This window comes from Pseudomonas sp. SDO5215_S409 (assembly GCF_054071325.1).
The window spans coordinates 1-83730 of record NZ_JBSVWN010000022.1; the positions used below are offsets into that span (position 1 = coordinate 1).

Annotated in this window: 70 protein-coding genes, 2 tRNA genes and 1 pseudogene; 34 read left to right on the forward strand and 39 right to left on the reverse strand. The window is 59.5% G+C overall.

Features of this window, described 5'->3' with window-relative positions:
- Nucleotides 1-331: 331 nt before the first annotated feature.
- The 4 genes from ACW9H9_RS13425 (at nucleotide 332) to ACW9H9_RS13440 (ending at nucleotide 6369) form a co-directional block, all read left to right on the forward strand.
- A complete protein-coding gene (locus ACW9H9_RS13425) occupies nucleotides 332-1273 on the forward strand; it encodes a HamA C-terminal domain-containing protein (protein WP_457343681.1) in 942 nt (313 codons plus the stop codon).
- Nucleotide 1274: 1 nt separating this feature from the next.
- Complete coding sequence (locus ACW9H9_RS13430) at nucleotides 1275-3890, forward strand: DEAD/DEAH box helicase (RefSeq protein ID WP_457343682.1); 2616 nt, start codon at nucleotides 1275-1277, stop codon at nucleotides 3888-3890.
- A gap of 378 nt (nucleotides 3891-4268) precedes the next feature.
- Nucleotides 4269-5093 (forward strand): DNA-processing protein DprA, encoded by an 825-nt coding sequence (locus tag ACW9H9_RS13435; RefSeq protein WP_457343683.1) that lies wholly within the window; start codon nucleotides 4269-4271, stop codon nucleotides 5091-5093.
- Nucleotides 5074-6369: an HAD family hydrolase gene (locus ACW9H9_RS13440; protein ID WP_457343684.1), complete on the forward strand. Its 1296-nt coding sequence runs from the start codon at nucleotides 5074-5076 to the stop codon at nucleotides 6367-6369. Before ACW9H9_RS13435 ends, ACW9H9_RS13440 begins: the two co-directional genes overlap by 20 nt.
- Nucleotides 6370-6406: 37 nt before the next feature.
- Here the strand turns inward: ACW9H9_RS13440 and ACW9H9_RS13445 are convergent, their stop codons facing one another.
- The 6 genes from ACW9H9_RS13445 to ACW9H9_RS13470 form a co-directional block, all read right to left on the reverse strand.
- Nucleotides 6407-6706, reverse strand: coding sequence for a hypothetical protein (locus tag ACW9H9_RS13445; protein WP_457343685.1), 300 nt, complete (start codon nucleotides 6704-6706; stop codon nucleotides 6407-6409).
- A 14-nt stretch (nucleotides 6707-6720) separates the two neighbouring features.
- A complete protein-coding gene (locus tag ACW9H9_RS13450) occupies nucleotides 6721-7701 on the reverse strand; it encodes an integrase domain-containing protein (protein ID WP_457343686.1) in 981 nt (326 codons plus the stop codon).
- Nucleotides 7702-8611: 910 nt separating this feature from the next.
- On the reverse strand, nucleotides 8612-9934 hold the full coding sequence (locus ACW9H9_RS13455; RefSeq protein ID WP_457343688.1) for a tyrosine-type recombinase/integrase: 1323 nt from the start codon (nucleotides 9932-9934) through the stop codon (nucleotides 8612-8614).
- A 172-nt stretch (nucleotides 9935-10106) separates the two neighbouring features.
- Nucleotides 10107-10182 (reverse strand) — tRNA-Thr (locus ACW9H9_RS13460).
- 77 nt (nucleotides 10183-10259) lie between these two features.
- The gene (locus tag ACW9H9_RS13465; RefSeq protein ID WP_457343689.1) at nucleotides 10260-10496 is read right to left on the reverse strand and encodes a DUF2790 domain-containing protein; all 237 of its coding nucleotides are present in this window, start codon (nucleotides 10494-10496) and stop codon (nucleotides 10260-10262) included.
- A 135-nt stretch (nucleotides 10497-10631) separates the two neighbouring features.
- A complete protein-coding gene (locus ACW9H9_RS13470) occupies nucleotides 10632-11420 on the reverse strand; it encodes an AraC family transcriptional regulator (protein ID WP_457343690.1) in 789 nt (262 codons plus the stop codon).
- 128 nt (nucleotides 11421-11548) lie between these two features.
- On the opposite strand from ACW9H9_RS13470, the gene ACW9H9_RS13475 reads away from it, so the two are divergent.
- From ACW9H9_RS13475 to bcsQ (ACW9H9_RS13525), 11 genes and pseudogenes are all read left to right on the forward strand, one after another.
- Entirely contained in the window at nucleotides 11549-12730 is a 1182-nt protein-coding gene (locus ACW9H9_RS13475) for an MFS transporter (RefSeq protein ID WP_457343691.1), read from the forward strand.
- Between the two features lie 541 nt (nucleotides 12731-13271).
- On the forward strand, nucleotides 13272-14354 hold the full coding sequence (bcsQ, locus tag ACW9H9_RS13480; RefSeq protein ID WP_457343692.1) for a cellulose biosynthesis protein BcsQ: 1083 nt from the start codon (nucleotides 13272-13274) through the stop codon (nucleotides 14352-14354).
- Nucleotides 14351-16570, forward strand: a complete 2220-nt coding sequence (gene bcsA, locus ACW9H9_RS13485) for a UDP-forming cellulose synthase catalytic subunit (RefSeq protein ID WP_457343693.1) — start codon at nucleotides 14351-14353, stop codon at nucleotides 16568-16570. The genes bcsQ (ACW9H9_RS13480) and bcsA overlap by 4 nt, the downstream gene beginning before the upstream one ends.
- Nucleotides 16567-18804, forward strand: coding sequence for a cellulose biosynthesis cyclic di-GMP-binding regulatory protein BcsB (bcsB, locus tag ACW9H9_RS13490; RefSeq protein WP_457343694.1), 2238 nt, complete (start codon nucleotides 16567-16569; stop codon nucleotides 18802-18804). The genes bcsA and bcsB overlap by 4 nt, the downstream gene beginning before the upstream one ends.
- On the forward strand, nucleotides 18801-19997 hold the full coding sequence (bcsZ, locus tag ACW9H9_RS13495; protein ID WP_457343695.1) for a cellulose synthase complex periplasmic endoglucanase BcsZ: 1197 nt from the start codon (nucleotides 18801-18803) through the stop codon (nucleotides 19995-19997). Before bcsB ends, bcsZ begins: the two co-directional genes overlap by 4 nt.
- Nucleotides 19979-23844, forward strand: a pseudogene (locus tag ACW9H9_RS13500) (cellulose synthase subunit BcsC-related outer membrane protein). The gene bcsZ and the pseudogene ACW9H9_RS13500 overlap by 19 nt, the downstream one beginning before the upstream one ends.
- 16 nt (nucleotides 23845-23860) lie before the next feature.
- Nucleotides 23861-24523 carry an SGNH/GDSL hydrolase family protein gene (locus tag ACW9H9_RS13505; protein WP_457343696.1) on the forward strand — a complete coding sequence of 221 codons (663 nt, stop codon included), beginning with the start codon at nucleotides 23861-23863 and terminating at the stop codon, nucleotides 24521-24523.
- Nucleotides 24523-25188, forward strand: a complete 666-nt coding sequence (locus ACW9H9_RS13510) for an alginate O-acetyltransferase AlgF (protein WP_457343697.1) — start codon at nucleotides 24523-24525, stop codon at nucleotides 25186-25188. The genes ACW9H9_RS13505 and ACW9H9_RS13510 overlap by 1 nt, the downstream gene beginning before the upstream one ends.
- A gap of 5 nt (nucleotides 25189-25193) precedes the next feature.
- Nucleotides 25194-26609: an MBOAT family O-acyltransferase gene (locus tag ACW9H9_RS13515; RefSeq protein WP_457343698.1), complete on the forward strand. Its 1416-nt coding sequence runs from the start codon at nucleotides 25194-25196 to the stop codon at nucleotides 26607-26609.
- 12 nt (nucleotides 26610-26621) lie between these two features.
- The gene (locus tag ACW9H9_RS13520; RefSeq protein WP_457343699.1) at nucleotides 26622-27746 is read left to right on the forward strand and encodes an alginate O-acetyltransferase AlgX-related protein; all 1125 of its coding nucleotides are present in this window, start codon (nucleotides 26622-26624) and stop codon (nucleotides 27744-27746) included.
- Nucleotides 27747-27921: 175 nt separating this feature from the next.
- Nucleotides 27922-28743 (forward strand): cellulose biosynthesis protein BcsQ, encoded by an 822-nt coding sequence (gene bcsQ / locus ACW9H9_RS13525; protein WP_457343700.1) that lies wholly within the window; start codon nucleotides 27922-27924, stop codon nucleotides 28741-28743.
- 241 nt (nucleotides 28744-28984) lie between these two features.
- Here bcsQ (ACW9H9_RS13525) and ACW9H9_RS13530 read toward each other — a convergent pair whose 3' ends face one another.
- The 5 genes from ACW9H9_RS13530 to ACW9H9_RS13550 all read right to left on the reverse strand — a co-directional run bounded on the left by ACW9H9_RS13530 (nucleotide 28985) and on the right by ACW9H9_RS13550 (nucleotide 33153).
- On the reverse strand, nucleotides 28985-30178 hold the full coding sequence (locus ACW9H9_RS13530) for a methyltransferase (protein ID WP_457343702.1): 1194 nt from the start codon (nucleotides 30176-30178) through the stop codon (nucleotides 28985-28987).
- Entirely contained in the window at nucleotides 30159-30848 is a 690-nt protein-coding gene (locus ACW9H9_RS13535; protein WP_457343703.1) for an ABC transporter permease, read from the reverse strand. The genes ACW9H9_RS13530 and ACW9H9_RS13535 overlap by 20 nt, the downstream gene beginning before the upstream one ends.
- Nucleotides 30848-31540, reverse strand: coding sequence for an ABC transporter permease (locus ACW9H9_RS13540; protein ID WP_457343704.1), 693 nt, complete (start codon nucleotides 31538-31540; stop codon nucleotides 30848-30850). Before ACW9H9_RS13540 ends, ACW9H9_RS13535 begins: the two co-directional genes overlap by 1 nt.
- Before the next feature lie 73 nt (nucleotides 31541-31613).
- Nucleotides 31614-32366: a transporter substrate-binding domain-containing protein gene (locus ACW9H9_RS13545; protein ID WP_457343705.1), complete on the reverse strand. Its 753-nt coding sequence runs from the start codon at nucleotides 32364-32366 to the stop codon at nucleotides 31614-31616.
- Between the two features lie 13 nt (nucleotides 32367-32379).
- Nucleotides 32380-33153, reverse strand: coding sequence for an ABC transporter ATP-binding protein (locus ACW9H9_RS13550; protein WP_457343706.1), 774 nt, complete (start codon nucleotides 33151-33153; stop codon nucleotides 32380-32382).
- A gap of 554 nt (nucleotides 33154-33707) precedes the next feature.
- Between ACW9H9_RS13550 and gabP the strand changes: the two genes are divergently transcribed.
- Nucleotides 33708-35099 (forward strand): GABA permease, encoded by a 1392-nt coding sequence (gene gabP / locus ACW9H9_RS13555; protein ID WP_457343707.1) that lies wholly within the window; start codon nucleotides 33708-33710, stop codon nucleotides 35097-35099.
- A gap of 48 nt (nucleotides 35100-35147) precedes the next feature.
- Here the strand turns inward: gabP and ACW9H9_RS13560 are convergent, their stop codons facing one another.
- Together ACW9H9_RS13560 and ACW9H9_RS13565 are read right to left on the reverse strand one after the other, a co-directional pair.
- Nucleotides 35148-35558 (reverse strand): hypothetical protein, encoded by a 411-nt coding sequence (locus ACW9H9_RS13560; protein ID WP_457343708.1) that lies wholly within the window; start codon nucleotides 35556-35558, stop codon nucleotides 35148-35150.
- A gap of 70 nt (nucleotides 35559-35628) precedes the next feature.
- The gene (locus tag ACW9H9_RS13565) at nucleotides 35629-36549 is read right to left on the reverse strand and encodes an alpha/beta hydrolase family protein (protein ID WP_457343709.1); all 921 of its coding nucleotides are present in this window, start codon (nucleotides 36547-36549) and stop codon (nucleotides 35629-35631) included.
- Nucleotides 36550-36721: 172 nt separating this feature from the next.
- On the opposite strand from ACW9H9_RS13565, the gene ACW9H9_RS13570 reads away from it, so the two are divergent.
- Complete coding sequence (locus tag ACW9H9_RS13570; protein ID WP_457343710.1) at nucleotides 36722-37687, forward strand: arsenic resistance protein; 966 nt, start codon at nucleotides 36722-36724, stop codon at nucleotides 37685-37687.
- A gap of 86 nt (nucleotides 37688-37773) precedes the next feature.
- Nucleotides 37774-39414, forward strand: coding sequence for an ArnT family glycosyltransferase (locus tag ACW9H9_RS13575; protein WP_457343711.1), 1641 nt, complete (start codon nucleotides 37774-37776; stop codon nucleotides 39412-39414).
- A 66-nt stretch (nucleotides 39415-39480) separates the two neighbouring features.
- Here ACW9H9_RS13575 and ACW9H9_RS13580 read toward each other — a convergent pair whose 3' ends face one another.
- The 11 genes from ACW9H9_RS13580 to ACW9H9_RS13630 all read right to left on the reverse strand — a co-directional run bounded on the left by ACW9H9_RS13580 (nucleotide 39481) and on the right by ACW9H9_RS13630 (nucleotide 50466).
- Nucleotides 39481-39801 (reverse strand): hypothetical protein, encoded by a 321-nt coding sequence (locus ACW9H9_RS13580; protein ID WP_457343712.1) that lies wholly within the window; start codon nucleotides 39799-39801, stop codon nucleotides 39481-39483.
- A gap of 77 nt (nucleotides 39802-39878) precedes the next feature.
- Nucleotides 39879-40175 (reverse strand): hypothetical protein, encoded by a 297-nt coding sequence (locus ACW9H9_RS13585; RefSeq protein ID WP_457343714.1) that lies wholly within the window; start codon nucleotides 40173-40175, stop codon nucleotides 39879-39881.
- Nucleotides 40176-40227: 52 nt separating this feature from the next.
- Nucleotides 40228-40695, reverse strand: coding sequence for a hypothetical protein (locus ACW9H9_RS13590; RefSeq protein WP_457343715.1), 468 nt, complete (start codon nucleotides 40693-40695; stop codon nucleotides 40228-40230).
- A gap of 196 nt (nucleotides 40696-40891) precedes the next feature.
- Complete coding sequence (locus ACW9H9_RS13595) at nucleotides 40892-42013, reverse strand: DUF3396 domain-containing protein (RefSeq protein ID WP_457343716.1); 1122 nt, start codon at nucleotides 42011-42013, stop codon at nucleotides 40892-40894.
- A gap of 12 nt (nucleotides 42014-42025) precedes the next feature.
- Nucleotides 42026-43312, reverse strand: a complete 1287-nt coding sequence (locus tag ACW9H9_RS13600; protein ID WP_457343717.1) for a VRR-NUC domain-containing protein — start codon at nucleotides 43310-43312, stop codon at nucleotides 42026-42028.
- 1 nt (nucleotide 43313) lies between these two features.
- Complete coding sequence (locus ACW9H9_RS13605; protein ID WP_457343718.1) at nucleotides 43314-45560, reverse strand: type VI secretion system Vgr family protein; 2247 nt, start codon at nucleotides 45558-45560, stop codon at nucleotides 43314-43316.
- Nucleotides 45561-45830: 270 nt separating this feature from the next.
- Complete coding sequence (arsH, locus tag ACW9H9_RS13610) at nucleotides 45831-46532, reverse strand: arsenical resistance protein ArsH (RefSeq protein ID WP_457343719.1); 702 nt, start codon at nucleotides 46530-46532, stop codon at nucleotides 45831-45833.
- A 12-nt stretch (nucleotides 46533-46544) separates the two neighbouring features.
- Complete coding sequence (locus ACW9H9_RS13615; protein WP_457343720.1) at nucleotides 46545-47015, reverse strand: arsenate reductase ArsC; 471 nt, start codon at nucleotides 47013-47015, stop codon at nucleotides 46545-46547.
- Between the two features lie 29 nt (nucleotides 47016-47044).
- Nucleotides 47045-48328, reverse strand: coding sequence for an arsenic transporter (locus ACW9H9_RS13620; RefSeq protein ID WP_457343721.1), 1284 nt, complete (start codon nucleotides 48326-48328; stop codon nucleotides 47045-47047).
- A gap of 22 nt (nucleotides 48329-48350) precedes the next feature.
- The gene (locus tag ACW9H9_RS13625) at nucleotides 48351-48698 is read right to left on the reverse strand and encodes a metalloregulator ArsR/SmtB family transcription factor (RefSeq protein WP_457343722.1); all 348 of its coding nucleotides are present in this window, start codon (nucleotides 48696-48698) and stop codon (nucleotides 48351-48353) included.
- A 445-nt stretch (nucleotides 48699-49143) separates the two neighbouring features.
- A complete protein-coding gene (locus ACW9H9_RS13630; protein WP_457343723.1) occupies nucleotides 49144-50466 on the reverse strand; it encodes a hypothetical protein in 1323 nt (440 codons plus the stop codon).
- A gap of 297 nt (nucleotides 50467-50763) precedes the next feature.
- On the opposite strand from ACW9H9_RS13630, the gene ACW9H9_RS13635 reads away from it, so the two are divergent.
- Together ACW9H9_RS13635 and ACW9H9_RS13640 are read left to right on the forward strand one after the other, a co-directional pair.
- Nucleotides 50764-51471, forward strand: coding sequence for a recombinase family protein (locus tag ACW9H9_RS13635; RefSeq protein ID WP_457343724.1), 708 nt, complete (start codon nucleotides 50764-50766; stop codon nucleotides 51469-51471).
- Between the two features lie 367 nt (nucleotides 51472-51838).
- Nucleotides 51839-52312 carry an HNH endonuclease signature motif containing protein gene (locus ACW9H9_RS13640; RefSeq protein ID WP_457343725.1) on the forward strand — a complete coding sequence of 158 codons (474 nt, stop codon included), beginning with the start codon at nucleotides 51839-51841 and terminating at the stop codon, nucleotides 52310-52312.
- Between the two features lie 1011 nt (nucleotides 52313-53323).
- Here ACW9H9_RS13640 and ACW9H9_RS13645 read toward each other — a convergent pair.
- The 6 genes from ACW9H9_RS13645 to ACW9H9_RS13670 all read right to left on the reverse strand — a co-directional run bounded on the left by ACW9H9_RS13645 (nucleotide 53324) and on the right by ACW9H9_RS13670 (nucleotide 59780).
- Complete coding sequence (locus tag ACW9H9_RS13645) at nucleotides 53324-54004, reverse strand: EcsC family protein (protein WP_457343726.1); 681 nt, start codon at nucleotides 54002-54004, stop codon at nucleotides 53324-53326.
- Nucleotides 54005-54147: 143 nt separating this feature from the next.
- Complete coding sequence (locus ACW9H9_RS13650; protein WP_457343727.1) at nucleotides 54148-55899, reverse strand: DUF6538 domain-containing protein; 1752 nt, start codon at nucleotides 55897-55899, stop codon at nucleotides 54148-54150.
- A gap of 152 nt (nucleotides 55900-56051) precedes the next feature.
- Nucleotides 56052-56127 (reverse strand) — tRNA-Phe (locus tag ACW9H9_RS13655).
- 103 nt (nucleotides 56128-56230) lie between these two features.
- Complete coding sequence (locus ACW9H9_RS13660; RefSeq protein WP_457343728.1) at nucleotides 56231-56503, reverse strand: oxidative damage protection protein; 273 nt, start codon at nucleotides 56501-56503, stop codon at nucleotides 56231-56233.
- Nucleotides 56500-57567 (reverse strand): A/G-specific adenine glycosylase, encoded by a 1068-nt coding sequence (gene mutY / locus ACW9H9_RS13665; protein ID WP_457343729.1) that lies wholly within the window; start codon nucleotides 57565-57567, stop codon nucleotides 56500-56502. The genes ACW9H9_RS13660 and mutY overlap by 4 nt, the downstream gene beginning before the upstream one ends.
- The gene (locus ACW9H9_RS13670) at nucleotides 57564-59780 is read right to left on the reverse strand and encodes an AsmA family protein (protein ID WP_457343730.1); all 2217 of its coding nucleotides are present in this window, start codon (nucleotides 59778-59780) and stop codon (nucleotides 57564-57566) included. Before ACW9H9_RS13670 ends, mutY begins: the two co-directional genes overlap by 4 nt.
- 297 nt (nucleotides 59781-60077) lie before the next feature.
- Between ACW9H9_RS13670 and ACW9H9_RS13675 the strand changes: the two genes are divergently transcribed.
- From ACW9H9_RS13675 to ACW9H9_RS13705, 7 genes are all read left to right on the forward strand, one after another.
- Nucleotides 60078-61739, forward strand: a complete 1662-nt coding sequence (locus ACW9H9_RS13675; protein WP_457343731.1) for an OFA family MFS transporter — start codon at nucleotides 60078-60080, stop codon at nucleotides 61737-61739.
- A gap of 164 nt (nucleotides 61740-61903) precedes the next feature.
- On the forward strand, nucleotides 61904-62497 hold the full coding sequence (hisB, locus tag ACW9H9_RS13680) for an imidazoleglycerol-phosphate dehydratase HisB (protein ID WP_017849940.1): 594 nt from the start codon (nucleotides 61904-61906) through the stop codon (nucleotides 62495-62497).
- Complete coding sequence (gene hisH / locus ACW9H9_RS13685; protein ID WP_457343732.1) at nucleotides 62497-63135, forward strand: imidazole glycerol phosphate synthase subunit HisH; 639 nt, start codon at nucleotides 62497-62499, stop codon at nucleotides 63133-63135. The genes hisB and hisH overlap by 1 nt, the downstream gene beginning before the upstream one ends.
- Nucleotides 63135-63395, forward strand: coding sequence for a DUF2164 domain-containing protein (locus ACW9H9_RS13690; protein ID WP_457343733.1), 261 nt, complete (start codon nucleotides 63135-63137; stop codon nucleotides 63393-63395). Before hisH ends, ACW9H9_RS13690 begins: the two co-directional genes overlap by 1 nt.
- An 85-nt stretch (nucleotides 63396-63480) precedes the next feature.
- Nucleotides 63481-64230 carry a 1-(5-phosphoribosyl)-5-[(5-phosphoribosylamino)methylideneamino]imidazole-4-carboxamide isomerase gene (gene hisA, locus ACW9H9_RS13695; RefSeq protein WP_457343734.1) on the forward strand — a complete coding sequence of 250 codons (750 nt, stop codon included), beginning with the start codon at nucleotides 63481-63483 and terminating at the stop codon, nucleotides 64228-64230.
- Between the two features lie 79 nt (nucleotides 64231-64309).
- Nucleotides 64310-65080 (forward strand): imidazole glycerol phosphate synthase subunit HisF, encoded by a 771-nt coding sequence (gene hisF, locus ACW9H9_RS13700; RefSeq protein WP_457343735.1) that lies wholly within the window; start codon nucleotides 64310-64312, stop codon nucleotides 65078-65080.
- Nucleotides 65081-65145: 65 nt separating this feature from the next.
- A complete protein-coding gene (locus ACW9H9_RS13705) occupies nucleotides 65146-65901 on the forward strand; it encodes a substrate-binding periplasmic protein (protein WP_457343736.1) in 756 nt (251 codons plus the stop codon).
- Here the strand turns inward: ACW9H9_RS13705 and ACW9H9_RS13710 are convergent.
- The 4 genes from ACW9H9_RS13710 to ACW9H9_RS13725 all read right to left on the reverse strand — a co-directional run bounded on the left by ACW9H9_RS13710 (nucleotide 65898) and on the right by ACW9H9_RS13725 (nucleotide 70600).
- Nucleotides 65898-67106 (reverse strand): Vps62-related protein, encoded by a 1209-nt coding sequence (locus ACW9H9_RS13710; RefSeq protein WP_457343737.1) that lies wholly within the window; start codon nucleotides 67104-67106, stop codon nucleotides 65898-65900. The two genes, ACW9H9_RS13705 and ACW9H9_RS13710, sit on opposite strands and share 4 nt — an antisense overlap.
- A gap of 85 nt (nucleotides 67107-67191) precedes the next feature.
- A complete protein-coding gene (locus tag ACW9H9_RS13715) occupies nucleotides 67192-67965 on the reverse strand; it encodes a divergent polysaccharide deacetylase family protein (RefSeq protein WP_457343738.1) in 774 nt (257 codons plus the stop codon).
- 1 nt (nucleotide 67966) lies between these two features.
- On the reverse strand, nucleotides 67967-69274 hold the full coding sequence (locus tag ACW9H9_RS13720; protein ID WP_457343739.1) for a S41 family peptidase: 1308 nt from the start codon (nucleotides 69272-69274) through the stop codon (nucleotides 67967-67969).
- Between the two features lie 30 nt (nucleotides 69275-69304).
- A complete protein-coding gene (locus tag ACW9H9_RS13725; RefSeq protein ID WP_457343740.1) occupies nucleotides 69305-70600 on the reverse strand; it encodes a murein hydrolase activator EnvC family protein in 1296 nt (431 codons plus the stop codon).
- A gap of 203 nt (nucleotides 70601-70803) precedes the next feature.
- Between ACW9H9_RS13725 and ACW9H9_RS13730 the strand changes: the two genes are divergently transcribed.
- The gene (locus ACW9H9_RS13730; RefSeq protein WP_457343741.1) at nucleotides 70804-70989 is read left to right on the forward strand and encodes a hypothetical protein; all 186 of its coding nucleotides are present in this window, start codon (nucleotides 70804-70806) and stop codon (nucleotides 70987-70989) included.
- Between the two features lie 219 nt (nucleotides 70990-71208).
- On the opposite strand, the gene gpmI is transcribed toward ACW9H9_RS13730, so the two are convergent.
- Nucleotides 71209-72735 carry a 2,3-bisphosphoglycerate-independent phosphoglycerate mutase gene (gpmI, locus tag ACW9H9_RS13735; RefSeq protein ID WP_457343742.1) on the reverse strand — a complete coding sequence of 509 codons (1527 nt, stop codon included), beginning with the start codon at nucleotides 72733-72735 and terminating at the stop codon, nucleotides 71209-71211.
- Between the two features lie 151 nt (nucleotides 72736-72886).
- Here gpmI and ACW9H9_RS13740 point away from each other — a divergent pair, with 151 nt between their 5' ends.
- The 3 genes from ACW9H9_RS13740 to secB are packed head-to-tail and all read left to right on the forward strand — an operon-like array spanning nucleotide 72887 to nucleotide 74074.
- Complete coding sequence (locus ACW9H9_RS13740; protein WP_457343743.1) at nucleotides 72887-73300, forward strand: rhodanese-like domain-containing protein; 414 nt, start codon at nucleotides 72887-72889, stop codon at nucleotides 73298-73300.
- 1 nt (nucleotide 73301) lies between these two features.
- On the forward strand, nucleotides 73302-73556 hold the full coding sequence (gene grxC, locus ACW9H9_RS13745; protein WP_457343744.1) for a glutaredoxin 3: 255 nt from the start codon (nucleotides 73302-73304) through the stop codon (nucleotides 73554-73556).
- Between the two features lie 41 nt (nucleotides 73557-73597).
- The gene (secB, locus tag ACW9H9_RS13750; RefSeq protein WP_457343745.1) at nucleotides 73598-74074 is read left to right on the forward strand and encodes a protein-export chaperone SecB; all 477 of its coding nucleotides are present in this window, start codon (nucleotides 73598-73600) and stop codon (nucleotides 74072-74074) included.
- Between the two features lie 64 nt (nucleotides 74075-74138).
- Here the strand turns inward: secB and ACW9H9_RS13755 are convergent, their stop codons facing one another.
- Nucleotides 74139-74594 carry a tRNA (cytidine(34)-2'-O)-methyltransferase gene (locus ACW9H9_RS13755; RefSeq protein WP_457343746.1) on the reverse strand — a complete coding sequence of 152 codons (456 nt, stop codon included), beginning with the start codon at nucleotides 74592-74594 and terminating at the stop codon, nucleotides 74139-74141.
- On the opposite strand from ACW9H9_RS13755, the gene ACW9H9_RS13760 reads away from it, so the two are divergent.
- Nucleotides 74593-75033 (forward strand): hypothetical protein, encoded by a 441-nt coding sequence (locus ACW9H9_RS13760; protein ID WP_457343747.1) that lies wholly within the window; start codon nucleotides 74593-74595, stop codon nucleotides 75031-75033. The two genes, ACW9H9_RS13755 and ACW9H9_RS13760, sit on opposite strands and share 2 nt — an antisense overlap.
- Before the next feature lie 539 nt (nucleotides 75034-75572).
- Here the strand turns inward: ACW9H9_RS13760 and ntrC are convergent.
- From ntrC to glnA, 3 genes are all read right to left on the reverse strand, one after another.
- Nucleotides 75573-77009, reverse strand: a complete 1437-nt coding sequence (gene ntrC / locus ACW9H9_RS13765; protein ID WP_457343748.1) for a nitrogen regulation protein NR(I) — start codon at nucleotides 77007-77009, stop codon at nucleotides 75573-75575.
- Complete coding sequence (gene glnL, locus ACW9H9_RS13770) at nucleotides 77006-78091, reverse strand: nitrogen regulation protein NR(II) (protein WP_457343749.1); 1086 nt, start codon at nucleotides 78089-78091, stop codon at nucleotides 77006-77008. Before glnL ends, ntrC begins: the two co-directional genes overlap by 4 nt.
- 371 nt (nucleotides 78092-78462) lie before the next feature.
- The gene (glnA, locus tag ACW9H9_RS13775) at nucleotides 78463-79869 is read right to left on the reverse strand and encodes a glutamate--ammonia ligase (protein ID WP_457343750.1); all 1407 of its coding nucleotides are present in this window, start codon (nucleotides 79867-79869) and stop codon (nucleotides 78463-78465) included.
- Nucleotides 79870-80203: 334 nt separating this feature from the next.
- Between glnA and thiI the strand changes: the two genes are divergently transcribed.
- On the forward strand, nucleotides 80204-81658 hold the full coding sequence (thiI, locus tag ACW9H9_RS13780) for a tRNA uracil 4-sulfurtransferase ThiI (RefSeq protein WP_457343751.1): 1455 nt from the start codon (nucleotides 80204-80206) through the stop codon (nucleotides 81656-81658).
- A gap of 139 nt (nucleotides 81659-81797) precedes the next feature.
- Entirely contained in the window at nucleotides 81798-83618 is a 1821-nt protein-coding gene (typA, locus tag ACW9H9_RS13785) for a translational GTPase TypA (protein WP_457343752.1), read from the forward strand.
- The last annotated feature ends 112 nt before the right edge of the window (nucleotides 83619-83730 follow it).

Here is an 83730-nt window from a genome sequence, read left to right on the forward strand (position 1 = left end):
CGAGGCACTTGAAGCCGTAGTCAATAAGTAAATTATTTCGAAAACAGTACACTAGAAGAAGTCCAAAACGAAAAAGGCCTACCGTGAGGTGAGCCTAAGTCGTTGTTCTATAAGGTGCGGCACCAGGAGTCGAATCTGAAATAAAATTCTTTATAATCAATACGTTATTGAAGTTTACTTTCAATTCTACCTCTTCACTTACCCTAATGAGCTTTATCAGCCTTACCCAAACTACCAGTGCCTACCTTCTCAAGAGTGGTGGCATAATGGCGTCACGAGCTAGACCACTCTTTGCGGTTTGATTTGTCGCGTTTGTTCAGGGAAGGAAAAAATGGAAGATCTGAAGTCCGAAAAATGGGAAAAATACATATCAACGGACCTAAAATGGGTTGATAAGTTTTTTATCCAGCATCCATCTCAAGAGAAAATAAAGACGAAAGTTAGAGTCCTTTCAGTGAAGTTCTCTGGTACTGAACAAGAAACTTTAGCTCTTGTCGAGTATTTGGCTGACTCTATCAAGCACTTTATCTTTGGGCGTTCGGAAATTCAGAAATTTCAACTTGAGGGCGTTGAACCATTTAGACGCGCGGCGGCCCATTTTGGTAGTACTAATCCCGTGATGGATGGGAAGTACGGGGAATTGATGCTCTACATGTTGGTAGAGGCTGTTCTTAAAGCTCCTATGGTCTCTCATAAATTGAGGCTTCTGACCAATGTCAATGATCAAGTAAAAGGCGGTGATGGTGTATTTTTTGGCAAGTATGGTGATGAAATGTCAATCTTCATCGGAGAGTCAAAAATTCATCAGAGTTTTAGTAAGGCCACAGATAGTTCCTTGGAATCGCTAGATCGGTTTCACCAAAATTACTCCTCTAGCGCCCTGTCGCATGAGTTGTTTATCGCGCGTTCAAATATATCTGAAAATTTCTCGTTGGATCAGTTAGAGACAATTTACAATGCATTTTTGCCAGGGACGGATGAATATCAAAGCTGTATCAAAACTCACCCGGTTCTTCTTGTATACGATGATGCAGGAATATCAAAAATTGAAGATGAATGCACAAGTAAAAGTCACGCGGAACAACTTGTGGAGAAATGGATTTCTAAGAATGGGTTGAAGCTGTCTGAGTCTATTAATGGAAAGGTGGACGGATATAAGAAGCTAAAAAAAGTTTATTTAGATTTTTTTCTTATTCCAATGTCAGATGTTGGAGGTTTTAAGAAGTCCTTGTACAAGGCAATTCATAATATAGAGTTCAAGGAAGATAAATAATATGAGCCAGAGTACAAAGCTATCGGAGGATGCCTCTAAGCACCCGGGTTTCTGTTCAGTATATGATACGCTTTTAGAAAGCCTATTTTTGAAAAAGAAAGGTATCAGCATTCCTGAGCACCTTTCGTTATCGGTAGAGCAACTACGAAAAGCGACGTGGTTGGCATCAATAGTCGCAACAGGAAGCTCAGAGGCACTTAAAAATTTAGCAAATTCTTACGGGGCACTTCTGTTTCTAAATGACCCCGGTAACGAAGTCTACCGTAAAGCTTGCTACATACTTCAATCTAGAACTGGAAATTTATTATCCAGCAAGCATGTTCCGAATATATTTAGCAACGGACAATATCAAAGTAATTTCAGCACGGTGCTTGATTTTGAACTGTCGGCTAAGCGGAGTTATTTGACGCAGGAGTTTTTTGATAGCACCACTGCAACATTTACTGATTTTCAGCGGAAATTGTGGGATACATTGATAGCTGGACATAATACGGCTATATCGGCACCGACCTCAGCGGGAAAGTCGTTTATTATTCAGAAGTATATAGTAGAGATGCTTCTGCAGAAGCCATCCGTTGCTTTTTATATAGTTCCTACTAAAGCGTTGATTAATCAGGCTAGCTCCGAACTTAAGATCGCGCTGGGTGAGTCGGCTCACATCTATACTACATATAGAGAGCTGGAAAAATTCGATAAATCAGTGGTGTTTGTACTTACTCCGGAACGCTGTATTAAGACCCTTCAAGATGAAATGTCTAAGCCTCCAAAAATTGTGTTTTTTGATGAGATTCACAATTTAGAAGATGCCAGCCGAGGTATCGTGTTCGAGAATGCGCTTTACCGAATGGTTACGAAGTGGCGCAATACTCAGTTTATGTTTGCAGGACCTTTCATTCATAATGTGGCAGACCCTATAAAAAAGGTTGCTAAGATTAAACTTGTTGAGGCAGCAACAATTTCTAGTCCTGTATTTCAGATCAAGGCCTCAATTACATTTAAGCCGAGGGAAAAAATAGCCAGCTACAGATTGTTTAGCCAGACCGGTAAGGTGATTGGAGGGGAGTTGAAGCTTAAAAGGTCTATATACTCTAAAGCAAAAAACAACCACGGCGAAGCAATTGCCGCGTTCATGGATAATATTGACAAGAATGATAGTTGTATTGTGTTTTCACCTAGTAAAAGCTCCGCAGAGAAGTGGGCTAATAAAATTGCTCCCATAGTTGGTATGTCTAATGCGTCGATTACCGAGGGAGCATCACAGGATATAAAAGATTTGCTCGAGTATTTGGCTGACGAAATTCATCCTGATTATTGTCTAATAAAAACTTTACGTCTTGGTGTCGGGTTTCACCATGCGGGACTCCCTGACATCGCTCGAATGGAAATCGAGGAGTTATATACAAATAATCACATCAAGAATTTGGTTTGTACCTCCACGTTGATTCAGGGAGTCAATCTTCCTGCAGATAAATTAATAGTTATAAATCCTAAGGTGGGAGCTACGGCACTTACTCAATTTGAGTTCATGAATCTCATTGGGCGTGCCGGGCGAGCGAGTACCAATCTTTATGGTGAAGTTTATTGTTTAGATATTATCGATGAAGAGTGGGCTGCTGGACGTATAACCGACAATAAACAGAAAACGATACGTCCTTCAGTAGTGTCTGCATTAGAAGATAACTTTGAAAGAATTTATCAGCTTGTTGATAAGGAACGCTCTCATATTGTGGAGGTTGAAAATGGAGAAAAGCTTTACCCTACAATCTCTTACATACGTCAACTCCATGCTGCTGATTCAACGCATTATCAGCGCATACTTGAAAGTGCACAGATTCCCGATAAGTACAGAGATGCTATCGCTAAAAAACTAGCGCCTGTTAGCTCGTCTCTATCAATACCTTCTGAACTGTTGCAAAGGAATCCATATATTGATCCATTGTTGCAAAATAAGCTTTATAAGCTAATTGTTGCTGAGCCACTGGAAGATTGGATTACCACAAAATTTGCCGTCAGTCGTAAATCTAAGGTGGGAGTTGACAGTTCTGACGAGCCAACATTTTATTCACAGTTTGAATCTATAGCGCAGAAGCTGAATGATGTTTTTAATATTGAGCACGAGATTAATTCGAATCGGTGGGGATCATATATATCGATTAGGCGTTTAGTCTATGATGCTTATTATTGGATGGCCGGTAAGTCTCATAGGTATTTTATCGAAAGAATTTTAAATGAGGCGGTCGGAGAAGATGAACAAGAAGACCCAAAGGTGGATAGTGCTGCGCGATTTGTTACGGATCATATAAGTAGAAATATTACATTTATTATGGTTAAGTATTTTTCTTTGTGGTCTGATATTGTTAGTCACACGCTTACGGAAGAGCAAAAAGAGGAAAACGCATACTCCTTAAGCTTACCTGCGATGATTGAACTTGGCAGTTTTGATCCTAAGGTTCTTGAGCTCATGTCGCTTGGTATCAACAGGAGTATTGCGCTCAGGTTGCGAAAAATGATTCCTAGCGAGGTCGTTGACCTAGAGGAGTGGGTGAAAAGAGCGCCACTTCGTGGACTACCTCTACTGTTTTCTAGGTATCTGAAGCGTAGTGGGTACCGAACCTAATGCTATGGGCTAACCCATAATCGCCCTTTTTGCGAGCTTATGCCGCGGTTTAAAGGAAAGGTTTTGATCTATGAAAACCTTTGAGCTGCGGAGTGATGGCCTGTTGGGCGACCGGGATTACAAGCCGCTCACCGTTCAGCGACGAGTTGCTGAGCGCGGTTCAGAGTGGCTGCACGGCTGACGCCATGTTATACCAACGTATAACTTCCTATCGTGCCTATAATGGTGTTAATGTGCCATCATATATGGAGCTGCACCATTGGTCTTTCGATTGGAGCAAAACCCGGATTGTCCGGTGATCATTGGTTTGTTAAGGATTTTACTGTGTATCTCGAAAATCTCGACTCCTCTGACTTGAGAACGGCATGGATTCATGCGGTGCTCGCACTTTCCAAAAAAATCACCATTGGCAGTGCGAAGGGAAATGATGATTTTCGTAAAATGCTTGAGCAAGCTGGCTCGGTTGAAAATTTATATAATGATATATTTGCTCTAGTTGCAGTAGATGAAGATATAGCAAAGAAAGTGTATGCGAAGCTTATTAAGTTTTCTGGGGTTTTTAAAGCTGTAACTATTTTTGATTCTATATATCCAATTAAACTTGGTGCGCATCCAGGTACTCCACCTATAGTTTACACGTTGGGCGATATTTCTCTCCTTGATGTCAAAAAGTCAATAGCTTTTGTAGGGACTAGGGAGTTAGTAGACTCTAATCATATTGATCACGGAACACGTGTGATTAAAAGACTATTGAGCTCCGGAGTTGACGCGATAGTTAGTGGCTTGGCTTCCGGCTCAGATACTCTGGGGCATAAAGCAGCGATTCGCTTTGGAGGTCGAACTATCGCGGTATTAGGTACGCCACTCGATATGTTTTACCCGAAAGAAAATCGAGAGCTTCAATCGCAAATTGCAGAAAGCGATCTATTGGTTAGTGAATACCCTATAGGTGTAGGTTCATTTGGATCGTACTTTGCGAATCGAAATAGAACAACTGTCGCTTTATCTACTGACGGAGTTGTTGTTGCTCGCGCCGGTGATAAAAGCGGTACCCAATATGCTATTAGAATTTGTTTAGAGCAAAATAAGCAACTTTATGTGCTTGAGAATAACATTCGCGAAAGCACATACAGTTGGGTTTTGAAATATAAGGATAGAATTAAGGTTATAAGGGAGAATTTTGATGCGGGTACTACTTCTTGATTTGGATCTTACACTTGTAAATACCAGTGCCTGCCAGGCTTATATGCGGTCAAGTGCTGGGAGGCAGGCGGTTTTAGAAGAAATAGCAAGTGGCAGGATTGGCTTGCCAGTTTATGATACTCGGCTTCCTGCGTATATTAATGTGCTTGCTGAGACTCCGAACCTCGCAGTGGCAATCGTCTCCGATTCTCCTGCTGAATATTGCGCTCATGTGTTACGACAAGCGGGCTACAATATTGATAATCGGTTGATTTTCGGATCACAATCGAAGCCCATCACCAATATACTTAACCTTAGAACGCAAATCTCGGCACTTTTTGCCTTTGCGAATATTGAGTTCTTAGTTGTTGGAGATAGTCCTAAAGACATATATATGGCTCACGCTTTAGGCGTACCTTCGATCTTGGCTGCATGGGGTTCTCGACATGATATTGACGTAGTAACTCGATGGTCAAGGCCTACGGTTGTTGCCCGGACGTTTGAAGAGCTTCAGAGTCATATAACGAATTTTTTAAATGGTCATATGTCCCATACGGCTTATGCATTTGATTCTGACTACCATACTATCGATATAAATGTTGTTGATCGAATCCACGTGCCCCCCGAAAATATTGGACACGGCCAGGAATATGTTCCAGACAGAACACAGTACCGTAATAATACCGATAGATATGCGTCATTAGATCTTCGATCTATCGTCAAGCGCGCAAAAGATTTGCCTATCAGCCACCATAACGCCAAGCGTGGAGTTCCGTCATTTGGTGTGAATGGTCTTTATCAAACAGCGCCGTTAATGAGTAAGGCAGGGCATTATAAAAGAAGTTTCGTCGAATGGTGCCGTTCGAGAAGTATACAAGGGAAGATTTTACTTGTGCCGGTGCCTTCATCAGTACCAAGGGAATGCAATCTTACATACACTATGGATTTGATTTGTGATTGGTGGAAACTTTGGATTAACGGAAATGAAGCCGGGTTGAATATCGAGGTGTGTAGCTCTTTCGAACGTTTTTGGCCGAGATCGCCTTCGCACTTGACCGGCGGCAGAAGGGACATGGACGATCATTTTGATACTCTCGGAATATTCAAGGGTACGGATTCAATTGACGATGTTAATCACGTTGTTATTGTTGACGATGTTGTGACTTCCGGATCGCATATAGATGCGATGGCAACATTTATACGAGCGGTTGGACTTGTTCCAGCTACGGCAGTTATTCACGGTTATGCGCTATACAGAACTGTCCATCCTGAGGCTGTTGATCTAGGCGATTTTTAATGGATGTTTGATCGGTTTTCTTTAGTAAATCTAGCTTCTAGGAGGCTGGATTTTTTTGCGTATTGCTCGGAGATGTTGTTGTTAATTTGATGCGCCAATTTCTTTCAAGTCGTTTGATAATTAGCTTCATCGTTAGTCCGTAGTGGTAGCGGGTATAATTGCTATGGTTTTTTAGTTTTTCGTTTATAAACCAAGTTAAGTGTTTTTTCTTCCATCTCCATGGGTTGCACTCTTTCCAGTGTTTGTTTATTTCTTGCTGAATAATCGCTGCTTGATGAACATGACGCTTCTTCGTTGCGTTCGCCCCTGACATTATGCCCGCCAAAAAAAGCTCCATATCGAAAGGCTCCCTCATGCTCGACCACCAATATAAGCTGATACTACTTCTATGCGACCATGCCCTAACTCATAGCTGATTTTCACTCGGGCCTCCTGATCGAGGTGTCGGTCGAGTTGGTAGCAATGGCCATCGTTGATAGGCGCGGGATGCTTTGTGATTTGCTCATAGCGTTCGCATGCAAAGGCCGCCCGTAATTCATGAAAGCCTTTGAGGTTCTGCTGATGGAGGAGGTCCCGTGCGGCGCGGACGATATCCCGTTGGAAATCGAGGTAGCTTTCGTTCGGCGCAAGCAGATTGTGGCTGCCGTCGGGTGAGACCTGTTTGGCGAATCTCAGTGCTTCGTGAATATGATCATCCACCGTGATCCAGCGAGGTGCCGACGCGCCGGATCGGCCACCTTTGGTGCCATCCTGGATGTTGATCTTGCCGTAGTGTTCGGCTTCGCGTTTTAGGCGCGGAAGGTCGGCTAAGATGGCCTCGCGTAATCGCATGCCGGTGGCTCGCGCCAACTGCACGATGGCCGCCGCACGCGGCAGTTGGTGTTCGTAAAGCGCCTCGACGATCCGCTTCACGTGTTCGCGGTCTTGGCCTTGCGGCGGCACGGTGCGGATACTGGTGCGCCGCATTCCCAGCGCCTTGCTCGGACTCGGCACCTTCACATACTGATCACCGCGAAGCGCAGCCATGGTTCGGTTCACGCTGCACAATCGGTTTTGCGCAGTGGCTATGGCGAGCTCACCTTGTTCAACTTGCTGACGCAGATGTTCGGCATAGTCCAACAAGGTCTGCCGATCAATCTGCCGCGCATCGTTGAATTCTGGCCCATCCTCCGACCGACACCACCGCACAAACGCCAGCCAGCGATCACTGTGCGCTTTGACCGTGCCGTAATGCCCCCCGCCAAACAAGTCGCGGAGCGCCTGCGGGCCGGCATAAGTCAGTTGTCGGCCATAGCCAAAATTGCGTCCGTTGCGTCTACCTACCAGTGTCATGATCAAACTCCTCTCGAAGCTAAACCTTTGAAACCATCCCCACGTCATCCCGCCAAGAATGCTGAGTGTTATCAGGGATCAAGGCCCCTGCGGCCTGTGAGGGTTGTCCACTGACGCGGGACTGGCGGCTCTTTACGGCCGGGAGCTTGGGCACCTCATGATCTGGCCTCCTGAACACTTCCGAAGAAGTGGGCGGGTAGAGGCTGCGCTGGCTGACGAGACCAACGCCGCGAGATCCTGAGTCGGGTGACGGCAGTGAAGCGATGATCGGGGCATGCCTGACTGTCAGTCAGGTGCAGTCCATTCCGTGGGCTGCGGCACCATCATCGGCATCGCTGTTGCTGGTGACTTCGGTGTTTGTCACGTCGATTGTCACGAGGGGGAATGCCGCAAAGCCTTGTACGAGGTGGCCTGCAGCAGCAGTAGGAGCGCCCGTCTCTTTCCGGGAGAAAGAGACGGGCGCAGGTTGGCGCAATGAAATGGCCAAGCGGATAGGTTGCTGCAGGGCAGCTATGAAAGGGGATGAGTTGCCGCAGTGGGCGCACTGGTAAAAGTAGGCATCCATCACATCGCTGTGACCGTGCGAGCCGCCGGACGCTAATCGCACTTTGGGAGAACCACCACCGTGTGGCGTAGCCTTAAAGGTTCTGGCTACCTGGGTTGCTGTCGACGACAGCGCTTTGCCAGATCTTTTCTACGCCTGTGGATAATTCGGGTCAAGACTCCAATTTTCGGGAGCTCTGCGGCTGTGGATGAAATTATCCACCGGTGGAAATCAGTGGTTTTCCACAGACAGTTGTGTGGGCTTTAGATTTTTTAAGTGAGGTCCATCCAAGCAGGGCGGCTTTGCAGCCCTGCTTGGATGGACCCGCGTGGACAAACGGATCGCTGAGATATGAAGACCGAGCGCTTACTCGGTTGCGCCACGTTTTGCTTTTAGGCGAGTGACGTTCGCTCCTGTCTGATTCGCGAATTCGTGCGGAGTGACATGCTCCTGCCGGTTGGCCTCTAGGTACCGGCTCCACCAGTTCATGATCAGCCTGCGCTCCTCGATGAACTCGGCCTTGTGGATGTAAGCGGCGCGGACGTTGTTGCGCTCCTTGTGGCTCATCTGCCGTTCAATGGCTGTCTCCGACCACAATCCTGACTCGATCAGTGCGCTGCAGGCCATCGAACGAAATCCATGCCCGCAGATATCGGTTTTAGTGTCGTATCCCATCGTCCGAAGCGCGTTGTTCACGGTATTTTCGGACATGGGCTTCCAGGGTTTGGCATCCCCTGCGAAGACCAATGCGAATTTGCCTGTGAGTGCATGGATTTTTTCGAGTAGCGCTACTGCTTGCGGCGATAAGGGTACTAAATGGATATCCCCTGCCATCTTCGTACCCCTTGTGGAAAAGGGTACTCCCTCCAACGCGGGTCGAGTGTCCGGTATCTCCCAGGTGCCACGCTTGAGGTCGAACTCGCTCCAGCGGGCGAAACGCAGTTCGGTGGAGCGTACAAACACATGCAGCGATAGCATCACCGTCAGGCGGGTAAGTGCGCGGCCTTTATAGGTGTCGATCCGCTCCTGTAGTTCCGGCAGTCGCGATAAGGGTAGAGCGGGGCGATGTACCACCCGCGGGGCTTTGATCAAGCCTTCGAGGTCGTATGCAGGGTTGGCGGTGATAAGCCGGAGGCGTTTTGCCTCGCGCATGATGCTCTGCAGGTAGTTTTGTACCCTTAAAGCTACGTCTATCGTTCCGCGCTTCTTGATCGCTTCCAAGGGCTGCATGAGGTCATGGGTGTCGAGGTCGACAATGGCGCGGGTGCCGATCAGCGGGAACACGTGGGTTTTGAGGCGACTCATCACAGTCTTGGAATGGTCTGGTGCCCACTTGGCCGACATTTCCGTATGCCAGTCGAGCGCAACGCTTTCAAAGGTTCTGCCTTTGATTACGGCTTCCGCCTTGGCTTGGTGCTTGGTCTCTATAGGATCAACGCCATCCGCCAGCATTCGCTTAACTTCCAAGCGCTTGCGGCGCGCATCGGCGAGGCCAATGACGGGGTAGTTGCCGAACGAGGTCAGTCCTTCGCGTCCGTCAGGTTTGACGTAACGGAGCCGCCAGCCTTTGCGGCCATTGGGCTGGACTAGGAGGTAGAGGCCATCGCCGTCGAAAAGCTTGTAGGCGCGGTCTGTAGGTTTTGCCAAGCGGCAAGCTGCGTCGGAGAGCGGAGCTGTGGTGCGCGACATAAGGGTACTCCCTTTTATCGAAGTGACCTGTATCCCAAACTCTACCCTTAAAACGGTTGGAATCTACCAGTTTCTGACGGAAACCGATGGAACGCCAAAACGAAAAAACCCGCCAGAAGGCGGGTTTTTCGGGGGTTCCAGAGATTTTGAAAGCCTTCTTTGGAACCTTGTATGGTGCCGGCACCAGGAATCGAACCCGGGACCTACTGATTACAAGTCAGTTGCTCTACCATCTGAGCTATACCGGCGTGTCAGGGCGACGATTATAGCGATTGCCAAGGTTCTGTAAACCCCTGAATTCTGACTATTTTTACACCCCCTCCCTTCAGCTGCCTTCGCCGCATGAATCCGAGAACGTGCCGTAGTTCAGCACGCGTTGTTCGCCGTGGGAGTCGAGGTAGATCATCTGGGCGTTGACCACGCCGCAGGTGACGCTGCTGTCTTCGGTGATGGACAGCACGTGGCGCACGTCCAGCGGGGGGCGGGTGTCGGCGTGGGCTGTCAGGGCGACGAGGTTGAGCGCGGAAAACAGGCCGGCGGCGATGAAGGTGTTCCAGTTCATGGTGTGGGTCCTCAAGGGGGTCAGTGGTGGCGTTGAGGCCTATTGAATGCCCTGGAGGTATCTCGTCTGTGTCGTGCGGGGCGGGGTTTTGCTTCGGTGTGTGTTGGGTGGGGGGCGGCATACATGCCGATACATTCAGCCGGCGTTTCGGGCCAGGTATTCGCGGGGGGACTCGCCCAGCAGGCTGCGGAACATGGCGCTGAAAGCGCTGGGGCTGGCATAGCCCAGGGCGTGGGCGAGGGGGGCGATGGCGGCGCCGGTTTCGAGGCGGTTGAGGGCTTCGGTCAGGCGCATCTGTTGCAGCCACTGGCGGTAGGTCAGGCCGGTTTCCTTGATGAACAGGCGAATGAGCGTGCGCGGGCTGGCGCCGACTTTGTCGGCCCAGTATTCGACCGTTTGGGTGTGCCCGGGGGCGGCGAGCAGGGCGTTGCACACGGCGATCAGGCGGCGGTCGCGGGGCCAGGGCAGGACCAGCGCGCAGGCGCGGGCGCGTTGCAGTTCGCTCAGGATCAGCGCCACTACGTGGCCGTTGCGGCCTTCGGGGTTGTAGGCCACGGGTTCTGCGATGAGCGCCAGGATCAGTTCGCGCAGCAGCACGCTCACTTCCAGCACGCGGCAGTGCGCGTCCAGGTCCTGCGCCACGTTCATGTCTATATAGAGGGTGCGCATTTGCACCGGGCTGAGCATCAGTTGGTCGTGTACCACGCCGGCCGGAATCCACAGCGCGCGGCGGGGCGGGATAAACCAGCGGCCATGGTCGGTGTCCACGCGCATCAGGCCGCTGATGGCGTACAGCAATTGGCCGCGCACGTGGGTGTGGGGCGCGTTGTAGGCGTGAGTCGGCTGGCTGCGCGGCATGGCGGTAATCACCTGCGGCAGGTGTTGGTAAAGCTCGGGGTCTTCACTTTTGGGCGACAGGGGCATGGGGAGTCGGCTCAGGCGAGGTGGGGGGATGATAGCGTGATCTGTCATTTACACGACGATTTGTGTCATCCGTCGCCAGCGGGACTTCAATAGAGTCGGGCCTTCATTCTTTAGCGAGAAGTCCTACCATGCCCCCCTCCCGTTCACACACGCTGCTGGCCGCCTTTGGCCTGTTGGTGCTGGCGCTGGCCCTGCGCCCGGCGATTGTTTCCGTCGGCCCGGTGCTGTTGCCCATCCAGCAACACTTCAACCTGAGTTACACCCAGGCCTCCTTGCTCACCGCCATTCCAGATGTGTGCATGGCCGTCTTTGCCCTGCTGGCACCGCCGATTGCCCGGCGGTTTGGCAGCGACACCACGGTGATCGCCGCGTTAGTGCTGCTGGGCGTTTCCATGGTGCTGCGTGCAGAGGCGTCATCGGCCACCACGTTGCTGCTCGGCACCGTGCTGGTGGGCGTCGGCATTGCCATTGCCGGTGCGCTGATCGGTGGGTGGATCAAGGCGCACTTCGCCACGCGGGCGTCGTTCTTCATGGGGATTTATGCGGCGGGGCTCAGTGTGGGCGCGGCGCTGGCGGCGGTGAGTACCGAGTCCATCACCGCGCTCAGCGGCAGTTGGCGGGTGGGCGTGGGCGGCTGGGCCGTGCTGTGTGTGGCGGCCGTGGTGAGTTGGTGGCTGCTGGCCCGGCGTTTCAAGGCGGTGGCGGTGCCAGCGGTGGGGGCTCAGCGTGCGGCGTTGCCGTGGCGGGCGATGCAGGCCTGGCGGGTGGCGCTGTTCTTTGGCGCGAGCCAGTTCATCGTGTATGCGCTCTTTGCCTGGCTGGCCCCGGCGGCTGCCCAGACCGGGTTCACGCAGCTCAAGCCCGGTGCGTTGCTGGCGCTGTTTACCGCGGTGTTTGCCGTGGCCAGCTTTCTCACGGGCAGCCTGGCCGGGGCGTCGCCCGACCGGCGCGTGGGGTTGGCGATCGCCTGCGCCTTGACCGCCCTCGGCGCGTCGGGCCTGAACCTGTTGTCGCCCTGGCTGGCGCTGTTGCCGGTGGTGTTGATCGCCATCGGCATGGGCATGGCTTTTACGCTGGCCATGACACTGCCGCTGGACCACACCCACAGCGCCGCACACGCCAATGCCTGGACGGTGTTCATGTTGTTCATCGGCTACTTGATTGCCGCCACCGGCCCCTTGGTGCTGGGTGCCTTGCGTGATGTGTCCGGCAACTATGCCGCGGGGTGGTGGCTGTTGGCGGCCGTGGCGGGTGCGATGGTGTGCCTGTCGCCGTGGCTTCATCCCCACGTGGCGCCCCGGCGGGGGTGATTGCCAAGAGGATGACGCGCTAACCCCACTGCCCGCTCACCCCCGCGGGCACCCCTTCTGAGGGCGCCCCACGCCTTCAAGAAAACAGTATGTAAGAAGCTGTTACTTAGATTTTATTGGAATAACTCTCATCGATTTTTCCTTGAATAACAGTTGTCTTTCAGTATTCTGTTTCGAAATAACACCCCCACGACTCATCGCGAAATCGCTTTAAACGGTTTTGCGACGGGCTGCGGGTGGATCAGTTCCCCTTAGATGGTGGGCGCGTTGCCCGCGATTTTTGTCGGTTCGGACAACAAAATCGCAGTAACGCCTTGTTCTAACGGGAGCCCCTACCTTTCGGCAGATAAGTCAAAAATACGGCGCCATGCCGCCTGTCGGAAAGTATTAATCACAAAGTATCAAAATAATGACGCTATCAATTTGATATCGCAGAATGCGCGCGGTTTTACATAACTAATAAGACGCCACGGCCAGCCCACTTGCTGGCCTTTTTAACGCCTCTAAAGCGTGAGTGAGTGGGTGGGTGGGGGGAGCTGTGGTGAGTCGGTCAGACGATATTTCAAAGCTGTTCAACAAACTGGGTGCCAACCCGAGTGGTTATCTGGAGATGGAGTCGGTGCACGACTACCTCGAAGATGACGTGCTGGTGGCGGAGCCTGTGCAGGTGGCGCCCACCCCCGTGGTGGCCGAGCCGTTGCCGCCCGTGGTCGAGCCGGTCGCCAGCGTTGCCGTGGACGAAGCGCCGTCGGCCCCCTTGCAGCGCCTGCTGGAAGACTTGAACCAGGCCGACACCGAGCCGGTTCACCCGCCCGAGCTGGTCGAAGGCCCCACCGGGCAGGTGTACTCGGACCGCGCGTCGCCGCGCATTATCACCCTGGTGTCGCTCAAGGGCGGCGTGGGCCGCAGCCTGCTCACCGCGGCCATCGCCAGCGGCTTGCAACGCCAGGGCCACCCGGCGCTGGCGCTGGACCTGGACCCGCAAGACGCCCTGCGTCATCACCTGTGCCTGGGGCTGAGCCTACCCGGCGTCGGCGCCGCCAGCCTGCGCCACGAGCGCTGGGAAGGCCTGGCCGAACGCGGTTTTGCCGGTTGCCGCCTGGTGGCCTTCGGGGACACGGATCGCGAACAGCAACAGAGCCTCAACCGCTGGCTGGGCCAGGACACCGAGTGGCTGGGCAAACGCCTGGCCGACCTGCACCTCAATGGCCAGGACACGCTGGTTATCGACGTCCCCGCCGGTGACAGCGTCTACCTGCGCCAGGCGCTGGCCCTGAGTGACGTGGTGCTGGTGGCGGTGCAACCCGACGTCACCTCGTTTGGCAGCCTGGCCCAGATGGAAAGCCTGCTGGCGCCGTTCCTGTCGCGCGAGCGCCCGCTGCGCTGCTACTACGTGATCAACCAACTGGACGGCGCCCACCGCTTCAGCCTGGATTTGGCCGACGTGTTCAAGACCCGCCTGGGCGCGTCGCTGCTCGGCACGGTCCACCGTGAGCCCGCGTTCCACGAAGCCCAGGCGGGCGGGCGCGACCCCCTCGACCCTACCGTCAACAGCCAGGGCTGCCAGGACGTGCTGGCCCTGTGTCGCACGTTGCTTGAACGCATCGACTCGGACCTTTCATGACCGCCAAGACCATCACCACGCCCCACGTCCCGGGGCGCGCAGAACGGCGCCTAGACGCCGCGCTCGAACGCTTCCACCGCTGGCCCGCCGTGCTGCGCAACAGCCTGGTGTTCTGCGCCGTCGTGCTCGGTTCACTGCTGTTCATGAGCGTGGTGGTGGCGCCCCTTGACCTCGACAGCCAGTGCCTGTTCGCCGGCATCTGTTTTGTGGCGGTGCTGGTGCTGCGCAAGGTCCCCGGGCGGCTGGCCATCCTCACCCTGGTGGTGCTGTCGCTGGTGGCGTCGCTGCGCTACATCTTCTGGCGGCTCACCGCCACGCTGGGCTTTGAAACCTGGGTGGACATGCTCTTTGGCTACGGCCTGGTGATGGCCGAGTTCTACGCCCTGGTGGTGTTGATGTTCGGCTACGTGCAAACCGCCTGGCCGCTGCGTCGCCAGCCGGTCTGGATGGACGCCGATCCGTCCCAGTGGCCCACCGTCGACGTGTTCATCCCCACCTATAACGAGTCGCTCAACATCGTCAAACTGACCATCTTCGCCGCCCAGGCGATGGACTGGCCCAAAGACAAGCTGCGCGTGCACGTGCTCGACGACGGCCGCCGCGATGACTTTCGCGACTTCTGCCGCAAGATCGGCGTCAACTACATCCGGCGGGACAACAACCATCACGCCAAGGCCGGCAACCTCAACGAGGCGCTGAAAATCACCGACGGTGAATTTGTCACGCTGTTCGACGCCGACCACGTGCCCACTCGCTCGTTCCTGCAGGTGAGCCTGGGGTGGTTCATCAAGGACCCGATGCTGGCGATGCTGCAAACGCCGCACTATTTCTTCTCGCCCGACCCGTTTGAAAAAAACCTCGACACCTTTCGCGCCGTGCCCAACGAAGGCGAGCTGTTCTACGGCCTGGTGCAAGACGGCAACGACCTGTGGAACGCCACGTTCTTTTGCGGCTCGTGCGCGGTGATCCGGCGCAAACCGCTGCTGGAAATCGGCGGCGTGGCCGTCGAAACCGTGACCGAAGACGCCCACACCGCCCTCAAGCTCAACCGCCTGGGCTACAACACCGCTTACCTGGCCATCCCGCAGGCGGCCGGGCTTGCCACCGAAAGCCTGTCGCGGCACATCAACCAGCGCATCCGCTGGGCGCGGGGCATGGCGCAGATTTTCCGCACCGACAACCCGCTGCTGGGCCGGGGCCTCAAGCTGGGCCAGCGCATTTGCTACGCCAACGCCATGCTGCACTTTTTCTATGGGTTGCCGCGCCTGGTGTTTCTCACCGCGCCCCTGGCTTACCTGGTGTTTGGCGCGCAAATCTTCCACGCCTCGGCGCTGATGATCCTCGCCTACGTGCTGCCGCACCTGGTGCATTCCAGCCTGACCAACTCACGGATCCAGGGGCGCTTCCGGCACTCGTTCTGGAACGAGGTCTACGAGACGGTACTGGCCTGGTACATCCTGCCGCCGGTGCTGGTGGCACTGGTCAACCCCAAGGCCGGTGGCTTCAACGTGACCGACAAGGGCGGCATCAACGACAAGCAGTTTTTCGACTGGAAACTCGCCCGCCCTTACCTGGTGCTGTTGGCGGTGAATCTGGTCGGCATGGGCTTTGGTGTGGCGCAGTTGGTCAATGGCGATGAGTCCACCACCATCACGGTGGCGATCAACATGATGTGGACCCTCTACAACCTGCTGATCACCAGCGCCGCCGTCGCCGTGGCGTCCGAGGCGCGCCAGGTGCGCGCCGAGCCCCGCGTGAGCGCCAGGCTGGCGGTGCGCGTGGCGTGCGCCGACGGTCGCGTGCTCAGCGGCACCACGTTGGACTTCTCCCAAAGCGGCTTTGGCCTGGCGCTGGACGATGGGCAAACGCTGGCCAAGGGCGAGCGCCTGGAACTGGTGCTGACACGCAATGGCCAGGACGCGCGGTTCCAGGCGCGGGTCGCGTTCAGCAAGGGCTCGCAGATCGGCGCCCAGTTCGAGGCGCTGAGCCTGCGCCAGCAAAGCGAGCTGGTACGCCTGACGTTCTCGCGCGCCGACACCTGGGCCGCCAGTTGGGGCGCCGGTCGGCCCGACACGCCGCTGTCGGCCCTGGCCGGGGTGACCCGCATCGGCATTGGCGGGCTGTTCACGCTGGGCCGCGCCACCCTTTATGAACTGCGTCTGGCCTTGCGCCGTGCCCCCTCACAACCGCTCGATCCGTTGATGGACAAGTCATGACCTCATCCCTTCTCGCGCGCGCCCCTTCGCGTGCTGCATTCGTGTTGCTGATCGCCTCGTTGCTGGGCCTGAGTTCGCACGCAGCGGCGGGCGATGCGCCCGATGTCTACAGCCTGACCCTCAAGCAGCTGGGGCGCACCGACACCATGAACCTGGAAGGCACCGAAGCCTCCGACAGCGTCGCCTTTGATGTGCGCGCCGACCAGGTGGCAACGGGCGCGCAACTGCTGCTCAACTACAGCTACTCGCCCGCGCTGCTGGCAGACCTGTCGCAGATCAACGTGCTGGTCAACGACGAAGTCGCCGCCAGCCTGCCGCTGCCCAAGGAGGGCGCGGGCATCCCCCAGCAAAAGCTGGTGCAGATCCCGCCGCAGCTGATCACCGAATTCAACCGCTTGCGGTTGCAGTTCATCGGGCACTATTCGATGGCCTGCGAAGACCCGCTCAACCGCAGTCTGTGGGCAAAAATCAGCAACACCAGTGCGCTGAGCATCCAGGTGTCGCCGATCCAGCTCAAAGACGACCTGGCCTTGCTGCCGCTGCCGTTTTTCGACCCGCGTGATGCGCGCCTGCTCAACCTGCCGTTTGTGTTCGCCAGCGCCCCGGACAACGCCACGCTGGAAGCCGCGGCCACCCTGTCGTCGTGGTTTGGCGCGCAGGCCAGCTACCGTGGCGCAAGCTTTCCCGCCACCTTTGGCACGCTCCCTGCCCGGGGCAATGCCATCGTGCTGGTGCAAAGCGCCGACGCCACCAGCGTCAACGGCTTGCCAGTGCCGCAGGCCAGCGGGCCCACCCTCAGGCTGGTCGCCAACCCCAACGACCCCCGGGGCAAACTGCTGATCGTGCAGGGCCGCGACGGCGCCGAACTCAAGCGTGCCGCCACCGCCGTGGCTTTGGGCAACCCGGCGCTGGCGGGCAACAACGTGGTGATCGACACCTTTGACACCCTCACCCCGCGCCGCCCCTACGATGCGCCGAACTGGGTACCCAGCGACCGTGCGGTGCGCCTGGGCGAGTTGACCGACCTGAAAAAACTCAACGTGTCCGGCTACAACCCGGGCGCGATCAACGTCGACCTGCGCCTGCCGCCAGACCTCTTCAACTGGCGTGAAGACGGCGTGCCGCTGCACCTCAAATACCGCTACACGCCGCAGCAGGTGTCGAGCAATTCGTCGTTGCTGGTGGGCCTGGACGACCAGTTCATGAAGGGCCTGCCGCTGCCCTCCATCACCAGCCTGGGCGACCACAAAAGCCTGCTGGCGGTGATGCAAAAAGACGAAACCCTGCCCCGCGAGGCCACGGTGCTGCTGCCGGTCAGCTCGGCGTTGCCAAGGTCCCGGCTGCAACTGCGCTTCATGTACGACTACATCAAGGAAGGCGAATGCCGCGACATCATCGTGGACAACATGCGCGGCGACATCGACCCGGATTCGAGCCTGGACATCAGCGGCTACCGGCACTTTATCGCCATGCCTAACCTGGGCGTGTTCAGCGATGCCGGCTTCCCGTTCACCCGCCTGGCCGACCTCTCGGAGTCGGCGGTGGTGATGCCTGATCATTTCGGCACCGATGAACTGAGCGCCTACCTCACCGTGCTCGGCCGTTTCGGCGAGGCCACCGGCTACCCGGCCACCGCGCTCACCGTGGTCCAGGCCGAGGATGTGCAGCGGGTGGCCGACAAAGACCTGCTGGTGTTCGCGGCCGGGGACAACCAGCCGCTGCTCAAACAATGGCAGTCCTACGTGCCCGCCAGCACCGAAGGGCCACAGCAGCAGTTCACGCTGTCTGACTTGCCCTACTACCTGAACAAATGGGTGAGCCCCGATGCGGCGGCCAATCAACACGCGGCCAATGCCAGGATCAGCTTCAGCAGCTTGAGCACCAGCACCTGGTTCGCCGGTTTCCAGTCGCCGCTCAAGGCCGGGCGCAGCGTGGTGCTGATCGCCAGCGGCAAGCCCGAAGGCCTGCAGGCGGCGACCCAGGCGCTGATCGGCGGGGACGACTACAAGGATTCGATCCAGGGCAGCCTGGCGGTGGTGCAAGGCAAGCACATCAAGTCGCTGGTGGCCGACCAGCCGTATTACGTCGGCGAGCTGGGCGCGTTCAAATTCGTGCAATGGCAGTTGTCCCGCCACCTGGGCTTATTGCTGTTGAGCACCTTTTTGGGCATGGGCATTCTCAGCTGCCTGGTGTACGTGGCCCTGCGTTCGCGTGCCAAACGGCGGTTGGCATGAGGCGCCTGCTGCTTAGCGCCGCCTTGGGCGCGGCGCTGTTTGCCGGGGCGGCCCAGGCCCAGACCTGCGCGGCGCAATGGCCGTTGTGGCAGAACTACGCCGCCCGCTTCATACAGGCTGACGGGCGCGTGTTGAACTCGTCCCAAACCGCCAACGCCAGCACCTCCGAGGGCCAGTCCTACGCGATGTTTTTTGCGCTGGTGGGCAACGACCGCGCCCGGTTTGACCAGCTCTGGCGCTGGACCCAGGCGAACATGGCCGGCAGTGACATCAACCAGCGCCTGCCCGCCTGGCTGTGGGGCAAAAACGCGAGCGGCCAGTGGGGCGTGCTCGACGCCAACTCTGCCACCGACGCCGACCTGTGGGTGGCCTATGCGTTGCTGGAAGCGGCGCGCGCGTGGCACGTGCCGCAATACCGCGCCGATGCGCAGCGGGTACTGGCCAACGTCGAAAAAGACCTGATCGTGCGCGTGCCGGGCCTGGGCAAGATGTTGTTGCCGGGGCCGGTGGGTTTTGCGTTTCCAGGCGGCCTGTGGCGTTTCAACCCCAGCTACCAGGTGTTGGCGCAACTGCGCCGCTTCCACGCAGAGCGCCCCCACGGCGGCTGGAGCGAGGTGGCCGACAGCAATGCCAGCATGCTCGCCGACCCGCACATCAACCCCCGTGGCCTCGCGGCCAACTGGGTGGGTTACCGCGCCACGGGCCCCGACAGCGGCGTGTTTGTGGTGGACCCGTATTCCGATGACCTGGGCAGCTACGACGCGATCCGCACCTACCTGTGGGCGGGCATGACCGCCCAGGGCGACCCGCTGGCCGCGCCGATGCTCAAGGCGTTGAGCGGCATGTCCCGCGCGACCGCCGCTGCGGCCAACGGGTTGCCACCGGAAAAAATCCATGTGCTGAGCGCACAGATAGAGCCCAACCACGACTACTCGCCGCTGGGGTTTTCGGCCTCGACCCTGGTGTTTTTCCAGGCCCTGGGTGAAACGGCGCTGGCGCAGTTGCAGCAGCAAAAACTCGATGACGCCCTGGGCAAAGCCATGGCAGCCGGGGCGCCGGACACGGCTCAGCCGGTGTATTACGACTACATGCTCAGCCTGTTTGGCCAGGGCTTCGCCGACCAAAAGTACCGCTTCAGACAAGACGGCACCGTCACATTATTCTGGGAGACAGCATGCGCCGTCACACGCTAGCCCTCGCGGTTCTGGCCACCCTGGCGTGCAACGCCAGCCTGGCCGCCTCCAGCGACCCGCAAGCCTTGCTGATCGAGCAGGGTTATTACTGGCAGTCCAAGAAAAACCCCGAGCGGGCCCTGGAAACCTGGCAGAAACTGCTGGGCCTGAGCCCCGAACAGCCGGACGCCCTGTACGGCATCGGCCTGATCCAGGTGCAAAAACAGCGCCCCGAGGAGGCGCAAAAATACCTGGCCCGCCTCAAGGCGTTGTCGCCGGTGCCGCGCCAGGCGTTGCAGCTGGAGCAGGACATCCTCGTCAACACGCCCGCCAATGCCAAGTTGCTCGAGCAGGCCCGCGAGTTCGGTGAACCGCAGGACGAGCGGGTCCAGGCCATGGCCCTGTACCGCCAGATTTTCCAGGGCCGTGAGCCCCAGGGCCTGATCGCCCGCGAGTACTACAACACCCTGGCGTTTACGCCCGACGGCGTGGCCGAAGGCATCGCCGGGCTGCAACGGCTGACCCGTGAGCGCCCGGACGACGGCATTGCCCAGCTGTTTCTGGCCCGGCACCTGGCCCGTAACCCGGGCACCCGCGTTGAAGGCATCAAGGCCATGGCGCGCCTCACCGCCAACAACGATGTGGGCGGCGCCGCCGATGAAGGCTGGCGCTTTGCGTTGATCTGGCTGGGCGCGCCCACCAAAGACCAGGTGCCGCTGTTCCAGCAGTTTCTGGCCGCTCACCCGGACGACACTGAGATCCGCGCCCTGCTGGACAAGGGCGTGGCCCAAAGCAAGGGCGGCGCCCAATGGCAGCGCGACCCGCAGACCGCCAAGGCCTTCAAGTCACTGGACGCGGGCGACCTGAAAACCGCCGAACCGCTGTTGGCCGCGCGCCTGGCCGACAAGCCCGATGACGTCGACGCACTGGGCGGCATGGGCGTGCTGCGTCAACAACAGCAACGCTTCAGCGAAGCCGAAAACTACCTGTCCCAGGCCACCCGCCTGCCCGGTGGCGCGTCTTGGCAAACGGCCCTCAGGACGTGCGTTACTGGAACCTGCTCAACCAGGCCCGTGAAGCCAAGCGTGACGGCCGCGCCAGCCAAGCCCGTGACCTGGTGGCCCAGGCCGAGCGCCTGAACCCCGGGCAACCGGCGGGGGCGGTGGCGCTGGCCGGTTTCCAGGCACAAGACAATCAGCTCGACGCCGCCCAGGAGAGCTACCGCAAAGTGCTGGCGCGCCGCCCCGGTGACCCCGAGGCCCTGAGCGGTTTGATCAGCGTGCTGGCGCAAGCGGGCAAGGCCGAAGAGGCCTTGAAAGTCATCGACTCGGTGCCCCCGGCCGAACAGGCCAAGCTGGGCGCTGGCTTGAAGATCAACGCCCTGCGCGCCAACCAGATGGGCAAGCTGGCCGAGCAACGCGGCGACCTCAAAGCCGCACAAGCCGCCTACCGGCAAGCCATCGACGCCGACCCGGAAAACCCCTGGACCCGGTTTGCCCTGGCGCGCATCTACCTGCGCGACGGGCAGATCCGCAACGCCCGCGCGTTGATCGACGGCCTGCTCAGCGCCCAGCCCAACCAGCCCGACGCGCTGTATACCAGCACGTTGTTGTCCACCGAACTGGGCGAGTGGAAGCGCGCCGAAGAAACCCTGGCGCGCATCCCGGCGGCGCAACGCACCCCGGACATGAACGCACTGGCGACCGATATCGCGCTGCACCGCCAGATCGAAATCGCCGTGGAAACCGCCCGCCGTGGCCAGCGTTCCGAAGCGCTCATTTTGCTGGCGCGCAGCAATGCCATGACCGGGCAAAAGCCTGAGCGCCTGGCGGTGCTGGCGTCGGCGTATGTGGACATCGGCGCGACCGACGAAGGCTTGCAGCTGATGCAGGACGCGTTGCAGAAAAACCCGCGCCCGAGTGTCGACCAGCGCCTGTTGTACGCGGGCGTGTTGCTCAAAGCCAACCGCTACACCGACGCCGGGGACATCCTGCGCGACTTGCAGGGCCAGACGCTGAATGAAACCTCGCGCCAGCGCTATGAAGACCTGATCTACCAATACCGGGTCAAACAGGCCGATGCCCTGCGCGAGAAAAACGACCTGGTGGCGGCCTACGACATGCTCTCGCCCGCCCTGGCCCAGCGTCCCAATGACGCCCTGGCCATCGGCGCCCTGGCGCGCATGTATGCCGACAGCGGCAACGCCAAAAAGGCGATGACGCTGTACACCCCGCTGGTCCAGCAAAACCCCAACAATCCCCAGTTGCAACTGGGCCTGGCGGACATCGCCCTGAAAAGCGGCGACCGTGGCCTGGCGCAATCGGCCAGTGACAAGGCGTTGACCCTGGCGCCCACCAACCCCGAGGTGTTGACCTCGGCGGCGGGCGTCTACCGGGGCCTGGGCAAAAACGCCGAGGCGGCCGAGTTGCTGCGCCGGGCATTGGCGATTGAAAACGGTCAAAAAGCCCAGGCGCGTTCAGCCATGGCCGACGCACAGGGCGTGGCGTTCAACCCCTTCGTCGGCCTGCCGGGCCAGCGCCGCCAGATCACTGAGCTGGCGGCCGAAGGCGGCGCGGTTCCGCCGCCTGTGGATGTGCCGGCCAACGTGATGCCAGACAGCATTTCCAGCCCTTCGGCGCGCGCGGTACAGAACGACTTGAGCAACCCGTTCGTGCCGCCCACCCGCATCGCCGCACTCGACGACGCAGCGGTGAGCCCGGCGCAGCGCGCCCTTGACGGCATCCTGCGCGGGCACACCGGTTCGTTGGCACAAGGCTTGAACGTGCGCAGCAATAACGGCGAAAGCGGCCTGAGCAGAATCACCCAGGTGGACACACCCTTCGAGGCGCGGTTGCCGGTGGGCGACAGCAACGTGGCGCTGCGCGTGACGCCGGTGAGCGTGCGTTCGGGGGAGGTCAAAGCCAATTCCCTGTCCCGGTTCGGCGGCGGTTCGTTAGCCCCGGCCACCACCCAGAAAGACAGCGGCGTGGGCTTCTCGGTGGCCGTGGAAGCCCCCGACTCGGGCCTCAAGGCCGACATCGGCACAAGCCCGGTGGGCTTTCTTTACACCACCGCCGTGGGCGGCGTGAGCGTGAACCGGCCGGTGGCGCAAGGCTCCAACCTGAGCTACGGCGTGAGCGCCTCGCGGCGCCCGGTCACCGACAGCGTGACCTCCTTTGCAGGCTCTGAAGACAAGCGCGAAGGCGGCGGCAAATGGGGCGGCGTCACCGCCAACGGCGTGCGCGGCGAGCTCAACTACGACGACCAGAGCATCGGCGCCTATGGCTTCGCTTCGGCGGCGCAACTGGTCGGTCATAACGTCGATGAAAACTCGCGGGCCGAGCTGGGCGGCGGCGTGTACTGGTACTTGCGCAACACCTCCACCGACACCCTCACCCTGGGGGTCAGTGCCCTGGCCATGCACTACAAGGACAACCAGAGCTTCTACACCCTGGGCAACGGCGGCTACTTCAGCCCGCAGCGCTTCTTTGCCCTGAGCGTGCCGGTGCGCTGGGCGCAGAGTTTCGACCGCTTCAGCTATGCGGTCAACGGCTCGGTGGGCGTGCAGCACATTGCCCAGGACAGCGCCGATTATTTCCCGCGTGACGCGGCGCTCCAGCAAGCCGCTGGCCTGACGGGCGTCAACAAGTACGACGGCAGCAGCAAGACCGGGATCGGCTACAGCTTTAACGCCGCCGCCGAATACCGCCTGAGCTCGCGCTTTTACCTGGGCGGCGAAGTGGGTGTGGACAACGCCCAGGACTATCGCCAGTACGTCGGCAACGCCTACCTGCGCTACCTGTTTGAAGACCTGAGCGGGCCCATGCCCTTGCCGGTCAGCCCTTACCGTTCCCCATATTCGAATTGATTGATAGGAGTTCTCCATGCCTGTTTCTGCGATTGCCGGCCTGACCTTGCTGGTGCTGGGCGAAAGCCACATGAGCTTTCCCGATCACCTGCTGGACCCGTTGCAGGCCAACCTCACGGCGCAAGGCGCCAAGGTTCATTCCATCGGCGCGTGCGGCGCCGGTGCGGCCGACTGGATCGTGCCGAAAAAAGTCGATTGCGGCGCCCAAGTGCTGCCCGGCGGCAAAGACCAGGTGTTCGGCAAGAACGGCATGAGCACCACGCCGGTCAAGGACCTGATTGCCAAGGACAAACCCGACCTGGTGGTGGTCATCATTGGCGACACCATGGCCTCCTACCCCGACCCGCAGTTCCCGAAAGTCTGGGCCTGGAAAAGCGTGACCTCACTGACCAAGGCCATCAGCGAAACCGGCACCAAATGCGTGTGGGTGGGCCCGGCCTGGGGCAAGGTCGGCACGCTGTACAAAAAGGATGACGCGCGCACCAAGCTGATGTCGCAGTTCCTGGCCACCAACGTGGCGCCGTGCACGTACGTGGACTCGCTGACGTTCTCCAAGCCGGGCGAGTGGGTCACCACCGACGGCCAGCACTTCACCATCGACGGCTACCAGAAGTGGGCCAAGGCCATTGGCGGCGCGTTGTCGGTATTGCCTGCCAGCGCCGTGAAGGGAGCCCAGTGATGATGCGCATCGCGTCGGGCCTGGCGGCCTTGCTGGTCAGCGTCAGTGCGTTCAGCGCCGACATCCCGCTGTACCCCACCGGGCCGGAAAAAGACTCGGCCTTTTTGCGCTTTGCCAACGGCACTGACGGCGAGCTGAAACTGGTGGCCGACGGCTCCAAGGCCAGCCTGGTGCTGGCGGGCGACACGCGCGTGTCCGACTACCTGCCGGTGTCGGGCGGCAGTGCGCCGGTAAAGGGCGTGTTGAGCCAGGGCGGTCACAGTGTGGACCTGTCGGTTGCCGTCGCCCCGGGCGAATTCGTCACGGTGGTGGCGGTGCCTGAGGCCAAGGCCGGTCTGCGCCAAGTGGTGATCCATGAGCAGCCGGATGACTTCAACGCCCTCAAGGCGTCGCTGGCCTTTGTGAACGCCGACGCCGCGTGCACCGACGCCACCCTGGTGGCCGTGGCGCAAAAGGCCGAGCTGTTCAAACAGGTCGCGGTCGGCGCGGTGCAGCGGCGCATGATCAACCCGGTAGCACTGTCGGTGCAGCTCACCTGCGCCAGCGCGCCGGTGGGTCAACCGTTGAACCTCAGCCTCAAGGCGGGCGAGCGCTACAGCGTGCTGGCGCTGCCGTCGGCCAGCGGCTCGCGGCTGGTGTTTGCCGCTGACACACTGGCTAACTGACGACCATGGTCTTTGCCTCGCTGGAATTTCTCACGCTGTTTTTGCCGGCCTTCCTGCTGATTTACGCACTGGCCCGCCCGGGCTGGCGCAACGTGATCCTGCTGGTGGGCAGCTGGCTGTTCTATGGCTGGCTGAGCCCGCTGTTTCTGAGCCTGCACATGGTGTTGACCGTGGTGGCGTGGGTCGGCGGGCTGCTGGTGGACCGGTCCCGTGAGGACGGCAAGGGCCGGGTGCGGCTGCTGGCCGCGCTGATCGTGTTCAACACCGGTGTGCTGTGTTGGTACAAGTACGCCAACATCGTTGCGGGCACCGTGAGCGAGGTGTTCACCTGGTACGGCGCGATGCCGCTGGAGTGGCAGCGCGTGGCGTTGCCTGCGGGGCTGTCGTTCATCGTGTTGCAGGCCATCTCTTACCTGGTGGACGTGCACCGCCACACCGTGCCGGTGGAGCGCAGTTTTATCCACTACGCCACCTACATCTCGATGTTCGGCCACTCGATTGCCGGGCCCATCATTCGTTATGACTGGGTGCGCCGCGAGCTCGAGCAGCGTTATTTCAACGCGACCCATTTTGCCTTGGGCGCCCGGCGCTTCATGATCGGCATGGCCATGAAAGTGCTGGTGGCCGACACCCTGTCGCCGCTGGTCGACATCGCCTTCCACCTGGACAACCCAAGCTTTATCGATGCCTGGCTCGGCTGCCTGGCGTATTCGCTGCAACTGTTTTTCGACTTTGCCGGCTACAGCGCCATGGCCATCGGCCTGGGCCTGATGCTGGGCTTTCACTTCCCGGAAAACTTCAACCGGCCGTACCTTGCCAGCAGCATCCAGGACTTCTGGCGGCGCTGGCACTTGTCGTTGTCCAGCTGGTTGCGCGACTACCTTTACATCGCCCTGGGCGGCAACCGTGACGGCGTGTGGCGCACCTATCGCAACCTGTTCTTGACCATGGCCATCGCGGGCTTGTGGCACGGCGGCGACAGCTGGAACTACCTGCTGTGGGGGGCGGCGCACGGCATTGCGTTGTGTGTGGACCGGGCCTGGTCGCGCTCAAGCCTGCCGGGTATCCCGCCGCTGTTGGCGCATGGGTTGACGCTGTTGTTCGTGTGCCTGGCGTGGACGCTGTTTCGGGCGCCGGACTTCCATTCGGCGCTGACGATGTACGCCGGCCAATTCGGCCTGCACGGCCTGGCCCTGGGCGATGCGTTGGCCGTGGCCTTGCGCCCGGCCCACGGCATGGCGGCGCTGCTGGGGCTGGTGTGCATTGTCGCGCCGCTCTGGCAGGTTCGCGTTGAGCGCAGCCTGGGCACTCGGCCCTGGTTTGTGCTGGGCGCCGCGCTGTGGCCGGTGGTGGGGTTTGTGCTGTCGTTCGCGCTGATTGCCAGCCGCGACGCGGTGCCGTTTCTGTACTTTCAGTTTTAAGAGAGCCCGACGATGCCTGCTCCTACCGCGCCGACGCCCCCGACTGAACTGGCCCTTCGCACCAGCCCCTTGGCGGGGTGGGTGCTGGTGCCTTTCCTGGCTGCGGGGCTGTTGTCCTGCGCCTGGCTGATGATCGTTGGCCCGGTGAGTGTTGTGCCGCAAACCGTCGATCGCGGCATGCTGCTGCACGGCGAAGTGACCCACCGTTTTGCCAAAGAGCTGGCCAAGGCGCCGATGGCGATCCAGGCGGCCAACCTTGAGCGCGGCGCCAGCTGGCTGGTGTTTGGCGACACCGGCCCGCGCGTGCGCCAGGGGTGCCCGGGCTGGTTGTTTCTGGCCGACGAGTTGACGCTGAACCGGCATGCACAAGACAACGCGCGCACCAAAGCCCAGGCGGTGATCGAGGTGCAACAGCAGCTCGCCAAAAAAGGCATCGACCTGCAAGTGCTGGTGGTGCCGGACAAGTCCCGCATCGCCGCCGCCGAGCGCTGCGGTGTGTACCGCCCGGGGGTGCTGGATGGGCGTATCGCGCAATGGAGCGGGCCGTTGCAGGCGGCCGGTGTCCAGGTGCTGGACCTCACCGACACCCTGCAACCGCTTGGCCCGCAGGCGTTCCTGCGCACCGACACGCACTGGAGCGAGCCGGGTGCGCAGGCGGGCGCGCAAGCGTTGGCGCAGCGCATTGCCCAGCGCGGCCTCACAGCCACGCCCCAACAGGCGTTCGGGTTGACCCACGCGCCGCTCGCGCCGCGCCCGGGTGACCTGGTGCGCCTGGCGGGCCTTGACTGGTTACCGGCCCGTTGGCAGCCGGTGGGCGAGTCGGTCGCGGCCAGCAGTGCCCATGAGCAGGGCCCGGCGACCAGCGACCCGAATGATCTGTTTGGCGATGCGGGCCTGCCCACCGTCGCGCTGATCGGCACCTCGTTTTCGCGCAACTCGAACTTTGTCGGCTTTTTGCAAAAAGCCCTGAACGCGCCGATCGGTAACTTCAGCAAGAACGGCGGCGAATTTTCCGGCGCGGCCAAGGCGTATTTCGACAGCCCGGCGTTTAAACAAACACCGCCCAAGCTGTTGATCTGGGAGATTCCGGAGCGGGATCTGCAGACGCCTTACGACCCGATAAGTGTTAGTCAGTAAATTGACTAAATACCGCCTGTCTAAAAGTATCTGTAGGTAAACATCAAAATAATGACACTTTCGCCCCGCTCCCACATGATGCGCAGACAAGGGCGCCCACAAAAAGACCTGCGGTAAGCAGCCGTACAGCTGATCTTTCACGTCTTTAAGCTGCGTCGTGAGGGGAGTGCAGGTAATGAGTCACGCTGATGAGCTGTTTGATCTGTTTGCCAGGGATGTGGCGGATGCACCGGCCACCCGCGCCAATGTGGTGGTGTTGGTGTCGGTCAATGGCGGGGTCGGCCGCAGTACGTTGGTCACCGCCCTGAGCAGCGGTTTGCAACGCCTGGGCCAGCCGGTGGTGGCGGTGGACCTGGACCCGCAAAACGCCCTGCACAATCACTTCGGCCTGGGCGCCGACTCGCCCGGCATCGGCCGCACCAGCCTGCGCAACCAGGCGTGGGACGCGATCCTGCACACCGGCTTCGGCGGGTGCCAGGTGATCCCCTTTGGCGACACCGACCTGCAACAACAGGAAAGCCTGCAACGCTGGCTCAAACAGGAGCCGCAGTGGCTGGCCAGGCACCTGGCGGGGCTGGACCTGAGCCCGCGGCACACGGTGATCATCGACACCCCGGCGGGCAACAACCCCTACCTGCACCAGGCGCTGAACGTGGCGGACGTGGTGCTGGTGATCGCTCGCACCGACGCCGCTTCGCTGGGCACATTGGCGCAGATGGAGCAGTTGCTGGCGCCGTACCTGGCGCGGGAAACCGCCCCCCGATGTCATCACGTCATCAACCAGTTGGACGAAACCTCTGGCTTCAGCCTGGACATGGCCCGGGTGTTCGAGAAACGCCTGGGTTCCAACTTGCTGGAAATGGTGCACAGCGACCCGGTCATCAGCGAGTCCCTGGCCTCCAGCAGCGACCCGCTGGACAACGAAGCGCGCAGCATGGCGTGTGACGATGTGCGCGAGTTGAGCCACCTGCTGCTGGACTCGCGCATGCTCACTTGAAGGGTCCGTTATGCCGCCAGTGGCGAGGGCTTATTCACAATCGGTTGGACGCGCAGGTCACTAAACGGTCATTTTGTGGAGCCGTTCTCATCACGCCGCAACTGCCTGTTTTGCGTGCACTTTATGCGCTGAACAAAAAATGATCAGCACGGCTTTTGGCCTGTAGTGCTTGCGGGCGCGGGCTACACCAATCTTTCATCAACAGAGTTATCCACAGGGCGGCGGGGCGGCAAAATGCCCTTTATTCGCGCTCGGCGAGCACCATCAGGTTGCGCGGCGTCAGCGGCGTGTCGCAAAAGGTGCCGACGCGCACGGTGTAGCCGTGTTCCCGCAAAAAGAGTGCACGGTCCAGCACCAGCCACATCTCCAGCGGGCGCCGAAACAGCCCACGCACCAGTTCCAGGTTTCGCACTTCGGCCAGGCGCTGCCAGCCCTGGGTTTCCAGCGCCGCCCACGGCTGTTCGCCTGTGGATAAACCCTTGAGCGCGGCCAGTTCGCGGCAATAGTCGGCGAAGGGTTTGTGCAGCCAGTGGGCGGGCAGTGACGGCGTGGGCAGGTACTCGTCGCAGTGGCGCAGTTGCCGTTGCAGCACATCGAACCCCAGCCGCCGGGCCATGGAGGTGTCCCGCTGCTGGCGCACGCGGGCGCCAGCGGTGACGGTTTCGCTCAGCGGCAACCCGAGGTCGTCCACCGACAATTGCAGCGCCGAGGCCCGGGCGGCGCCAGACAACGCTTGATAACGCTCGGCGTTGATGCGGTTGTAACAGCACGGCGCCACCGCCAGTTGAGTGCAGCCGGTGGCCGCGGCGAGTTGCAGCAGGCGTACGTGCAGGTCGCCGCAGGCGTGCAGGGCCACGGGGGTGTGGTCGGCGCGCAGGGGCACATCGGCCATCACGTCTTGCAGGCGATGGGTGACGGCCAACCCGTGGTGATCGCTCAAGGCCTGGCCTGCGGCGATCAGCGCCGGGTCGTGTTCCAGGCAGGTGAGGTGTTGGCCGGCTTGCAGCAGGCGGCGGCCGAGGTGGCCTTTGCCCGCGCACCAGTCCAGCCAGTGCTGGGGCGGCCGGGCAAAGTGCAGGGCGCTGCCGAACGCTTCGATCTGCTGCCATTTGCGCCCGGGCACGTCGACGTTCAGGCGATGGCGCGGCGGGGGCAATGGGTGTGCCGGTAACTTATCCACAGCACTGAGCGCGATGGCGTGCGCGGCCAGCTGTGGAAAAGGCGCGGGCGCTTGCAGGGCGTGGGGCTGGTTGTGGCTGGCTTCGGCCTGGGCCAGCGAGCGCTGGCGCAGCCATCGGGCAAGCTCGGGGTGCTGGGTTTCCCAGGGTAATTGCCGGTGGGTAAAGGGCCGTGGTCGCCACAGCCCCTGGTGCTCGGTGAGGAACGCGTCCAGTGCCTGGAAGCGTTCGGCGTAGTCAGCGCCCCTGGCAGGCATCGACGCGCAGCCAGCGTTCGAGCAACTTGAACGCACGCACCAGCACAAACGACATCAACAGGTAGAACAGCCCGGCGGCGAAGAAGATCTCTACCGGCAGGTAGGTGCGGGCGATGATCGTGCGGGCCATGCCGGTCAGTTCCAGCAGCGTCACCGTACTGGCCAGGGCGCTGGCCTTGAGCATCAGGATCACTTCGTTGCTGTAGGCCGGCAGGCCGATGCGCGCCGCACGCGGCAGGATGATATAGAACAGCGCCTTGGGCTTGGACATGCCCAGCGCCCGCGCCGCTTCGATTTCACCGGGCGGGATGGCTTGAATCGCGCCGCGCAGGATCTCGGCGATGTAGGCGGCGGTGTGCAGGGTCATGGTGGCGGTGGCACACCAGAACGGGTCGCGCAGGTACGGCCACAGCGTGCTTTCGCGTACGGCATCGAATTGCGCCAGGCCGTAATAGACCAGAAACAACTGCACCAGCAGCGGCGTGCCCCGAAAGAAAAAGATGTAGCAATAAGGCAGGGTGCGCACGTACCACAGGCGCGATGAGCGCGCGATGCCCAGCGGAATCGCCAGCAACAGGCCGGCAATGACGGCGATGGCCACCAGCTCCAGGGTGAGCGTGGCGCCCTGGGCCAGTTTGGGCAGCCATTTGATGATCACTTCCCAGTTCATTACACGCCCCTCGCAAAGCCGCGGGCGGCACGTTTTTCCAGGAAGTACATGCCGATCATCGACAGCACGGTGAGGCCCAGGTACATGAACGCAGCCACCATGTAAAAGGTGAACGGCTGCTTGCTGACGTTCACGCCGTTCTGGGCGTGACGCATGATTTCTTCCAGGCCGATCACCGACACCAGTGCGGTGTCCTTCATCAAGATCATGAACAGGTTGCCCAGGCCCGGCAGGGCGATGCGCCACATCTGCGGCATGATCAGCCGGGTGAAGATACGCACTTTGGACAAGCCCAGTGCCACGCCCGCTTCACGGTGGCCTTTGGGAATGGCCAGGATCGCGCCGCGAAACACTTCCGTGGCATAGGCGCCAAAGCACAGGCCCAAGGCAATGACGCCCGCGGCAAAGGCGTTGAGGGAGAGGTCGGGGTTGCCGAAAAACTCGCCCACGACACGCATCAGGTTGACCGTGCCGAAATAAATCAGGAGCACCCACAGCAGTTCCGGAATCCCGCGAACCAGGGTCGAATACGTGCCGCCAAGCCATTGCAGCGGCTTGTAGGGGGAAGTCTTGGCCAATGCGCCCGCAAGGCCGAGCACCAGGCCCAGGCACAGGGCGCAGAGGGCGAGCTTGACGGTCATCAGCGCGCCCGCGGCGAGCGCCGGGCCGAATCCGTAGAGGTCGAGAGTCATGGTTTAGTCATATCGCCAGGCAAAGCTTGAGGCCTGCGCGCTCAGGCGAGCGCGCAGGCCAGGCGGTTCAGGATCATTCGATGCTGAAAGGGAAGTACTTGTCGTTGATCTTCTTGTAGGTGCCGTCGGCCTTGATTTCTTTGAGGGCCACGTTGAGTTTCTCGCGAATCGGGTCGCCTTTACGCACGGCGATGCCGATCTTGTCGCTGTCTACGACAGGCTCGCCCTTGAACTCGTATTTGGAGCCGTCGGCGCTCTTGAGCCATTCGTACTGCACGTATTTGTCGGCGAGGATCGCGTCCAGGCGGCCGGCGAGCAGGTCCAGGTAGGCGTTTTCCTGGGTGTCGTAGAGCTTGATGGTGATGTCGCTGCCCAGCTCGTCTTCCAGGTAGGTGCCGGCCAGGGTCGCACGCTGGGCGCCGATGATCTTGCCCTTGAGGTAGGCCTTGTCGGTCTTGAAGTCGGCGGTGGCCTTGGGTGCGATGAACTGCAGTTTGTTGGAGTAGTACGGGTCGGTGAAGTCCACCGCTTGCTTGCGCTCGTCGGTGATCGACATCGAGGAGATCAGGAAGTCGAACTTCTTGGCGGTGAGGGCCGGGATGATGCCGTCCCAGTCGGAGACGTACACCTTGCAGTCCACTTTCATCTTGGCGCACAGGGCGTCGCCGATGTCCTTGTCAAAGCCGACCACGTTGCCGCTGGCGTCTTTATTGTTGAAGGGCGGGTAGGCCGCTTCGATCCCCATGGTCAGGGTTTCAGCCATGGCCGTGGCGCTGAAGGCCAGGGAGGCGGCAGCTGCCAGAAGGACTTTCTTATAGTTGCGCATGCGGGTTGCTCCGTTAGCGGTTGCTGGACATGAATTGTTTGCAGCGCGCCGAAAGCGGGTTTTCAAACACCTGCTGTGGCGATCCTTGCTCTTCGACCAGGCCCTGGTGCAGGAAAACCACTTCGCTGGACACCTGACGGGCAAAGCCCATTTCGTGGGTGACCAGCAGCATGGTGCGGCCTTCTTCGGCCAGTGCGCGGATCACATTAAGTACTTCCTGGACCATTTCCGGGTCAAGGGCCGAGGTGGGCTCGTCAAACAGGATGACCTTGGGTTGCATGGCCAGGGTGCGCGCGATGGCGGCCCGCTGTTGTTGGCCGCCGGACAATTGCGCGGGGTAGGCGTGGCGCTTGTCGGCGATGCCGACCTTGGCCAGCAGGGCTTCGGCCACTTCGGTGGCTTCGGCCTTGCTCTGGCCGAGCACGCGGCGGGGGGCCTCGATGATGTTGTCGAGGATGCTCATGTGCGGCCACAGGTTAAAGTTTTGAAACACAAAACCGATTTCGCTGCGCAGGCGGTTGATCTGCTTGCCGTCGGCGGCCATCAGCTCGCCGTTTTTGGCGGCCTTGAGCTTGAGCTCTTCGCCCGCCACCAGGATCTGGCCCTGATGGGGGTTTTCCAGCAGGTTGATGCACCGCAGGAAGGTGGACTTGCCGGAACCCGAGGAACCCAGGATCGAGATCACATCGCCGTCGCGGGCGGTCAGCGAGATGCCTTTGAGCACCTCCAGCTCACCATAGCGTTTATGCAAGTTGCGGATTTCAAGCGCGGGCGTGGCCTGGGCCATGTGCGGTCCTCATTGTGCTCTGTGCAGTCCTGCTTATTGGGCTGCCTTCCTGGCGAGGCGCCAAGCTAGCATAGCGTTCGGATGACAGCCAACCACGCGCCCGACGCTAAACAGTCGGTGTATGACAGGGTGTCGCATCGGTACAGCGGCGTGTCGCGCCATCAACAACCGAACAGCCGTTTGAACCCGAAAGGGCGCAGGTGTCGCGTAAAAAAGGGCGCGATGGTGCCACCTTTGGCCGGGGGTTGGAAGGGTTAAACGGGCAAACGGTGCTTATCAGCACTCTAATGGTGCGTCACGCGCTTTTTTGTGTGTTTCTGGTGCGCTAATTCGTCTTTGCGGTGGGTCGCACGGTAACGCTATAGCGGAATGCCATTGTTCTCAATGACTTGCGATAACAGTCAGCCTTCTCTGTAGGCCGCGTCGGAAAAGGCCTTGCAACATTTTGGCGCAATTTTTGCGTCAATAATAAAGAACGCCCCGTTGGATTCTTTTCACGAGAAAGACTGCAGGCCGGGCGGACCGTTTTCGCAAATCCTCGCAAAGGTGTGTCAATGAGTAGTACGCAAAGCTCCAATGAGCTCGAACAGGGGCTCAAACCGCGTCACGTCACCATGTTGTCGATTGCCGGCGTTATCGGTGCCGGTCTGTTTGTGGGCTCCGGCCACGCGATCGCCGCTGCCGGGCCTGCCGTACTGCTGGCTTACGCCGCCGCCGGTACGCTGGTGGTGCTGGTGATGCGCATGCTGGCCGAAATGGCGGTGGCCTCGCCGGATACCGGTTCGTTTTCTACTTATGCCGACCGGGCGATCGGTCACTGGGCCGGTTTCACCATCGGCTGGCTGTACTGGTGGTTCTGGGTGCTGGTGATTCCGCTGGAGGCCAACGCCGCCGCGACCATCCTCAATGCGTGGTTCCCGAGCGTTGCGATCTGGGTGTTTACCCTGTTCATCACCCTGTTGCTGACCGCGACCAACCTGTTCAGTGTGAAGAACTACGGCGAGTTCGAGTTCTGGTTCGCGTTGATCAAGGTGGTGGCGATCGTCGGGTTCGTGATCCTGGGCTTGCTGGCGATCTTCGGCCTGCTGCCGGGCAGCCAGGTCAGCGGTGTGTCGCACCTGTTCGACACCCAGGGCTTTTTGCCGAACGGTATGGGCGCGGTGCTGGCGGCGATCCTGACCACCATGTTTTCCTTCATGGGCACCGAGATTGTGACCATCGCGGCCGCCGAATCGAAAAACCCGGGCCAGCAGATTTCCAAGGCCACCAACTCGGTGATCTGGCGGATCGGCCTGTTCTACCTGGTGTCGATCTTTATCGTGGTGTCGCTGGTGCCGTGGAATGACCCGATGCTGGCGGCGGTGGGTTCCTACCAGACCGTGCTGGAACGCATGGGCATCCCCAATGCCAAGATGATCGTCGACGTGGTGGTGTTGGTGGCGGTGACCAGTTGCCTGAACTCGGCGCTGTACACCGCCTCGCGCATGCTGTTCTCTCTGGGCCGTCGTGGCGATGCTCCGGCCGTGGCCAAGCGCATCAACAAAAGCGGCACGCCGCATTGGGCGGTGATGCTGTCCACGGGCGCGGCCTTCCTGGCGGTGTTTGCCAACTACGTGGCCCCGGCGGCGGTGTTTGAATTCCTGCTGGCCAGCTCCGGCGCCATTGCCTTGCTGGTGTACCTGGTGATTGCGGTGTCGCAACTGCGCATGCGCCAGAAACGCACGGCGGCGGGCGAGAAGATCGCCTTCAAGATGTGGCTGTTCCCGGGCCTGACCTATGCGGTGATGGTGTTCATCGTCGGCACGCTGACCATCATGCTGTTCCAGGAAGCGCACCGCGTGGAAATCATCGCCACCGGGATCCTGAGCATTCTGGTGATCGTGGCGGGGCTGGTGGTGTCGAGCCGCCGCAAGGCCCAGAAAATCGGGGCGGCGGTGCTCAACTGACGGCGCAGGCCCGCTCCCACTGTGGGGGCGGGCTTGCCCGCGATGGGCTCACGGGCTTTCTGTGAGGGCCTGGGAGGCGGCGACGTAGTCGGCCTGGAATTGCGGCGATTCAATCCATGCCAGCGCCGCCGCTTCATCTTCGGTGTCGGTCACCCACTGCCGATACTCGAGCAGCGCCGCCACGATAAAGTCGGTGGCGTGCTCTTCGCCTTCCTGTTCCAGCACCAGCGCCAGCAACGGGTGCGACAGGAAAGCCATGCACAGGGCTTGCTGGCTGGTGTCGCCAGCGGTGCGCATTTGGACGAACAGTTCGGTCAAGTCCACCGATTCAAGGTCGATCCGCGTGTCGTCGCCTTCAAAGGCGTCCTGCTTGGGCGCGCCTGCGCGTTGAGTGCGGTTTTGCTTGGCCTTGGTCTTGGCCCGTTGGGCGCGTTTTTGCTGCTTGTTCGGCGAGGCCATGGGCTCACGTCCTTCGGTGTGGATCGGGGTGGGGTATTGAAACGCAGGTTGTACAAAACCCCAAGGCTTTCTAGCGTTGCGCCACCACACGGTGCCCGGGTGTCGCGGCGGCGAGCTCGCCCGATTGCAGCCATTGCAGTGCAATGGGCCACAGCCGGTCTTGATACGGGCTGCGAAAAAACGCGAAATGCCCCACTGTTTTTTCGCCGATGTCCTGCGGGGCGATCCTCAGGTGGGTGCGCTCGCTGCCGGTGAAGTACTTCAGCAAACGCTCGATGGCCGCCTCGGTGCCAAACGGGTCGTCGGTGAGGCTGATCGCCAGTAACTGCGCGTGTACCCGCGAAAACGGCAGCGCCCCCAGGGCTTGCCCGCTCGGGCGGTGTTCATAACCTGGCGTGGGCGTGCTCCAGTCGCGCACCACGCCTGCGGGCGTGTCTTCCAGCCAGCCCAGGCGTTTACCGGGAAAGTAGCCGCACAGGGCGGTGATCAGCGGCATCACCAGGTGCCATTTGACGAACATGCGCCAGCGGCAACTCGCCTGGTAATCGCGCCAGTAGGCGAACTGCGCGCCCACCGTGACCACCCGCCGGATCACCGCGCCCGACGCCCCAAGCCCCGCCGCACAGCCACCAAAGCTGTGGGCGACCACATCAATCGGTTGCCCCGGGTGTTCGCGTTGCGCCCGTTGCAGCATGGCTTCAAAATCCAGCGTGCCCCAATCGGACCACGACGCCTTGAACCCCCGTAGCGACCCTGTGCGGGATTCGCCGATGCCCCGGTAGTCGTAGGTGATGACGTCCAGCCCCTGTGCGAACAGGTAGTCGGCAAAGCGCGAATAGTGCTGGCAGCGGACCGAGGTGGCGGCGTTGATGATCACCACGGGGCGGTCCAGGTCGGTTCTGATGTGGCGCCAGCTGAAACCGCCGATCAGGTAGCCGTCGGCGGCGGGCTCACGAAAAGCGTGGGGGGCAGGGCGGGTGGGCAGGTTCATGGGCAGGCTCGGTCCATGCGCTTTCGGTGGGGCCGTCACGGCCCGTGCGCAGTTTTATAGGACGTTGACGCTAACAAATTCGGCCCGCCACGGCGCGCAGATTTTTCCGGCGCTCGACCTTCGCGCCACAGATGCATAGGCTTGCGCCTTTGCGCCCGATCAGAGCAGCCCCATGACCCGCGACACCCTCGAGCAAAACCAGATCCCGGTGTATTTCGTCGCCGTGCTGTGCGCGGCGGCCTTTGGCCTGCTGGCGCCGTCGGTGGCACCTGGCCTCGGCGCCTGGGTGACCCCGGCGATTGGCGCGTTGATGTACGCGATGTTTTTGCAAATCCCGTTTCTGGACCTGCGCCACGGCCTTGGCAACAAGGGCTTCATGGCGGCGTTGCTGCTGGCCAATTTCATTTTGATTCCGTTGCTGGTCTGGGCGCTGAGCCGCAGCCTGGTGGCGCACCCGGCGATTTTGGTGGGCGCGTTGCTGGTGTTGCTGACCCCCTGCATCGACTATGTGGTGGTGTTTACCCACATCGGCAAAGGCGACTCGCGGCTGATGTTGGCGGCGACGCCGGTATTGTTATTGCTGCAACTGCTGCTGTTGCCGGTGTACCTGGGCGTGATGCTAGGGGAGCAATGGCAGGGCCTGGTGCGGGTGGGGCCGTTTGTCGAGGCGTTCGTAGGGTTGATCGTGGCACCGCTGGTGCTGGCGGTGCTGACCACGTCCTTGTCGCGGCGCTCACGGGGGGCCAGGGCATGGTGTGACGCGTGGGCCTGGTTGCCCGTGCCGGCCATGGCGCTGGTGTTGGTGGTGGTGATCGGCTCGCAGATCTCGACGGTGGTGCGTGATCTCGACCGGTTGGTGCCGGTGGTTGCGGTGTACCTGGGTTTTGCGCTGCTGGCGCCGCTGTTGGGGGCCTTGGCGGCCCGGCTGTTCAGGCAGCCCTCGACGCGTGCGCGGGCGGTGACGTTCAGCGCCTGCACGCGCAATTCGCTGGTGGTGTTGCCGCTGGCGCTGGCCTTGCCCGAAGAGATCCGTGGGCTTGCGGCGGCGGCGGTGATCCTGCAAACCCTGATGGAATTGGTGGCTGAACTGGTCTATGTCCGCCTGATCCCCAGGCTAGTCTGGCCCGCTGATCGCTAGAGCGGCGAATGTTCGGCTTTGTTCAGGCGTCATTCAGGCAGGTGTTGGGCAACATGAGCCGGTCATCCACCTGAACGGTTTGAACCATGGACCTGCTCACTCGCCTTCGAATGGAATCGTCGGGCATTTTTCTGATCGCCTTGCTGCTGTTTACCCTGGGTATCTGGGACCAGTCACCGCAAGGCTTCGACGGCCGCTGGGCGGTGTTTATGCAGGAGATGTTCCGCCACGGCGCGAGCTTGTTTCCGACCACCTACGGCGAACCTTACCCGGACTACCCGGGCACCGCGACCTGGTTCAGCTACCTGTTTGCCCGCCTGTTCGGCGCGCCCAATCTCTTGGCCAACATGCTGCCCACCGCCTTGGCGTCGGCCGGGGTCATGGCGTTGACCTACCGCTTGCTGGCGCCGTCGAGCCGGGTGTGGGCGTTGCTGACGGTGTTGCTCACGGCCCTCACCGCGCAATTGTTGGAGAAGTCGCGGTCGGTGTGCCTGGACCAAATGGTCTCGCTGTTGTGCCTGGGCAGCTTCTACCTGCTGCACAGCGGCGAGCGCCTGGGGTCGCGGCTGCGCCAGTACGCGGTCTTTCCCTTGTGGGTGCTGGCCTTTGCCATTCGCGGGCCGCTGGGGCTGATCGAGGTGTGCGCGGTGGTGTGCGTCTACCTGGCGCTGAGCCCGGCTCGCACCCGGGAAGCGCGGATTTCGCTGCTCAAAAAGGTCATTGCCCACGGCGTGATCGGCGGCGTCCTGCTGCTGGCGTGCTGGTGGTTGTTGTTGAAGCTGGCCCGTCTCAGCGGCGGTGATGCGTTTGCCGACGAGGTGTTCAGGATGCAGATGGCCGGCCGTCTGGGCGATACCGGCGAGCCGTTTTACTTTTATTTCAAATTGAGCCTGTACCGTTACTTCCCGGTGATACCGCTGGCCCTGGCCACGCTGATTGCCCTGCGCCATCGGTGGTCTGCGCGGCATGAAGATGCCGACGTGCAGCTGATGCTGCGCCTGGGCGCCTGTGGCCTGGTGATTCTGGTGGGCTTGTCGGTGCCGCACTTCAAGCGCGCGTACTACATCGTGCCCATGGTGCCGATGTTTGCCGCTGTGGCGGCGTATGGGCTGTTGCAGGCGCGCGGCTGGCTGGTGGGCGTGCGTCGCGGTTATGAGTGGCTGGTGACGGCGCTGCCGCTGTTCGGGGTTGTGGTGGTGTGTGTGTGTCGGCACCTGTGGCACAAGCACGGTTACTGGCCGCAGGTGTCGGTGCCCGCGCTGGTGAGCGTGTTGATTGCCCTGCAAGTGGCGGCCCTGGTGGCCCGTCGGCGCCTGCGGGGTGACGTGGGGCGGCGGTTGGTGGTACTCAGCGTGATCGCCCTGGCGGCCCAATGGTGGGTGTTGATCAAGGTGGTAGAACCGGCCCAGGACCTGCAATTCGACACCCGCACATTTGTGGGCTCGGTCGAAACACTGCGCCGTGAAAACCCGGGGCCGCTGGTGTTTGTGAACCTGGGCAAGGACACCTGGGCGATTCGCTACATCATGAACCTTGACCACGACGAACAGCCGCTGTTTATCGACGGCGACGCGCTTGAGCGCCTGGGTTCGCTGCCGCATCCGGCCTGGGTGATCGTGCCCCGCAAGGAGGTCGGGTTGCTGCACGGTACGCCGCTTGCGTCGATTGCGCCTGCGTTCAGCGGGCGGCTGAACGACAATCCGCTGCTGGTGTTCTGGGTGAAGTAACGCTGGCCTGTTTTGGCAAGGCCAAAAAAAACCTGCGCAAGGCAGGTTTTTTTCGGCCGCGCTCGATCAAGACGCTGCGAGGGTCGGGATCTGCATACCGATCTTGGCCGAGGCGAAGTTCAAGTCACCGCTGGCGATCGACTGGGCTTTGAAGCCTTGGCCAATCAGGTCCTTGATGTAGAGCTTGTTGTAGATGAAGGCAAACACGAGGGTGCTGAAACCCATGGTGATCACAGCGAGCACGAACTGAATCAGGCCGTACTTGAGGTCGCCACGGAACAGGGCCGGGAAAAAGCCGAAAAAGAAGGTGGTCCACGAAAAGCCGACGGGCGCTTCCTTCATCGAACCCGTGTTGGGGTTTTTGAAAATGATCGAGGTGTATGCCATTTGTTTCTCCATGTGCCCAAAGGGTCGGTAGTACGCCGGGCAGTCGTATTACCGTGTGGTGCAATACGGTGTGGGCCTTAGTCGACAATTTCCCAGATGATGTTGTCGTCATCGACCATGACCTTGACGATCAGGTTTTCCGGGCCATCGGGGCCCTCGACTTCCACCAGCCCGCGGTATTTGTTTTTGCCGCGTTGGATCAGCGTCAACTCTTTGATCGTGTTCTCGCCGGGGGCGTCTTTGTCCCACTCCTCCTGAATGCTTTCCCTGACCTCCTGGGCCAACTCTTCATTCGCAGCGTGAACGACGCCGGGGCCAAGCAGGCACGCAGAGAGCGCCAAGGCGGTCTTGATTCTTCCGGGTGTGCGGATCATGGGCGGGTCCTTGAAGGGGCAGTCACGGGCGCAGTCCTGCGCCCGCCGGGCATCAAGCCTGTGGCTGGGTAACCTGGCCGCGCAGGATGTGTTGCTTGCGCTGTTCTTCAGCCAGGTCGTTGATGCAGTAGTTGATGTAGAACGCGTGCAGGAAGACGGTGTAGAAACCGTTCATGCGCAGGTCGATCTGGAATTCCCGGAGGGCGTATTCCGACAGGGCGCTTTTGGCCTTGAAGGCCCAGACGATGTACAACACGCTGGCGCCCAGCTTCAGCACCAGGGCCAGGAAGGCCACGGGCAAATAGTCGTCTGTGGACAACAGCTGGCCCAGACCCATGCACACCGCCACCCAGATGATGTAGGTGTTATCGACAATGCGGATCTTTGTGGTGTCACTGATAACCTGGTTGTTTCGGGAGAGCCACAACAGCATGTAAAGACCTGCGGTCGCCATGGTCAGCAGCACCAGGGTCCAGGTTTTGGTGTCGATCTTGTCTTTCAATTCGTTGATGTTGGACATAACTGTTCCGTGTCGAGAGCTGGCGGGGGGGGATGAAGCCGGGAGGGGAGCGAGGGGGTACGCAGCGTGTGGCTCGCCATCCGTGGCATTCTGGTAAATAGTATCATATTGATACTAGCGTGGTTGGCGGGAGGAGCCTGATTCGCATGGCGAGGTGTTTTGTGCCATTCGCGCCAGGCGCAGCATGAGCAGGCGATTACTCGCCTGACCAGTACCAAAGCGTTTCGCCCCAGCTGGAACCGGTGAAGCTAGGCATTTCTTCGCCTGATTGAAAGTACTGACGAGAGTTAACCTGCGCGGGGCTGAACCAGTAACCAGCCCTACTACAAGGTTGGCCTGCTTCAATACGAGAAGGCGGGCGCGAGCTGGTTTCCTCCTGGTCAAAGCGTGCATACCAACGGTCTGTGCTGTCTTTTTCAAAACAATTGCCATAAGGCGAATAGCTATGCAATTGATCAGGGTTGGGAATGCGTACAGGCTTCACAACCTTATTGACGGCGACGTAAGCGGGTGGTGGTCCATCCTCCAACGCGCCAAGCTCTGGGTATTCGCCAGCACGGATGATCAGTCCATTGTTATAGGTGAGTATTTCGATGTCGCCACGGTTACTTAAAGCATGACGAATGGCTGATTCACCGCCAAGACGCTCTACAAAGGTGTTTCCGAGGACCGTGTACCAGTTCACGCCTTTTATGTGGTCAATCAGTTCGAGCGTTGAGATGTGCGCCGTCGAATCGACATCCAAGCCAGCGTATTGTTGAGCTAATTCATATTCTGTAGGCATGTAGCTGAAATAGTCATACGGGAGGATGCTCGACAAACCACCGTGACCGTGCTCTGCGCTGACTTGATTACATAGATACACAAGCCATTTTTCATAACGGGCACGCCCATCAGGTTGTCTCAATATTGACCACGGCATAACCAATTTAATATAAGAGCGCTTTAGATCGCCATGTATCGCAAAAGAATTCAACATTGACAAGCTGTAGTCATTGGCTTCAGTTGACTTGGATGCACTGCCCAAAAACCAGCTGAATTGATCGTTTGGGTCGGTCTCCAATATCTGCTGGCGGGCTTTATTGAACCCGGCGCCTGTTAATTTTTTGAAACGGCGATAAACCATTGATTTGAGCTGGGAATAAAAGTCTTCGTGGAATTTCGCGAAGCACTCATCGATTTTGAGCTTGGTATCAAGGGTGTAACCCTCCTTAAAGTACAAGGTGATGATTAATCCCAGCTTTACCACCGAGGTGCCATCAGGCAACTCAAAAGCCAGATCAGGGGCGCGCCCGGCCAATTTTTCCAATACATTCATATGCAATCTCTTTTAACCGGCCGGCAATGCGGCAGTGACGGCAGCACCGCCTAAAACGCTGGCTAATACCGCCCACGAAAGCTGGGCCAATCGGATAATTACCAGCAAACCAGCGACGATTGCGGCGGGCATTCCGGCCGCGACCAAGGCCGTGCCAATTGCAAATGCCACCACCACAGTAGCGGCTGCAATGCCGAGATCAATCAGTACCTGCACCCAATCTATCTGGCCTAGCACTTCCAGCGATAGATCGGTGTAGCGCTGAACCTCCTTCCAGATTGCCCGCAATTGCTCGTCAGTCCAACGCAGTACCTGAGCCCCGGTTTCGCTGACCCATTCCCAGGCTCTTTGTGACTCGCGACGTACCCAGTCACCCTTGATACTCAGCCAGGTGGCGGCGTCTTCTAGGTGCTGCTGAACTTCTTGGGACAACTGCCGGATACCTTGGGCGCCTTGCTCTAAAAGGCTGTCTACCGCTGTCTGAACCTGTTGGGTCCAATGTTCGACATTCGCAGGCCTTGGTGTTGGCTCTGGACCGTATGCCGGAACTGGGGCTGGGGCAGGTCTTGGCGGGTTATCCGTGTTCGTTGGCGGCACCAACGAGGGCCACTGCAACGGACTAAATTGGCCAGTGGGTTGGTGTTTCTTGTTGTATTGGCGGTCACGTTTAAGATCGTCGTCGTCCCGGCAGTCGCTAATCTCAAGCACACTGAAACGGTTTGAGCTGCCTGCTATTTCTGTATAGGCGATTTCCTGTTCTGCTAATAGCTGATCGCCCGGAAACTTGATCTCTACTAACCGCTCCAGATTGTCTGGATGTATGACCCCTTGATGATCCGGTCCCGCTTGCCCAGGCCAGCGTAGTGCACGATTTTTTACGATGATCACATCAGGTCTACGCAAAAAACCTTTGGTCATCCCGAGCGGAAATGGGAAGAGCGTATGGCGGCGCGTAGGGTCAGGTGCTTGTCCGGGTAATGTTAATGATGTGCTCAAAAATGGCTTCGGAGGGATAGTCGTCATGTCGAAACTGACTTCGGCTTTATAGTCCCAGTAAAAGTCTCGACGGTACTCATCGGCCCGAATCAACCCGCTCATGACCAGCTGTTTCAACTTCACTTCGGTAATTTCACCATTGGGGAGTAGCTTGATCGACAGCCTTGGGAAACGAGCAGCGTAATTGGCTTTTTCCATCAAGTAAGGCTTATTGGTTGGATTGGGCAGTCTGGCCCGAGTTTCCGTTCCCTCAATACTCGTCGTGGTGCATCCCTGCGGTGTTTGCGGTTGGACAGTAGCCATGTTATTCGCCCTCCGAGTTGGCGTTTCGATAGTCCAGATTCATTTCTCTGGGTGTACTCTCACCAGCCCTGATTAAGGGTTCCCACGATTCAGGCTTGCGCAGAGGAGTCATAAGATCCACGTCAGTTGGATCGCGACTGTGCACCCAGAAGGTCTTGCCTTCCTCGTTCGTGTAGCCCGCCAGACGGCCGCCGTCCGCACGTAGGAGGGTGTAGGGGGTGCCGACCAAGGGGGCGCCGGTTTTGTCATCCAGCAGAACGTAGCGGGCCTTGTGGCTGCGTGAAGCGCCTTGCAGCAGCTTACCTGCTGTGTCCTTGTCTACGGCGCCCGGTAGCAACGGCCCCGTTATCTTGAGCCCTGAGCCGGAACCTGGCTCGCCTCCCGAATTGATCTTGACGTTCGCCCCGCTGATGGTCACGCCACCGGCATCAACTTTGACGAAGCTCCCACCTGCTTTCGCGGTCAATTCCATACCGCCCTCTACTACAACCTTTTCGCCAGCGTAATAGTGAATTTCCTGGCCAACTTCGATGAGTTGACCCGTACCGACTTTGATGTGACGGGTCTGGGCGACAGTCAGGTGATCATTGGCGCGGGCTTCTGTTTTACGGTCGGCGTGGGTAATGCGATGTTCTTCCGATTTGAATTCGCAGAAGGTATTGGCCTCAACCGTATCGTGACGTTCGTTGCCGACTCGAATCCTCTGATCGTGCTCGACGTTTTCGTCCCAATCACGTTGGGCGTGCAGGAATAGTTGTTCCTGACCTTTTTTGTCTTCAATGCGTAGTTCATTGAAACCCTTGCCGCCCGGTGAACTGAGTGTTTTGAACACGCTGCGGGTTTTATTGACCGGGAGGTTGTAAGGCGCGGCGTTCTCTTTGTGGAAAAGGCAGCCGGTGACCAAGGGTTGGTCGGGGTCGCCTTCAAGGAACGTTACCAGTACTTCCATGCCGATGCGTGGGACCGCAATACCGCCGTATGCCATGCCAGCCCAGCCGCTAGCCACGCGTAGCCAGCAACTGGCGTGGTCATTGGCTTGCCCCAGGCGGTCCCAGCGAAATTGCACTTTGATTCGGCCGTATTGATCACAGTGAATTTCTTCACCTTCAGGGCCGGTAACCACTGCTGTCTGGCTGCCCAATCCTGTGGGTTTCGGGTGGTCAAGGGGTGGTCGGTAATGGGCGTCCCAGGGGGCCGCCAGAAACCGGTTACGGTAGCCCTGATGGAAGTCGTCGTGGTCGTGGCTGAGGTCGCAGGTGATCGACTCGCCGAGCACCTGCGGTTGTTTGCCTTCGTGGATAATTTCCAGAAGTAGCCAGAGGTCGTTCCATTGGCTGCGGGGATGATCACTGAGGGGGAGGAAGTGTCCGGTACTTAGCGAAGGCTCATCACCTTTGCCTTCGGCTAGTTGGTAATCGCTACGATGGCGCTCAAGTGCGCGGGCTGCCCGTTGCTTACCGCGCTCACGATGGGTGAAGCGGCCAGGGTAGTCATAGTCTTCCAGGTCCGGCAGAAAACCACTTTTGGCCGTGCCTTCGGGCGGTAGGCGCGGCTTTTCAAAGTCATAGTCACGACGGCTGACGCGGGTGGTACGGGTTTCCAGGCGCAGGTTAAAACGGTTGATGACCGGCTTGTCGGCCGCCATCCCCGAATCTTGCTGATAGGCCACCGGTGATAGCTTGCGAAATATTGTCTGGTCGTCACCGAATACGAGCTTGTGTCCTTGGGCGCTGTGCTGGAAGTGGAAGTGAATGCCCTCTTCCTCACAGAGGCGCTGGATGAAATGAAGATCGGATTCGTCGTATTGGGTGCAGTAAACACGTTCGGGATAAGTTGCGCCGAGTTGAAAGCTGTAGGCGTCGCAAAGAATGCCACGTGCTTCCAATACCTGGGCGATGATCTTCGGCACGGTAAGGTGCTGGAATATTCGTTGGTCGCAGGTGTGAGCCAGGTAGCTCAGTTGTGGCGTCAACGTGACGCTGTAGTGCGTCAGATATTTGCCTGAGTCGCCCTGAGCAACGCGATACACCACGCCATGGGCAATGCCCTTGCCGCTGGGGCCAAAGGTGAGGCACGCCGGTTTGTGCAGTAGCTCTTCAAGCTTTAGGTCGGGGCGCGCGCTGACCAACTCAATGTCAAAGCTGTATGGCTGATTGAGGGCTTCACGACCGACGAAACTCACCACTTGAAGGTCAGTGGATGCGCCTTCCAGTGTCAGGAATATGTGCGTTGCATGAGCGTGCAGCATGCTTTGATCCAATCCATGAATATCGACTTTCGATGGTGCTGGACTGAATTACCGGCTTCAAAGGTTGAAGGCATGAAGAATGGAAAAATCAGAGATTTCCTGCGTGTCCATCGGAAAAGCACGAAGGCCATGGGGCGGGGTTATGGAAGTCTGTACGGAGGCAGTGGCGAGTGCTCAGAGGCTTTATGGCGCGCCCGGGGCAAGCGAAAGGGGGTTGTGAGACCGGGCGGTTTTTCCCGTTATATGCCCCTCGCAACCCCTTGCCACGTGTCAGATAGTTTGCTGATTGACTCGCGAAGACAGCTGCTCGGCTGATTCTTTGCGCTCCGAATATCTGTCCACCAGGAAATCCTTGCGGTCGCGCAGCAGTACCGTGAATTTCACCAGTTCCTCCATCACATCGACGACTCGGTCGTAGTAAGGCGTAGATTTCATTCGATTTGCGTCGTCGAACTCCGTATAGGCTTTCGGTATGGAAGACTGGTTCGCGATGGTGAACATGCGCATCCACCGACCCAGCACGCGAAGCTGATTGACCACGTTGAATGACTGCGAACCGCCACAGACCTGCATGACCGCAAGGGTTTTGCCCTGGGTCGGACGGACGGCACCGAGTGTCAGAGGGATCCAGTCAATCTGCGCTTTGAATACGGCCGACATCGCACCGTGACGCTCGGGCGAACACCACACCTGACCTTCCGACCACTGCACCAGATTCAGCAGCTCCTGTACCTTCGGATGCTCAAGGGGAGCCTCGTCGGGTAACGGTAGACCTGACGGATTGAAAATACGCGCCTCAGCCCCGAAGTGTTCCAGCAGGCGAGCAGCTTCCTCCACCAGCAGACGGCTGAATGAGCGCTCGCGGGTGGACCCATACAGCAAGAGGATTCGCGGCTTGTGAGTGCTTGAAGTGATTGCGGGTACGTTGCTATCAAACAGGCTGAGGTCCAGATGGGGCAATTCTTCTGACATGTGTCCTCCCGCTTAGAGCGTTCCGATTAAATCCAACTCGCGCTTGAGTGCTTGCGGGCTGGTGGAGCTGAATGCAAGCGCGAAGAAAGCCTGGCAGCGTCTTTCTATACGGCCCAGGGTCGCCACGAACGCCGCGTTCACTGTTTCCTCATCGCCGACGACCTCTGAAGGATCTTCCAGCCCCCAATGCGACTTCAGCGCGGGGCCGAAATAAACCGGGCAAGATTCGCCGGCGGCCTTGTCGCAGACGGTAATTACGATATCCGGAGGGCAGTTCTCGAACGCATCGTTACCTTCGCTGTTTAGGCCCTGTGTCGAAATGCCTGCGTGTTCCAAGGTGATCAGGCTGCGAGGCAGCACCTGCCCCTTGGGGAAGCTTCCAGAGCTCACAGCTTCAAAACCCGCGGGGGCCAAATGATTAAACATGGCCTCGGACAAGATGCTGCGGCAGCTATTGGCCGTACACATGAACAAAACTCGCATAAGTCATTCCTGCCGCCGCAAGGCGGGCGTCAAAGGCTCAGCCGAATAGCCAGAGCAGAAAGGGTGATCAAGAGAACGGGCAGGGTCAGCACGATGCCGAGCTTGAAGTAGTAGCCCCACGTGATGCGCATGCCTTTGCGTTCCAGCACATGCAGCCAAAGCAGGGTGGCAAGACTCCCGATGGGCGTGATCTTCGGACCCAGGTCGCAACCAATGACGTTGGCGTAGATCATTGCCTCACGCACGACACCCTCTGCCCCACTCGCTTGGATCGACAATGCCCCCACCAGCACGCTGGGCATGTTGTTCATCACTGACGACAGCGCAGCTGAAATCAGGCCGGTGCCGATGGTGGCGCTCCACAATCCCTTCGTTGCCAGGTGGTCAAGTAGTTGGGTGAGAAGGTTTGTGAGGCCCGCGTTATTCAGGCCGTAGACAACGAGGTACATGCCGAGCGAGAAGATCACCACCTGCCAAGGTGCTTGGTGTAATACCCGACGAGTCGAGATTCTGTGGCCTCGGGCGGCTACTGCCAAAAGGATTGCTGCGCAGGTCGTTGCAACTGCGCTGATCGGGATGCCGAGCGGCTCCAGCGCAAACAGCCCTGCCAGCAGAACGATCAGCATCCACCCGCCTACAAAAAATGTCGCGGGGTCACGGATGGCGGTTTTAGGTTGTGGCAATGCTTCAAGTGGATACTGCTTGGGCAGGTCTTTGCGAAAAAACACAAACAACACGAGTAGCGTGCTGGTAACGCTCGCCAGGTTCACCGGAACCATGACAGCGGCATATTCAGCGAAGCCGAGGTGGAAGTAATCGGCAGAAACGATGTTGACCAAATTGGAGACGACCAACGGCAGGCTCGCCGTATCCGCGATAAATCCCGCGGCCATGACAAACGCCAGCGTTGCTGCGGGCGGGAAGCGCAGCGCGATCAGCATCGACATGACAATGGGCGTCAAGATCAGCGCTGCGCCGTCGTTGGCGAACAGCGCTGAGACAGCGGCGCCCAGCAGCACAATGAACGCAAACAATCGGTAACCACTGCCGTTGGCCCAGCGAGCGACATGAAGGGCTGCCCATTCAAAGAACCCCGCTTCGTCGAGCAGCAGGCTGATGACGATGATGGCGATAAAGGTTGCGGTGGCATTCCAGACGATGGCCCAAACCGTCGGGATGTCATGCAGTGAGACGGCCCCCACCGCCAGGGCGAGCATAGCGCCCAGGGCAGCACTCCAACCTACACCAAGCCCCTTTGGTTGCCAGATGACCAGGACGAGTGTGAGTAGAAAAACAGCAACGGCAGAAAGCATGTGGAGGCTCGCTAAGAGGGTGTCAGCAGCAGGCGGAATCACGGACCGGGCGTCCATCCATATTCTTCAAGCGTACGGCGTTGGTCCCTAGCCACTCGGCGTTAGCCAGTAAGGTCACCTCCAGCATTTCACTCACCCACGTTGGCAGGTCAGGATTGAGGCGGTAGTAAACCCACTGGCCTTGGCGACGGTCCAGCAACAGCCCGCTGCTGCGTAACTGCGCGAGGTGACGGCTGATTTTCGGCTGGCTGTCATCCAATGCGCACATCAGCTCGCAAACACACAGCTCGCCTTGGCTTGCGATCAGTAACGTAGCTCGTACGCGTGTTTCGTCAGCGAGGCTTTTGAAGACTTCCGGGGGGGTGATCATAGGCGTGCCATTAAATGTGGATAATCGAATATACGCATATCCATATATATTTGGCAACAATCAGGCCTGAGCGCAAGACAGCCGCTGGCCAATAGGCGCTAGGGAAGAGGGGCTGAATACGGCTCGGGGATTTGGGCTGTACGTGCGGGGTTCTGGGTGTCGCCTATCCGGCAGGGTGATGCCATGCAGGCATTCAGCGGCGATGATTCAAAGTCTGTCCGGCGCCCTGTGTACCCATGCGTGACGGGTTACAGCACTCCGAAAAGTAAAAACCCCCGAGACCTTTCGGAATCGGGGGTTTTCGGTATTTGGTGCCCAGAGACGGAATCGAACCGCCGACTCGTTGCACCGATACCCAAGCCCAGTAAATGCTGGGTGCAATGCCCGCAGGTTGCAGTTTAGTGTACCAGATATGTGTATCAGCGCTGCCCGAATGCAGTGCTTTTCAATTAGTGTCGTACCTAGGCTCTGTGTCGTTCTCGGATTCATCATCTGCATCATCGTCGTATGCCTCGCCAGCCTTGAATCCACAGCGCTCCATGAACATCCAAGCCTTCAACCAATTATTGACCTCGTTGATTTTTAAGATCGAGATGTCCGCCTCCCAGCCCTGTCCAGCTGCTTCTTGGGCGTAGAGTCCGTTGACGTATCCAGTAAATGCCTCTCGCATGATTCCCGTAGGCCGGAATGCAAAGTTATGGGTGAAGACAACTTCTTGAGCGTTAGTCACGATTGCACCCCAATACGGCGTTTCTACTTCCGCATCGTAATCTTCGGTGAGGCAATCCTTGACTGCTCGCTGTGCCAGCCGGATCAGCCGCCCATCGAAAGCTAGTGCCGGAGTTTCTAGGAAGGAAGCTCGTTCGCTTTGATCCAGCTGCGATAGAACGGAGTTAGCACGAATTGGTTCGGCGATGCGGAACGGATTGAGAGCGCAAATAAAAAGACTATTGCGATAGTAGCGAGGAATCTCTCGCCAAGGCTTTCGGATGAAGCAGAATCCGTGTAGTCGTTCGGCTTCCATCAATTGCGCGGCGTAGCCGCTTAATGCTGAGAGATGATCCACAGTCCAATCGTTGAGGCTACCCCCATCCTCTTCGCTATCAAACCAATCGTCCAAGTCCTTGAAGGAAATTACAACGCAACCCATCGCATCGTGAGACAGCAGCTCATTTGTGAAATGACGGAAGTCATCATCACTTGGCAGGTAAAGGTTTAGCTCTAAGCTTTCTATACTTCCGTTAGGGAAGCTAGGTTGGTAGACGATAATGTCTCGCTCGTTAATCAGTAGGTCGTAAAGAAAGGCTTGTTTTGTGATTTTATTGTCGAGGTTCGCGACCAATACGTTGCTGATGTCTTGATGTCCTGACAAGGCAAATATGCCTGCAATGTAGTTGCTGTAAGCGAACAGCTCAGAGAATGCGTTGCGCTCTGCCGATCTATCGACCTTTAGCTCCAAGACGAACAGGCCATTTTCATGGGTGCCTAGTAGGTCTAGCTCCATTGGTTTGGTGTGATCCGTGGGAAGCTTGACCTTTGTTCCCACAAAGGTCCCATAGCGAATAGTTCGGTGAAGGCGTTCTATTCTCGCAAATGCGCGTGCTTTGATAATTCGCCATAGTTCAAAATCAGGCTCGTCTGTGATTGGCTCAGTCGTTGAATGTGTCTCAAATTCAGGCATGTCAAATTCAGGGCAATCTACGATTACAGCCTCCAAGCCTATGGCATGTAGGTGTTTGTGAACGGCCTCTTCGGAAAACTTGGTCATGATGGTACTCAGGTTGTGGCTGCTAGTAGGTCAGTCCTAGAGTAGACGCTTGGACATGTTCGGCTAGCTGCATAACCGACTCGCTAGTGGACCAAATATGCTGCTGGTACGCGAGAGGGCACTCAGAGTTGAAAGAGTAGCAAGTTCCCCATAGCGCTTTGCCATGCACGTAGGCTTTTGTTTGGGGGGCAGGTGTGCCCACTTGAGCATATCGGTCACGCCTTTTATCAAACCCTTGATGGTCATCAGAGGTTTGATATATGGTGTCTACGGTTTGATAAATCCTTGAGGTCCATCGTGAATGTCATCGCTTATTACCGCGTCTCCACCATCAAGCAGGGAGAGTCTGGGCTCGGGCTGGACGCTCAGCGGGAGTACATCCGCATGGCTGCCGAACAGAACGGCTGGGAGATCGTTGGTGAGTTTGAGGATCACGAGTCCGGCACTGTCTCCCCTGAGCGTCGAGAACAGTGTAGGGCGGCGCTGGCGGCGTGTAAGGCGCTGGGTGCTACGCTGGTAGTGGCGAAGCTGGATCGCCTCAGCCGTGACGTGGCAGACATTTCAGGTTTGATGAAGGTCGTGGACTTCAAGGTCGCCACTATGCCGAGTGCTGACAAGTTTCAACTGCACATCTATGCAGCATTGGCTGAGCAAGAGCGGGAGTTTATTTCGCGCCGCACCAAGGACGCTCTGGCAGCGCTCAAGGCGCGTGCGAACTCCGGGGATGCGAGTGCTCGGGCCAAGGTCGAACGTCGCTCAGCAGGGCGTGCAGTAGCTCACTTGCGGGGCAATGGGGCGGCTGTGCTGGGCGCGCAGGCAAAGGCTGATGAGTACGCGGTAAGTATGGCTAACCACATAAAAGCCGCGATGTTCGATCAGTGCAAGACGCTACAGGCGCTTGCTACATGGCTGAACTCTCATGGGCACAGGACATCCCGTGGTTCCGTGTTCACACCAACGGCAGCGAGCCGACTGGTGCAGAGGTTGGGTATTCGGTTTCCGTGAGATAAGCCAATGCTCTTGCCTGTGATTTTCTTTTGATTGTACTGGTCTCTCTGGGCTGCCTCAGTAGTTCTTCGTGTACGTCCGGCTCCTACAGATAAGAAGCCCGCGACGTGCTGTAGTCCAAGTGAATTGGGGTATACAGGAATTGCGTCCCCTATAGATAAGAGAAGCGCTGCCCTGCACGCGATGTCGTTTGTGGCACAGACAGCAATTGCCTCCCTATAGATAAAAGAAACAAAAAACCACGCTGCCGACATTCGTACGGCCTTCAGCACCTTTAAACCTCGCAGCACCATCCTCGACGCTATCCATTGGATCGGCGGGCGTAGTCGTGGCCGGAGGAAACCCTATTCAGGAGAATCAAAGAATGAAAGCCAAAGCCCTGCCCGCGATTGAGCGCCTGCGGGAGTTATTCGCAGTCGATAACACCTCGACCACCGGCTTGCGTCGGCTAATCCGCGTTGGTCGCATCCCGGCTGGGGTGCCTGCTGGCACGGATAGCGGTGCCGGATACTGGAAGATCAGCGTCGATGGGCAGCAATGCCATGTGCATCGCATCGTGTACGCGTTGCGCTACGGTCAAATCCCAGATGCGCACTTAATCAGTCATGCCAATCTCAACGGTTACGATAACCGAATTGAGAACCTGCGCATTACGGCATACAGCCAAGGCACAAGGACTCGTAGCAAGCGCGCCAACGAGCTGCGGTTGCCGGAAGGCATCAGTAAAGTGGGCCGTTACTACCGCGCGCAGGTTGCAACCGCTGGCGGTGCAGTCTCCAAACGTGGGTCATTGGCTACCGTAACGTTGTGGCGGGTGAAGCAGGCAGACGCCAGCTAAGAACAGCATCTCGGCACAGGAGCACCAAGTTCCTTATACCCGCAGCGAGCGCAACGCGGTGCTGCATGGGTGGTCAGTCCTCCCCTATATCGCGGGATCAGGAAAGCCAAGGCCACCGCCGACGCTTGTGTTCAATCACCGCAGCCTCACTCCGGACCCAACAATATGAACTCGACACGGGCGCAAGTTCGCCCGGCGTTTTCGTGTGCCCGAGATTCAATGGGCCATCCAAAAGGAAAGCTTCAATGAGCATTAAATCCTCCATCTACAGCGAAGCACTAGAGCGGGAGGTTAGGTTCTCAGAGCCTAGTCGCCCGAAAGCGTTAGCGCCTTACGCCTTTGCACCTCAAGCCGGGCAGATCGGTGTGCTGGTCAACAAACGCCACATCCCATTGTGCTTAGTCACCGGCGAGCTGATCGGTTACGTCCAAAGTGCACGACCGCACGCGGTGCATGCGTATCAAGGACAAGACACGGTTTATCCGTCGATGGCGCGCACGGCAGAGTCTTTGGCGAGAGCTAGTGCAGTCCATGACCGATGGAAAGACAGCCTAATATTCTACCCTGATCGACTACTCTGTTTGCTGGATGAGGGGTTTACATCGCCCGCTGTTCGCATCCTACGGAGGCTTTGTGAGTCTTTGGTGGGGCGTAACGTCTGGTTCGGTACTCTCACCGACATTCGCGTGGGACTAGACATTGCGGAGCGTACATTCAACAGGGCTGTTGCAGAGCTATCGTCAGCTCATCTTATCGTTGTGGATAAGTTGGGGCATGGACGTAACACCAGAGTTCGCGTTCATCCATGGTATGCGTTCAAAGGTGATCGGTGTCTTCTGGATCAATACTTGGCAGTATGGATGTGTGAGGTGAGGAATTCCGGCTGCGCAGCTTAGTAGTCAACCTGCCAAATTTGGCATGTCACCTCGGCTGCGCCCCTTATCTTTGAAGGGTATACCAATTCCCCTTATTTATTCATGGAGCATGTGCGCACCCGGCTAAATCAGGTGTTCACTCCGCAGTTGTCTGTTCTTTTAGACTCAAACGGAAAGTGTCGCGAGCGGCATTCCCCACATAGGTGGTGAGTGCGTAATTCGCGGCTCCACCGACGATGACTCCGATTCCGAACGGAACCGCTTTTGCTGCGGCCTTCTGAGTGAAGGAGATGCCGATTTTGGAGAACAATTCCTTGATGACCTGAAGTGTCGGCCCCGTCAAGTATTGATACACCATGCGCACACCAGCCTTGCTCGCAATTTTAGTCGCGCCGGAAGACCCCATCTGCTCTAGGGAGCCATACAGCGCAATGATGTAAGACATGTGCTTGGCATCTTCGTTGGACATCTTGCCGTTGATGGCCATTGCCAGACACATGGTCATATCAATCTGCAGCTTCATGCATACCGAAATGTCCGCCAGTCCTCCCCCAATGGCGCTCACCATAGTGCCGATACCGGGAACGATACCCGGTAAAGCAGTGGCTGCGCCTGAGGTCGCGGCCAACTTTGAATAGCGGCTGATGATTTTGTCGACAACTGCGTCTTGAATCTTCTCGTCCGTGGCGGACGGTGCTGATTTGCGTGCCTGGCTTTTATACTGGTCAACCAGTTCGCGGGCGTCCTGTGGGCTAATGGCGATGGCTTCCACCATCTTCATTAATGAGGAGCTGCTTTCATCTTTTTCTATGGTCATGCCGGATTCCTTCCGAGAGATTTTTATCAGTCGCTTTGGGGCTGAGCGCTGACGTGGAGGCTGGAGCGTTTGATGTCAAAATAGCACTACGCTTTTGCTGGTCAAGCTTTGCAATCAGGCGCGCAAGACGATCCCCCTGCGCCCTATGTGTTACTGGCGTTCAGGTTGTGCAGATCTGGTGTACGCCAAGCCAAGTTGTCGGGCAGTCCCGGTATGCTGGGTAGGCGTTTCAGTTCTTCAGCCATCCTTGAAAGGGGCATGCTCCCGTAGTCCCTGCTCACGCTGCCATCGTTGTGCCCTGTCATGGCGTCATGCACATCCTCGGGAATTCCTACCTGTCGGCTCAGCGTTTTGAAGGTGTGGCGGAAGCCGTGAGAGGGGCTGGCAGAGCTTCGTAGCAGAGCTACATCTCGCAGGTACTTTGCCCATGCTTTGCCGACGTTTGCTCCGTAAAAGCCTGCTGGGCTCGGTTGCAGCAGGGGAAATAGCTGCCCATTCTCAGGCACGTCCTTGGCGTAGGTGAGGAAGCCATGGGACACAAGGTCATCATGTAGCGGAACGCGTCTGCGGCTGCTTGCCGTCTTCACGGTGCGGCCTGCGTCATCCTCGTCCAAGGATAGGATTGCCAGATAGGGGATACCGTCTTCGTCCTGCACATCCTTGGCAGCCAGTTGGCAAAGTTCCTCGCGTCGAGCACCTGTGTAATACATCAGCAGCGGAAGCCAGAACAGCGCTTGTCCGTAGTCTCTGCGTGGTGGTTGCCAGCCTTCCCCGTTGAATAGCGGGCTGCTGAATATCTGCCGTAGCTCGTCCTTCGTGTAGTCTTTGCGGCGGCGGTCGGCCTTCGCCTTGGCAGCATTGCCAGCAGCCTTCGCCACTCCAGACGCGTCCACGGGATTCTCTTTAATCCAGTCCATACGCACGGCGTAGCCCAGTACAGCGCCGAGTACGCGTAGGCGATTGCGGATCGTTACAGCGGAGAGCGTCGGCAGGGCTGCTGTCTTTGCTAGTTCAATCAATTGCGGGGCGGTTAACTTAGCTGCGCCCGGTGCCTTGGTTGGGAATCCTGCAAGTTTGGCTCGGTAATCCTGAACGGTGCCCCGAGTGACGGCCTGCACTGCCAAGTCGCCGTAGAGTTCAAAGAACCGGCGGATGCTGCTGCGGAATTCATCCAGTGTCTTGCGCGTACTGCGGTTGTCTCCGTCGTCAAGCAGCTTGGCTGCGCTGTAAGCCTCGAAGACTTCAAGCATGCCCTTGCTGTGGATCTGGTCTCCTCGTCGTTTCTCTGCGCTGATAGGTGCCTTGCTGAGCACGTCTGCCGTAGCGCTCCAGTCTCCTTCGTCTCGCCGCTTGGCGATGTCCGACAGCTTGAGTAAGTGCTCTTTGAATGCGCTAGTGAGCGAGTCTAAGGCAGGTGAATCCTTGGCAGGTGCCGGTATGTTCTCTGCTTTCAAAGCGCGGAGCATGTGAGGTTGGATCACGGCGCGCCAGTCCGTCTCGTCGCCCTCATCCAGCGCTTCACGGATGCTCAGCCATTCCTGATGTTGCTCAAAGCCGAATGGTGTCTCCAGCTCTACAGCGTCACCGGGTACTAGTGCCTTTCGAAATTTGCCGGACTGTTCCAGCTCATCAAGTTCGCGGTGAAACCATCGAGCAGCCAACTGCTGCACATCCTTCGCGCTGAGTATCTCAGCACCAGAGAGTTGGGCGCGTGCTAGGGCAAACGCTTCCTCGGATTTAATCCACTCAGCCGCATGCTTTCCCTTCGCTTCGTTGGCGTCTCGGGTTTGCAATGAGCGTTTGTATTCTCGTCCCAGGGCGGGGCGTAGGTCTTCAGGTACACGACGACGGAAGTAGAAGACGCCACTTTGAGGATGCTTGAAGGGTTGGGCCATGAGTGCACGAAACCGGGGGACTGTTGACCCGATTATGATACGGCTGTGAGATGCCATGTGTACCGCCTTTGTGTACCAGTTAGGCGGGCTTGGTATATCTGGCAGAAACAAAAAACCCCTGAAACCTTGCGGAATCAGGGGCTTAGATGTTTTGGTGCCCAGAGACGGAATCGAACCGCCGACACGGGGATTTTCAATCCCCTGCTCTACCGACTGAGCTATCTGGGCAACGGGGCGCATTAAACGGGTTTTTCAGGGGGTCGTCAAGCAAGTTTTCAAAAAATATTTAATTATTACCGTCGCTTACGTTCCGACCCGGTTTTTTGATCAGTTATTGAGCAGGTGGCACGTAGCCGTCGGCCTTGGCGTATTCCTCGCCGGAAAAGAACTTGTCCATTTCGCCTTGAAGGTATTTGCGGTCTTCGGCGTTCATCATGTTCAGGCGCTTTTCGTTGATGAGCAGGGTCTGGTGCTTTTGCCAGTCGGCCCAGGCCTGGGCGCTGACGTGATCGAACACGTCCTGGCCCTTGGCACCCGGGTAGGGTGGGCGCTCCAGGCCTGGCAGTTCTTCTTTGTACTTGCGGCACATTACGGTGCGGGTCATGCGCTAACTCCTGCGTTCAATACGTCGGCCGCGTGCTTGAGCAGCTTTTTCACCGGGGCGGCAAGGCCCAGGCGCGGCGGGGTGGCGAGGTTATACCAGAGCCAGTCGGCCTCGGCCACGTGATGGTCGCTCGCCTGGACGCGGACCAGCCAGGGTTCGATCGCCAGTTGGAAGTGGCTGAAGGTGTGGATCAGACCGGGCAGGGCCTGTTGGGCGCCCAGGGACAGCGCGTGCTGGTCGGCGAGGTGTTCCAGGTCGGCCAGGTCGTCCAGCTCGGGCAAACTCCACAGGCCGCCCCACAGGCCGGTCGACGGGCGGCGGTAAAGCAGGATTTCGCCTTCGCCGTTGGTGAACAGCGGCATCAGCGTGCGTTTTTGCGGGATGGCTTTGCGCGGCTTGGGAACGGGGTAGCGCGTTTCCAGGCCGAGCAGGTGGGCTTCGCAGCCTTTTTCCAGCGGGCACAGCAGGCAGCTGGGTTTGCTGCGGGTGCAGAGGGTGGCGCCCATGTCCATCATTGCCTGGGTGTAGGCGTTTACGCGGGTCTGCGGCGTGAAGCGCTCTGCGGTGGCCCACAGCTGTTTGGCCACCTTGGGCTCGCCTGGGTAGCCCTCCTGTGCGGTAAAGCGCGCCAGCACGCGTTTGACGTTGCCGTCGAGGATCGGCGCGCGCAGGCCCATGCTCAGGCTGGCGATGGCGCCCGCAGTGGACAGGCCGATGCCCGGCAGGTCGGTGAGTTTTTCGACATCGCGGGGGAATTCGCCGCCGTAGTCGGCAACCACGATTTTGGCGGTCTTTTGCAGGTTGCGGGCTCGTGTGTAGTAGCCAAGCCCGGTCCACAGGTGCAGCACTTCGTCTTCCGGCGCGGCGGCCAGTGCCTGGACCGTGGGCAGGGACGCCATGAACCGGTCGAAGTAGTTGAGCACGGTGCTGACCTGGGTCTGTTGCAACATGATCTCGGACACCCACACCCGGTAAGGCGTGATGCCCTGTTGCCAGGGCAGGTCATGGCGACCATGGCGGTCGTACCAGTGCAGTACGGCCTCTGAAAACTGCTCGGCTCTCATCGGTTGAACAAGCCCTTCAGCGCGTCTTTCAATTTGGGATTGACCTTGTCGAGTTTCTCTTCGATTTTTTCGTTGAGCTTGTTGCCGGCGGCCTTGATGGCGACCTGGCTCAGCCCGTCCTTGTCCAGGCGGCAGGCCTTGGCGCCCAGCTCCAGCGGGCCACGGCAGCGCAGGGGCACTTCGATGTTCTGGAAGTTCTTGCCCACTTCGCAGGCCGGGTCCGGTACGTCGCGCTGGTCGCCTTCGACGATGATGCCCACGCGGTAGTCCATGCCCAGCACGCGCAGGTCGATGTCACCGTTGCCGTTGACGGTCAGGCCCGGGATGCGCACTTTGAGGTCCGGGTTGCTGGCCACGCCGTTATGGAAGGTCAGGTTGCCCTTGAGCTCCTGGAAGGGCGTGTCTTTGCCCCGTGGTTCGCTGCTCAGGTTTTTGCGGTTGAGCAGGGCAATGCCGGTGCACAGTTGTTGTTCAAGGTTGGCGTTGAGCAGCACGCCGTTGGTGATGGCAAAACTGGTGGTGCCGTTGAGGCTGTCGATCAGGGCCTTTTGGCTGTTGCCGCGCCCGCTCACGTTGCTGTCCAGGGTGACCAGGCCGTTTACCGGCGGGTTCTGCCCCTGTGCTTGCAGGATGCGCTCGATCGGCACCTGTTTGATGCGGGTTTGCAGCGCCAAGACCGGAATGTCCTGACGCACATCCAGCGTGCCGTTGGCCTGGAACGTGCCGTTGTAGAGGCCGCCGCTCAGGGCGTCGAGCTTGAGCTGGCCGTTTTGCCCGGAGGCTTTCAACACGGCGTTCTGGATCGGCAGTTTGCTCAAGGTCAGTTGGCCAAATGCCAGGTCGGCGTCTACGTCCAGCGTGCGCAGGTGCGCCAGTGGCAGCAGTTTGTCGGTGCTCCAGGCGCCTTGGGTCGGGGCGTCGGGCAGCGGTGTGGTGCCACCTGCGGCCATTGCGCCGGCTTCGCTGCTTTGTACTTCGGCCTGGCGGGCGGCGCTGGCGCCCTTGGCTGCTTCGGACTTGGCCGGCAGGTAGTTGTCGGCGTTGAAGGTGTCGCCCTTGAGCTGGACCCGCAAGGCTTGCTTGGCGAAGTCCTCCACGGCCACGCGCCCGGTGAAGGTCGAGGCGTCGAGTTTCAGGTTGAGGTCTTCCATCGCAAGGCTGGTGGGCGTGCCTGTGAGGCGGCTGACCAGCTCGACTTTGCTCAGGCTGCCCGCGGCCATGGGCGGCAGGGGGCTGCCCACGCTGTTGAGGAAGGAGGCCAGGTCAAACTGGGCGATGGACAGGGCGCCATTGATTTGCGGGGTCTTGTCGAGGTCGTTGACCTTGATTTCGCCCAGCGCGCGCAACTGGTTGGCCGACAGTTTCATGCCGGTCCACTCGGCGATGTTGGCCGACAGGTCCACCAGCAACTGGCCCTGGGTGGAAAAGGACAGGGTTTTGTCGTGCAGCGGCTCACCCGTGGCTTCGCCGGTGAGTTTCATGTCTTCGAACTGGTAGCGCTTGAGCGCGCGCTGGATGCGCAGGTTGCCGTTGAGTTCGGTCTTGACCCGCAATACCGGCTGGTTGGTGCCAAAAAAGGCGGTGAGCTTGAGCGGGATGCTCGCCCCGTCGTGCACGGCGCCGGTGCTCATCTGGATGCTTTCGGCGCTGAACTGCTTGCCGGTCTGCTCGTCGTTGTATTCGACGCGGGCGTTGTTGATGGTCAGGCTGTCGATGTCCAGGCGCAGGGGCTGCGGCGGTTTTTCCGGCTTGGCGGGGGCGTCGGGCTGGGCGGCAGCGACCGGCTGTGGGGCTGCGCCGGGCTCGGGTGGCAGTTTGCCGATGTCTTCCCAGTTGCCATGGCCTTGTTTGTCGCGGGTCAGGCGCAGGTTCAGGCCCTCCACACGCACATCGCTCATCTGCACTTCGCGGCGCAGCAGCGGCAGCACTCGCACCGACAGGCCGAGCATTTGCAGGTCGGCGAACGGTTGGGTCGGGTTGGTCAGGGTCGCGACGCTGGCTTCGTGCAGCTCCAGGCCCAGCCACGGGAACAGGCTCCAGCCGATGTCGCCATTGAGCGTCAGCTCGATGTGGGCCTTGTCGCGGGCGATCTGGCGGATCTCGTCTTTGTAGTCGTTGGGATCGAAGAAGTGGGTGAGGGCAAAGCCCAGCGCCACAATGACCAGCAACAGCCCGAGAATGACCAGACCCAGGATTTTGCCGAACGCTTTCATGGGCGAGTCCTTGTGTGTCGAGTTCAAAAATGTGGCCGCAGAGTATAACGCCCGTAGGGCTGCGGCTGTTTGCACATCGTTACATGGCGTCAAACAAAACAGATATCGCAAAAAAGGTGATGTCAGTTTGGTTTTTCTGTCATCCGTAGATGCTAATCTTCGTGGGTTCGTCCGCCTTCTGCGGCTAAACGTCGCGCCAAAATGGAGCTTTACTCAACAAGAACGGCCACGCTCTGCGTGCAAGGCCGAGGGAGAGAGCGCCCGACGGACACATACTAATAACTGGGGGAAACACCAATGAGCACTAGCACCGCGGCCGGTCATACTGCCGCACAGCCTGCGTTCCTGTCCAAGGAACGCATCATCGCCAAGCCCGGTTTTAACCGCTGGCTGGTTCCGCCCGCCGCGTTGGCCATCCACCTGTGCATCGGCATGGCGTACGGTTTCTCGGTGTTTTGGCTGCCGTTGTCCAAAGCGCTGGGTATCACCGCCCCTGTGGCATGTGCGCCGGACATGAGCTTTATCGCACAGGTTTTCTCGTCCCAGTGCGACTGGCCGATCTCCATGCTGGGCTGGATCTACACCCTGTTCTTCATCTTCCTGGGCTGCTCGGCAGCGATCTGGGGCGGCTGGCTGGAACATGCCGGGCCGCGCAAGGCAGGCGTTGTGTCGGCGTTGTGCTGGTGTGGTGGCTTGTTGATCTCGGCGTTGGGCATCTACACCCATCAGATTTGGCTGATGTGGATCGGCTCTGGCGTCATTGGCGGGATCGGGCTGGGCCTGGGCTACATTTCCCCGGTATCGACGCTGATCAAGTGGTTCCCGGACAAGCGTGGCATGGCCACCGGTATGGCGATCATGGGCTTTGGTGGCGGTGCGATGGTGGGGGCTCCCCTGGCCGCCGCGCTGATGGGGCACTTTGCCTCGCCGACCAGCGTGGGTGTGTGGCAGAGCTTTGTGGTGATGGCCGTCATTTACTTCGTGTTCATGATCGGCGGCGCGCTTTCGTACCGTGTACCGCCGACCGGCTGGAAGCCTGAGGGCTGGACCGCGCCGGTGAAAAAAGCCAGCAGTGCGATGATCACCACCCGTCACGTGCATGTGAACGTGGCCTGGAAAACCCCGCAATTTCGCCTGGTGTGGCTGGTGCTGTGCCTGAACGTGTCCGCCGGTATCGGTATCCTGGGCATGGCTTCGCCGCTGTTGCAGGAAGTGTTTGGCGGCAAGCTGCTGGGTGTCGACGTGCCGTTCGGCCAGCTGGATGCCGGGCAACTGGCGTCGATCGCTGCGATCGCGGCCGGCTTTACCGGTCTGTTGAGCCTGTTCAACATCGGCGGGCGGTTCTTCTGGGCGTCGTTCTCCGACTACCTGGGCCGCAAAAACACGTACTTCCTGTTCTTTGCGCTGGGTTTTGCCCTGTACGCGCTGGTGCCAAACCTGGGGCACCTGGGTAACGTGGCGCTGTTCGTGGCGGCGTTCTGCGTGATTCTGTCGATGTACGGCGGCGGTTTCTCCACCGTCCCTGCGTACCTGGCCGACCTGTTCGGCACGCAAATGGTCGGTGCGATCCACGGTCGTCTGCTCACGGCGTGGGCGGCGGCGGGCGTGTTGGGCCCGGTGCTGGTCAACTACCTGCGTGAGTATCAGCTGAGCATCGGCGTGGCCCGTGCCGACGCCTATGACATCACCTTGTACATCCTCGCCGGCCTGCTGGTGCTGGGTTTCATCTGCAACCTGCTGGTCCGCCCGGTGGCAGACAAGTACTTCATGACCGACGCGGAACTGGCCGCCGAGCAGGCGCTGGGCCACGACAAGGGTGCCGATGCCAGCACCGTGCTTGAGTGGAAAGCCAACCCGGCCACCGTGCCAATGGCGATTGCCGCCTGGCTGGCGGTGGGTATTCCGCTGGCGTGGGGTGTGTGGGTGACCCTGCAAAAGACCGCGGTACTGTTCCACTGATACAGCCTGCGATCACGCCCGCGCCCCGCGTGGGCGTGATCGATGCGCACCATCCTGGGGCGCTTGAATCAACTCGTCAGTCTTATCCCCTTCGATGTTTCTGTTTGTCGCCCGCGCCCCTATAATGGCTGCCTTTTTCGCCCAATGATTTTGCGGAGCTGGTGATGGCCGAACGTAAGGCGTCCGTCGAGCGCGACACTCTGGAAACCCAGATCAAAGCCTCGATCAACCTGGATGGCACCGGAAAGGCCCGATTTGATATCGGTGTACCTTTTCTTGAGCACATGCTGGACCAGATCGCCCGTCACGGGCTGATCGACCTGGATATCGTCAGTAAAGGCGACCTGCATATCGACGACCACCACACGGTGGAAGACGTCGGTATCACGTTGGGCCAGGCGTTTGCCAAGGCCATTGGCGACAAGAAAGGCATCCGCCGCTACGGCCATGCCTATGTGCCGCTGGACGAAGCGCTGTCGCGTGTGGTCATCGACTTCTCCGGTCGTCCGGGCTTGCAGATGCACGTACCGTACACCCGCGCCACCGTGGGCGGTTTTGACGTCGACCTGTTCCAGGAGTTTTTCCAGGGTTTCGTCAACCACGCACTGGTCAGCCTGCACATCGACAATCTGCGCGGCACCAACACTCACCACCAGATCGAAACCGTGTTCAAGGCTTTTGGCCGCGCCCTGCGCATGGCCGTGGAGCTCGATGAGCGCATGGCCGGGCAAATGCCGTCGACCAAGGGCGTCTTGTAATGCAGACGGTCGCCGTTATCGATTACGGCATGGGCAACCTGCACTCGGTGGCCAAGGCGCTGGAGCACGTCGGCGCTGGCAAGGTGCTGATCACCAGCGATGCACAGGTGATCCGTGAAGCCGACCGTGTGGTGTTCCCCGGCGTGGGCGCCATTCGCGACTGCATGGCCGAAATCCGCCGCCTGGGCTTTGACAGCCTGGTGCGCGAGGTCAGCCAGGACCGTCCGTTCCTGGGCATTTGCGTGGGCATGCAGGCCTTGCTGGACCACAGCGAAGAGAACGACGGCGTCGATTGCATCGGTGTGTTTCCAGGCCAGGTGAAGTTCTTCGGCAAGGACCTGCACGAAGACGGCCAGCACCTCAAAGTCCCGCACATGGGCTGGAACGAGGTGCGCCACACCGTCGACCACCCGCTGTGGCACGACATCCCGGACATGGCGCGCTTCTACTTCGTGCACAGCTACTACATCACGGCCGGTAACCCGGGCCAGGTGGTGGGTGGCGGGCATTACGGTGTCGATTTTGCCGCCGCCTTGGCCGAGGGGTCGCGCTTTGCCGTGCAGTTCCACCCGGAGAAGAGCCATACCCATGGCCTGCAATTGCTGCAGAACTTCGCCACCTGGAATGGGCGCCGGTAATGGCCAAGAAGGGCAAGCCACCGATCTTGAACCTCACGCCCGAACAGGAGAGTGAGGCCACCCACAAGATCAAGCGTTTCATGGAAGACCGCTTCGAGCTCAAGCTGGGCTCGTTCGAGGTGGCCGAGCTCCTTGAGCTGTTTACCACTGAAATTGCGCCGCACTATTACAACAGGGCGATTTTCGATGTGCAGACGCACCTTAAAGAACGGTTCGAAAGCATCGAAAGCGACTTGTGGTCTTTAGAAAAAAGCAGCTGAACGCTTCACGCTGCCAGAACTGATACGCGTGCTTGCTTGCAGCCTACCGCTTGCAGCTTGCAGCTCTTTGGACAAAGGAAACAGCATGCTCATTATCCCCGCTATCGATCTCAAGGACGGCGCCTGCGTGCGTCTGCGCCAGGGCCGCATGGAAGATTCCACCGTGTTCTCCGATGACCCGGTGAGCATGGCTGCCAAGTGGGTGGAGGGCGGTTGCCGCCGTCTGCATCTGGTGGACTTGAACGGCGCCTTTGAAGGCCAGCCCGTCAACGGTGAAGTGGTCACGGCCATCGCCAAGCGCTACCCGGCCCTGCCGATCCAGATCGGCGGCGGCATCCGCTCCCTGGAAACCATCGAGCACTACGTGAAAGCGGGCGTGAGCTACGTGATCATCGGCACCAAGGCTGTGAAAGACCCGGCCTTCGTCGCCGAAGCCTGCCGCGCCTTCCCGGGCAAGGTCATCGTGGGCCTGGACGCCAAGGACGGTTTCGTCGCCACCGACGGCTGGGCTGAAATCAGCACCGTGCAGGTGATCGACCTGGCCAAGCAGTTCGAAGCCGACGGCGTGTCTGCCATCGTTTATACCGACATCGCCAAAGACGGCATGATGCAGGGCTGCAACGTGCCGTTCACCGCCGCACTGGCGGCGGCCACCCGGATTCCGGTGATCGCCTCGGGCGGCATCCACAACCTGGGCGATATCAAGTCGCTGCTGGACGCCAAGGCCCCCGGCATCATCGGCGCCATTACCGGCCGTGCGATTTACGAGGGCACGCTGGACGTTGCGCAAGCCCAGGCTTACTGCGATGCCTACGGGGCGAGCGCCAAGGTGTAAGCGCCAAGCTGCGAGTAAAAGCCGATGGGCTTGCACCTGCAGCGCAGCGCTTGAAGCTTCTTAGTCGGAGAGTAAGTCCATGGCTTTAGCCAGACGCATCATCCCTTGCCTGGACGTCGACAACGGTCGCGTGGTGAAGGGCGTCAAGTTCGAGAACATCCGCGATGCCGGCGACCCGGTGGAAATTGCCCGTCGTTATGACGAGCAAGGCGCTGACGAGATTACCTTCCTCGACATCACCGCCAGCGTCGATGGCCGCGACACCACGCTGCATACCGTGGAGCGCATGGCCAGCCAGGTGTTTATCCCGCTGACCGTGGGCGGCGGCGTGCGCACCGTGCAAGACATCCGCAACCTGCTCAATGCCGGTGCCGACAAGGTGTCGATCAACACCGCCGCGGTGTTCAACCCCGAGTTCGTGGGCGAAGCGGCGCAGCACTTTGGTTCGCAATGCATCGTGGTGGCTATCGACGCCAAGAAAGTCTCCGGCCCGGGCGAAACCCCGCGTTGGGAGATCTTCACCCATGGCGGGCGCAAGCCCACCGGGCTGGACGCGGTGGAGTGGGCCAAGAAGATGGAAGGCCTGGGCGCCGGTGAGATCCTGCTGACCAGCATGGACCAGGACGGCATGAAAAACGGCTTCGACCTGGGCGTGACCCGTGCCATCAGCGATGCGCTGGGTATTCCGGTGATCGCGTCCGGCGGCGTGGGCAACTTGCAGCACTTGGCCGACGGCGTGATTGAAGGCCACGCCAGCGCAGTGCTGGCGGCGAGTATTTTCCACTTTGGCGAATACACCGTTCCCGAGGCCAAGGCCTACATGGCGGCGCGCGGTATCACCGTTCGCTAAACGCCGCTGGACACCATGGCAGGCTCGCGGCACTCTGGTGCCTGCCATGGATTCCGGTACTGTTCATGTTCAAATCTCTGCTTCTGGCCCTTGCCAGCACCTGCGTTCTGCTGGCTGGCCCGGCCCATGCCCAAGAACCGTCTGACGCCGCCCTGGTGCTGCTGACGGAAAATTTCCCGCCGTACAACATGGCCAAAAACGGCAAGAACTTCGCCAAGGACGAGAACCTGGAAGGCATCGCCGTGGACATCGTCCGCGAAACCTTCAAGCGCGCTGGCATCTCCTACAACCTCACCCTGCGATTTCCTTGGGAGCGCGTGTACAAACTCGCCCTGGAAAACCCCGGCTACGGGGTGTTCGTGATGGCCCGCGTGCCGGAGCGTGAGGCGCTGTTCAAATGGGTAGGCCCCATCGGCCCGGACGACTGGGTGCTGCTGGCCAAGGCCGACAGCAAGATCCAATTGAGCGATATCGCGCAGGCCAAGGGCTACAAGATCGGCGCGTACAAAGGTGACGTGATCGCCTTGAGCCTGGAAAAGCGCGGGCTCAAGCCGCTCATCGTGCTGCGTGACCAGGACAACGCCCGCAAATTGGTGGATGGCCAGATCGACCTGTGGGCCACCGGCGATCCTGCCGGACGTTACCTGGCCCGGCAGGAAGGCGTGACGGGGCTCAAGACCGTGCTGCGCTTCAACAGCGCCGAGCTGTACCTGGGGCTGAACAGGAACGTGCCGGATGACGTCGTCGCCCGGCTGCAATCTGCACTGGATCAGCTCCGCCAGGAAGGCGTGGTGGACCAGATCACGGCGCGCTACCTCTAGCGCACCTGGATATCGACAGCGCCGGGGTTCCCCGGCGGGTACTCACTCCAGAACAGGCTTTTTTCGTTGGTCTGCGTAAACGCGCCCAGCACCTGGCTGCCGTTGGTTCGCAGCAGCCGGTAGTGGCTGCTCAAGTAGTACACCGCCACCGAGGTGTGTGCGCCCAGGGTGCAGGACACGGTCGATGATTTGCTCGTCGATTGCCCGCGGGTCAGCGACTGGGTGTTGAGGAACGTGTTCTCCATCTTCAGCGAACTGTTGAACACCCCCATGACGGTGACACTCACGCCTGTCTCGAGTTTGACGCTTTCGGTCTTGGTGTCGGTTGTGCTGAGTTGTTCGGTGTAGGTGGTTGTCCAAGTGAGGCGCTGAGTCTGTGAGGTGTCGTTGTAGGCATGTTCGATCAGCACATAGCGGTCCGTGCGCTCCAGGTAATAGATCGGGGACTGGGCGACCTGTTGCACGGGGGACAATTCCGGGTCGTTAATGGCCAGCCAAGGCAACTCGGTGATGTGCGGGTGTTTGTTTTGATGGGTCACGGGGGGCCGTGCATGGCTTTTCAGCAGGGGCACGGTGCTGGACAGCGGTGATCGAGTGGTCAGCTGGGTGCGCAGCGAATAGGTCTTGAGGCTGGGTGAGGGCCGCGTGTAGGCGTGGGTGCCGATAAACGTGCCGGGCGAAAAGAACAGCTCTGAGGGGATAGGGTCTGGCGGGCTGATGCTCCAGGCCGAAAAATCGGTAAGGGCGCCGGAGTTCCGGTCGTGCCAGACCTGTTCACCGGCGCGGGAGCGGATGACCAGGTCTTCGCGCACGCAGCGAATGCGGCGCGACACCGGTTTTTGCAGGCCATTGCCCGCCAGGCACCCCAGGCTCGCGTAGCCGGGCGGCGGCACGGGACGCCAGATCGAGCAGCCCGAGGGGTGCGACCACAGGTGTTCATAATCCTCCGGGGGCCGCAGCGCCGAACCCGTGGGGCCGTTCAGGTCGGCCACCACCGGGGCAACCTGCGTGCCGTTGAAGTCGGCGGCGCCCAGCCCTAAATAATCCCCCAGGGCAAAGTGGTCATTGATGCCGTGGGGTGTGTCGGGGCGCCACAGGCTCACGCTCGTGTCGGCCTGTGTGTTGGGGAATTTGATGTCGTGCCAGTACTGCAAAAAGGTGCTGGTGAAATGGATCTTCAGGTCTTTGTAAATCAAGTGAGCCATGGGGCATTGGCCTGTTCAGTCGGGAGGCTGAACAGTGGGCGCCAATTCCCAGTTGGGGAGGGGGTGCATACGTGACGCTGCGGGCTCAGTAATACGTGCCGTTTTTGCCATGGGCCACGGTGGCCTGGTTGCTGCGCACGCTGATCATGCGCTTGATATCGATCCACTCCACGCCTTGCTGGGCCAGCTTGGGCAATTCGCGCTCAAGCACCGCCAGGGTCTGTGGGTACGGGTGGCCGATCATCACCGCCGAACCTTGTTTGTGGGCCAGTTTGATGGCGGTCTGCAGTTGCGTGCTGATGGCGGCTTCGGTGCGTTCGTCATCCAGGAACACATCGCGGGACAGGCTCGCCAGGCCAATCTTCTGCGCCTCGGCGGCGGCCACGGTCTTGGCGCTGGTGCGGCTGTCGAGAAAGAACTTGTTGCGCCGTTGCAACTCGGCCATCAACCAGGCCATGGCGACCGGTTGCGCGGTCATGCGGCTGCCCATGTGGTTGTTGATACCGGCGGTGTAGGGCACGGCCTTGAAGGCGGCGTCCAGGCGCTTGCCGAGTTCTTCGAGGGGCAACTCGGGGTGCCAGGCGAACGGGCCGGTGGCCGGGTCCATGGGCATGTGCAGGATCACGATCTTGCCGGCCTTGTGGGCTTCGCGGGCAAATTCGGCGGCGTGGGGCGTGTCGGGCATGACCGCCGTGGTGACGGGGCCGGGCAGGCTCAGCACGCGGCGGTCCCGGGGCAGGTTTTGCCCCAGGTCGTCGATGATAAGGGTGAGGTAGGCTTTGTGAGGCTCGCTGGCCGGGGCCGCGTAGGCAACCCCTGCCAGGCTGCACAGCAGCGCCAGAATCAGAGCAAGGCGCATATCAACGGCTGCGGGTAATGCTCAAGCCCTTGAGCAGGCTCAGCGCCTGGGCCAGTTGGTAGTCATCGTCCTGCGGCATCGGCTTGGCTTTGGGGCCGCTGCCGGTCGGCTGGTCGGCGCCGCCGTTGCCATTGCCCAGGTGGCCTTGCAGGTCGGCCTCTTTGTAGTACTCGCTGTCTTGCTCGTTGGTGATCTTGGCCTTGCGCACTTCAATGTCCGGGACAATGCCCTGGGCCTGGATCGAGCGTCCGTTGGGCGTGTAGTACAACGCCGTGGTGATCTTCACCGCGCGGTCATTGTTCAGCGGCAGCACGGTTTGCACCGAGCCTTTGCCAAAGCTGTTGGTGCCCATCAGCACCGCGCGTTTCTGGTCTTGCAGGGCACCGGCGACGATTTCCGAGGCCGAGGCGCTGCCGCCGTTGATCAGCACCACCATGGGCACCGCTTCGCTCAAGTCATTGCCGGTGGCCGAAAAGCGCAGTTCGGAGTTGGCGATGCGGCCCTTGGTGTACACGATCAGGCCCTTGGTGATGAAGTGGTCCACCACTTCCACCGCTGCCTGCAACACGCCGCCTGGGTTGTTGCGCAGGTCCAGCACGATGCCGCTGAGTTTCTTGCCGTTGTCTTTGCGCAGTTTGGCCAGGGCCTTGGCCACTTCGTCGCCGGTCTTGACCTGGAACTGGGTGATGCGCAGGTAGCCGTAGCCCGACTCCAACAGCTGGCTCTTCACGCTTTTGACCGTGATGGTGGCGCGGGCCAGGGTCACGTCGAACGGGTTGCCGCCGTCGCGCACCAGGGTCAGGGTGATTTTCTGGCCGATCTTGCCGCGCATTTTGTCCACGGCTTCGGTCATGGTCTGGCCACGGGTGGGCTGGCCGTTGATCTTGACGATAAAGTCGCCCGCCTGGATGCCCGCCTTGGAGGCCGGGGTGTCATCGATGGGCGAGACAACCTTGATATTGCCGTCCTCGGCGCCGACTTCGATGCCCAAGCCGCCGAATTCACCGCTGGTGCTTTCCTGCAACTCGGCGAAATCTTCCGGGCCCAGGTAGGCCGAGTGCGGGTCAAGGTTGCTGAGCATGCCCTTGATGGCATTTTCCAGCAGGGTCTTGTCGTCCACAGGTTCGACATAGGCGGCCTTGATGCGGTCCATCACCTCGGCAAAGGTGCGCAACTCGTCCAGCGGCAACGGGGCCTTGGTGGTTGCGGCCGTGGCGGACGGGGCGGTCTGGTCGGCGAAAGCCAAGGGCGCGCCGATCACCAGGGCGATCGTCAGGGCCAGCGAGCTGAGGCGGGACAAATGCAGCATGTCGAACGAACTCCTAATGTAGATGCGACCCTATCCTTGGGTGCGGCACCATTGTGCGGGGTCGCTCGGGCGGCCCTGCTGACGAATTGCGAAGTACAACGCCGGGGTGGCCTGGCCACCACTGTTACCCACAGTGGAGATGGACTCTCCGGCTTTTACCACATCACCTGCGGCCTTGAGCAACGTTTGATTGTGGCCGTAAAGGCTCAAATAGCCATTCCCGTGGTCAAGAATCACCAACAAACCCGCGCCGCGCAGCCAGTCGGCAAAGACCACGCGGCCACCGTGCACGGCATGCACCGCGCTGCCGGCGGCGGCGCTGATCATGACGCCGTCCCACTTGGCGCGGGTGTCGTCGCCACGGGTTTCACCAAAGCGTGCCAGTAGTCGACCATCAACAGGCCATGGAAGTTTTCCCCGCGCTGAAGCAAAAGGCCCACCAAAGGACTCGCCCGCGCTGGAAACCAGCGGGCCGGGGGCGGCATGCGCCGGTTTGCGCGGGGCCGGCGCGTCGCTGGACGCGGCGAGTTCGGCCTCACGCTGGCGCTTTTTTTCGGCTTCCTGCTGCGCAATCAGCGCTTTCTGACGCGCTTCTTCGGCCTCTCGGGCCTGGCGGGCCAGGGTTTCTTCGATGGTTTTCAGCACGTTGGCCAAGTCGGCCTGGTCTTGTTGACGGGCCTGGAGCTTGGCGTCACGGGCCTTTACGTCGTCATTGAGCTTGGCCAGGGCTTGCTGGCGCTCCTTGCGGACCTTGTCCAACTCGTCGCGCTGGGCGTCGAGGCTGGCTTTCTGGTCCTGCAACTGCGATTGCTGATTGGCGATGTCCTGCTCGACACTGGCCAGTTGGCGCAAGGTTTCGTTGAATTCCTTCAATTGCGCCAGGCGGGCTTTGCTCAGGTAGTCGTAGTACGTCAGGGTGCGGGCGAATTTTTCCGGGTTCTGCTGGTTGAGCAGCAGCTTGAGGTATTCCTGGTGGCCGTTCTGATACGCGGCGCGGGCCTGGATCGCGATCAGGCGTTGTTGCTCAACCCGGGCGCTCTGGAGTTTTTTTTTCTCATCGTCGAGTCGCTCCAGTTCCGACTCGCTCTTCTTTAGTTCTTTTTGCAGCTCCTGGACCTGCTTCTCCAGCTTGCCCATCTCGGTTTCCGTGCCGCGCAGGTCTTTCTGCACGCCGGACTTCTCCTCCTGGAGCTTGCCGAGCAGCTTTTTAAGCTCGGTAATGTCCTGACGCGTGGCGTCCAACTGTTGTTGGGTTTGTGCACGCTCGTCGGCAAACGCCGATTGGAGCAGGCATGCAAGAGCAAAGGCTATAAAGGCGCGAAGCATAGAGGCGGGCGACACCAGGGAAAGGGACGGTCTAGTATGCCCGGCCCCGGCGGCAAAAAAAACGCCCAATTCGGGCTGGGGGGCAAGTTGGGTTGAAACGCCTTGAAATGCTCCTGCTGCCACGGACTTTTTGTGGGTAATAGACTCGTCGGCCCCGGCAAATAGCCTCTGGCGCGCTGACGGGGCCTCTGGAGATCTGGCAGGTGGCCTACAGCGATGGTTCGGCCCGCTTGGCATTTATCGGTGCTTATGAAACCAAGCGGCAGATGTTGGTGATCGTCAACATTCAAGCGGGCAATGTGCTTTGGAATTTCATGCAGACAGACGCGAAGGCCTTGAACAAGCACCGGCACGGCCAGCTCGTCTACAAACGTTATGAGCTTTTATAGCGGGCAAAGAAAAGGGCAGTTCTTTCGAACTGCCCTTAATAGTTACGCGCTTGATATTCATATACACACCCTCAAGCCGGGGTGTGGAGGTCTCACCCTACGCAGATATCCAGCCACCTACGGGGTTCCTACGCCAGTTAAAGCCGCTGGAGGCAACTGGTTTCGCGCTCGGGGTCCATTATTCACGGGCTGCCTGTAATGAGCAACCCCGCAGTTGTGTCAGACCAGAATCGACGTCCCGGTCATCTCCTCCGGCTTCTCCAACCCCATCAACTTCAGCAGGGTGGGCGCCACGTCTGCCAGTACGCCGCCTTCACGCACTTTCAGGTCGCGCTTGCCGACGTAGATGAACGGCACCGGCTCGGTGGTGTGGGCGGTGTGGGCCTGGCCGGTGGATTCGTCGGACATTTGCTCGCAGTTGCCGTGGTCGGCGGTGATCAGCGCTTCGCCGCCGACTTTTTCCAGGGCGTCGACGATGCGGCCCACGCAGCTGTCCAGGCATTCCACGGCCTTGATCGCCGCGTCCAGGTTGCCGCTGTGACCCACCATGTCGCCGTTGGCGTAGTTCACCACGATTACGTCGTAACGCTGGTTGTCGATGGCGTCGACGATTTTGTCGGTGACTTCTGGCGCGCTCATTTCCGGCTGCAGGTCGTAGGTGGCGACCTTGGGCGACGGGATCAGGATGCGCTCTTCACCCGGGAACGGTTCTTCACGGCCGCCGGAGAAGAAGAAGGTCACGTGGGCGTATTTCTCGGTTTCGGCGATGCGCAGTTGGGTCTTGCCGTTTTTTGCCAGGTAATCGCCCAGCACGTTGTCCAGGCTTCCCGGGGCAAAGGCCGACGGGGCCGGGATGTTCGCGGCGTATTGGGTGAGCATCACGTAGCTGATTTTTGGCTGGCGGGCGCGTTCGAAGTCCTTGAAACCTTCGTCGACGAACACATGGCTCAGCTCGCGGGCGCGGTCGGCGCGAAAGTTCATGAACACCACGGCGTCGCCATCTTCAACCTTCACCGGCTCGCCGACGGTGGTGGCTTTGACGAATTCGTCGCTCTCGCCACGGGCATATGCAGCAGCCAGGCCTTCCTGGGCGGTGGCGGCGTTGAATTCGGCCTGGCCTTCGACGATCAGGTTGTAGGCCTGGGAGACGCGGTCCCAGCGGTTGTCGCGGTCCATGGCGAAGTAGCGGCCCACCAGGCTGGCGATGCGGCCCTTGCCCAGGGTCTTGAAGGTTTCATCCAGCAAGTCGATGGACGACTGCGCGCTTTTGGGCGGCGTGTCGCGGCCGTCGAGAAAGGCGTGCAGGTAGATTTTTTCGGCGCCGCGTTTAAAGGCCAGTTCGGCCATCGCGATCAGGTGGTCCTGGTGGCTGTGCACGCCGCCGTCCGACAGCAGGCCCATGAAATGCACGGCCTTGCCCGCGGCCACGGCCTTGTCCACGGCGGCGCAGATGGTCGGGTTTTCGAAGAACTCGCCGTCGCGGATGGCCTTGGTCACGCGGGTAAAGTCTTGATACACCACGCGCCCGGCGCCCAGGTTCATGTGGCCGACTTCCGAGTTGCCCATTTGGCCGTCTGGCAGGCCTACGTCCATGCCGGAACCGGAGATCAGGCCGTTGGGCACGGTGGCGGTCAGGCGGTCCAGCACGGGCTTGTTGGCCGAGTACACGGCGTTGTCGTGGTGGCTTTCGCTGTGTCCGAAGCCATCGAGAATTATCAGGACCAAAGGTTTAGGCGTGGTAGTCATAGATCCTCTCGCGGCAGTAATAAAAGAAGGACATGGAAAAGGGAGTGGCAGTTTAAAGCGAAGTTCCGATGGCGTCACCGCTTTACGGGGGTTGGCCCCCCCTGACGGCTGTGTATACTTACCGCCATTTTAACGCCCTGGAAGCTCCTTGATGGTCGACCACCTGATTGCATTTGCCACTGCCCACTATTTGCTCGCGGGTGCCTTCGTTATCCTGCTGGCGCTGCTGATCGCCCACGAGCTGAGCCGCGGCGGCCGCAGCCTGAGCACCGCCGAGCTGACCGCGCTGGTCAACAAGGACGAGGCCATCGTGGTGGACCTGCGCCCCACCAAGGACTTCGCCGCCGGCCACATCGTGGGCGCGCTGAACATTCCCCAGGACAAGCTGATCGCCCGCCTGGCCGAGCTGGAAAAGCACAAGGCCAAGACCATCATCCTGGTCGACGCACAGGGCCAGCATTCGGGCACCCACGCCCGCGAGATGCTCAAAACCGGCTTCAACGCCGCCAAGCTGTCCGGTGGTATCGCCAGCTGGCGTGCCGACAACCTGCCGCTGGTGAAGTGACATGAGCCAGGTTGTCGTTTACTCCAGCGATTACTGCCCTTATTGCATGCGCGCCAAGCAACTGCTCAAGAGCAAGGCTGTGGCCTTCGACGAGATCAAGGTCGACGGCAAACCCCAGGTGCGCGCCGAAATGGCCCAGAAAGCCGGCCGTACGTCGGTCCCGCAGATCTGGATCGGCAGCCAGCACATCGGTGGGTGCGACGACCTGTTTGCCCTGGAGCGCGCCGGCAAGCTGGACGCGCTGCTTCACGTCTGACTCCTAAACCCTGAACACACAAGATTAATGAAGGATCTGCGATGACTGACCAACAGAACACCGAAGCAGCCGAAGTTCAACCACAGTTCTCGCTGCAGCGCATCTACGTACGCGACCTGTCGTTCGAAGCCCCGAAAAGCCCGGCGATCTTCCGCCAGGAGTGGACCCCAAGCGTTGCGCTGGACCTGAACACCCGTCAGAAAGCCCTGGAAGGCGACTTCCACGAAGTGGTACTGACCCTCTCCGTTACCGTGAAAAACGGCGAAGAAGTGGCCTTTATCGCTGAAGTGCAACAGGCCGGTATCTTCCTGATCCAGGGCCTGGACGAAGGCTCCATGAGCCATACCCTGGGCGCGTTCTGCCCCAACATCCTGTTCCCGTATGCCCGTGAGACGCTGGACAGCCTGGTCACCCGTGGCTCGTTCCCGGCCCTGATGCTGGCACCGGTGAACTTCGATGCCCTGTACGCCCAAGAGCTGCAGCGCATGCAACAAGAAGGCGCGCCAACGGTTCAGTAAACCGTTGCTGCATGAAAAAGCGCCGTCATCGGCGCTTTTTTATTGGCTGCAAGCGGCTGGGCTGTTACTTGAAACCCAACTGGCGCCAGCCTTCGTACACGGCAACCGCCACGGTGTTGGACAGGTTCAGGCTGCGACAGCCCTCGCGCATCGGCAAACGCAGGCGATGGCCAGGCGCCAAGGCGTCGAGCACCTCGGCTGGGAGGCCACGGCTTTCCGGGCCGAACAGGAACGCGTCGCCCTCGGCAAAGCTCACGTCATGAAACGGTTGCGAGCCCTTGGTGGTGAACGCAAACAGCCGTGGATGGCCCAGGCTTTCCAGGCAACTGGCCAGGTCGGCATGGCGCTTGAGCGTGGCGTACTCGTGGTAGTCCAGCCCGGCGCGGCGCAGGCGCTTGTCGTCCATGTCAAAGCCCAGGGGCTCGATCAAATGCAGGTGGCAGCCACTGTTGGCGCACAGCCTGATAACGTTGCCGGTATTCGGCGGAATTTCTGGTTGAAAAAGGATGACGTGAAACATGCACGGCTCCGCAGGCAAAGATGGGCAGCATTCTACCCCTGAAGAAGACCCCAGGCCGAAGCTATTCCCGCGGGTTTTGGGTTCATTGGCCATTGTGGGGGTGATGGTGGGCCTGATGATTGGCCGGCTGACCACCCCCGACCCCGTTCAATTGCTGCAGGTCGAGCCCGCTGGCGACGGGGCGCTGGTGTGGTTCAGCGCCGAGCCCAAGCTGCATGGCGAACACATCGACGGCACCGTGGCGCTGTTGTTCGACGCGCAGGGCAAGGCGCAAGCGGGGCAATTGAAGCTCAATGACAAGGACGTGAACTGGCGCGTACGCAAGACTGACGCAGGCGTGTTGTTCAACCTGGTGGCGGCGCGGCCGTTGCGGGGGGAGTGGTCGGGGGCGAAGGTCGATGGCCGCTGGCGGCTGCAGATCCATCTGCGCGAAGAATAAAAGAGGGAATCCCCGGCCTGCCTGTACCAAGGTTCCCAAAACGGGCTGGGGCTATGGGCGCTGTGCCACATAAGCCCCGGGTGTAAAGAAGGGAGTTCCCGGCCTGCCTGTACCAGGGCTCCCAAAACGGGGTGAAGCCACTTCGTATTAAAGAGGGAATCCCCGGCCTGCCTGTACCGAGGTTCCCGAAACGGGTGTGGGGCACGACGCTGTCTGCATCAAGCGCCCCGGGTATTAAAGAGGGGATTCTCGGCCTGCCTGTACCAAGGTCCCCGAAACTGGGTAGTGACAGGGTTATTGCAGGGCGCGTGCCAGAGTGACGAGTTTGTGCCAAAAAATTTCTGCATAAAGCGCAAAGCCCCGGAATACGGGGCTTTGGTGTGTTTGCGGTGCGCGTTTTTTGCGGGGGAGCGGGCTGCGCGGGGAGTGAAACCTGTGCTCGATGCCGGGTATTGGTGCATTGAAGCGGTGCACGGCCTTGGGCTTCGCACAAAAAAAAGGGAGCGGGCAAGCCCGCTCCCTTGTGGGGAGGAGGGGGGTTAGCCCTCGTCGCCCTCGTCGTCGTCCCCGCCGTCGACCTTCATGCCCAATTCCTTGATCTTGCGGGTCAAGGTGTTGCGGCCCCAGCCCAGTAGCACGGCGGCGTCGCGGCGGCGGCCAGCGGTGTGCTTCAGGGCGGTTTCGATCATGATCCGCTCAAAGGCCGGCACGGCGCTGTCCAACAGGCTCGACTGGCCACGGGCCAATGCCTGGTCGGCCCACTGGCGCAGTGCCTGTTCCCAGTTGGTCACCGGTGCCGAGTCTTGCGGCAGGCTCAAGAGTTCCGGCGGCAGGTCGCTGATGTGCACCTCGCGCCCGGACGCCATCACCGTGATCCAGCGGCAGGTGTTCTCCAGCTGGCGCACGTTGCCCGGCCACGGCAGGTTTTTGAGGTATTCCTCGGTTTCGTTTTTCAGCAGCTTGGGTTCCACGGCCAGTTCTTGCGCGGCGCGGCTGAGGAAGTGCCGGGCCAGGGTCGGGATGTCTTCGCGACGGTCCGACAGCCGTGGAATGTGGATGCGGATCACGTTGAGGCGGTGGAACAAGTCCTCACGGAACTTGCCTGCGTGCACCAGGGTTTCCAGGTTCTGGTGGGTCGCGGCGATGATGCGCACGTCGACCTTGACCGGGGTGTGCCCGCCCACGCGGTAGAACTCGCCGTCCGCCAGTACGCGCAGCAGGCGGGTCTGGGTGTCGGCCGGCATGTCGCCGATTTCGTCAAGGAACAGCGTGCCGCCGTCGGCCTGTTCAAAGCGCCCGCGACGCAGGTTGGCCGCGCCGGTGAACGCGCCTTTTTCGTGGCCGAACAGTTCGGACTCCATCAGGTCCTTGGGAATCGCCGCCATGTTCAAGGCGATGAACGGCGAGGCCGCCCGTGGGCTGTGGCGGTGCAGGGCGTGGGCCACCAGCTCTTTACCCGTGCCGGACTCACCGTTGATCAGTACGGTGATGTTGGAATGGCTCAAACGCCCGATGGCGCGAAACACTTCCTGCATCGCCGGCGCTTCGCCGATGATTTCCGGTGTGCGGGCCAGGGCCGGGATCACTTCCTGGTTCTGTTGTTCCTGGGCGTGCTGGTTGGCGCGCTTGACCAGTGCCACGGCCTCGTCCACGTCGAACGGCTTGGGCAGGTACTCAAAGGCGCCGCCCTGATAGGAGGCCACGGCGCTGTCCAGGTCCGAGTGCGCGGTCATGATGATTACCGGCAGGCGCGGGTGCTGCTCGCGGATGCGCGCCAGCAAGTCCAGGCCGCTGGCGCCGGGCATGCGGATGTCAGAGATGATCACGTCCGGTTGCTGGCGAGCCAGGCGGCTCATCACCCCGTCGGCGCTGTCAAAGCTTTGGGTGGTCATGCCTTCCTGTTGCAAGGCTTTCTCCAGGACCCAGCGGATAGAACGGTCGTCATCAACGATCCAGACAGTTTCACTACGGCTCATGTCGAGGGGGCTCCTTGTTCCAGTGGCAGAAAGATCGAGAACGTGGTGTGGCCGGGATGGCTGTCACACTCGATCAGACCCTGGTGCTGGCTGATAATGTTCTGGGTAATGGCCAAGCCTAGCCCGGTACCGTCCGGGCGCCCGCTGACCATGGGGAAGAAGATGGTTTCTTGCAGGTCCGCGGGGATGCCCGGGCCGTTGTCGATGATCTCGACCTTGGTCACCAGGCGATGGCGGATGTGCCCGATGGTGAACTGGCGCAGGGCGCGGGTGCGCAAGGTGATGCGGCCCAGGCGCAGCTCGTTCTGGCTGCTGATGGCCTGCATGGCGTTGCGCACGATATTGAGCACCGCCTGGATCATCTGCTCGCGGTCGATCAACACATCGGGAATGCTCGGGTCGTAGTCGCGCACCAGGTTGATGCAGCCCTGGCTTTCGGCCTCGACCAGTTGGCAGACACGCTCAAGCACCTCGTGCACATTGGTCATCGCCAGCGAGGGCAGTTTGTTGGAGCCGAGCATGCGGTCCACCAGGTTACGCAGGCGGTCGGCTTCCTCGATGATGACGTTGGTGTAGTCCTTGAGGTTCTCGTCCGGCAGCTCGCGAGCCAGCAATTGAGCCGCACCCCGAATCCCGCCCAACGGATTCTTGATCTCATGGGCCAGGCCGCGCACCAGCATTTTGCTGGTTTCCTGTTTGGACAATTGCGCCTCTTCCTTGGTGATGCGCAGCAGGCGATCGCGCGGATGCACCTCCAGCAGCAGCAAGGTGGCGCCGTGGCTCAGGATGGGGGTCACGGCGTAGTCCACGGTCAGGGTCTGGCCGGTGAGGGCGGTGAGCATCGCTTCGCGCTTGGTGAACGGGTGGGCCTGTTCCACGGCCTGGCGCAACGAGCTCAGGGCCTCGGCCGACTCGGTGAACAGTTCGCTGATGAACTGCCCATGGCTGCGCTGACCGCTGATGGCCAGCAGCATCTCCGCCGCCGGGTTCATGTACTCAAGACGCAGGTCGTCATTGAGCAGGATGGTCGCGGTGGTCAGGTTGTCGAGTAGCAGGCGGTGCAGTGCGTCGCTAATGGTCATCAGGACCTCTTTTGGAGCAAGGCGCGGGCTTGAGGCACACGCTGATACAAGGAAAATGCAAAAACCAAACCAAGGCTCTGAAAAGAAGCGCGCAGGCCCTGAAATAAGGGTTTTTGGTGCGAGATTGTGGCGTTCTGCCAGCCTGATCGGGAATTTTCGAACCAAAATGGGGTGGCATGGTGGGTAGGGTGCAGGCTATCGCACCAATATAGTGCGAATTTGTACAATCTGTTCAGCAACCTGAAAATCATGGGATTAATGGCGCGTTCAAGGGTGCGGGGCGCGTGGGGCTCGCCCTTTGTGGCAGGCAAAAAAAAAGACCTCCCGAAGGAGGTCTTTTTTGTCACGCCGCATCAAGCGGCGCTACCGGATCAGCAGCTGTAGTACAGCTCGTATTCCAGTGGGTGTACGAAGGTGCGGACTTTGATTTCTTCTTCGCTCTTGAGCTCGATGTAAGCGTCGATGAAGTCGTCGCTGAACACGCCGCCTTTGGTCAGGAACGCACGGCCCTTGTCCAGCTCTTCCAGGGCTTCTTTCAGGCTGCCGCACACTTGTGGGATCTCTTTGGCCTCTTCAGGCGGCAGGTCGTACAAGTTTTTGTCGGCGGCGTCGCCTGGGTGGATCTTGTTCTGGATACCGTCCAGGCCAGCCATGACCAGGGCAGCGAAAGCCAGGTACGGGTTGGCAGCCGGGTCCGGGAAGCGGGCTTCGATACGACGAGCGCGAGGGCTGGACACGTAAGGAATACGGATCGAGGCGGAACGGTTGCGCGCCGAGTAGGCCAGCATTACCGGTGCTTCGAAACCTGGGACCAGACGCTTGTAGGAGTTGGTCGACGGGTTGGTGAAGCCGTTCAGGGCCTTACCGTGCTTGATGATACCGCCGATGAAGTACAGGGCAGTGTCGGACAGGCCGGCATAACCTTCGCCTGCGAAGGTGTTCTTGCCATCTTTGGCGATGGACAGGTGAACGTGCATACCCGAACCGTTGTCGCCGTACAGAGGCTTAGGCATGAAGGTCGCGGTACGGCCGTAGGCATCGGCCACGTTGTGTACGCAGTACTTCAGGGTCTGAACTTCGTCAGCCTTGGCAACCAGGGTGTTGAACTTCACACCGATTTCGTTCTGGCCAGCGGTGGCCACTTCGTGGTGGTGAACTTCGATGACCAGGCCCATGTCTTCCATGGCGTTGCACATGGCAGTACGGATTTCGTGGTCGTGGTCGAACGGCGGAACAGGGAAGTAGCCGCCTTTGACGCCTGGACGGTGGCCTTTGTTGCCGCCTTCCACGTCCTGGTCGGACATCCACGAACCTTGTTCGGAGAAGATTTTGAACATGGAGCCGGAGATGTCGGACTTGAACTTGACCGAATCAAAGATGAAGAATTCTGGCTCCGGGCCTACGAATACGGTGTCACCGATACCGGTGGACTTCAGGTATTCCTCGGCACGCTTGGCGATCGCACGAGGGTCGCGGTCGTAGCCTTGCATGGTCGAAGGCTCGATCACGTCGCAGACGATGATCAGGGTGGCGTCTTCGGTGAACGGGTCCAGTACGGCGGTGCTGTCGTCCGGCATCAGGATCATGTCGGAGGCTTCGATGCCTTTCCAGCCGGAGATGGAGGAACCGTCGAACATTTTGCCTTCTTCAAAGAAAGCGTCGTCCAGCGCATCACGCGCCGGCATGGTCACGTGGTGTTGAGTACCTTTGGTGTCCGTGAAGCGCAGATCAATCCATTTAACGTCATGATCTTTGATGAGTTGAACCGACTTCGACATGGTGTCCTCCGGGTGGCTTCGGGCTGGGGTAGTGGAGTTAGCCCTAACAATGTGGGTGATGCCGGCGCGAATACTCGACGATGGCAACCTGCCTCACAAGGGAGCAAATTGCATGCCAGTGCGCCAACATGGCCTTTTTGCCTCAAAATAGCCCCTATAACGGTGCAATCCGCTGAAACGGAATAATTTACGCACCGCAATGCAGCGTTTATTTATGGTCGTGACCCGTTTTGGTGCGCGCAAGGTCGTTTGCATATTAACTGGTTAAACCTTGAGCGATTTCCGCTATAATCCGCGCCCCCCTTTTTCGGCCGGGCCTTCGCGCGCTGTTTTCATGAAATTAATCGTTAAAGTCTTCCCCGAGATCACCATCAAAAGCCGACCGGTACGGACGCGGTTCATCCGTCAGTTGGCCAAGAACATCCGTACGGTGCTGCGTGACCTGGACCCGGACGTGGTGGTGAACGGCGTGTGGGACAATCTCGAGCTGGAAACCCGCGTAACCGACCCCAAAGCCTTGAAAGACATGACCGAGCGCCTGAGCTGCATGCCGGGCATCGGGCATTTCCTGCAGGTGGACGAGTACCCGCTGGGCGACTTTGACGACATCACCGCCAAGTGCCAACAGCACTATGGCGATGCGCTCACCGGCAAGATTTTTTCGGTGCGTTGCAAGCGCGCCGGCAAGCACCCGTTCAGCTCCATGGACGTCGAAAAATACGTCGGCAGCAAGCTGCGCCGTGAGTGCAGCGCGGCCGGAATTTCGCTCAAAGCACCCGAAATCGAAGTGCGCATCGAAATTCGCGACCAACGGTTGTTTGTGATCCACAGCCAGCACAACAGCATCGGCGGTTACCCGCTGGGCACGCTGGAACAGTCGCTGGTGTTGATGTCGGGCGGGTTCGATTCCACCGTCGCGGCCTACCAGATGATCCGTCGCGGCCTCATGAGCCACTTCTGCTTCTTTAACCTGGGCGGGCGTGCACACGAATTGGGCGTGATGGAAGTGGCGCACTTCATCTGGAAGAAATACGGCAGTTCCCAGCGCGTGCTGTTTGTCAGCGTGCCGTTCGAGGAAGTGCTCGGCGAAATTCTCGGTAAAGTCGACGACAGTCATATGGGTGTCGTATTGAAGCGTATGATGTTGCGCGCCGCGTCGAAAATCGCCGACCGCCTGCACATCGACGCCCTGGTGACGGGCGAGGCGTTGTCCCAGGTGTCGAGCCAGACGCTGCCAAACCTGTCGGTGATCGACTGCGTGACCGAGAAACTGGTGCTGCGCCCGCTGATCGCCAGCCACAAGCAGGACATCATCGACCTGGCCGACCAGATCGGCACCGGCAATTTTGCCCGGCACATGCCCGAGTACTGCGGGGTCATCTCGGTGAACCCCAAGACCCACGCCAAGCGTCACCGCGTGGAGCATGAAGAGAAAGAATTCGACATGGCGGTTCTGGAGCGTGCGCTCGAGAACGCCAAACTGGTGCCGATCGACCGTGTGATCGATGAATTGGGCCAGGACGTACAGATCGAAGAAGTCAGCGAAGCACTGGCCGGTCAGATCGTCATCGACATCCGTCACCCGGATGCCGCTGAGGACGACCCGCTCCACATCGCTGGCGTCGACGTGCAAACGCTGCCGTTTTATGCACTGAACGCGCGTTTCAAGGAACTGGATTACAGCCGTCAGTACCTGCTGTATTGCGACAAAGGCGTGATGAGTCGCCTGCATGCCCACCATTTGCTCAGTGAGGGGCATGCCAATGTGCGCGTTTATCGACCGAGCTAAGAGCCCGGGGCTGTTTGCCTGTGGCCTGCGTCACCGGCCCCCCGACTCTGCCGTCAAGCTGTAACGGCAAGGCCTGACTCTACTGTTAATCGCTGCCACGACCTGTCAGCACACCGAATCCTCTGATCGAGATACACAAGTGATCGAAAATCTACGCAACATCGCCATCATCGCCCACGTTGACCATGGTAAGACCACCCTGGTAGACAAACTCCTGCGTCAATCCGGCACCCTGGAGCGCAACGAGCTCAACGACGAGCGCGTGATGGACTCCAACGACCAGGAAAAAGAGCGCGGTATTACCATCCTGGCGAAAAACACCGCCATCAACTGGAACGGCTACCACATCAACATCGTGGACACCCCGGGCCACGCCGACTTCGGTGGTGAAGTTGAGCGCGTAATGTCCATGGTTGACTCCGTGCTGCTGCTGGTCGACGCCCAGGACGGCCCTATGCCGCAAACCCGTTTCGTGACCAAGAAGGCGTTTGAAGCCGGCCTGCGTCCGATCGTATGCATCAACAAGGTTGACCGTCCAGGCGCGCGTCCGGACTGGGTTCTGGACCAGATCTTCGACCTGTTCGACAACCTGGGTGCCACCGAAGAACAGCTGGACTTCAAAGTCGTCTACGCCTCGGCCCTGAACGGCATCGCCGGCCTGGACCACGCCGACATGGCTGAAGACATGACCCCGCTGTACCAGTCGATCGTCGACAACGTACCGGCGCCGGCTGTTGACCGTGACGGTCCGTTCCAGATGCAAATCTCGGCACTGGACTACAACAGCTTCCTGGGTGTGATCGGTGTTGGCCGTATCGCCCGTGGTCGCGTCAAGCCAAACACCCCAGTGGTTGCCATCGGCGCCGACGGCAAGAAACGCAACGGCCGTATCCTGAAGCTGATGGGTCACCACGGTCTGCACCGTGTAGACGTTGAAGAAGCTGCTGCAGGCGACATCGTGTGCATCAGCGGTATGGAATCGCTGTTCATCTCCGACACCCTGTGCCACCCGGACACCGTCGAGGCGATGAAGCCTCTGACCGTTGACGAGCCAACCGTTTCCATGACCTTCCAGGTAAACGACTCGCCTTTCTGCGGTAAAGAAGGCAAGTTCGTGACCTCCCGTAACATCAAGGAGCGTCTGGACAAAGAGCTGCTGTACAACGTTGCACTGCGCGTTGAAGAAGGCGACTCGGCTGACAAGTTCAAGGTTTCCGGCCGTGGTGAGCTGCACCTCTCGGTACTGATCGAAACCATGCGTCGCGAAGGCTTCGAAATGGGCGTGGGCCGTCCAGAAGTGATCATCCGCGTCGTTGACGGTGCCAAACAGGAACCGTTTGAAAACGTCACCATCGACACCCCTGAAGAATCCCAGGGCAAGGTGATGGAAGAGATGGGCCTGCGTAAAGGCGACCTGACCAACATGGTGCCGGATGGCAAAGGCCGTGTACGTCTGGAATACAACATCCCTGCGCGCGGCTTGATCGGTTTCCGTAACCAGTTCCTGACCCTGACCAACGGTGCTGGCATCCTGACCTCGATCTTTGATCGCTACGACACCATGAAGTCCGGCGACATGTCCGGCCGTCAGAACGGCGTACTGGTCTCGGTTGAAACCGGCAAGGCGCTGACCTACTCCCTGGAAACCCTGCAGGCGCGTGGCAAGCTGTTCGTTGAACACGGTCAAGAGATCTACAACGGTCAGATCGTTGGCCTGAACAGCCGTGACAACGACATGGGCGTCAACCCAACCAAAGGCAAGAAGCTCGACAACATGCGTGCTTCGGGCAAAGACGAAACCATCGCCCTGGTTCCACCTGTTCGCTTCACCCTGGAGCAGGCACTGGAATTCATCCAGGACGACGAGCTGTGCGAAGTCACGCCTAAGTCGATCCGCCTGCGTAAGAAAATCCTGGACGAAGGCGAGCGTACCCGCGCTGCCAAGAAAGCCAAGAACTGAGTTAACTCAGGCTGAATGAAAAACGCCCCCGGCCTTGCGGTCGGGGGCGTTTTTTTATGTGCGCCAGGCATGGCGCGTTGCGCGAAGCGCAACCAGCTTGGCTGTGGTGGCC

Coding starts and splice junctions, on each gene's coding strand:
- ACW9H9_RS13510 (WP_457343697.1), top strand. CDS start 24,523: ATGATGCGCATCGCGTCGGGCCTGGCGGCCTTGCTGGTCAGCGTCAGT.
- ACW9H9_RS13425 (WP_457343681.1), top strand. CDS start 332: ATGGAAGATCTGAAGTCCGAAAAATGGGAAAAATACATATCAACGGAC.
- ACW9H9_RS13565 (WP_457343709.1), bottom strand. CDS start 36,549: ATGAACCTGCCCACCCGCCCTGCCCCCCACGCTTTTCGTGAGCCCGCC.
- hisF (WP_457343735.1), top strand. CDS start 64,310: ATGGCTTTAGCCAGACGCATCATCCCTTGCCTGGACGTCGACAACGGT.
- ACW9H9_RS13650 (WP_457343727.1), bottom strand. CDS start 55,899: ATGGCCCAACCCTTCAAGCATCCTCAAAGTGGCGTCTTCTACTTCCGT.
- mutY (WP_457343729.1), bottom strand. CDS start 57,567: ATGAGAGCCGAGCAGTTTTCAGAGGCCGTACTGCACTGGTACGACCGC.
- ACW9H9_RS13535 (WP_457343703.1), bottom strand. CDS start 30,848: ATGAACTGGGAAGTGATCATCAAATGGCTGCCCAAACTGGCCCAGGGC.
- ACW9H9_RS13710 (WP_457343737.1), bottom strand. CDS start 67,106: ATGGCTCACTTGATTTACAAAGACCTGAAGATCCATTTCACCAGCACC.
- arsH (WP_457343719.1), bottom strand. CDS start 46,532: ATGTCAGAAGAATTGCCCCATCTGGACCTCAGCCTGTTTGATAGCAAC.
- ACW9H9_RS13550 (WP_457343706.1), bottom strand. CDS start 33,153: ATGGCCCAGGCCACGCCCGCGCTTGAAATCCGCAACTTGCATAAACGC.
- ACW9H9_RS13590 (WP_457343715.1), bottom strand. CDS start 40,695: ATGTCCAACATCAACGAATTGAAAGACAAGATCGACACCAAAACCTGG.
- ACW9H9_RS13630 (WP_457343723.1), bottom strand. CDS start 50,466: ATGACCAAGTTTTCCGAAGAGGCCGTTCACAAACACCTACATGCCATA.
- bcsQ (WP_457343700.1), top strand. CDS start 27,922: ATGAGTCACGCTGATGAGCTGTTTGATCTGTTTGCCAGGGATGTGGCG.
- ACW9H9_RS13670 (WP_457343730.1), bottom strand. CDS start 59,780: ATGAAAGCGTTCGGCAAAATCCTGGGTCTGGTCATTCTCGGGCTGTTG.
- ACW9H9_RS13755 (WP_457343746.1), bottom strand. CDS start 74,594: ATGTTTCACGTCATCCTTTTTCAACCAGAAATTCCGCCGAATACCGGC.
- ACW9H9_RS13620 (WP_457343721.1), bottom strand. CDS start 48,328: ATGCTTTCTGCCGTTGCTGTTTTTCTACTCACACTCGTCCTGGTCATC.
- ACW9H9_RS13450 (WP_457343686.1), bottom strand. CDS start 7,701: ATGACACTGGTAGGTAGACGCAACGGACGCAATTTTGGCTATGGCCGA.
- ntrC (WP_457343748.1), bottom strand. CDS start 77,009: ATGAGCCGTAGTGAAACTGTCTGGATCGTTGATGACGACCGTTCTATC.
- ACW9H9_RS13475 (WP_457343691.1), top strand. CDS start 11,549: ATGCCCCCCTCCCGTTCACACACGCTGCTGGCCGCCTTTGGCCTGTTG.
- ACW9H9_RS13690 (WP_457343733.1), top strand. CDS start 63,135: ATGGCCAAGAAGGGCAAGCCACCGATCTTGAACCTCACGCCCGAACAG.
- gpmI (WP_457343742.1), bottom strand. CDS start 72,735: ATGACTACCACGCCTAAACCTTTGGTCCTGATAATTCTCGATGGCTTC.
- ACW9H9_RS13540 (WP_457343704.1), bottom strand. CDS start 31,540: ATGACTCTCGACCTCTACGGATTCGGCCCGGCGCTCGCCGCGGGCGCG.
- ACW9H9_RS13465 (WP_457343689.1), bottom strand. CDS start 10,496: ATGAACTGGAACACCTTCATCGCCGCCGGCCTGTTTTCCGCGCTCAAC.
- ACW9H9_RS13705 (WP_457343736.1), top strand. CDS start 65,146: ATGTTCAAATCTCTGCTTCTGGCCCTTGCCAGCACCTGCGTTCTGCTG.
- ACW9H9_RS13645 (WP_457343726.1), bottom strand. CDS start 54,004: ATGACCATAGAAAAAGATGAAAGCAGCTCCTCATTAATGAAGATGGTG.
- ACW9H9_RS13585 (WP_457343714.1), bottom strand. CDS start 40,175: ATGATCCGCACACCCGGAAGAATCAAGACCGCCTTGGCGCTCTCTGCG.
- ACW9H9_RS13440 (WP_457343684.1), top strand. CDS start 5,074: ATGCGGGTACTACTTCTTGATTTGGATCTTACACTTGTAAATACCAGT.
- ACW9H9_RS13740 (WP_457343743.1), top strand. CDS start 72,887: ATGGTCGACCACCTGATTGCATTTGCCACTGCCCACTATTTGCTCGCG.
- glnA (WP_457343750.1), bottom strand. CDS start 79,869: ATGTCGAAGTCGGTTCAACTCATCAAAGATCATGACGTTAAATGGATT.
- glnL (WP_457343749.1), bottom strand. CDS start 78,091: ATGACCATTAGCGACGCACTGCACCGCCTGCTACTCGACAACCTGACC.
- ACW9H9_RS13515 (WP_457343698.1), top strand. CDS start 25,194: ATGGTCTTTGCCTCGCTGGAATTTCTCACGCTGTTTTTGCCGGCCTTC.
- ACW9H9_RS13580 (WP_457343712.1), bottom strand. CDS start 39,801: ATGGCATACACCTCGATCATTTTCAAAAACCCCAACACGGGTTCGATG.
- ACW9H9_RS13615 (WP_457343720.1), bottom strand. CDS start 47,015: ATGCGAGTTTTGTTCATGTGTACGGCCAATAGCTGCCGCAGCATCTTG.
- ACW9H9_RS13545 (WP_457343705.1), bottom strand. CDS start 32,366: ATGCGCAACTATAAGAAAGTCCTTCTGGCAGCTGCCGCCTCCCTGGCC.
- ACW9H9_RS13675 (WP_457343731.1), top strand. CDS start 60,078: ATGAGCACTAGCACCGCGGCCGGTCATACTGCCGCACAGCCTGCGTTC.
- ACW9H9_RS13445 (WP_457343685.1), bottom strand. CDS start 6,706: ATGGAGCTTTTTTTGGCGGGCATAATGTCAGGGGCGAACGCAACGAAG.
- ACW9H9_RS13455 (WP_457343688.1), bottom strand. CDS start 9,934: ATGTCGCGCACCACAGCTCCGCTCTCCGACGCAGCTTGCCGCTTGGCA.
- secB (WP_457343745.1), top strand. CDS start 73,598: ATGACTGACCAACAGAACACCGAAGCAGCCGAAGTTCAACCACAGTTC.
- bcsB (WP_457343694.1), top strand. CDS start 16,567: ATGACCTCATCCCTTCTCGCGCGCGCCCCTTCGCGTGCTGCATTCGTG.
- thiI (WP_457343751.1), top strand. CDS start 80,204: ATGAAATTAATCGTTAAAGTCTTCCCCGAGATCACCATCAAAAGCCGA.
- ACW9H9_RS13720 (WP_457343739.1), bottom strand. CDS start 69,274: ATGCTGCATTTGTCCCGCCTCAGCTCGCTGGCCCTGACGATCGCCCTG.
- bcsA (WP_457343693.1), top strand. CDS start 14,351: ATGACCGCCAAGACCATCACCACGCCCCACGTCCCGGGGCGCGCAGAA.
- ACW9H9_RS13595 (WP_457343716.1), bottom strand. CDS start 42,013: ATGAATGTATTGGAAAAATTGGCCGGGCGCGCCCCTGATCTGGCTTTT.
- hisA (WP_457343734.1), top strand. CDS start 63,481: ATGCTCATTATCCCCGCTATCGATCTCAAGGACGGCGCCTGCGTGCGT.
- grxC (WP_457343744.1), top strand. CDS start 73,302: ATGAGCCAGGTTGTCGTTTACTCCAGCGATTACTGCCCTTATTGCATG.
- ACW9H9_RS13560 (WP_457343708.1), bottom strand. CDS start 35,558: ATGGCCTCGCCGAACAAGCAGCAAAAACGCGCCCAACGGGCCAAGACC.
- hisH (WP_457343732.1), top strand. CDS start 62,497: ATGCAGACGGTCGCCGTTATCGATTACGGCATGGGCAACCTGCACTCG.
- ACW9H9_RS13575 (WP_457343711.1), top strand. CDS start 37,774: ATGGACCTGCTCACTCGCCTTCGAATGGAATCGTCGGGCATTTTTCTG.
- ACW9H9_RS13760 (WP_457343747.1), top strand. CDS start 74,593: ATGCACGGCTCCGCAGGCAAAGATGGGCAGCATTCTACCCCTGAAGAA.
- ACW9H9_RS13725 (WP_457343740.1), bottom strand. CDS start 70,600: ATGCTTCGCGCCTTTATAGCCTTTGCTCTTGCATGCCTGCTCCAATCG.
- gabP (WP_457343707.1), top strand. CDS start 33,708: ATGAGTAGTACGCAAAGCTCCAATGAGCTCGAACAGGGGCTCAAACCG.
- ACW9H9_RS13470 (WP_457343690.1), bottom strand. CDS start 11,420: ATGCCCCTGTCGCCCAAAAGTGAAGACCCCGAGCTTTACCAACACCTG.
- ACW9H9_RS13530 (WP_457343702.1), bottom strand. CDS start 30,178: ATGCCTGCCAGGGGCGCTGACTACGCCGAACGCTTCCAGGCACTGGAC.
- ACW9H9_RS13660 (WP_457343728.1), bottom strand. CDS start 56,503: ATGACCCGCACCGTAATGTGCCGCAAGTACAAAGAAGAACTGCCAGGC.
- hisB (WP_017849940.1), top strand. CDS start 61,904: ATGGCCGAACGTAAGGCGTCCGTCGAGCGCGACACTCTGGAAACCCAG.
- ACW9H9_RS13715 (WP_457343738.1), bottom strand. CDS start 67,965: ATGCGCCTTGCTCTGATTCTGGCGCTGCTGTGCAGCCTGGCAGGGGTT.
- ACW9H9_RS13605 (WP_457343718.1), bottom strand. CDS start 45,560: ATGCTGCACGCTCATGCAACGCACATATTCCTGACACTGGAAGGCGCA.
- ACW9H9_RS13570 (WP_457343710.1), top strand. CDS start 36,722: ATGACCCGCGACACCCTCGAGCAAAACCAGATCCCGGTGTATTTCGTC.
- ACW9H9_RS13520 (WP_457343699.1), top strand. CDS start 26,622: ATGCCTGCTCCTACCGCGCCGACGCCCCCGACTGAACTGGCCCTTCGC.
- ACW9H9_RS13505 (WP_457343696.1), top strand. CDS start 23,861: ATGCCTGTTTCTGCGATTGCCGGCCTGACCTTGCTGGTGCTGGGCGAA.
- ACW9H9_RS13430 (WP_457343682.1), top strand. CDS start 1,275: ATGAGCCAGAGTACAAAGCTATCGGAGGATGCCTCTAAGCACCCGGGT.
- ACW9H9_RS13625 (WP_457343722.1), bottom strand. CDS start 48,698: ATGATCACCCCCCCGGAAGTCTTCAAAAGCCTCGCTGACGAAACACGC.
- ACW9H9_RS13640 (WP_457343725.1), top strand. CDS start 51,839: ATGAAAGCCAAAGCCCTGCCCGCGATTGAGCGCCTGCGGGAGTTATTC.
- ACW9H9_RS13600 (WP_457343717.1), bottom strand. CDS start 43,312: ATGGCTACTGTCCAACCGCAAACACCGCAGGGATGCACCACGACGAGT.
- bcsZ (WP_457343695.1), top strand. CDS start 18,801: ATGAGGCGCCTGCTGCTTAGCGCCGCCTTGGGCGCGGCGCTGTTTGCC.